The following is an 89,906-nucleotide window of genomic DNA, read 5'->3' as shown; positions in this document are numbered from 1 at the left end:
CCGCAGACCAATCCACATGCGGACTCGGCTCATCCACATGCAACGTCCTCGGCAACACCCCCCGCTCCATCGCCACCACCATCTTGATCACACCGCCCACGCCGGCGGCGGCCATGGTGTGGCCGATGTTGGATTTCAGCGACCCCAGCCACAACGGCCGATCGGCCGGCCGGTCCTGCCCATAGGTGGCGAGGATCGCCTGCGCCTCGATCGGATCGCCCAACGTGGTCCCGGTCCCGTGCGCCTCCACCGCGTCCACCTCCGCGGCGGCCAACCCCGCCTCCGCCAGAGCAGCACGAATGACACGCTGCTGCGAAGGACCGCTGGGAGCCGTCAGGCCGTTGGAAGCCCCGTCCTGGTTCACCGCCGTCCCCCGAATCACCGCCAGCACCGGGTGACCCAGACGACGGGCATCGGACAACCTCTCCAGCAGCAGCATCCCGGCGCCCTCGCCCCAGCCGGTCCCATCGGCCGCCGCGGCGAACGACTTACACCGCCCATCGGGCGCCAGCCCCCGCTGTCGCGCGAACTCCACGTACATCCCCGGGGTCGCCATGACCGTGACACCGCCGGCCAGCGCCAGCTCGCATTCACCCCGGCGCAACGCCTGAACGGCCAGATGGATCGCCACCAGCGAGGAGGAACACGCGGTGTCCACCGTGATCGCCGGCCCCTCCAAGCCCAGTGTGTACGCGATGCGGCCGGACGCCACGCTGAGGGTGCTCCCGGTCAGCAGGTAGCCGTCGTAGCCCGCGGTCGGCTCGTGCAAGCGGGGGCCGTACTCGGAGGTCAGAGCTCCGACGAACACCCCTGTCGCGGTGCCGCGCAAGCCGGCCGGGTCGATGCCCGCGTGTTCGAGCGTCTCCCAGGCGACCTCCAGCAGCAACCGCTGCTGCGGATCCATCCCCAGCGCCTCACGGGGCGAGATGCCGAAGAACTCCGCGTCGAACCCATCCGCGTCGTGCAGGAACCCTCCCTCTCGCGCGTACGTGGTTCCGGCGTGATCAGGATCCGGATGGAACAAGGCGTCAAGGTCCCACTCTCGGTTGACGGGAAACGCCCCGAGTGCGTCCACCCCGTCCGCGACCAACCGCCCCAGATCCCGCGCCGAGCGCACCCCGCCCGGATAACGGCAACCGATGCCCACGATGGCGATCGGTTCGCGTGCCCGGTCGGCCGAACGCTGATTGGCCTGCTTCAGCCGCTGGATCTCTTTCAGAGAGCGGCGCAGCGCCTCGACGAGCTCTTCGTCGGATGCCTTCATCTCAACTCTCCGATTCACCCGGCCACGAGGAATAGTCGTGGGCCAGTTCTAGAAGGTCACGGGGGTCCATGGCGTCGATGTCGTCGGTACTCGGAATTCGCACGGTGTCGTGTGCCGGTGAACCGTTGGCGAGGGCCAGCAACTGCTCCATCAGTCCGGTTTCGCGTAGCTTCCACAGCGGAATGGCGGCGAGCGTGGCGCGTACGGCGCTCTCCTCCGGGTCGGCCTCAGCGGTGGGCCCGGCGACCGTGGCGTGCAGGTGGAGCGCGACCGCCTCCGGAGTCGGGTGGTCGAAGATGAGGCTGGAGGGGAGGCGCAGGCCGGTGGCCGTGTTGAGGCGGTTGCGAAGTTCGACCGCGGACAGGGAGTCGAAGCCGACCTCCTTGAACGCGCGGCGGACGTCGACGCCGGCGGAGTCGGCGTGCCCGAGGGTGGCGGCCACGTGACCGCGGACCATGTCGAGCAACAGGCCGTGCTGGGCGACTTCGGTCAGCCCGGCGAGCTGTTCGGCGAGCGAGACGGTGCCTGATGGAGCGGCGGCACCGGCGGTGCGCCGGGCCGGTGTGCGGACCAGCCCCCGCAGCAGCGGCGGCACGGTCCCCTCACGGGCCGCGGCGACCAGCGCCGCCCCGTCGAACTCCGTGAGCAGCAGGAACGGATCGCCGGTCGACAACGCCCTGTCGAACAGGGCGAGCCCGGACTCGGCGGTGAGGGGTTTGAGGCCCGAGCGGGTCATCCGCCGCAGGTCGGTGCTGGTGAGGCCCCCTGTCATACCACTGCCCTGTTCCCACAGTCCCCAGGCGAGGGAGAGGCCGGGCAGGCCACGGGTATGGCGGTGATGGGCCAGGGCGTCGAGGTAGGCGTTGGCGGCGGCGTAGTTGGCCTGCCCGGGGCCGCCCAGCGTACCGAGGGCGGAGGAGAACATGACGAACGCGGTCAGGTCCTGATCGCGGGTGAGCTCGTGCAGGGTCCAGGCCGCCTGGGCCTTCGGGCGCCACACCTCCCAGAACCGCTCCGATGTCAGGGAGCCGATGACACCGTCGCGCAACACGCCCGCGGCGTGGACCACCATGGTCAGCTCGCGTCCGGCGAGCAGGCCGGCCAGAGCGTCGCGGTCGCCGATGTCGGATGCGACGATCTCCACCCGCGCGCCGAGTGCGCCGAGTTCCGCCGCCAGTTCCGAGGCCCCTTCGGCGTCCGGTCCGCGCTGGCTGGTCAGCAGGAGCCTGCGGGCGCCGTGCCGGCGGACGAGGTGCCGGGCCACGAACGAGCCCAGCGTCCCGGTTCCACCGGTGATCAGAACCGTACCCTCCGGGTCGAACGGCGCGGGCACCGTAAGCACGATCTTCCCGACATGACGGGCCTGACTCATGAACCGGAAGGCCTGCGGAGCCTGCCGGATATCCCAGCAGGTCACCGGCAACGGCTGGAGCACTCCCCGTTCGAACAGCCCGACCAGCTCCACGAGCATCCGCTGAACACGATCGGGTTCCAGCCGCAACAGGTCGAACGCCTGGTAGGCGACGCCGGGATGGGCCCTGGCGATCTCATCGGGGTCGCGTAGGTCGGTCTTGCCCATCTCGATGAAACGGCCCCCACGGGGCAGCAGATCGAGGGAGGCGTCGACGAACTCCCGCGCCAGTGAGTTCAGCACCACATCCACACCGCGCCCCCCGGTGGCTCGCCGGAAACGCTGGGTGAAGGCCAGGTCCCGGGTGGAGGCGATCCGCCCGTCGTCCACCCCGAGGCCGCGCAGGATGTCCCACTTGCCGTCGCTCGCGGTCGCGTAGACCTCCGCACCCAGATGCCGGGCCAGCTGGATCGCCGCCATGCCCACACCGCCGGCTCCCGCGTGAACCAGGAGCGATTCCCCCGGCCTCAGTCCGGCCAGGTCCACAAGCCCGTGGAACGCGGTCAGGAACACCACCGGCACCCCGGCCGCCTGTGCGAACGACCAGCCTCCCGGTATCCGGGCGACCAGGCGCTGATCCGTCACCGTCACCGGCCCGGCGCCGTTCGGGAACAACCCCATCACCCGGTCGCCCGGCCGCACTCCCGTGACCTCCGCGCCGACCTCGACGACGACTCCGGCACCCTCCCGGAGCACCCTGCGGTCGGCCAGCATGTCCAGTGCGATGAGCACATCCCGGAAGTTCAGCCCGGCCGCCCGCAGCGCGACACGGACCTGCCCGGGCTCCAGCCCACCGACCAACTCCGGGCGGCCGACCAACGCCAGGGCGTCCAGACCGCCCTGCTCGGTCACCTCCAGCCGCCAGCCGCTCCGCCCCGGCGGCACCAGCGCACCCCTCTGAGCCGGATACGGGACCACCCGTGCCGCCAGCAGCCGCCCCTCACGAACCGCGAGCTGGGACTCGCCTCCCGTCGACGCGGTCCCGATCGCACCCGGCAGCGCGGCGTCCGACGCCTGACGTCCGTCCACGTCGATCAGCGCCAGCCGCTGCGGATTCTCGGTCTGCGCGGTACGGACCAGCCCCCACACCGCGGCCGCCACGTCGCTGACACCCTCGCCGTCAAGCGCCGCGACCGCACCGCGTGTCACCACCACCAGCTGCGACCCGTCGAACCGCTCGTCAGCGAGCCAGCCCCGCACCAGGCTCAGCACGTTTTCGACACGGCCGGCGGCCGCGGAGGCGCTCTCCCAGTTCTTGTCCGCGTCCACCACGGCGACCACCACGCCTGGTCCGGTGGGGACCGGGTGATCGTCGAGCCACGCGCGCAGCTGATCCAGACCGGCGAACCGTCGACCGGACGGAAGGCCGGCAAGCGGCTCCGCCCCCGGGCGGTCCTGCCCGTCGGCGCCGAGCCGTACGACCCCCCAGGTCGAGGTGGTGTCCGAGGCGGTGTTCATCGGCGTCTCGACCGCGTCGATCGGCGTCCAGGCGAGCAGGTGCATCCCCTCGTCACGCCCCTCACCGGCAACGGGACGGTCGAGGAGGCCCAGCTGCTCCGCGCTCACGGGCCGGAGCGTGAGCTCCTCCACCAGCGCGACCGGCGCCCCGCCCGAGTCGGCGCAGACCAGGCTGACGGCGTCAGCGGATGTAGGGGACACCCGGACGCGCAACGTCCGCGCCCCTGTGGCGAACAGGCGCACCCCGCTCCAGGAGAACGGCAATCGTACGGCGTCGGCACCCACGCCGGCTACGAGGATCGTCTGCAGGGCCGCGTCCAGCAGCGCCGGGTGAATTCCGTAGCCGTCGCTGACCACCGGCTCGGGCAGCCGCACCTCGGCGAAGATCTCCTCGCCCCGCCGCCAGACCGCGTGCACCCCCTGAAAAGCCGGCCCATAACCGTATCCCCGCTCGGCCAGCCGCTCGTACGCTCCGTCGAGCGCCATCGCCGTCGCACCTGCGGGCGGCCACACCGCCAGGTGCTCCTCCTTGCCGACGATCAGGGGTGCCAGCACTCCGGAGGCGTTCCGCGTCCACCGGTCCCCGTCCGCCGAGGCCCCGCCCCGGCGAGAATGGATCGTGAACGAGCGCCGCCCCTCATCGCCGGGTCCGGCGATGAGAAGTTGGACGGACACCTGCCCGCCCTCATCCGGCACCGCCAGCGGCGCCTCCAGTGTCAGCTCCTCGATCCCCCCACAGTCCAGACGGTCCGCCGCGTGCAGCGCCAGTTCCGCGAACGCGGCGCCCGGCAGCAGCACCCGGCCCAGCACCGCGTGATCGGCCAGCCACGGGTGCGCGCTTCGCGACAACGAACCCGTGAGGATGACACCGGCGCCGTCGGCCACCTCCACCGCCACGCCCAGCAACGGATGGTCCGCCGCATCCACCCCTGCCCGCGTCACGTCGCCCGCACCGAGGGCGGGAGTCAGCCAGTAGGACCGGCGCTGGAACGCGTACGTCGGCAGATCGCGGCGGCGTCCGGCTCCGAGGAGCGGCATCGGGTCGACCGGCGCGCCGCTGACCCAGGCGTCGGCAAGCGAGGCGCTGAACCGCGCCGGCCCGCCCTCCTGGCGGCGCAGCGACTCGATGACCGCGACGGTGGCTCCCGCGTCGACCGCCGTGTCCTCGATCGCACCGGTCAGCACCGGATGCGGGCTGACCTCGACGAAACGGTCGTGTCCATCCTGGATCAGGGTACGGATCGTACGCTCGAACTCCACACCATGGCGCAGGTTGCGATACCAGTAGCCCGCGTCCAGTCCCGCGGTGTCCAGCACCTCGCCTGTGACGGTGGAGTAGAACGGGATCCGCCCCGCCCGTGGCGCTATCGCGGCGAGCGCTTCGAGGATCGGCTCACGAAGAGCCTCCACGTGCGGGCAGTGAGAGGCGTAGTCCACCGCGACCCTCCGGGCCTGCGCCCCTCTGGCCCGGTAGACGGCCATGATCTCCTCGACCGCGTCCGCGTCCCCCGACACTACGGTGGCGGCCGGACCGTTGACCGTGGCCACCGACAGATGCCCTCGCCAACCGGCCAGTTCCTCGCGGACACGATCAGCCGGCACGCCCAGGAACGCCATGCCACCGGTACCGGCGAGCGCGGTCAGTGCCCGGCTGCGCAGGGCGACGACACGCGCGGCGTCCGCCAAGGACAGGGCTCCCGCGACACACGCCGCGGCGATCTCTCCCTGGGAATGACCGACGACCGCGTCCGGGCGAACGCCATGGGCCTCCCAGTTCCGGGCCAAGGACACCATGACGGCGAACAGGGCGGGCTGCACGACGTCCACACGGGCCAGAGCGCCTGCATCGTGAAGCACCTCATGCAGGTCCCACGGAACGTACGGAGCCAGGGCGTCCGCGCACTCGGCGAGCGCCTCGGCGAAGACCGGTGAGTGTTCGGCCAGTTCGACGGCCATGCCCGCCCACTGAGAGCCCTGCCCGGGAAAGACGAACACCGTCCTGCCGTGCGCGGGCACGCCCTGGCAGACGTTGGGGGCCGCGACTCCCTCGGCCAGCGCGGTCAGGCCGGGGAGGAAGTCCGCGTGTTCGCCTCCCATCACCGCCGCGCGATGCTCGAACACGGCGCGGGCGGTGGCCAGGCTGTAGGCCACGTCGACCGGCCGCAGTTCCGGATCGGCCCGGACGAACTCCGCCAGTCGAGCGGCCTGCGCACGCAGCGCCCCCTCGGACTTGCCCGACAGGAGCCAAGGCAGCGCACGATGCTCCGCTGTGCCCACGTCCGTGGAGTCAGCCGCCGTGGGTTCGGCGACCGACGGCGGCTCCTCCAAGATGAGGTGCGCGTTCGTGCCGCTGATCCCGAAGGACGACACCGCCGCCCGCCGCGGCCGCCCGTACGGGAGCCACGGCCGCGGTTCGGTGAGCAGCGACACGGCCCCACCCGCCCAGTCGACGTGCGGGCTGGGCTCGTCGACGTGCAGGGTCTTGGGCAGGATGCGACGCTTCATCGCCATGACCATCTTGATCACACCGCCGACCCCGGCCGCGGCCTGGGTATGGCCGATGTTGGACTTCATCGACCCCAGCCACAGCGGCTGATCGACCGGCCGGTTCTGGCCATAGGTGGCGATGATGGCCTGGGCCTCGATCGGGTCGCCCACGGTGGTACCGGTGCCGTGGGCCTCCACCGCGTCCACGTCGCCTTCGCCGAGCCCGGCGGCCGTCAGCGCCTGCCTGATCACACGCTGCTGCGACAGCCCGTTCGGCGCGGTCAGACCGTTGCTCGCGCCGTCCTGGTTCACCGCCGATCCCCGGATCACCGCGAGCACCTGGTGACCCAGACGCCGGGCATCGGACAGGCGCTCCATGAGTACGAGAGCGACGCCCTCCCCCCAGGCGGTGCCATCGGCCTGGGCGGCGAAGGGCTTGCACCGGCCGTCGTGGGACAGCCCCCGCTGCATGCTGAACTCGACGAACAATCCGGGGCTGGACAAGACGGCGGCACCACCGGCCAGTGCCATCGAGCATTCGCCCTGACGCAGGGCCTGGGAGGCGAGGTGCATGGCGACCAGGGAGGAGGAGCAGGCTGTGTCGACCGTGATGCTCGGGCCTTCGAAGGCGAACGTGTGCGCGATCCGCCCGGACGCGACGCTGGGCGAGTTCCCGGTCAGCAGGTAACCGTTGTGGCCCTCCGCCGGTTCGTACAGGCGCGGGCCGTACTCCTGGGCTCCGGCGCCGACGAACACCCCGACAGGTGCGCCACGCAGCGTGGCCGGATCGATGCCGGGCCGTTCGAACGCCTCCCAGGCGACCTCCAGCAGCAGCCGCTGCTGGGGATCCATCGCGGCGGCCTCGCGGGGGCCGATCCCGAAGAAGTCGGCGTCGAAGGCGGCGGCGTCGAGGAAACCGCCACGCCGGACATAGGTCCGGCCCGGCACTCCCGGCCGCGGGTCGTACAGCCGGCTCAGATCCCACCCTCGATCGGGCGGGAACGGCCCCGTCGCGTCGACCTCGTCCGCCACCAGCCGCCACAGATCCTCCGGTGAACCGACACCGCCCGGATAACGGCAGGCCATTCCGATGATCGCGATCGGTTCGCCGGCTCTGACCTCCGCGTCCTCGTCTCGCGCTGCTCCCGTGCGGCCGCCGCCCCGCACCGCCTCGCCGAGGTGGCGGGCGAGCGCTTCGGGGGTGGGATGGGCGTAGACGAGCGTGGCATCGCGTCGCAGCCCGGCCGCGTCGGTCAGCCGGTTGCCGAGTTCGACCGCCATGAGCGAGTCGAACCCCAGGTCCTTGAACATCTGCCCGGGCTCGACGGCGTCCGGACCGGCATGGCCCATGACCGCCGCGGTGTGTGCCCGCACGAACTCCAGCAGGACCCGCGGCCGCTCCTCCGCGTTCGCCGCGGTCAGCCGGCCGGAGAGCGGCGAGGTCTCCGTACCGGGGACGTCCGGCGTCCGATCGACCGGCCGGAGCTCGCCGGCCCCGTCCCCCGCCGCCGCGCCGGGCCAGTACGACCGACGCTGAAAGGCATAGGTCGGCAGGCAGACCCGCCGGCCGGCGGTGAGTGTGGTGGTCCAGTCGACCGGTGCGCCGCTGACGTGAGCGTGGGCGAGTGAGGTTCGGAAGCGAGCGGAGCCGCCGTCGTCACGACGCAGTGAGTCGATGACGGCGACAGGGGAATCCGCGTCAGCGGCCGTGTCCATGATCGCGGTGGTCAGTACGGGGTGCGGGCTGATCTCGATGAAGCGGTGGTATCCCGCGGCCAGCAGACCGCGGACCGCGTGTTCGAAGTCGACCGGCCGGCGAAGGTTCCGATACCAGTAGTCGGCGTCGAGCCCGGCGGTATCCATGATCTCGCCGGTGACGGTCGAATGGAAAGGGACCCGGCCAAAAGACGGCTTGATCGAACCGAGCCCGTCGAGGATCGGCTCCCGTAGCACCTCCACATGTGCGCAGTGGGAGGCGTAGTCGACCGCGATGACCCGCGCGTGGACTCCCCTGGCTTGCAGGTCCGCCACTATCTCGGCGACGGCGTCGGCGTCTCCGGACACGACGGTCGCGGCGGGGCCGTTGACGGCGGCGACGGCCAGACGCCCGCGCCGAACGGCCAACTCGCCGCGGACCTCGTCGGCGGGGAGCCCCAGGAAGGCCATCCCACCCGTACCGGCGAGGCGGGTGAGGGCCCGGCTGCGCAGGGCCACGATCCGGGCGGCGTCCGCCAGGCTCACCGCACCGGCGACGCAGGCCGCGGCGATCTCACCCTGGGAATGCCCGACCACGGCCTCGGGGTGCACCCCGTGCGCCTCCCAGTGCCGGGCGAGGGAGACCATCACCGCGAACAGAGCGGGCTGCACGACCTCGACGGACTGGAGGGCGGCGGGATCACGGAGTACCTCACCGAGGTTCCAGCGAACATGTGGAGCCAGGGCCTCGGCGCACTCGTCGAGCGCCCCGGCGAACGCGGCGGAGGCTTCGGAGAGTTCGACGGCCATGCCGGCCCACTGGGACCCCTGGCCGGGGAAGACGAACACGGTCTTGCCGGGCACGGGCGTGCCCCGCACGAGGTTGGGCGTCGCGGCGTCCCCGGCCAGCGCGGTCAGGCCCCGGAGAAGGTCGCCGCGCTCGCTCCCCAACACCACCGCCCGATGCTCGAAGGCGGTACGCGTGGTCGCGAGGCTGTAGCCCAGATCCACGGGACGCAGCCCGGGATCGGCCTCGACGCACTCCGCCAACCGGGCGGCCTGCGCGGCCAACGCCGCCTCCGACCGGCCCGAGACCACCCAGGGCACCACCCCCGGCCCGCCAGGGTCCTCCACGAGGCCGGCCGACGAGGGCTCAGCGACCGGCGGCGCCTCCTCCATGATCACATGAGCGTTGGTACCTCCCATCCCGAACGAGCTGACGCCGGCGATCAGGGGCCGATCCGGATGAGGCCAGGGACCCGAAGCCGTCCGCACGCGCAGATTCAGTTCGTCGAGCGGGATGGCCGGAGAAGGCGATTTGAAGTTCAAACTCGCCGGCAACGTCCGCGCCTCGATGCTCAGGGCGACTTTGAGCAGGCCCACGATTCCGGCGGCCGCCTCCAGATGACCGACATTCGTCTTGACGGACCCGACGACGAGCGGGCTGTCCACCGGGCGAAAGGCGCCTACCGCCGAACCGAGGGCGGCGGCCTCGATCGGATCGCCGCGCCTGGTCCCGGTGCCGTGCAACTCCACGTACTGCACCTGTACGGGCGAGACACCGGCCCGCGCGCACGCGCGCCGCACCACGTCCGCCTGGGCATCGGTGTCGGGCACGGTCAGCCCATCGGTGGCACCGTCGTTGTTCACCGCGCTGCCCCGGATCACGCAGTAGATCCGGTCCTCGTCCGCCAACGCGCGAGCCAGCGGCTTGAGCACGACGACGACCCCGCCCTCGCCGCGTACGAACCCGTTCGCGCGGGCATCGAAGGTGAAACAACGGCCATCCGCGGACAGACCACCGAACCTTGCCGCAGCCAGGGTCCCCTCCGGCAGGATGTCGAGGTTCACCCCGCCCACCAGCGCGAGAGCCGACTCCCCGCTCCGCAGGCTCTCGACCGCCAGATGGACGGCGACCAGGGACGAAGCCTGCGCGGCGTCCACCGTCAGGCTGGGCCCCCGCAACCCCAGGGCGTACGACACGCGATTGGCGATGAGGCCCCGGTTCAGCCCCGTCAGGGTGTGCTGAGAGATGGCGGCGGTTCCCTGCCGATCCAGCAACCGGGCGTACTCATCCCCTGTCGCCCCGACGAAAACCGCCGTCCGGCTACCGGCCAGGGATGCGGGGAGGATGCCCCCGTCTTCGAGCGCCTCCCAGGCCAGCTCCAGCATCAACCGCTGCTGGGGATCCATGACGACGGCCTCACGGGGCGAAATCCCGAAAAAGCCCGCGTCGAACTCGGCGACCCCGTCGAGGAATCCACCGTGCCGGACACCCGCGTGATCCGGAGAGGCGTCATCTCCCGGCTCAATGTCCCACCGGCCCTCGGGCACGGGCGTCAGTGCGTCCACACCATCCCGGAGCAACCGCCAGAACGCCTCCGGATTCGGCGCCTTGGGAAGCCGGCAGGACACTCCGACGATCGCGATCCGCTCATCGGAATTGCTCGTTGGATTACGTACCGTCTCGTCGGCGCGCACAGGAAATGGTCCTTCCGCAGGGTAAGCAGACGTATGAATCCGAGACGCGTCGCATGCTCAGCTGTCGTAGGGGACGTCATCCAGGGGGTACACGCCAAGGGCCGAAAACAGTGGTGCCTTTGCTGGAGATGTGAAACGCCGCCACAGGAGTACAGAAGTCGCTCGGCGTCCGTCCCGCCGTGTCGGCAGGAAGGGGCAGATCGACGACAGCCGGTGGAAGCGGTCGTGGGGAAGGCCGGCCGGTTTTCCGGGGTGTGGGGGACGCCCGCGCAGGCACCCCACAGATACCGACCGACTACGGCAGGGACGAGACGACGGCGTCGCGTCAGTCGAAGTTGAGCCGGTCGACGTTCGGGGCCATGCCACCGGTGACGGCGGCGGGCTCGCCGTCGTCGAGCCGGCGAGCGGTCATGTCGAAGTCGGTCATCTCGGAGGAGCCCTTTCCCCGATTGGAATGTGCTCGCTCAAAATCACAGAGGCCACTTGTGAAACTCTTGGGGATCACTGTGGTCGCCCAGCTCAGTGGTGTTGAGGCCGTACCGTCCCGCCCGGCGACCAGCCACTGCGTAGTGTCCGCCGCACGCCATCAGGTCCGCACGGCATCCGTGCTCGGCGACGCCATACGAGTCGCGTGCCCCCGATGTACTCCCCGCGCTTCCACGTCGCTCATTGACATGTGCGGGGCACCGTCGCGGAGGACGGTGTCAGCATGAGCCGCGGCGTGATCTACGAACAGATCCGGTCCGGACGTTCCCGCGCCGGTCCGCTTCCTGGCCGCACTCGACAACGTGGTGCTCGCCCACGCCGATCGGACCCGCCTGATAACCGACGAGCAGCGCAAGCACACCATCGCCGAGGCGGCGATGACCGTGGACGGCTTCGTGCGCGGACTCTGGGCCATCAAACGCGACAAGGAGGGTACGGCGACGTTGGTCGTCAAGCTTTTCGAACCTCTGGGAAGACGCGACGAGGCCGCCGCGACCGAGGAGGGCATCCGCCTGCTGCGCTTCGCGGCCGCAGACGCCGGCAGCCACGACATCCGCTTCCACTCCGTCGACGGCGCCCACTGATCTCAGACGACGCCCGCGAGCATGGCCGACTCGGCCTTTCACGAAAGAACCCGGCCCCAGCCCGACTCGCTCGAAGGTGCCGTAAAGCGCCTCCCCCGAGAGCGTGAGGAGCGCTTTCGCCGATGACAGCGCCACCTCGATCCGTGTCCGACCGCCGGACCCGCCCCCGTCGTAACCGTGACCGGCCCGGCGGGTGCGGGAGAGCCGCTCAGAAGTAACGAGAGCTGAGGTCGGTGGTGGGCCAGGTGGTGACCTTGCCGATCTCGGCGTTGATCTGCGGGCTCAGCACGTCGAAGTCGAGGCTGCCGCTCTCCTCCCGGCGGTTGAACAGCGCGGCGTAGGTGAAGCCGTTCTGCAGCCGGGCCAGATAGGTGTAGCTGCCGGGCAGCGAGCCGTCGTGCCAGGTGTTGAGGTGCCCGGTCACCTGGCGCACCCACCAGCCCGCGCCGTACCAGGAACCGCTCGAGGTGACGCCGATCTCCGGCTTGGCGAACATCTTGCCGATGGAGGTCGCGTTGAGCACCGGACCGGCCGCGTTGAAGATCCCGGCGAACCTGACCAGGTCCACCGCGGAGGCCAGCCAGCCGCCGCCGGGGCCACGGTTGGTCATGCTGAAGCCGCCGTACGGGGTGGGTACCACGGCGCCCGTAGGATCCGTGACGGTCTTACTGGTGAAACGCGACTCATAGAACACCTCGCCGGGCGCGGCCTCGGCGCGGAGCGTACGACCGAGCTTCAACCGGGTGATGCCGACGGGCGCCAGCAGCTTCTGCTTGACGTAGGACTCGTAGCTCTGACCGGAGACCTTCTCGACGATCCGGCCGAGCAGCATGTAGCCGTAGTTGCTGTACGCGTAGCGGCTGCCGGGGGCGAAGTCGAGCGGGCGGCTGCTCGCATACGCGATGATGTGGTCCTGGGTGATCGGCAGCGGTACGCCGAGTGCGCCGGCGATCACGTGGTCCAGATACAGATAGTCCTTCGAGATGGCGCTGTCCCAGCCGCCGGTGTGCTGCAGCAGCCGTAGTACCGTCACACTGGCCAGCCGGGGATCCGCCGCGGTGGACAGGCCGAGCAGGCCGGCCACCGAGGCGCCCAGGGTTAGCTTGCCGTCCTGGACCAGGCGCATGATGGCGGTGGCGGTGATGTGCTTGCTCAGGCTCGCGATCCGGAAAAGCGAGGTGGGCGACACCACGGGGACGGCCCGGCCGTCGCTGGAGTACCGGTAACCACGCGCCAGGACGAGCTTGCCGTTCTTGACGATGGCAAGCTGAGCACAGGAGATGTCGCGCTCAGTGATGTAGGTCTTCAGGACCCGGTCGAACCCGGCGAGCGCGGCGGGCGCGACCCCGGACACCTCCACCGCCGGGGCGCTGCTAGCCCGCACAGGCGACGCGCCGAACACGGCTGCGGGTACCATCGCGGTACTCGCCTGAAGAAAGCTTCGCCTGCTGAGCAGCGTCACATGGACTCCTTGAATCGGCGGTTCAAAAAGGCTCTGGATACCGGTAGCGGATCTTAGGATGCATTTTTGACTTACGCCAATCAGGACTTTTCGGGGCGCCGTATGTAGAAGACCTCCTCCAGCAGGCCGTTGACGACGAACACCACCGCGAAGGTGACCGGCAGCGTGACGGGGTCGACAGTCGGCGCGTAGTCGCCGGGTGGCACGGAGCAATCCTGGACCCGCAAGTCCCGACGCACGCCGGCCATGCCGCGGCGTTGCGTGGACGCTCTCAAGCTTCACCGTGAGCACCAGGACGTGGCCCGCAAGGCAGCAGGGAAGAGCTGGCAGGACAACGACCTCGTGTTCGCGTCCAAGGTCGGCACGGAACTAGACGCGCACAACGTCCGGCGCTCGTTCCGGTCCGTACTCAAGAAGGCCGACCTGAACGAGAAGGAGTGAACGCCCATGAGATGCGCCACAGCTTCGTCTCGCTGCTGTCGGACTCCGATATCCCCCTGGAAAACATCTCCCGCCTGGTCGGCCACCGCAACACCTCGATGACGGAGACCGTCTACCGCAAGCAGTTCCGCCAGGTGCTTCTCGAAGGAGCTGAGGCTATGGATCAGCTCTTTCCAGACCTGTGAACGGTACGGGATCATCTGTGCCCATTAACGTCGAGATTTTCGAAGGGACGCTGTGAACGGTCACCGCATGCTCTATCTGGTTCCGCTGCTCCTCGGCTGGCTGGTCCTGCTGTGCGGCAGCTTCATGATGGCGCTTGCGTCGGGGAGCGGTGATGGCACCGAGATGTCGCTCGTCATCATGGTCGCGGCTTTCGGCCTGGCGTTCCTTCTGACGGCGGTGGTGATGGCGATCACCGAACTGACCTCAGCGATCAAGCACAGCAGGTAGTCACCCAGTTGGTCACTCAGCAACGCAAAAGGCCGTTCCCGACTGATCGGAAACGGCCTCTGACCTGGTGGGGTGTTCACGAGTTAGGGGGACCTGGGGCGGAAAAGCACCGGCCGACCCGGTGATGCTGCACCTGATCGCACACGAGTACGCCCACCACGTGCAGAACCTCACCGGCATGTGGACCGCCTACAAAGACATGCCGGCCCGCACCAAGACGCAGGCGCTGGCGCAGAGCCGCCGCCTGGAGCTGCAGGCCGACTGCCTGGGAGCGGTGTTCATGGCCAGCGTCTGGTCGTCGCAGAACTACCGGGGCGAGGACTGGAAGGAGGTCGTGGACCACTACCGGGGCAGCGGCGATGAGAAGGTCAACAAGGAACGCAGTCACGGCACGGGCAAGAACCGGGCCGCCTGGCTGCAGCGAGGCTTCGCCGGCGCTTCCCCTGCCGCGTGCAACACCTGGACCGCACCGGCGTCCCGCGTCGCCTGACGGGTTCCTTCCACCGCAGGTCACTGACAGACAAGCCCGAGTCCTCGCTGTGGACTCGGGCTTTCTGCGTTCCTCGCCGACACCGAAGACATCAACGGCAGGATCAAGGGCCACCACATCGATCTCGGCGACCCCAGGAACCGGCTCGCGCACGGCCTCGTGGCCCAAACGCTGCTGACCACGCTCATGGTCTGCCTGGCCAACCAGCACATCCTGCTCAGCCGGCGGCAAGTCCACGACCGCCCCGAGGAGCCCGCACCTCAGGACACGACAACGCCTGACGAGCACGACCTCGCCCCGCCCAAAGCCGACAGCAGACCACCGCCTCGCGAGTGATCCGCCCCGCCACCAACCGCACAACGCCACGACGACCGTTGGGTTTCGCACGCCCACCGGCCGGTCCCACACGCGCTCACAGCGGTCCACCACCACCAGCGCCCTCCGCCACGGCCACCGCACGAGCCGAAATCAGCCCGCCCAGCGACCACAGGACCTCGGAAACGATGAAACCCCGTCCGATCAAGCGATCGGACGGGGCCGTGGAGTGGAACTCGATCATCGTTTGCTGAGCGGGCGCGAAGCACATGGCAGTGATCTCCGCGGGCGCGTGACCCGTGGAGATCACTGCCCAGCGGCTACGGTCCGGCCGGCCAGTGGTCCGATGCCGCTGAGACGGCGTGGATCGTCAGCCCACCGGACCGTTGATCACAATGTTGTCGACCGTCATGGCACCGCTGTTGTGGACGCCCCAGATGAGGTGATAGTCGTCGAACGCACCGGTGGTGAACGTCAACGACCTGCTTTTCACCCCGGAGACGGTGGACTCGGTCCACATCCCGCCCCACCGGTCCTGGTTATATCCCCCGGTGGGGGTCCGCGCCAGGAAGTAGTTCTCGACCTGGGAGTTCGCAGGCCCGAGAATCCGGTACCGGTAGGTCACCGTGTAGGTCGTCGAGCGCTTCAGCTTCAGCTTGGTCCTGTTCGAGTACAGGAACTCCGTCCACTCCCAGCCGGGCAGGCCCTGACCGTAGGCCGAGAAGGTTCCCGACACCACCTGGGACTTGTCCGAGGTGATCCGCATGGCCTGGTCGACGCCTCCCGAAGTGGAGTAGGCGGTCTTGTCGTACGAGCCCGACTCGAAGTTCTCCCCGATACAGCGGCACGGCCCAGAGGAGCCGTCGTAGTTCATCTTCCACTCCACCTTGCCTCCGAGAGGACCGGCACGGCCGATGTTCGTCGGCTTGACGGTGATCTTCTGGTCATCGAAGGCGGCGGGAATCGTCGTCTCGAACCCATGGGAATCGCCATACTCCGGATGGGCATCACGGATGTCGGTACGGAGCTGGAAGGCTGAGGCCGTCTTGACCAGCTTGCCGTCCGCGAAGATCGAGACCTCTACCGGCGAGCGGGTGTCGGGGTCGATCGCCCAGCCCTTGACCAGGATGTTCTCGCCCTGCCAGCGCACTTCGTCCAGCGCCCCGAACGGATCGTGCCGGGAGTTCTGGGTCATGCAGCCAAGCTGTTTCCCCACCCCTCCAGAGTCGGCGTTCACACAGAGCTCGCTGGGGGTGCCTTCGAGTCCGTCATGCTTGATCCACACTTCCCAGCCATGATTGGGGCCGAACGTGGGGAAAGCCTGGGCGATGTCGGGGCGCGGCAGGGCGGCGCTGTAGCCGCGGAAAAACTCTTGCTTGTCCCGGAATCCACTGAATGTCGCGTAGGAGGCGGTATAAGGATCGATCATCCAGCCGCCGATCACGGAGTACGCGCCCGATGCGACGACCGCGAGAGGAATCCGGTACTCGACGGCGCCGAACGCCCGGGAGTCGAACTCGATGCATCCGAGATCGGTGACCTTGGTGGTGGTGTAGAACGCCGATACGCAAACCTGGTGCAGCCCTCTGGTCGGTGGGATCTGGACGTCGAAGTTGAACCCGTGCGCGTCGCCGTAGGGGGTGCCCGGCCTCGGGGTGTTGGCCCAGCTTGTGACCTGCGCCTGTCCTGATGTGCCGCCGATCACTTGGACGGTCTTGGCGGGGTAGGCGCTGTTCGCGGCCCATCCCTTGACGCGGATCCGTCCTCCCGCTTCCAGGGTCGCCTCCTCGAGTTTTCCCACCACCGTGTTGGTTACCGGGCCAGTGGTGGGTGCGGCGGCGGGCTGCTGCGGGAGCTTGAGGAAGCCGTCGGGAGTCCGGTCCAGCCGCCGCGTCTTCGGTGGTTCGACCTTCCGCGTGCCCGACAGGTCGGGGAGTTGGACGCGGTCGAGCTCGTTCGGCGTGTAGGGCGTGAACTTCTCCTTTTTCTTCGCCTTCTCCTTTTTCTTTGTCCCCGGCTCCGGCTCCTTGACCGTATCCGCGAGGTTCCCCGCAGATACGGTCAGCGCCGGCGCGTTGGCGAGTGTGCCTCCGGCGGCCTGCGCCGGTGGCGCCATCGGGAGGAGCAGGAGCGCACACAGCACGCTCGCCGCTCGCAGGGCATTGGTTCCTCTTCGCATGGTCATTCCTCTGACTCCCTGGACGGGATGAGATGGGGAACAGACGTCGGTGGGGCGAATGAAGGCCACGGACCGCGCATCCGGGTTGTCATGTGGACGGGTTCCATCCAGGGGCTCCGTCCGGTCTCTTTCATCGGGTGGAGGGACGGGTCATGGTGTCGTAGGTTTCGAGGAGTTTGTGGGCGGTGGTGACGGGGGCGAGGGTTTCGGTGTAGCTGTTTTGTTTGAGGTTCTTGGAGTGGTGGTCGTAGCGCAGGCGCAGGGCGTCGGCGGTGTGGTAGGCGAAGGCCGTGATGGTGTTGGCCAGCGGGTCCTGGCTCCACCGGGCGACGGGCAACTGGTTCTTGTACCAGGTCAGACAGTTGGTCAGCCAGGCGTGCTGCTGGCCGGCGAAGGGGTTGAGAGTGGCGGCGCAGGCCGTGTCGGAGGTGGCGGCGCAGGAGTTGTAGGCGCTTTGCGCCGTGCGGAAGATGGTGGTGATGGTGGTGTCGCCGGGGGTGTCGGCGGGCAGGCGTTCGGCGCCGTGCAACAGGACCTGCAGGAGTTCGTCGTCGTTGAGAGCGGTGGGGAACCCGGCCGCGGTGTAGGCCTGCAGCAGGCGCAGAGCGGTGGTGAGGTCGGCGTTGGCCTGGAAGAGAGGCTTGCCGGGGGTGGTCAGCTCAGTGACGACGGCGTCGTAGTAGCCCTTTTGCCGCCCGGTCAGGAACCGGGCGACCTGGGTGCGAACGGCCTGCTGGGGCTCGGGGTATTCGGTGAGGGTGGCGGTTTCGGCGAAGGACTGCTGATAGCCGCCACTGACCCAGCGATCAAGGTAGTACTGGCTGGGGTTGCAGGCCGACGGGGGTTCGGGACTGGAGTCGGGTCTGCGGCAGACGCCGGGCACCTCCCAGGTCTTGGTCCAGGTGCGCAGCGTCTGAGGCGGATTCGGAGGCTGGCCGGAGGCGCTGGGCCAGGTGATGCGCAGGTGCATGGTGACCGACAGGGTCGAGGTGATGGGGTCGTCGGTGAAGGCGACCTGGTGGCAGTAGCCCAGGGTGGGCCGGGAGCCTTCGGGGAAGGCGTATCGGGCCATGGGGATGGCGTTGCCGCTGTAGGTGACGTTGGCGGGCCGTTGGAGGTTGAGGATCGGGCCCTGCCCGGAGCTGCCGGTGCAGAACGGCACGGTGTTGGGAGGTGCGGGCTGGGTGGCGATGGCCTGGTCGGCGGTGCCGAAGAGCTTGTAGTCCTTGTTGTCGACGGCCTGTTTCTGCAATGGCAGCAGAGCCGCGTTGAAGTCGGTGGCGGCGTTCTTGTAGTCCTCGACGAGCCCGGTGTAGAGCTTGTTGGTGTGGGACCCGTCGGGGTTGGGAGTGGAGGCGGGCCTGCTCAGTGCGCCGACGGCGGCGTCGATGTCGAGGCCGGCGGCGACGAGGTCGGCGGTGCGCTGGGGATTCATCTGAGCGGCGTAGGCGGGGTTTTCCGCGGCGAGCTGGCGGTAGCCGGTGGCCATCGACAGCCAGACCGCGGCGTTGGGGATCTTCTCGGCGTCACCGGCCGACACGCTGGCGGGCCATCCATACCTACGGTTGCCGTACCAGGTCAAGAACCCGGTCGCACCACCGGTCTCCTCATACAGATCCAGCACGGCCACCGGGTCGTTTTCATGGGTGGGGTAGCTGCCCTTGCCAGGCACGAACGGAACCTCCCGCGCCTGCGACACCCCAGCGAAATGAACCCATTTCTCAGCCTCGTCGTATTCGGCGAACGACGCGACGGGCTTACCGCTTGACCGCCTCAGGTGCCGGTTGAGCGCCGTGCGGGCCTCCTGCAGGGCGCCGTTCTGCAGGGACCTGATGATCTCGCTCGACCAGGTGTCCACCTTCTGCTCGATGGTGTGGAGCTGGCCCTGGATCTGGGTGAGCTGGGCGATCGACACCTGCTGCAGTTTCAGGACCTCGTCGAACTTGCCCAGCATCTCGGTGTAGATGACGTTGAGATTCTTGTTCACGGCGTCGAACTGCTTGTACATGACGGTCTGGAGTGTGACCACCTCCTGGCGGAGCTTGCCGAGCTCGGTCAGGATCTGCATCTCTATGCTCGGCTGACCGGCCTGGAAGAGCGGGAGCAGGGCTCCGATCGCACCGAGGATGTTCCCGGTGAGCACCACCGACCCCAGGGAGAAGAGGGCGTCCTGCAATCCCTTCCCGGCGATCTTCGGGAGATAGTCGTTGATGGCGCTCGCGACCTTGATGGCCGCCTCGCCGAGGTACTTCACCCTCCTGCCGCTCTCCTTGTCGGCGAAGTCCACGACGCTGACGAGCCCTTTGAGTCCCTGCTCGACGTGCTTGATGTACTTTCCGCGTTGCCCGGCGCTCTCCTGCGCCCGTTCGAAGGCGGACTTGCAGTCGGCCAGGGCATCCGTGCGGATGGCGGCTCCGGGCGCGCAGGGCGGTTCCGCGGGAGCGGAGGTGCTCCAGAGGAACGCGCCGTCGTACGTGCTCTGCAACTCGTCGATCGCCTCGACCGCGTCCTTGATGATCTTGTTGTTCGCCGCCAGCAGGACGCCCAGCCTCTTGTCGACCTCCTGCTGCCATCTGGGGTCGCCCGGGGAGTACTTGAGAATCTCGCTGAGCCCGACCACCTCGTTGAGCTCGGCGTCCGCCAGGAAATCCGCGGTCGTCGCACCGGCGGTGATACCGGATCGGACACCGACCTGGGAGTTCCAGACCCGCACCGCGGGGTGATCCACACCCAGGTCCAGCGCCACCTTCCGTATCCGGCCCGCACCGGCGAGGCTCACCTCGTCCAGGAGAATGGAGGTCTCCTGGTCGGTGTACCGCTGCGCGGCGAGCGCGTCCGACCAGGTGTCGTACCGCGAGATCGGCGAGATGACCAGGTCGCGCAGCGCATTCTTGACGGTGGCGGCGACCCCCTCCATTCCCGGAACCCGCGCACCCACCTCGGCGATCCTGGACATGAGGTCCACGCTGTCCTTCGCGTCGGCCTCCGAGCCGAGTTTCTGGTCGATCTGTTCCGAGGCGGCCTGAAGCCGGCTGAGATACTGCTCCTCGGTCAGCCCCGGCGAGGTGAGCGCGAGTGTCCCCAGATACTCGCTGAGCAGACTGTCCCTGTACGGCTTCGGGCTCTTGAGGTGCGTGGCCGTCGCGTGCAGCCTGGTGTTCAAAGCCTCCTGTTGCGCCGGCGACGGATCGGCGTACACAGGGGGGGCGAACGTTGCATGTGTCAGGCTCGTGGTGAGCACGACGGTCATCACCGTCGCGACCAGCCGGCTCAGCCGGGACACCCGTCCCCGACGTTGTGGGCGGTCAATTTTTCTCCATCTCGACCTCACTGAGGGTCCTCTCGCATAGATGTCGGCCGGGGGAGCCCGGCCGGAGTGAACTCGGCGATGGGGAGGCCACCTGTCCGAGGTCGCGCCGCGAGAGCTCGGGGCTACGGCCTTCCGCGAAGCCGTGCGTGGTGACACACCTGGTCGACGGCCGGCCCAGGTTTCTTCGTTATCCGGCACGGAGACTGCTGGGGAGGCGAGCTGCCGCTACGAGGTCGTCATATGGGTTTCCAGAGCGGATGCTCCGCGCCCAGCACGCGGAGGTGACGGACTCGGCATCGTCGGCCGGCGCGTGTCGTCACCGACGTGGCGGGGGCCGATGTCATCCCATGTCGTATTCGATTCACACCCATCTGGTGCGGCTTCTCCGTCAGCAGCGCGTGAGTCCATCCACATCCGGGAGAGGAGGTGCCCGCGACGTTCCCACCGGCAGTGATCACTGCCACGCTGCTCGGTTGACTGCAGACGTCGGCAGGAGGCCGTACGTGTCTCATGACACTTCCTGAATGCAGGCCTGATCGAATGATCGAAGCGTCGCTCAAATCGCTTATGAGGGACTTATGGGAACTTGGATGCTCCCTTTTAGTTCATCTTTAGTTCATCGTTGTGCTGGTCGGAAACAGCCACGGACAGACAGGCAGCAGGCGTCGACCCGGCCCCCGCCCAGGCGCCGGATCACGGAGAGCTGCGACGATATGGGGTTTGCTCGGAGACCTCCGGCGGTGTCGGACGAGTGATCGGTGACGACGTGTGATCAGGTGGTGGAAACCGCGAATGGGCCGGTGATGGGTGGAGTACCACCCGTCACCGGCTTGTCGATTACGGCAACGGCTCGAGCTTTTCGGGCGAGACCTGCAGTTGAATCACGCCGTCTTGAATCGACCGCGCTTGCCAGACGACCCAGTTCGGCCCGACCTCGCTGGCATCGATGGGCGCGAATGTCAGGTTGTAGCGCTGCTGCCCGATGTAGTTGGACGGCCCCTCGTCATGGGAGGTCACCCGTTCGTACACGACCTGAAGATCTCGCTTCTTGACCTCGTCGAGGACCTCAGCCACAGGCCGCTCGTGCGCATCGACGCCTTGGAGTACCTCACCCGGGTCTGTAGCGAGAGTTGGGTATCGGTAGGGCTCTCCCTGCTGCGCGGACCGGCCCAACTCACCCGACACAGCCCCGTGGAAATCTTCGGAGATGCGTACGGCAAGGCGGCAGTCGCCCTGCCCGATCTGGCAACCGGACGGCTCGTTACCCGCTGAGATGTCCGTGTGGACGCGAGGTGTTGGTGTTCCATCACCTCCCTGCGGCGGGCTGGTCTCCGTCTTGTCCGCATCGAGCCAAACCAAACGCCCGACATCTGCCGGGGACGCCGGAACGAGGCTCAGCCGCACCTCCAGGCCCACCGCTCTGAACCCCTCGGCATAGCGCTCATGGTCGGCGAGAGGGTCCTTGATCTTGGCCACCCAGTAGTCGTTCTGCTTCTCGATCTCGATGGCGGAGTTGGCGTAGGAGGTCGCGCTGCCCGACCTACCGGGCACGACGCTCGGGCCGATCGCTAGAACCGCTGCCAGCACTGCGGTCAATACAGCGCCGACGATCAGCCCCCGGCTCAGGTTTGGAGTGAGCACGGGTGAGCGCCGGCGGTTCGAGCGGCGCGGCTCTGCGGGGTGCTCCGATCGCCAGCCGACAGCCACTGCCAGAGCGTCAGGATCGGGCGTAGGCATCTCGGCCCGCATCTGCTGGAGCAGCTTCATCTCATCCATTTGACACTTCTCCCAGAGCTTTGCGCAGCTTGGCGCGGGTCCTGTTCAGCCGCGAGCGGACCGTACCCACGGGGACGTCCAGCACGTCGGCGACCTGCTGGTACGTCAGTTCGCCCCAGGCGACCAGCAACAACAGATCGCGATCTACCTTGCGCAGTCCCGCCAGGGCTTTGGCCAGGTGTGGAGTCACAGTCGCCGCAGTGACCTGGTCGACGACGCGGTCGGCGTGGCCCTCGATGACGGGGTCGACGCCCGTACGAGCGAGCGCGCGATAAAGCCGTGCCTCTGAACGGTGGTGACGGCGTATCAGGTTGGTGGCGATAGTCCACAGCCACGACAACGTGTCCCCGCGGGCAGGGTCGTAGCTGTGGCGGTGCTTGAGCGCCTGGTGGAAGGTCGCGGCGACGATGTCGTCGGCGAGGTGGCTGCCTAGCCGCCGAGCGGCGTAGCGGTGGATCGGCGGTGCATGCCGGCGAAAGAGGTCGTCGAAGTAGCCGGGGTCGTCAAGCGACCGAGGCCTCAGCAACGCTTCATCCCACTCTTCAGGAATGACGTCGGGGGTGCTCACACGTGGCCTTCCGCGTTTCGATGTTGTCGATACACCGGTTACTAGCCCGATGAGCCCCCTGCGGTTCCCGCCACGGTAGCCGTGCGAGGTCGCCAGCCGACACGCTGCGCCGGCTCGGCGGCGGAACCATCGAGAGCCGCGGTCAGACCTTCACTGGGGCGATTGAGTCACCATGACGCCTGCCGGGAGCGCCAGATCGCGCTCGCCTGCACCGGCCTTCGACTGTTCCACTATTGACGATGCATGGCCTGAAGGATCTTTAAGCCCCACAGTGACTGTCAGTGCCTTGCCGTTTACAGTGTGGAGTTATTAACCGCATGGCGTGAATGCGGCAGGCGGGTATGGCTGCTTCTCCCGTGGGAGACGATGGTGATGTCACTGTTGGAACGCGTGACCCAAGCCGAGGCGACCGCACGGCAGCAGGCGGACGAACTACGGGCGCAACTGGCCGTCGTCGAAGAGCAACTGTCCGGCTGGCAATCACCCGTCCCATAACCCGCAAACCAGATAACCGTGACGCAGCACCAACCCGGCGTCGGCTTCGCCCTGCCCGGCGACGCGAACTCGGACCTCCACCAGCGCCCTGACACCACCCGGGCCTCTCCAGGCACCAGCTCCACAGGTCCCAAACCAGGACGACCCCAATTCGGAAACCCCGGAAACGACAAGATCCCGTCTGATCGCGATGATCAGACGGGATCCCGTCAACTACAGCCCAGCCGTTTCAAGAACGGCCCCTTGTGAGGTGTTCACGAGTAGGGATGACCTAGGGCGGAACAAGGGCCTACAAGATCGCTTCCCGAAATGAAGGTGATCGTTTCCCGGAAGTTGAGGAGCGGCGAGTTGTCAGGGTGCTCACCGTGGCGCACCCGGAACCCCTTCCTGGCCTCATCCACCGCACTCCGGCGGCCGCCGAGTCACTGACATGGCCGTTCGACTTCGACGTCTCCCGCACCGAGCACGTCGAAGTGATCAGGCTGCGATCAGGTGATGCCCTGGAGGCGATTGCCGGTGACGGGGCGGGTGGGACGTTCTTCCTTTGCGGGGACACCTCAGGTGAGCGGCCCGTGCTGCATACCGGCTCCGAAGGGCACGGCACCAAGGCGTTGACCCATAATCCGCTGTATCGCAGCGGCAAGCTGACGCTGCCCTGCGCTCAGCACCCCGAAGACTCCGGCAGCGTCGCCGCCACGAAAAAGCACCTGATGGCAAGGAACGCAGTCACGGCGCGGGCAAGAACCGGGCCGCCTGGCTGCCCTCCGCCGCCCGCTACTCGATGTCGACGTTCCCCAGCTCCTGCGGGTCACCGGCATCATCGTGCTTCTCTATGCGCAACCCCTTACCCGGGTCGTCCAGCTCACCGTCGACGACCTGCTCCGCGACGGAGAGGCCATGTTCCTGCGGCTCGGAGATCCGCCCTCACCCGTCCCCGAGCCGGTCGCATCTCTGCTGCTGGACTACATCGCGGCTCGCGACAACATGAACACCGCCACCAACCGGGCCTCTCGCCGGCTGTTCCCCGGCCGCCGAGCGGGCCAACCCTGCCGCCCCGACCATCTCTCTGCCCTTCCCAACAAGATCGGCATTCCAGCGGCCGCCGCCCGCGGCGCCGCCGTCCGTCAGCAACTCCTGGAGATGCCTGCCCCGTCATCACCGACGCCCTCGGCTATCCGGTCCGCCGCCTTCGGGAGCGGTAGCCAAGGCAGCACTGCCCAGAGCGCCAAGTATTTCTCAAGGGGTGTCGGTCAGAATGACGGTAACCAGCTGCTGGATCCGCACACTAAGGCAGAACCCCTCCCCGAAGAGAAGCCCAATGCCACGTGATTTTTCCACGAACCACAACGAAATCGTCATTGCGCCCGGTCTTTCGACCAACCACAACTAGGTTTTGCCAGGACAGCCCGTCCGCCGACGCCCGCCCGATGCTCTCCGGCGAGAAGGGGATTCAGGGACGTCATCGACGGCGCTGAACGGTCCTTGTGAATCTATGGACTATCGCAGACGGCAAGCAGGGGATAAAAGGATGCCTGTGTGGATTGCTACCGCATCTTCCACGACAGACGTGGCTCATTCTCAACGACAACATTGTGTCCGCGCTCGGCGCGAGGATGACTCCCCCCTTCTTTCTTGTCCACCTACGCCGCATGCGAGCTGTCGGCCTCGCCGTGGCAAGGCCGATCTTCTCGATGATCACGATGGCGGGATTCGTCGGAAACCCGCTCGGTGGCCTGCTTTCGCATCGTTTGGATGCGAAGCGGACCACCGAGGCGGGCTTGGTCATCGTCGCCACCGGAAGCGCGGGCCTGCTGGGCGCGGCGACATTCCTGATCTTCGCTATGCCGATCGCCCGGTTCGCCCGCAATTCCCCAACGACCCAGCAGACATCGATCGCCGCCGCCGCGGGCAGGTCCGGCTCGCCACCGACACGAACAGGGGGCGGTACAACAGGGCACACACCTTCGCGTGGACCAGCGGTCATGTCATCGGTCCCGGATTGGCGGGCACGGCGCTCGGCGTGGGCCGCGATCCGGCGCTCTTCGTGGCGCCGGCGGAGCTGCTCGTCTCAGTGCCGTCCAGGCGGTCCGGTTGGAGCGGTTTCCTCCCCCTCGTCGAACAGCGTCCCCGTCGTAGAAGCGGTTCCCGCCGAGACGGCCGGCGCGGCACAAGGGCACGGCACGCATGACAACTGAAGAAACACGATCCAGGATCACGATGACGAACCTCCACCTTTCCCATGAGCACAAACGAGCGGGCCGCTACGCGGACGCGTACAGCGCCGTCAAGGCTGCGATCCGCGATATCACTGATGCCCCAGCCACCGACGACGCGCTCGCAAACGCCCCGGCCACCGGCGGCGCCCGGCAGTGGAGACGACCTCGCCGATGCCCGGCCAGGAGCCGGGCAGTGGAGACGACCTCGCCGGCGCCCTGCTACCCGCGAGCCCGCTGTGCCGGCGCCTCGGACGCCACGCCGAGGCCGAACGCCACATCATCGAAGTCCGCCACGGCGCGGGCCATCCCTACCTCGCCGCATTTCAGAACGGCCGAGACGGCCTACCGCAGGGTGCTCGCGAACCTCGACGCCCGCCGGCGTTCGATGAACTCACCGGACGCCCGGTGAACCGGCGAGCGGACACGCGGCCCGTCTCACTGGTCGCGGCCGTACGCGACCACGCCGCCGTGCATCCGGACCGACCGGCGCTGAGTTTCACCGACTTCAACCGCGCCCGGGACGGGATCACGACCACCTGGACGTACGCGGAACTCGACCTGAGGGCCCGCGCGGTCGCGGCGGAGCTGCTGCGGAGGTGCGTGCCCGGGGACCGCGCCGCCATCCTGTGCCCACAGGGCCTGGACTACGTCGCTGCTTTCCTTGGGTGCCTGTACGCCGGGGTTCGGGCGGTGCCGCTGTACCCGCCGGAGTCGTTTCGCGGGAACTCCCGGCTCGAAGCGCTGCTCGCCGACGCCGCTCCGGCCCTCGTGCTGACGACCTCCTCGACGCTGCCGGCGATCACGCGTCTCCTGGCCTGGGAGCCCGCGGCGGCACCGGACCGGTTCCTCGCCGTTGACGAGATCGACCCGGCGTCGGCCGCGCGCTGGGAACCGCCCGAGGTGGACGACGACACCGTGGCCTACCTGCAGTACACGTCGGGGTCCACGTCGAATCCTCGCGGTGTCATGGTGACCCATGGAAACCTCGCGCACACCGTGGCGCAGTGCGAGCGGGCGTACGGGCTGGCCTCGCATCTGAGCGTAAACTGGCTGCCCTTCTTCCACGATATGGGCCTGGCCAGCGGCGTCACCGTACCGCTCACCCTCGGCCTGCACACGGTGACGATGACGCCGTTCGCGTTCGTACAGCGGCCTGCCCGGTGGCTGCGGCTGATCAGCCGGTATCGCGGGACCTTCGCCGCTGCGCCTAACTTCGCCCTGGACCTCTGTGTGGACCGCGCCACCCCCGACGAACTGGAGGGGGTGGATCTGAGCTGCCTGGCGGTGCTGCTCAATGGGGCCGAACCCGTGCGGTCCGCCTCCCTGCGCCGCTTCAGCCACGCTTTCGCGCCATACGGCTTCACCGCCGCCGCACACACCGCCAGCTACGGGCTGGCGGAGGCGACCATCCTGGTCACCACGACACCGGTGGGCACCGGCCCCCGGCTACTGGACATCGACCGCGCCGCCGCCACCGAGGGGCGGGTCGCGCCGATCGGAAAGAACGCCGTATCGGCCGACGGACGCGCCGGGGACGAGCAGGCCCCGCCACACGTACGGCGCCTGGTGGGATGCGGTGTCCCGGCAGGCCAGCGGATCACGATCGTCGACCCCGACAGCCGTGCGGAGCTTCCGCCAGGCCGGATCGGCGAGGTCTGGGTGCGCGGACCCAACGTGACCGCCGGTTACCACGGCTTGGCGGAGCGGACCCGCGAGGTCTTCCAGGCCCGGCTCCTGGACGACGCCGCGGGCGAGCACTGGCTGCGCACCGGCGACCTGGGGTTCCTGCACGACGGCCACCTCTACCTCGCGGGCCGCCACAAGGACCTGATCGTCGTCAACGGCCGTAACCACCATCCGGCCGACATCGAGGCCACGGTGGAGACGGCGCACGCGTGCGTGCGCGCCGGGCACGTGGTGGCGTTCGGCGTGGACACCGGGGACACCGAGCGGTTGATCGTCATCGCCGAGATGGACCCGCGCGCGCTGAACGGCGACGGGTCCGATGGGGACGGACTGCTGCGCGCGATACGCAGGGTCGTCGCCGACCGGCACGGTATCGAAGCGCACGACCTGCTGATGGTCTGCAGGGGCCAGATTCCGATGACCTCTAGCGGCAAGCCCCGACGCGCCGACGCGCGGCGGCGTTACTTGGACGGCGAGTACAAAGTGGTCACCTTCGCAGGCAGGAGTTGAACTTGTCCGGAAATATCACCAACCGGGACGCCGGGGAGATCGAAGAGTGGTTGATCCGGCGCGTCGCCGACCACGTCGGCGCGCGGGCCCAGGACATCGACTCGCGCTCCCCCCTCGCCGACCTCGGCCTGTCGTCGGCGGACGCGGTGGCGATGAGCGGCGACCTGGAAAAGCGCTACGACGTGCCGGTTCAGGCGACCCTGCTCTGGGAGCACCCGACGATCAGGGCGATCGCGGAGCACCTCGCCGAACACTCCGCGGCTCCGGACGGCGTCTGGTCGGGCCCGTCCGCCACGGCCTTCGACCTCCTCCTGCGGGAGACCGAGGAGACCGTGTGGGAGCACGAGCAGACCGGGCGGGCGTTCGAGCGGGTCGACGATGTCTGATCTGAGCCGCCGGATCGCTCAGCTGCCCGGCGACCGGCGGGAACGGCTCGCCGACCGGCTGAAGTCCGCCGCCGACACGGTCGCCTCCGAGCCGATCGCGGTCATCGGCCTGAGCTGCCGCCTGCCCGGCGGCGCGGACTCGCCGGAGGCGCTGTGGCGGTTGCTCGTCGAGGGCCGGGACGCGGTGCGCGAGGGGCCGCACGAGCGCTGGGACGTGGACGCCTTCTACGACGAGGATCCGGACGTCCCGGGCCGCACTACCTCCCGGTGGGCGGGTTACCTGGACGACATCGCGGGTTTCGACGCGGCGTTCTTCGGCATCACCGCGCGCGAGGCGGCCGCCATGGATCCGCAGCACCGGCTGCTGCTTGAGGTGGCGTGGGAGTCCCTGGAGCACGCGGGCATCCCGCCGGACGGTCTCACCAACAGCAGGACCGGGGTGTTCGCCGGCCTGTCGCACTTCGACTACGCGCTGCGGATGACCGGCCGCTACACGGAGATGAACGCGTACACCGGCACCGGCAACGTCCACAGCACCGCCGTCGGCCGGATCTCCTACCTCCTGGGGCTTGTCGGGCCTAGCATCGCGGTCGACACGGCCTGCTCGTCCTCGCTGGTGGCCATTCACCTCGCCTGCCAGAGCCTGCGGCTGCGCGAGTCCGATCTGGCGCTGGCCGGTGGCGTCAACCTCCTGATCCGGCCGGAAGACATGATCGTCGGATCCCGGTGGGGCATGTTCTCGCCTCGCGGGCGCTGCCATCCCTTCGACACGCGGGCGGACGGGTTCGTCCGGGGCGAGGGCGCCGGGGTCGTGGTCCTGAAGCGCCTGACCGACGCGCTGCGCGACGGCGATCGGGTGCTGGCCATCGTACGCGGCTCGGCCGTCAACCAGGACGGCAGGTCGCAGGGGATGACCGCGCCGTCTCCCGCCGCCCAGCGGGCGGTGCTGCGGGCGGCGCTTGACATCGCGGGAGTCGATCCCACCGAGGTCGGGCTGATCGAGACGCACGGCACCGGCACCCCGCTGGGAGACCCGATCGAGTTCGCCGCCCTGGCCGACGTGTACGGCGGCGGCCCGCACCGCTGCGCGCTCGGGGCCGTCAAGTCCAACCTCGGCCACACCGAGTCGGCCGCGGGCGTCACCGGGTTCATCAAGGCGGTGCTGTGTCTGTGGCACGGCCTGGTGCCGCCGAACCTGCACTTCGATCAGTGGAATCCGGCGATCCCCGGAGGGGACAGCCGGTTCTTCGTACCCACCGGCCTATCCCCTTGGCCGGCGAAAACCGCGACCAGACTGGCCTCGCTGTCCTCCTTCGGGATGAGCGGCACCAACGCGCACGCGGTGCTCGAACAGGCCCCGGAAGTGACGCACGGGCACGGCGGGAGTCCGGCGCCCGGACAGGTCTGGGAAAAGATGCCCGAAGTCTCCATGTACGCGGTGCCCGAAAGGGGATGGAAAGCGCTGCCCGAGCAGGCTCGGGGAAAGGCCGCGGGGGGAGGCCGGGATCGCGTGCCGGCGGTCGTCGCGGAGAGCGGCAGGCCCTTCCCGCTGTCGGCCGGGTCACCGGCCGCGCTGGCCGCCGCGGCGAGAAAGCTGGCGGAGGCGCTGCGAACCGGCGATGTGAGGCTCACCGACGTCGCCCACACGCTGGCCCTGCGGCGTTCGCACCGGCAGGTCAGGCTCTGCACCGTGGCCGCCACACGCGAGGAGCTCGTCGCGCGGCTCGACGAGGCCGCGGCAGGCGAGCCGGACCACCGGACCGCGAGGGGATCGGCCGGCGGTGGCTCGGCTCGCGGCGCGGTGTGGGTGTTCCCCGGGCAGGGCTCCCAATGGGCCGGTATGGGACGCGGCCTGCTGGCCACCGAGCCCGCGTTCGCCGCGGCGATCGGCGAGCTGGAGCCGCTGATCGCCGCCGAGGCCGGTTTCTCGGTGATCATGCTGCTGCGCGAGGGGCGGCCGATCACCGCCCTCGACCGGCTCCAGCCCGCGCTGTTCGCCGTCCAGTACGCGCTCGCCGCGACCTGGCGGTCGCACGGCGTCGAGCCGGTGGCGGTGATCGGTCACTCGCTGGGCGAGGTGACGGCCGCCGTCGTCTCCGGCGCGCTTTCGCTCGCGGACGGCGTCCGGGTCGTCTGCCGCCGCTCGCAGCTGATGGCGGGGATCGCCGGTGCGGGGGCGATGGCACTGGTGGAGCGGCCGGCCGAGCAGCTGATGGCCGATCTGCCCGGCACAGTCAGCGTGGCGGTGCTGGCCTCGCCGCGCAGCACCGTGGTGTCGGGCGCCGCCGCCGAGGTCGAACGGCTCGTCACGTCCTGGCAGGAACACGACCTGCCCGCCCGGTTGATCGAGGTGGACGTGGCGTCACACAGTCCCGAGGTCGATCCGATCCTGGACGACCTCGCCGACCGCCTGGCCGATCTCGCGCCGCGCCCAGCGCGGATTCGCTGGTACTCGACGGTGACGGACGATCCGCGCGGCGGGTCCGCCCCGGACGCCGCCCACTGGGTGGCCAACCTGCGGCAGCCCGTCCTGTTCTCCGGCGCCGTCGCCGCCGCGGCGGACGACGGCCACACCGTGTTCGTGGAGGTGTCGCCGCATCCCGTCCTCGTCCACGCGATCGCCGAGACGCTGGACGGCCGCAGCGGCGACCACGTCGTCCTGCCCACCCTGCGGCGCGGGCAGGACGAGCCGGAGGCCGTGACCCTCCAGCTCGCCGCCCTGTACTGCGCGGGCGTCTCGATCGACTGGACGCGCCGGTACGGGGCGGGCGGCCTGGTGGACCTGCCGACCACCACGTGGGACCGCAGGCGGCACTGGATCGACCTGCCGCTTCCGCACCCGGACGACCAGGCCATCGCGCGGGTGGGTCGCCCGCCGGCGATCACGGCGGATGAGATCGCCCCGCTGCTGCACGAGACCATCTGGGAGTCGGTCCCGCTCGCCGACGTTCCGTCCTCCGGAGTTTCGGGCCGGTGGATCGTGCTGGGTGAGGACGGCGACCTGGCCGAGCAGGTGGGCAGGACACTGCGGGCGGCCGGCGCCAGCTGCTCCGTGTTCGATCTGGACACCGGCTCCGGCCCGGCGTACAGCCCCGGCGCGGGAGGCGGCGAGTTGCCCGCGGCCGTGTCGGCGGCGCTCGGCGCGATCGACTCGTCGTGCCGCGGCGTTGTCGTGCTTGTCGGTACCGCCTTCCACGGGTCCGAAACCGCGCTCGGCGACCTGGTGGATCGCTCCGCCGGTCGCCTGTCGCGTGTCCTCCGGCTCATCCAGGCCGGAGCCGACGGCGTCGGCCGGTCGGCCTCCGATCAGGCCCCTCGGCTGTGGATGGTGACCCGAGGCGCCCAGGCGATCTTCCACGGCGACGAGGTCGCCCTGGACCAAGGCGCGCTGCGCGGACTCGTCCGAACGGCCATGTACGAATATCCCGAGCTGCGGCCGACCATCGTCGATCTCGACCCGGCCCCTCTCGCCCACGGAACGCTCGCCGAGCAGATCGCGGGTGAAGTGCTCGCCGAGTCCGTCGAGGACGAGATCGCCTGGCGCGACGGGGAGCGCCAGGTGGCCCTCCTGGTCGGCCTGTCCCCGGAGAACGAGGCGCGTTCCGCCACAAGACACGTACGGCCCGACGGGAGCTACGTGATCACCGGTGGCCTGGGTGCTCTCGGCCTGGAGATGGCGGGCTGGCTGGCCGAGCGGGGCGCGGGCCGAATCGTCCTCAACGGCCGGACGGCTCCGTCCGAGCACGCCGGGAAGGTCATCACCCGGTTGCGCGCCGCGGGGACCTCGGTGGAGGTCGTTCTCGGCGACATCGCCGAGCCGGGCGTCGCCGAGCGGCTGGTGGCGATCGCCGCTGTGGGCGGATCGCCGCTGCGCGGAGTCGTCCACGCCGCGGGCGTGGTCAGCGCCGGCCTGATCGCCGAACTCGACACGGACATGGTGTACCAGACCTGGCGGCCCAAGGCGCTCGGCGCATGGCGACTGCACGAGGCCACAGACGGTCACGAGCTGGACTGGTTTGTCTTGTTCTCCTCCCTCTCGGCGCTGGTGGGTGGCCTGGGTATAGGCGCCTACGCGGCGACCAACGCCTGGCTGGACTCGTTCGCGGACTGGCGGCGGGCACGCGGGCTGAAGGCGTTGAGCGTCGCCTGGGGTCAGTGGAAAGGCCTGGGGATGGCCGCGCGCCTGTCCAGCCGCGACTACGCGGCCATCAGCGTCCAGGAAGGCGTCACCGCGCTGGAGACACTGCTGGATCACGACCGGGCACGGGCCGGGGTGTTCCGTTTCAACCCGGAGGACCTGGCTGCCACCCTGCCCTCCGCGGTGGATTCCCGCTTCTTCGCGGCGACTCCGGTACACCGCCACGACGCCGCGGGCAGCGGCACGGTACGGGCACGTCTGATGGCCATGGAGACCGGCGAGCGCCACGACGCGATGTCGGCGTACCTGGGCGAACTGATTCGGGTGGCCCTCGGCATGGCCGTCGCCGCCGAACCGCACCGGTCGCTCGCCTCTTTGGGCTTCGACTCGCTCATCGCGTTGCAGTTGCGCAACCGGCTGGAGTTCGACCTCGCGATGAAGATCTCCGCCACCACCGTGTGGACTTTCCCGACCACAGCCGCCCTCGCCGGACATCTCTTGGAACGCATGGAGTCACCGGCCGGCGACACGTCGCAGGACTCTCCGACTCCGGAACACAGGGATGCGCCCGACTCCCCTCTCCTGGAAAGCATCAAGTCGTCTACTTACCCACTCCTAGAACAGTCGCCGGATTCACCGTCCCTTCCGTCGCGGCAGCAGGCCGGTGAGTGGTTCCCGCGGTACCTGCCAAGGCCAGAGGCCCGGGTGCGCCTCTACTGCTTCCCGCATCTCGCCGGAACCGCCTCGGCCTATCGCCCGTGGGGGCAGGTGCTGCCCTCCTTCGCCGAGCTGACCGCCGTACAGCTTCCCGGCAGGGAGGACCGGGGCGCCGAACCTCCGGTGACGGACCTGCGCGTGCTGGCGGCGACGCTGGCCGAGGCCCTGGCGGCAGATCGAGACCGGCGGCAGTTCGCCTTCTTTGGCCACAGCAGCGGTGGCCTGCTCGCCTTCGAGACGGCGCGGGCATTGCGCCGCCTCGGCCATCCGGCGCCCGTGCTGCTGGCGGTGTCCGCCATGGGCGCGCCGCAAGACCCCAGATGGGCCAGGCGACTCCGCGACCACCTGCCGGAACGACCGCTGGAGGCGCTCGCCGGTCTCGACGGCGTGGCAGCCGAGGTCCTGCGTGACCCTCAGCTGACTGCGAGGCTGCTTCCCGTCGTCGAGGCGGACGCCGCCCTGTACGGGAGCTACCTCTACACCGAGGAACCACCGCTGAACTGCCCGATCTCGGTGTTCGGGGGAGAGCAGGATCAGGTGTACGACGCCGCCGAGCTCCAGCTGTGGGGGGCTCAGACTACCGTCGGCCTGGTCCGCCGGAGCTATCCCGGGGGGCATTTCTACCTGCGCGTAAGGCTGGACGAGCTGATCACCGACCTGGCCGCCGATCTGGTGGCGGCGCTCGCCGCCACCAAGGCCGGCTGAGCTTCCCCTGGATGAGGAGACCGCTACCGCGCTGCTGCGCGGCCGCCCGCAATGACCGCTCGGTCCTTTCGACGACGCACCGCGCGGATGGTCGAGTGCCGTCCGCGCCCGCTCGCCGACACACCGCTGCAGGTGCCGGACGCCGCTGTCGGCCAAATGAGCCACCTGCTGGACCACAGCGGCGTCACTGCCTTGATCGAGGCCGAACTGGCTGGACGACCTGGTCCGCGAGGGCTGCCGATCCGCACCGTGCTGCTCGGACTGCTGCTGTCCATCCAGTACACCGGCAAGGCCACCCTCTGTGATGCCTGGCGGCTGGTCACTTTCAGTCTCAGCCCCACGGCCCAAGCCCATCTGGGCCTGAAACCGATCAACCCTGACGACCCATACGAACGGCTGGCCAGTTCCCGACGCTTCTACCGAGCCTTCGACCGGATCACCAGCGTGCTGGACCCTGCCCGCACTGATCGGCGCACTCGCTTGCCCCAGCACAAGGCCGTCCAGCACGCCGCTGCTTGGGAGGACGATGATCCTGAGCACCGGCGGCGGCGCGACCTGCTGCAAACCATCGTCACGAGCCTGATCCTCACCCCCTCGTCCAGGACAAAGGTCGCCGCTACTTCAAGGCGATGTCGGCATCGACGCCACCGTCATCCCTACCTGGGCCAAACCACCCCGTGTCAACAAAGGCCTGGCCTCGACTGAGATCACCGCAGGCTGGCATTACAGCGCTGCCCCCCCACCTTCGGCTACAGCGCCACCCTCGCCACCGCCACCCGAACCCGCAGCACCCTGGGTACCTATCCGCAACTCGTGCTCGGCCTGGTCATCGACACCCCGCACAAACGCGTCGGCCAAAACGCGATCACCACTTTGCGTGGCTTCGCCCCACTCGGCCTGCCCGTCGGCGCCCTGGCAGTCGACCGCGCCTACACCGACCAGGCCACCGAACACTTCGCGCGCCCAGCCCGCGAACTCGGATACCACCTGATACTCGACTACAAACAAGACCAACGCGGTCTGCAAGGCAGCGCACACGGCGCCCTGCTCATCGATGGGAACCTCGCCTGCCCGCTGATGCCCACGCCACTGATCCACGCCGCCAAAGGCCTGGACGACAAAACCGTCCGCACCCCACCCGAGCAACTGAACGAGCTGATCACAGCGCGCGAGCCCTACTGGCTCAAGCTCAAACAAAGCGCCGACGCCCAAGGACGCATACGACTGCAATGTCCGGCCGCGGGCCCTTCCCCCTCGGTGACCTGCCCGCGCCGGGGCCGCACCCGCCCCACCCCACCCGCCTCTCCCGCGGCAGTGGATCTGACCAACGCCCGCCAACGCGCCGCCCACCTGGCCGCCAAACCCACGATCCAACTGCCCGACAACGAAAGAAAACGGCCCCTTCCCCTGGCCGAACTGCCCCGCATCTGCCAGAAGCCGACCATCACGCTGCGCCCCGACGACCTCGGCATCAAAGACAAGCTTCGCCAGGACCGGCGCTACCTCACCCCCACCTGGCAGGACACCTACAAGAGCATCCGAGCCAACACCGAAGGCGTCAACGGCAGGATCAAGGGCCACCACATCGATCTCGGCGACCCCAAGAACCGGCTCGCGCACGGCCGCGTAACCCAAACGCTGCTGACCACGCTCATGGTCTGCCTGGCCAACCAGCACATCCTGCTCAGCCGGCGGCAAGTCCACGACCGCCCCGAGGAGCCCGCACCTCAGGACACGACAACGCCTGACGAACACGACCTCGCCCCGCCCAAAGCCGACAGCAGACCGCCACCTCGCGAGTGATCCACCCCGCCACCAACCGCACAACACCACGACGACCGCTGGGTTTCGCACGCCCACCGGCCGGCCCCGCACGCGCTCACAGCGGTCCAGCACCACCAGCGCCCTCCGCCAGGGCCACCGCACGAGCCGAAACCAGCCCGCCCAGCGGCCTCAGGACCTCGGAAACGATGAAATCCCGCCCGATCAAGCGACCGGACGTGGGGTGTTCACGAGTACAGCTGACCTGCGGAGCGGTGGCGTCGTCGGAGATCGCTTCCCGGACAGGAGTTGATCGTTTCCCGGACTGTCGGGTACGGCCGGGCGTCATCGGCGAGTCCTGCATATGGGTTTCGCCGCATTCCAACACCTTTCCGATTAAATAGTAACGATCGCAAAAGCCCGGCTCAGGTGCTCACCTGGGACGAGGTGTGCCCGTCCGGTCATCCCAGCCATCGTCGGATCGCCGTCCGGAGCGATGCGCGGGACTCCGCGTCCGGCCGCGGGACGTCGGAGGCCCACGCCACGTATCCGTCGGGCCGCAGCAGCAGCGCCGTGCACGGTACAGCGGATCCGGGCAGCCCTGCGGTTGCGGGGTATCCCCAGTCGCCGCCAGTGAAGTCGATCAGGTGCGGGCGGCCGTCCCTGGTCAGTTCGGCGAGCCGGACCCCGTCTTTGAGGTCCAGGTCGGGAGCCCACCGACCGGCCAGCGGATGGTCGCTGCCCACCTCGTAGCGGACGTCGGCGCCCGACATCAGGTCGGCGATACGGCGGACGTTGCGCGGGTCGCCGAGCAGTTCGGTGAACAGTGCGCGCAGGCCGGTGACCTCGCTGCCAGGGGCGATCAGCGCGGATTGGGCGCGCGAGGACATCACCACCCGCTCAGCGACCGGGCGTCGTTCGGACTCGTAGGTGTCGAGAAGACCGGCGGGGGCCGTGCCGCGCGCTTCGGCCGCGAGTTTCCAGCCAAGGTTGACCGCGTCCTGGAGGCCGAGGTTGAGCCCAGGCCCGCCGATCGCCGAGTGCACGTGAGCGGCATCGCCGACCAGCAGCACCCGGCCGTCTCGGAAACGCTCGGCCAGGCGGGTGTTGCCGCCGTTGAGCTTGCGCATCAAGTGCGGCCCTTGGCCGTCGGGCGGGCCGAAAGCGATGTTCACACCGAGCACGCGGTGGGCGCTGGCCTGCAGTTCCGCGAGCGTGAGCGGCCCCTCGGCGTCCTGTCCGTTCCACTCCATAGTGGAGATCAACGGTGCGGGGGCGCCCGGCAGGGGCGCGTACACGAACAACCCGCGGTCGGTCCGGTGGTGCAGTAACGGCGGGATGGGTCCGTACCCGGGAATGTCGAGGCCGCCGGTGGCCGGATCGACGAACTCGGCCGGCACGACGGCGTGCGCGGTGCGCGCGATCGTCTCGTCGGTCGTCACGCCGGGGAAGGCGATCCCGGCCAGCTTGCGTACGATGCTGTGCCCGCCGTCGGCACCGATCAGGTAGCGCGTTTCGATCGTGTACGGCCCGGCCGGCCCGCTGACCTGGAGGGTCACGCCATCAGCGTCCTGGGTGAATCCGGTGAGCTCGTGGCCGCGCCGGATCTCGACGGCGAGTTCGACGGCCCGTTCCTCCAGCATCTGCTCGATCCTGCGCTGCGGAACCTGGAGGATGTAGAGGGGGTTGTCGTCCAGCACACTCAGGTCGATGGGCAGCGCGCCGAAGACGAATCCGGGAGCGGGCCGCGGTGGGTCCTGGTTACCGGCGAGCCGCTCGTACAGGCCTCGCCGGTCGAGCATCCGTACCACCTGGCCGACCAGGCCGTTGGCGCGGTTGTCCTGGATGCGCTCCGGCAGGCGCTCCAGGACCAGGGGGCGGATTCCGGCCAGGCTCAGCTCGCAGGCCAGCATCAGGCCGTTGGGCCCGGCTCCGGCTATGACGATATCGGCGATCATAGTGTTCCTTCCGGGCATGACGGATCAACCGGCGGCAGGCCGGCTGATCTTCTATAGGGAAGATGGGAAAGGTCTGGAAGGGTCAGGGCGTGGGCAGGCCGGCGGCGACCTGACCGAGGGCGTCGCGCAGCAGTTCCTCGAACGGTGCCGGCGCATCGCCGTGGAGCCACAGATGGATGGCCGCGAGTATGGCGGCGCCGACCACCCCGGCGACCAGGTGCGGATACAGATCTCGATCGGCATCGGTGCCAGTGCGCTCGGCGACCGCCGCGGCCAGCGCTTCCTGCGCGGCCGTGTGGGCCTTGAGGAACTCGCCCTGGTGCTCCGGGTGCTGGCTCATCAACTTGACACCGGCGATCCAGCGCTCGTCGGCCGGACGCTCGGCCTCTTGCATGCCAAGCGCGAACCGGGCGAACACGGCGTTGGTGATGGCCTCCCACAGGGGTTCGTCGTCCGGCCTGGACCTCAGCTCGTCGGCGATCTGCACCGCTCGGTCGAAGTGCCTGGCCGCGATCGCCTCCCCCTTGCTGGAGAAGTAGTTGTTGAACGTGCGGTGCGAGACACCCACCTCGGCGGCGATGTCCTCCACCTTGACATTGTCGAAGCCACGCTCGACGGTCAGCTTGATCGCCGCCCAGCTCAGCGCAATCCGGGTTTCTTCCTTCTTGCGCTCTCTCAGCCCCATGCGAACACTCTACCCAAATTTGCGAGTCGCGCAAAGATGCGAGTCGCGCAAAAATGCGTGGCTCGCATGTATGCGACGGTCTTGCTCGATGCCTCCTCTCGCCGCCGCATCGAGCGACTCGGCCGCGCGCACTCGCTTGGCTGTCCGACAAGGCAAAGGAGTTGAGCACGCGTACCCTCCGTGAGCTCCGCTCGATCCTCGTCCGATCCATCTCCCGCGCTCAGGCCCGCGACAAGGTGAAGCGAAACGTCGCGCTGCTCTGCGAGATCCCCAAGGGAAAGGAGGGGCGTCCGTCCAAATCGCTCACCCTCGACCAGGCGGAAGCCGTGCTCAAGGCGTCCAAGGGGATGGCGTTGCACGCATACATCGTGCTCTCGCTGCTGCTCGGGGCACGCACCGAGGAACTTCGGGCGCTCACCTGGTCACACGTTGACCTCGACGGCACACCTTCCTCCGTCATGGTCTGGCGCTCGGTGCGGGAAGGCGGCGACACCAAGACCCGCAAGTCCCGGCGAACGCTGGCCATGCCGAGGCTCTGTGTGGAAGCCCTCAAGCTCCATCGCGAGCGGCAGGACGTGGCCCGCAAGGCGGCGGGCGTGAACTGGCAGGCCAACGGCCTCGTGTTCGCGTCCAAGGTCGGTACGGAGCTCGACGTCCGTGCCGTGCTCAAGAAGGCGGGTCTGAACGCCAAGGAGCGGACGCCCCGGGAGATGCGGCACAGCTTCGTCTCGCTGCTCTCCGACTCCGGCATCCCGCTGGAGAACATCTCCCGCCTGGTCGGCCACCGCAACACCTCGGTGACGGAGACGGTCTACCGCAAGCAGCTCCGCCCGATGCTCCTGGAAGGAGCCGAAGCGATGGATCACATCTTCGATCTGGATCAATGATCCTTCAGCCAGGATTCTAGGATGTTCAGCTCGCGCAGCGGAAAGGCTTGGCCTCTCCACTGCCGGGCGTATTCTTCCTCACCCATCTCGGAGAGCACCCTCCTGGCTGATCGGACCACCGCCCGCACGATGAGATCCACCTCACCCAGGAACGTGAATCGTTCCTGTCCTGCCTCATCCGGTTCCGGTCTCATATGGTCCCGGAACGTGAGAATGCGCAGCCGTACCGCACCGCCCTCATGCGTGAAGATCCATCGGTACTCGGTGGGCTCCCCGTCCCAGGAGAAGCGGAAGTCATCCCCTTGGGTGACCCGCACCAGGCCGTACAGAAGATCCCGCAGAGCATCGGTCACATAGGACACGACCATCCGGGCTTCGTGACCATCGTGGCCGATGGTGACCACAGACCACCCGTGCTCCGGTGCTCCGTAGGAGAACTCAAACTTCGACATGGTGATCATCGTCGCACCTGAACCGATAGTCACTCAGTTGGTCACTCAGCAACGCAAAAGGCCGCTTCCGATCTTTCGGAAGCGGCCTCTGACCTGGTGGGGCGTTCACGAGTGTGCGTGACCTGGACGAAGCAGGGACCTTGGAAGATCGCTTCCCGTATGGGAAGTGATCGTTTCCCGAACATGTCGGGGCGGGTAGGCCCAGTCAGGGCAGCCGGGGAGGTCACAGGGGTGCATGATCATGAGCCGCTGTCGACCGAGATCCGCTCGATCACTGCGTCAACGCATGCATTCTTGCCACCGTCCGAGCTGTTGAGAAGATGCCTGTCCAGTACGCCGCAGGAACCTATGAGTAGTAGTCTGCAGGGTCCGGGATTCGGTGAGCATCGGCTCCTGCGGAAACACCAAAAATCCGGGGAACGTGAGCACCCGGATGTCCCGGCCGATGAGCAATCGGCCTGGTTCGAACCTCGACTCTGGTTACTTAGCGCGTGTTTCCAGGAGCCTCAGAAGGTGTCGTGCTTCGCTAAGAAAAGCGTGGGTAAGCGCGATTGGTGATGGCGAAGCCGGACAAGCCGTGTCCGTAAATCTTGTTACCAGGGTGTCCGACTGGTGAGAAGATCGGGGGTGCTTCGAATAGCAAACGCAGTACTCGCAAGATTACCGGGACCGCTGCACGCACTTGCGCTGAAGCACCGTGAGCTGCTGAAGTTCGCGGTGGTGGGTGGAACAGCGTTCCTGGTGGACAACACGGTGTTCTATGGGCTGAAGCTGACCATTCTGGAACCGAAGCCGGTGACTGCGAAGGTCATCGCGGTGCTCGTGGCGACGATCGTGTCCTATGTGTTGAACCGTGAATGGTCGTTCCGGACCAGGGGCGGTCGCGAGCGCCGTCACGAGGCGGCGCTGTTCTTCCTGGTCAGTGGCGTCGGTCTGGTGCTCAGCTCCGTGCCGCTATGGATCTCCCGGTACGTGTTCCTGCTGGAGACCCCGGACGTGAGCCTGGTGACCCAGGAGATCGCCGACTTCGTGAGCGCGCAGGTCATTGGCACGCTGATCGCTATGGTTTTCCGTTTCTGGGCGTTCCGGAAGTGGGTCTTCCCCGACGAGGAGGCCCGGTCCGGCGGCGTGCGGCTGGCTCCCACTCCCGATTCCACGGAAGAGGCGGCTTGATGGCAGCGAATTCAGAAGCCGTTGCTCCGACTCCGGCGTCCCACTGGAGAACATCTCCCGCCTCGTCGGGCACAGCAACACGACGGTGACCGAGACGGTCTACCGCAAGCAGCTCCGCCCGGTGCTTCTTGAAGGAGCTAAGGCTATGGATCAGCTCTTTCCAGACCTGTGAACGGTACGGGATCATCTGTGCCCATTAACGGCGAGGTTTTCGAAGGGACACTGTGAACGATCACCGCATGTTCTATCTGGTTCCGCTGGTCCTCGGCTGGCTGGTCCTGCTTTGCGGCAGCTTCATGATGGTGTTTGTGCCGGGGAGCGCGATGTCGCTCGTCATCATGGTTGCAGCTTTCGGCCTGGCGTTCCTTCTGACGGCGGTGATGATGGCGATCACCGAACTGATCTCAGCGATCAGGCACAGCAGGTAGTCACTCAGCAACGCAAAAGGCCGCTTCCGATCTCTCGGAAGCGGCCTCTGACCTGGTGGAGATGAGGGGATTCGAACCCCTGACCCCTTCGATGCGAACCCCGGTGGGACGCACCGTTTCCGATCAACGGATGCCATCCGGTGTTGTCAGGTGCCGTGATAATGACGTCCGTTGATCCCGGCTGCGCTCCCGTGCCAGCGGGTCCGCTGACTTTTCGCTGACTCCGCTCAGCCGCCCGACCTGGGGCGACCACGGCTACGGGAAGTTGTGTTTCCCGCGACCGGCGCGAATTTGTCGGCCTTGTACGTCATGATCGGCGCTCGTCTTCAGTACGTCTCTCTCAAGGAGTGCCATGGCTGTCACCGAAGGAGCCGGATGGTCCGGCCTGGGCTGGAACGCCTGGACGGATCTCGCCGCGATCCGTGCTCGGCTCAACGCGGGCGCCGACCCGAATTCGGGAACGGACTTCCATGGACGCCCCCTCCATCACGCGGCCGAGGACGGCTCACCGGAAGTGGTCGCGGAACTGGCCCGGCGCGTCGACGACGTCGACGCGGAGGACGAGGGCCGCACCGCGCTCTGGCTCGCCGTCTTCAACAACCGCCCCGACAACGCCCGTGCCCTGGTCGCCGCCGGAGCGGACCCGTGGCGACCGATGATGAACGGCTGGTCCCCCGGACGGCTCAGCCTGGCCACTCCCACCCCTGATCTGTTCCCTCTTCCCGCTGGGGAGGCCGACCTATCCGCCACCGAGGCCGCCGCCGTGGCAGAGGCCAGACGTCTGACCGCCGCGTTGGGGCGCTTCGACGACGACGGCCACAGCCTCGCCTGCGTCGCCGACATCACCGCTGCCGAGGCGGTACGGCGCCTGGAGGCCGTACCGGCTGATGACGCTGACGTTGAAGAGATCATGGAGGATCCCTGGACGGATGTCGACGCCACCTTGTCCGTCATCGGTATCACCGATGTGCCCGGCGGATGCGTCGTCTTTCAGCCGTGTGGATACGCCGCGTCCAACCCCGGCGTCATAGAACGCCTGTCGGTGGGCACCGTCTGCTACGGGCTGTTCGCCAATCCCAAGAGCGGCAACCAGGGGGTCATCGCCCGTGACGGCGCCATCGAGGAATGGGACACCCACCCCGGCGGCGGCAACGTCTACTCCGAAGAATCCGCAGAGGAGATCCTCGCCACCTACCTCTACCACTACCACGCCGAGGCCTACTGCTTCGCCGGAGCGGGCCTCCGGCCGGCTGACGCCCGATCGATCAACGGCCAGGCCGACATGTGGCTCAAGCTGCCCGAACAAGACTGGTGGAGTTAACCGGAGATACGACGAGAAAGCTCGATTCCGCTACCTGAAGTCGGGCCTTCATCCTGCGGCTCGACCTCCGCCACAATGATCACGTGATCGACTACTACCGCGATTTCTTCGAGCGGCATCAGTGGCTGGAGGACGGACTCTCCTGGACCGTCGTGCAACCCCTCAACGAAGAGATCACGGTGGACGACCTCCTGCGACGACTGAACGGAGGCCGCGCCCCCGAGCAGCGCGTCATGGAGTATCCCCGGGAAGAGGCAGGGGAGGAGGACCGCCCCATCCTCCTCGTCTCCGGGGGAGAAGGAACCTGGGGTTTCCTCGAACTCGCCTATGGCTTCGGTCTGTCCGACCGCGTCCTGATCGAGCTCAGCAGGGAATCACGCGTGTGGATGGTGACCTGGCACTTCAACGGGGGATACACGATCCTCTATGCGGCCGGCGGCGAGATCAGGGCGCGGATGCGCGACTTCATCTTCACCGAGCACAGGGTGGAGAACGGTGATCCGAGCATCCTGGCCGGTTTCCACACCATGCTCGACGCTCTCGACCCGGAGGACTACCGCGGCAAACGCGGTGCGGCTTTCGCCTTCATCGAGGCGGCCACCGGCATGTGCCTGGACAGTGAGTTGCCGGATGTGGAGAACGCCCCCGTCGTCATCCTCGACAACCCTGCCGCCTGACCGGTTGTCGGCCAGCCTTCTCGCCACGGGGGCAGCTCATCCCCTCCGAAGACATCCGCTGACTTTTCGCTGACTCCGCCTCCGGAACCCCCAACGGACACCACCCCGCCCGGCCACGGCCACTGACGACCTACACGTCACCTGAGCAGCGAAAAGGCCCGACTCCATGATCTGGAATCGGGCCTTTCGTCTTGTGGAGATGAGGGGATTCGAACCCCTGACCCCTTCGATGCGAACGAAGTGCGCTACCGGACTGCGCTACATCCCCAAGACGTGGACTAGATTAGCAAACTTCCGGGGGCACTCGCGCCATCCAGAGCCACCGTCAGTCGCCGACCGCGCGGCGGGGTGTCTCGGCGTACTGGTCGAAGAGTTCGTCGCGGAGCGCGGTCAGGTCGATGACCTCGGCCACCGGGCGCTGGGCCTCCAGCAGGGCGGCACGGCGGCGGGCGCGTCTGGCACGTTCCGCACGGGCCTTGGCGGCCGCTCTCCGCTGCTCGGCGTCGATCTGCACGGTGACCCGGAGAATGGCCAGATAGGCCCCCAGAAGCACCACGGAGGGCGCCACACCCCACCAGGGGATGACCTGGACGGCGGCCGTCACCACGGAGGCGAGCAGGAGCAGCACGCACCAGAAGGTCAGCCGCCTGCGCTTGGCCACCTGCCGCCCCCTGCGGCGGAGCTCGGCGCGACGGCGCTCGGCCGCGGCCCTCCGCGGGTTGGGCCGGCGAGCGGGCGGGGTCTCGGGCACGGCCTGGGCACCCGTCGAGGTCTCCCGGCCGGCGGGTGGCGACGCGCCGTCGCCCGGCGGGAACTCCGACATGGTCCCGGTGGCGGAAAGGCCCCCCGAGGAGGACTCGGCCGGGGAGGATGCGTGCGGCGGCTCGACCAGGGTCTCGGTGGAATCCTCGTCGTAGGCGTACGACTCGGGGTCCTTGGTCGTCTCGACGAGGGTGTTGCGGTCGCGGCGCAGCCACATGGGCACGAGCACGCACAGCCACATAATGACAATGGCCAAATACAGGACAACGCTGCTCACGGCCACCTCCGGGCAGCATGAAGACGCGGGTGGTCTCCCGGCGCCTTCGATGTGCTCATGTCACGCACCGTAAGACCGCGTGTCACTATTTGACGAGCATTCGATGCGGTGTGTCGTGAGATCTTCAAACCTCTTCGTGCGGAGTGCCGCCATGGGCGGCCGCCTCACGGGCCCGCCGCCACCGCACAAGCAACCCTCTCGGCGCGTCTTCGACCGTGAGCGCGTAACAAATGTGGTCACGCCAGGCACCATCGATGTGCAAATGCCTACGTCTGATGCCCTCTTCCCTAAATCCAAGTTTTTCAACCACTCTGCGGCTCGCGTGATTTTCCGGCCGGATATTGGCCTCGACCCGGTGCAGCCCCGTGGTGAAGAAGCAGTGATCGACCGCCATGGCGACCGCGGTGGGGGTGATCCCGCGACCGGCCAGCGCGCCGTCCACCCAGTAACCGATCTGTGCCGACCTGGCGGAGCCCCAGACGATGGCGCCCACGGTGAGCTGCCCGGCGAAGGCGCCCTCGTAGGTGATCACCCACGGTAGTGCGAGGCCCTGCCGGGCCTCCCTGCGGAGGGTTCCGGCCATCGAGATGTAGGGACCGAGGCCGGTCTTGAAGAGGGGGGTTTCAGGATTGCTCGGCTCCCAGGGACGGAGCCAGTTCGCGTTGCGCAGCCGCGACTCCCGCCAGACGCGTACGTCCCGCAGCCGCAGCGGTCGAAGTCCTACCGGACCTTCCGTCAGGGTCACCGGCCAGCCACGAAGTCGATCCACGCCCTCCATCATCCCCCCAACACCGCCCACCGTGCCATGGGAGCCGGGGCAGCGGCCGCGACGGGCCCGCGTGAAAGTACGAGTCAGCGAGGGTGGTCTCCCCCGCGGATCTGGTCCACGGCATGCCGGAGCACCGGCGCCAGCACTGCCATGCCGTCGCGCACCCCTCCGGAGGAACCGGGCAGGTTGACGATCAGCGTGCCACCTGCCTGCCCGGCGAGCCCGCGCGACAGGATCGAGGTGGGTACCTTCTCCCGGTTGACCTGGCGGATCGCCTCGGCGATGCCGGGGACCTCCCTGTCGATCACCCGCCGGGTCATCTCCGGGGTGAGGTCGGCCGGGGTCAGCCCGGTGCCGCCGGTGGTGACGATCACGTCGTACCCCTCGGCCACCCCGGAGCGCAGCGCCGCCTCGACCGGCTCGCCGTCGGGAACCACCCTCGGCCCGTCCACCTCGCATCCGGCCTCGGCGAGCAGCCCGGCCAGCAGCTTCCCGGACGTGTCCTGGTACGTCCCGGCGGCTGCCCGGTTGGACGCGGTGATCACCAGGGCTCTCATGAGGTTCCCCTGGTCCAGACGCCCGTCTTGCCGCCGGTCTTCTCCTCGACCCGGACATCGGTGATCACGGCGGCCGGGTCGACCGCCTTGACCATGTCGATCAGAGCGAGCGCGGCGACCGAGACCGCGGTCAGCGCCTCCATCTCGACCCCGGTACGGTCGGCGGTCTTGACCCGTACCGTGATCTCCACGCCGTCGTCGACCACGGCCAGCTCGACCTTGACCCCGTGCAGCGCGATGGGGTGGCAGAGCGGGATCAGGTCGGGGGTCCGCTTGGCACCCATGATCCCGGCGATCCGCGCGGTGCCGATCGCGTCGCCCTTGGGGACCTCCCCCGACCGCAGCAGCGCCACGGCCTCGGCCGAGAGCAGCACCCTGCCGGTGGCGGTCGCCGTACGGACGGAGACCTCCTTGGCCGAGACGTCCACCATGCGAGCCGCGCCGGTCTCGTCGATGTGCGTGAATCCAGTCACAGTGGGATGACCTCCACACTCGCGCCCTCGGGAAGCTCGACGACGTCCTCGGGGACCACGATCAGGGCGTTGGCCGAGGCCAGGGCGGCGAGCTGGTGGGAGCCCTGCCTGCGTACCGGGTCGACGGTGCCGTCGGGGCCGAGCACGCCGCGCAGGTAGGAGCGCTTGCCCTGGGGCGAGCGGAGCGGCCCGGTGGTGACCGCCCGCACGGTCGCCGTGGGCTCGGCGGCCAGACCGCCCATCTTCCGCAGCGCGGGCCGGACGAACACCATGAACGACACGAACGACGACACCGGGTTGCCCGGCAACGCGAAGATCGGGATGTGGTCCTCGCCGACCACGCCGAAGCCCTGGGGCATGCCCGGCTGCATGGCGACCCGCTCGAAGCGGACCGTGCCGAGCGGCCCGAGGGCCTCCTTGACCGGCTCGTACGCCCCCATCGAGACACCGCCGCTGGTGATCACCAGGTCGGCCCGCAGGAGCTGCGCGTCGAGCTGGTCGAGAAACCGCGCGGCGTCGTCGACGACGATCCCCGCCCGGTAGCCCTCGCCACCCGCCTCGCGGACCGCGGCGATCAGGGCGAAGCTGTTGGACTCCCAGATCTGGCCGTCGCCCAGGGGCAGGCCGGGCTCGACCAGCTCGGCCCCGGTGGATATCACCACCACCCTCGGACGGGGCCGCACCAGCACCCGGCGGCGGCCCACCCCGGCCAGCACTCCGAGCTGCGCGGGCCCGATCGGGGTGCCCGCGGGCAGCACGACGTCACCGGCACGCACGTCCTCTCCCGACCTGCGAATGGCGTTCCCCGGCGGCGCGGAGCGGTTGATCACCACCTGCGCGGTACCGCCGTCGGTCCACTCGACCGGGATCACCGCGTCGGCCCCGGCGGGCAGCGGTGCCCCCGTCATGATCCGCATGACCATGCCGGGGCCGATGGCCTGCATCCGGCCGTCGCCGGCCGCGATGTCGTCGATCACCGGGAGCGTCACCGGGGCGCCGGCGACGTCCTCGGCCCGCACGGCGTAGCCGTCCATCGCGGAGTTGTCGAAGGGCGGCAGCGGAACCGGGGCCGTGACCTCCTCGGCCAGCGTGGTGCCCAGCGCCTGCTCCAGCTCCACCTCCAGCGGAGCGAGGACCCGGACCGTACGCAGGATGTCGGAAAGGTGGTCGTCGACCGATCTCATGGAGCTCATCGCGCGGCCAGGAACTCCTTGAGCCAGGGCAGGAACTCCGGTGCCAGGTCGGGGCGGTCGGCGGCGAACTGCACCACCGTACGGAGGTAGTCGAGCTTGTTACCGGTGTCGTAGCGGCGGCCTCGGAACAGCACTCCGTGCACCGGGCCGCCCTGGTCGTTGCCGCGCCCGGCGAGGGTACGCAGGGCGTCGGTGAGCTGGATCTCGTTGCCGCGTCCCGGCGGGGTGTTCTCCAGGACCTCGAAGACGGCCGGGTCGATCACGTACCGGCCGATGACCGCCCAGTTGGACGGGGCCTCGTCCGCAGGGGGCTTCTCCACCAGGTCGGTCACCCTGACCACGTCGTCCTCGTCGGTGGGCACGATGGCGGCGCAGCCGTACAGGGAGACCTGCTCCCTGGGGACCTCCATCAGCGCGATGACGCTGCCGCCGTGCACGCCGCGTACCTCGATCATGCGCTTGAGGAGCTCGTCGCGGTAGTCGATGAGGTCGTCACCGAGCAGGCACGCGAAGGGGTTGTCGCCCACGTGCTGCTTGGCGCAGAGGACCGCGTGGCCGAGGCCGCGCGGCCTGCCCTGCCGTACGTAGTGGATGGTGGCCAGGTCCGCGGGCTCGCGTACCTGGGAGAGGCGCTCGTCGTCGCCCTTGGCCTCCAGGGCCTCCTCAAGCTCGATCGCCCGGTCGAAGTGGTCCTCGATGGAACGCTTGTTCTTCCCGGTGACCATGAGGACGTCGAGCAGTCCGGCGGAGACCGCCTCCTCGACGACATACTGGATCGCGGGCTTGTCGACGATCGGCAACATCTCCTTGGGGGTCGCCTTGGTCGCCGGAAGAAAACGGGTGCCCAGACCCGCCGCGGGGACAACGGCTTTCGTCACAGCATCGAAGTCGGCCATAACCGAAACCATAGTGGAGGGACCCGTGGACAAGCTGAGGCTGCGTGCCACTATCGAGGCGGCGCGGGCCGCGATCCCCGATGAGCAGCGCCATGCGGCCTCCGTCCAGATCAGGGAATCCCTGTTGGACCGGCCCTGGGTCCAGATGGCCGGACTCGTCGCGTGCTACTGGTCGATCGGGACGGAGCCCGCGACCCACGGGCTGGTCTTCGCCCTGTGGAAGCACGGCGCGACCGTGATCCTGCCCGTGCTCCGCGACGACGCCGATCTCGACTGGGCCGTGTACGACGGCCCGGACACCCTGGCCCCCGGCCGCTTCGGGATCATGGAACCGGTCGACACCCGCCGCGGCGTCGACGCGATCAGGACCGCGGCACTGGTGATCGTGCCCGCGCTGGCGGTGGACAGGTCCACTGGGGTACGGCTCGGGCGGGGCGGCGGCTCCTACGACCGGGCACTGGCCAGGGTCGGCCCGAACGTGCCGACCGTGGCGCTGCTGCACGAGGGCGAGTTGCTCGACGACGTGCCCGCCGAGCCGCACGACGTGGCGGTCCGCTACGCGGCGACGCCCGAGGGGATCTTCAGGACGGGCGCCACGGGCACCTGAGCCGGCCGATCACCCAAAAGCACGAGACCGACCCGGAGATCTCCACAGTCGGCACGCGAGCACCTGGCCGCCCCAGGAAACCTCCCGACACCAACGCCCCGGGCACACGACCGGCCCGGAGATCTCCACAACCGGCGCCGGGAACATGTGCCCGACCACGGTGAGTCACCGGAGTCGGCATCGTGAACACACAATCACCGCCTGTCCCGGGCCGGTGTGCCCCCGGGCTGTGACCCGCTGTGCGCGTGGGGCGTGTGTGACGCCCTTTTCGAATGCGACACAATGGTCCCCACAGACAGAGAGGGGACCAGATGGGGCTGGACGTCTGGCTGCTTCTCGGTGCCGGAGTCGTCATCGCGGCCGTCGTCGCCGTACGTGTCGCCCACTGGAGCGGACTGCCCAGCCTTCTGATCTTCCTGGGCTTCGGAGTGCTCCTCGGTGAGTCCGGGCTCGGGCTGCAGTTCGAGAACCCGGAGCTCGCCCAGCAGATAGGCCTGATCGCGCTGGCGATCATCCTGGCCGAGGGTGGCCTGACCACCACCTGGAGCCACGTCAAGGGAGCCATTCCCACCGCCCTGGTGCTCGCCACCGTCGGCGTGGGGGTGAGCATCGCGGCCGTCGCGATCTCGGTGCACCTGATCCTCGACCTGGACTGGCGGACCGCGCTGCTGCTCGGCGCGATCCTCGCCTCCACCGACGCCGCCGCCGTCTTCTCCGTGCTACGCCGCCTGCCCCTGCCGCCGCGCCTCGCGGGCATCCTGGAGGCCGAGTCGGGTTTCAACGACGCGCCCACGGTGATCGCGGTGATGCTGCTGAGCACCGCCACCTCGCCCAGCCTCGGGGTCGCGCTGTTCGAGGTGCTCTTCGAGCTGGTGGTGGGCGCGGCCATCGGCCTGGCGGTCGCCCCGCTCGGCATCTACGCGCTGCGCCGCATCGCGCTCCCCGTCTCCGGCCTGTATCCCATCGCGGTGCTGGCCCTCGCGTTCGTCGCCTACGCGGGAGCCGTGTTGCTGCACGGCAGCGGCTTCCTGGCGATCTATCTCGCGACGCTGGTCATGGGCAACTCCCGGATGCCGCACCGCGCGTCCTCGCGAGGTTTCGCCGAGGGCGTGGCCTGGCTGGCCCAGATCGGCCTGTTCGTCATGCTCGGGATACTGGTCAGCCCTTCGGAGATGCCGACCGCGGTCGTACCCGGCCTGGTCGCCGGGCTGATCCTGGTCGCGGTGGCCCGCCCTCTGTCGATCATGGTTTCCGCCTTCCTGACCCGTCTGACGGGCATCGCCAGGCTCAACTGGCGAGAACAGGCGTTCCTGTCGTGGGCCGGGTTGCGCGGCGCGGTGCCCATCGTGCTCGCGACCATCCCCTGGGCCGCCACCTCCATCGAGAACGGCACGGCCAAGCTCGTGTTCAACGAGGTCTTCGTGATCGTCGTCGTCTACACGCTGCTGCAGGGGCCGACCCTGCCGTTCGTGGCGAAGCTCCTCGGGCTGTCCACCCCCGACGAGGCCCGCGACCTGGAGGTCGAGTCGGCACCGCTGGAGGAACTCAACGCCGACCTGCTCCAGGTCAAGGTGCCGCCGACGTCCAAGCTGCAGGGCGTGGAGATCTTCGAGCTGCGACTGCCCCGCGACGCCCAGGTGACGCTGATCGTCAGGGAGGGCCGGACGTTCGTCCCCACCGACTCCACCAGGATCAAGGTCGAGGACCAGCTCCTGGTCGTGACGACGGCCGCCTGCCGGGACACCGTCGAGCGCCGGATGCGGGCGATCAGCCGCAAGGGCAAGCTCGCGGGCTGGTACGGCGAGCGTGGCGTCTGATCGAGATCTCCCTTTGGAATGCGAAGACGCCAACTCGCGTTTAAGCTTGTCGGCTGCGTACCATTAGCAGTCGCGCCACTAGAGTGCCAATCGGCGCGGACCACATGAGGAGGAGCGCGTGCCCACCTACCAGTACGCCTGCAGTGCCTGTAACCACCAGTTCGAAATCGTCCAGAAGTTCTCCGACGACGCTCTCACCGAGTGCCCGAGCTGCGCGGGCGACCTGCGCAAGGTGTTCTCCGCGGTCGGCATCGTCTTCAAGGGTTCGGGCTTCTACCGGACCGACAGCCGGTCGTCCTCGTCCAGCACGGTGAGCTCGTCGAGTTCCTCGGACTCGTCCGGCTCGTCGAAGTCATCCGACTCGTCGAGCTCCTCCACCTCGTCGGACTCGAAGTCCGACGCCAAGCCGGCGAAGGTGGCGAGCAGCCCGGCCCCCGCGGCGTCCTAGGCTCCCGGCCGCCGAGAGGCCCAGGGGCGCCAGGGCTGCCATCGGGGGCCCAGGCCAGAGCGCTCATCTCGGCGCCCGGTATCCACAGGCCGCCGTGTGGACTCCCGCAGGAGGTTATCCACAGGCAGTCCCCCGGGCTCCTCAAGTACCCTGCCGTGGCGCTAATCTCGGCGCCATGGGCACTCGCGCGGATATCGGAGTCATCGGCGGCTCGGGCTTCTACTCGTTGCTCGACGACGCCACAGAGGTCGAGATCACCACACCGTACGGGCCACCGAGCGACGTCGTCACCGTCGGCCGCATCGGATCGCGCTCGGTCGCCTTCGTGCCCCGCCACGGCCGCGACCATCGCTTCCCGCCACACCTCATCCCCTACCGGGCGAACCTGTGGGCACTGCGCTCCCTCGGCGTGCGCCAGGTCCTCGCCCCCAGCGCGGTCGGCTCGCTGCGCCCCGAGATCGGCCCCGGCGCCCTGGTCGTCCCCGACCAGCTCGTCGACCGCACCGCCGGCCGCGTGCAGACCTACTACGACGAGGGCGGCGTCGTCCATGTCGCCTTCGCCGACCCCTACTGCCCCTCGGGCCGCGAGGCGGCGGTCTCCAGCGCGCGTTCCTCCGACTGGGAGGTGTCCGACGGCGGCACCCTCGTGGTCATCCAGGGCCCGCGCTTCTCGACCCGCGCGGAGTCCCGCTGGTTCAGCGGCAACGGCTGGTCGATCGTCGGCATGACCGGCTTCCCCGAGGCCATCCTCGCCCGCGAGCTGGCCCTCTGCTACACCTCGATCTCCCTCGTCACCGACCACGACGCCGGGGTCGAGGCGGGTGAGGGGGTCACCCACGAGGAGGTCCTCGCCTTCTTCGCCACCAACGTCACCCGGATGCGCTCCCTGATCACCGACGTCGTCACCGCCCTCCCCGAAGACCGCACCTGCCCCTGCCCCACCGCCCTGGACGGCCTGAAGCTCCCCTTCGACCTCCCCGACTGAGCCCATGCCTGGCCGGGAAGGTCCTTCCTCAAGGGAGACCACCCGGTCCACAACACCGCTCCCCCTTCGCCTCGCCGTTGAGCCTCCGCCTCCCAATGATCACCGTTCTCCGGGGTTCCGGAGAGCCTCGACCTCCCAGACCGAACCCGTACCCCGGGAAGAGTCGTTCCTCGGAAACATCACCTCGGCGATCACCCATTTCATGGGGATCGTCAACCCGCCATCCAGCGGGAGTCGTCCCCGTCCCGCCATCCGGCGGGACGTTCCGTCACGGGCACCGCGCCGCCCGGCTCCCATCCATGGAGTCAGCCATGCGCGCCCTGCGCCGCCTCCTCGGCCGCCGTCACCGCCTGCTCGCCGCCCTCGTCGCCGCCCTGGCGATGGGATGCGCCCTACTGGCCCTGCGCCCGGACACCGCCTCGGTGATCGTCCTGACCGCCGCCAGGGATCTCCCCGGCGGCGTGCTGAAGGGGACCGACCTGACACCCGCGGCCCTGAGGCCCGACACCGTCCCCGACGGCGCCCTGAGACCCGGCACACCGTTCGCCGGAAAGATCCTGGCCGGTCCCGCACGGCGCGGGGAGCCGCTGACCGACGTCCGCCTGCTCGGCCCCGGCCTGCTGGCCGCCCACGGCCCCGGAGCGGTCGCCACCCCGGTCCGCGTCGCCGACCCCGAGACCGCGCGCCTGCTCTCGCCGGGTGACGTGGTGGACGTGCTCGCCGCCGCCACCTCGACGTGGGACGGCACCGCCCCCGCGACGACCGTGGCCGAGGACGTCACGGTCCTGGCCACCCCGGACGAGAAGTCGGAGCGAGGCGCCCTCGTCGTGCTGGCCACCACCTCGGCCCAGGCGACCGAACTGGCCTCCGCCCAGGCGGGCGGACGGCTCTCCATCACGATCGGCGCCCGCGCGAGGTGATTCCCAGAGCGTGCTCCCAGCGCCAGGGCTAGGGCGTGTCTCTTAGGCCGGGTGGTCAGTTGATCGGACATGCCTGTCCGATCAGTACTCCAGCCGCATTCGTGACCTGTCACAGGGTGAGGCGGTGAGGGCGGGCGGGTTGGCGGGGGGCCGTTTACGGCTGGAAGTACTCCGACATCAGGCGGCTGACCCATTCCGGCTGCTTGATGTTCACCGCGCGGAACTCCGCCATCGTCGGCTTCAGGTCAATGACCGGGGTGCCGGAGACCGCGTCGAGGCCCACCACCGTCAGTTCGCGGCCGTGGACGGATTCGATGGCGCAGCACGTTACCCCGATGCGGTTCGGTCTGCGGGGGCCGCGGCCGGCGAAGACACCAACAGGCGGGAGGTCGGAGCGGCCGCGGTAGGGGCGGGGTTCGCGGTAGTCGTCGTGTTCCGGGAACTGGTCGAAGATGAAGAGGATCTCCACGTGGGAGAAGCCCTCCAGACCCTGGAGGCACGCCTCGCCGAAGCGCTCGTCGATGGTGATCGTGCTGCGGACGGCACCCCAGTTGTCCGTGTGCTGGACGTCCGTTCGGTTGTTCCGGACTGTACCTATCGGTGTGACCTCGAAGCTTGGCATGGCAAGGTTCTATCGCTTTGGTCAGCGTCGTGCCCAGATGAGGATGGCGGCGAGGTGGAGTGCGGCCTGGTGGGCCTTGGTGCTCAGCCCGCCGCGGGAGCGTCCGAGTGCGTGATGGTCCGGCTCGTCGCGGCCTGCGGCCCTTTTTTTGCGTGCTCCGGCGGCGTGCTGGTGCGCCCGCACGACCGTGGAGTCCACCGGCACGGTCCAGTCCAGGCCGTCATCAGTGTCGGCCGCCGCCGGCACAGCCGTAAGGATCTTCGTCCAGGTACCGTCCACGGCCCACCTGATCAGCCGCTTGTGAGCGGTCTGGAAAGAACCGAGCTCGTCGGGAAGGTCCCGCCAGGGCGAACAGGTGCGGTACTTCCACGCAATGGCCTCCAGGGTGCGGCGGTGGTCGGCCCACCGCCGCCCGCGGACCGGGTCAGGCGGCTTCAACGGCTCGATCCGAGCCCACATCGCATCAGTGATCACTAACCGGACAGACACATCCGGTCAACTGATCAATCCACCAAAGAGACGCGCCCTAGCTATGGCACTGTGGCCTCATGGACGATCGAGATTGACGTCGGCTTACCTGAGGTTCGGGCTTGGATCGAGGCCGGTCAGGCTGGCGGTGGCGGTCCACAGGCGCGCCGCGAGTACAGTGTCGGCCAGGTGACCTTGGATGGGTTCGAGGGTGGGCAGGCCGCGGATCCCGAATACCCGAGGCCCCCAAAGCTGGCCACCGCACACCGACGGGTCGAGGACGGCCCGGACGGCGGGCCAGGCGGCGGCCTCCTTGCTCTGCAAGAGGAGGCCGGCGGGCAGGCCGCGCAGTCGTTCGCCGCTGGTTCGGACGTGGACAGGCGGGCGTGAAGGGGTGAGGGAGTCGAGTGCGCCGCCGGGGTGGGTGATCACGCTCAGCGTCGTGCTGCCGGCGGCGCGCAGGCGGCGGTCGAGTTCGAAGCCGAAGAGCATCTGCGCGAGTTTGGATCGTGCATAGGTGCGCTTTGGCCGGTAGTCGCGCGTGCTCTGGAGATCGTCAAGGTCCAGGCTCTCGGACTTTGCCGTGAAGCTGCCGGTGGTGACGACGCGGCTCGCGGGTGTGGCCGTCAGCAGGGGGGCGAGCCACCAGATCAGCGCGAAGTGCCCCAGATGGTTGGTGGCGAACATCAGCTCGTTGCCGTCCATGGTCTCGCGCCGCGGCGGCTGGTCGAGCAGCACTCCGGCGTTGCAGACGACCGCGTCCAGTCTGTCCAGTCTCAGGGCGTCCGCGGAGGCTTTGAGCGAGGAGAGGTCGGCCAGATCCAGGCGGATGTGACGGACGTGCGCGCCGGGGACGCGGGCGCGGATCGAGACCTGCGCGGCTTCGGCCTTGGCGGGGTCACGGCTGGCGAGGATGACGGTGGCGCCGGTGCCGGCAAGTTGTTCGGCGACGAAGTATCCGATGCCCGCGTTGCCGCCGGTGACGAGGAAGTTCTTGCCCTCGGCGTGCGGCAGGCGCCGTACGTCCCAGGGGGCTGGGCTGTGGAGGGAGGACATCGTCCAGCTCCTTGCGTTGATGGCTGGTCGGGTCTGCGTTAGTGCTGGAGTTCTTCTGGCGCTCGTCTGGGCATCAGCATCACGGCCGGAACGGTGATGGCGGTGAGGGCTATGACGACGATGAGGCTGGTCGTCATGGCGTGGCCGAAGCCGGAACCGGAGCCGGCCGACTGGAAGAAGACCGAGGTGACGGCGGCCGAGCCGATACCGGCCGCCAGTTGCTGGATCGCCGACAGGGAGCCGCTGGCGCTGCCGGCCTCATCGGGATCGATATCGCCGATCGCGACGTCGAAGATCGTGCCGTAGCATGCGCCCATCCCCAGGCCGGTGAGGAAGACAGCTGGTGCGAGGGCCCACAGGCTCAGGCCAGTGCCGGAGGCTGTGACCAGGACGAGCAGCCAGCCGCAGCCGATCAGGATGACGGCCAGGCCGAGGAAGATGAGGGTGCGGCCCAGCTTCTTGATCAGCGCCATGCATGCTCCCGCGGCCACGATGATGCCGACGGTCATCGGCAGCAGTCCCAGGGAGGTGTCTCGCGCCGAGGCGTGCAGCCCTTGCTGCATGAACAGAGAGAGGACGTAGACCAGCCCGGTGGTGGCGGCGAAGACGATCAGTCCGACGAGCAGTCCGGAGCTGAAGCCGCGGTTGCGCAGCAGGGATGGCTTGAGCAGCGGGTCGGTGGCGGTGCTCTGGCGGCGGGCGAAGGCGGCGAAGAACGCCAGGCCGGCCGCGATCGAGAGAATCGGGATGGCGGTCCAGCCGTTGCTCGATCCCTCGACCAGCCCCAGGAGCAGGCCGAACATAGTGGCGGCGAGCAACCCTGAGCCCACCCCGTCCACACCGGTGGACGCGTCGCCGTCGTCGTGCGGCAGCAGCCGGACGGCCAGGACCAGGCCGAGGCCGCCGAGCAGCAGGTTGACCAGGAAGATCGGGCGCCACGACAGGCCGGCGATGTCGGCGTCGATGACGAACCCGGCCAGGATCGGGCCGCCGACCGAGGCGAGTCCCAGCAGGGGCCCGAACAACGCGAACGCCTTGGTGAGCATGTCACGCGAGAACGTCTTTGTCATGATCGCCATACCTTGCGGGATCAAGAGCGCTCCGAACGCGCCCTGCGCGCCGCGGGCGAGGATCAGCAGAGCCGGGTCGGGTGAGAGCCCGGCCACGGCCGAGGCGATCGTGAAGCCGCTCATGCCGATGAGGAACAGCCTGCGCTGGCCGTACTTGTCGCCCAGTCGCCCGCCGACCACGAGCAGGACGCCCATCGCGAGCATGTAGGCCGACCCGAGCCATTTGATCAGGCCCTCGCCGCCATGCAGTTCGGCGGTGATCGTGGGCGCGGCGATGTTGGTGACCGTGGCGTCGATCATGTCGAGGGCGTCGGCGAGTAGCACCAAACCCAAGATCGACCACATGCGGCGGGTGGACGCGGTCGTCGGCGGGCCGACGGTTGTGGGGGTTGCCATGACGCATCTCCATTCGGAACGAATCTGAACTGACTCAGAAACTATAACCATTATAGATTCGGATGCGTTCCAGGTTCCGATATGATGGGGATATGCCGACGACGATGGGGCGCCGCGAGCGCAAGAAGGCACAGACCCGCCGGGCGTTGTCGGACGCCGCGTTGCGGCTGTTCTGCGAGCACGGGTACGACGGCGTCACCGTCGCTCAGATCGCCGACGAGGCGGACGTCTCCATCGCCACCCTGTTCGCGCACGTGCCAGACGGCAAGGAAGCGCTGATCTTCGACGACGGCACCGAACGACGCGTCTGGCTGGCCACCGCGGTCCGCGACCGGCCCCCCGGCCAGTCAGTGCTGGAAGCCCTGCACCAGTGCATGGCAGCCCGGGGACCCTTCACCAACGATCTCCCGCCCGAACTGCGGCGCAAGCGCGACCTGATCGTCAGCACACCCGCCCTGCGGGAATACTCACGCAAGCTCTGGATAGCCAGCGAGGGAGCCCTGGCTGAGGCCATCGCCGCCGAGAGCGACCGCGCCCCCTCCGACATGACCGTCCGCGCTCTCGCCCGCTACGTCCTGGAGATCCCCGAACTCGCGGGCACGGAACCCGACCCCCTGGCCGCACTGAACGCCATCTTCGACCTTCTCGAATCCGGCTGGCGCGAGTCGCCCAAAGAAGCCTGATCAAGCCCCCACCTGACCGGCTCGCTCGCCGCGCCGAAGCTAGTGGGGGTCCCACAGATCTTGTGTGTGGCGCTTTCGGCGACGGTATGGGCTCAGCGCTGTCGGGCTTCGGTCGACGACAGGGGTGGCTGGTGCTGTGCGCCCCAGTCCCATAGTGCTTGGAGAACGGGGCCGAGGCGGTGCCCGTCTGAGGTGAGTGTGTAGTGCACCCGAGGCGGCCAACCGGGCCGGCGGTGGCGATCGAGCACACCGGCTTCTGTCAGGTGCGCCAGCCGATCGGACAGGACCTTGTCCGATAGTGCGGGCAGGGCATGGCGGAGTTCGGTGAAGGTGCGGTCGCCTTGCAGGAATTCGCGGATCACCAGGGTTGTCCAGCGGCCATGCAGCGCCGCGAGGGTGATCTCCACCGGACAGGAGGGGGTGGGTTCGGTGACGTGCGCGCGGGGGTCGTCGGGCAGGCCCTGCCGGACCGGGTGACCAACCGTTTGGTGAGCCACGAGGGCGCCTCCTAGCGTTGCCGCGTCTGACTGATTTCTACCTCATGGAAGGACATGCATCGATGATGCGACAGCTTGCTGAACGTCCCGAGGACGTGCCCATGGTGTTCGCCGAGCGGTTCAACACCGGTGACGTGGAGGCGGTGGCGGAAGTTTATGAGAGCGGGGCGATGTTCGTTCCCGAACCGGGCTCACCGCTGACCGGGCAGGAGGTCCACGCCGCCAATGAACGATTCTTGGATCTCGGGCTGCCGATCACCGTTCGGCCGCGGCACGTATACACCACGGGCGACATCGCCTTGCTGATCGTCGACTGGCTCATCGACGGCACGGACCGCGATGGCCGGCCTGTCCACATCGAGGGCACCGCCACCGATGTCGCCCGACGCGGGCAAGACGGGCGCTGGCGGTACGCCATCGACAACCCTTTCGGCGTGCAACCAGGAATCGGCGGCCAAACACCCCCTCCGTAGCCCGTCCCAGGTGCCGTCCATCGACCAGCGGCGATGCCGCTGGATGACGCAGCGGGCCCGCCTGCGTCACGCACCGTACGGGCGCCTTGTAGCGCCCGCACGGTGCGTTGGCGGCACGGCGGCCTAGGCCGGGGAAGGGAGGGCCGCCGTGCCTGCTCAGAAGTGGCCGATAGTGGCCGAGGTGGAGGTGAGCGCCCAACGGTGCAGGAGCGCGGTCATCTCGGCCTCGCGCATCTGCGCCTTGAGCCCCTCGACGGTGCGGTCGCAGAGGAGCAGCGGTTCTGGGGTGGACCAGGTGGCGATGGCGTGGAAGAGTCGGCTGCCGGTGCCGTACAGGACGGCCCAGCCGGGCCAGGTGATCTCCAGCATGGCGGCTTCGGCGCGGGCTTCGTGGTCCCAGGTGTAGTGCGGCACGGGAGGGGCGGCCAGGCCGTCGCGGTGGCGCCCGCGCGGGCGGGCGAGCCGTCGCCGGATCATGAGATCACCTGCCCGGCCTGCTCCTGGGCCTCTCGGGCGATGGTCTCCTGCCTGTCGGTCTCGGCCTGTAGGGCGTCGAGAGTGTCGGCGTCGACGGTGCGTTCGGCTCCGGCATGGAAGGCGGCCGGGGAGAAGGGCTCCTCCCGGCTGGCCCACAGCCGTCCGGCGTCGCTGAGGATCAGTCGCCAGCCGGGGATGGCCGGTTCGGGGGTGCTGGATCTAACATCGTCCACTGATTGGACCTCCATCCGATCAAGGGCCCGTCCGGACGTTGGTAGCGGAGGACGGGCCCGCTTCATGGGGCAGGGCAGGACACGGAGGGGTACGCCGTACGGGCTGGGTGGCCGGTACGAAGACGAGGTGACCGCTACGCGACGCAGAGCGCAGGCGGTCGTTCGCCCGGGACGGGGCGTGGAGTGATGCCCACCGCCGAACTGGGACGGTCTGGTTCGGATAGACCTGGCCGGGAGCTCCATGCGACGACAGCTGGGCACCCGCCGGGGTAGCGACACCGATACAGCGGGCTCGGCAGCCAGGACCTGCTCGGAACGACACTGGACGGGTATCGATGGGGTCGCCTCTGTCGGAGCCCTCTGGGCACACCACTGAGCGACCACCGGCATGGCCACCTCAGCCGGGACCTGCGCGGTAGACCTCTGAGCGGGTACCAGTGGGATCGCCTCGGCCGGAGCGACGAGTACGAGCGGTTCGAAACAGGGCAGGGAAAGATCTCCGCTACGACGGGCCTGCAGGCGGGTGGCCATCAGAGCGCCGGAGGGCTGGATGTATTCGTGATGGGCAGGTTGGTCGAGGCAGCCGTGCGCGTAGGGGGCATGCCCACAGGAGGCGCATCCCATCGGCATCGGCGGCGCGTCGGCGAAACAGCCACAGCCGCTCGCCATGGTCCGGTCAAGGGCCGGAGCACTAGGGTTACTCACGGATCAGGACTCGCTTCCTGGTCAAGGGCCCGTCCAGACGTTTGCACCGTCGGGCGGGTCCGTTTTTTAGAAGGGGACATCTCACGAGCAAGGCATGCCTACGCGTGTCCATGCGTGCCTAGGCATGTCTAGGCACGTCTGGGATCGCCCAGGCACGCCAACAACGAATACGGTCGCTAACATGATCGATTTCGAGCCTGGCCGACCTAAGTGGGAGCAGGTCGCAGAGACGTTCGAGCAGCGCATCCACAGCGGTGAATGGCCACCCGGACACAAGGTCCCAAGCATCGTGGCGATCATGGGCGACTATGCCGTCGGGAACAACACCGCTCGTCACGTCCTCCGCTACCTGCGCGATCTGGGCCTCGTCAAGCTCGTTCCCAGCCTTGGAACCTTCGTGTTGCCACCCGAGCACGCCAGGCAGAACAATCCCGGAGACGCGCGGACCACGAAGCCATAACGGAGCCCCAACGGCCCCAACCAACTCGATCCGCAAGGCAGAGCAGTGATCCAGTGTCATGATGATCTCACTCAGAGTAGTGATTCTGGGCCATCATGCGCCTGCACCGCGCACTACGGCAAGCGTTCCTCATATATTTCTGCCTTCTCCGCGCGTTGTCACCGCAACCTGAAGCACGGAGGATGCCAAGATGCCGGATCTGACACTCACTCCCGCGTGGCGCAAATCAACCCTTAGCGACGGCGGCAACGGCTGCGTCGAGGTGGCCACCAACCTGCCGGGCGTCGTCGCCGTCCGCGACAGCAAGGACCCGTCAGGCCCCGTACTGATCTTCTCCCCAACGACCTGGCACAGCTTCCTCTCAGGCATCCGCAGTGGAGAAATCTGACCTGACGCCGAGTACCGCACGGCTGGAACCGGCCGATTACGCAGAAGCTCGTGCTGACGTTCAAGCGCCTCACCGCAGCGCGTACCTGTCCCCCGAAAGATCCACAGCGCTCATCGCCGTGGTGAACAGTAAGGAGTGACCATGCTCCCTCCCGGCCTGTCCGGCGCCGAGTTCCGTAAGTCCAGCTACAGCAACAGCGGGGATGCGTGCGTGGAAGTGGCCACCAACCTGCCGGGCCTCGTCGCCGTCCGCGACAGCAAGGACCCGTCGGGCCCCGTGCTCACCTTCTCCCCGGCAACCTGGAACGACTTCCTCGCAGGCATCCGTACGGGAGAAATCTGAGACCACCGCAGGATCTCCTCATCCGGCGGTGCCGGATGAGGACGAGCACGGCCAACAGGCTATGGGTAGGCGCCTGCGACTCAATGCGGCCGGAGAAGCTTGAGTGCCTACGACGGCCGACTGTCCAGCGCCGACCATCGTTGAGCGGGAAGGCGTACTGCCGATCTACCGGGGGCGCTGGACCATGCCCGTTGGATGGTCCGGTAGTCGATCACGGTGATGCCCTCCTGTTGGAGGAGTTCGTGAGCCTTCGGCGAGGTCAGGAACTCGTAGTCGGTTCGGCGTACGCGCCAGCCGCTGTCGATCGCCTGCGACTCCTCGCGGCCGACGCTGGGATGCACCGCCCATTCGCTGAGCCCGGCCGGCAGTTCGCGTAGCAGATGGGCGTATCGGGCCGGCTTGCCCTCGATGCTGAGGGAAAAGCTGTCCAGGAACTCGTTGTCGGTGACCGGCAGGCCCCGCTGTCGCATCTTCTGACGTCCGGGTTCGAGCCAGACCCGCACGGCCAGGCCGTACTCCGCGGCCAGCGCCACGGTCAGGTCGAGGATGTCGTCGCGCCCGCCGTCGGCCAGGCAGTGGAAGTCCAGATGCGTTGGTGTGAGCCCGGCGTCGGCCACGGCGTTGATCTGCGCGCGGAACTCAAGCTCCACCTCGTCGAGACGGGCCTGGGCGAGAAACTCGGCACGCCCCGCGGGTGTGGATATGAACAGTTCGCCCGCGTCGTCGAGCAGCGAGGGCACCTTCTCCTTCGCGGTCAACGGCCCCCATCGGTAGTGGGCCGTGTCGCAGACCAGCGTGAGGTGGATCCCGAACGGAATCTCCGACCGTCGGCGAAGCAGACGCATGGCGTGCGGCGCCGATGGACACGGCACCATCAGGCTGCACGAACTGGCGATCCCCTGCTCGATCGAGTCGATCACCGCGGCGTTGATCGCGTCGTACATCCCGAAGTCATCACAGTTGACGATGAGCACCCGGGCGTCAGAAGGGAACCCCAGCAGTTCGCTCGACTGCACCAAGGATGCGGCGGGCTCGAAGGCATATCCATCCATGCCCGAAGTGTGAACCGCCGACAAGAGGTTGCGCACGGGAATTACCCGCCTCGGAACGCCACTCCGCCGCCCTCAAGTTCGGTTGGGAGATCGACTTCTAAGGCCGCGGACCGTTCTGCCAGGAGCCCCTACAACAGGGAGCCGAGCTTGGGGTCGTACTCCCAGTGCCAGGGTTCGAAGGGGCTGACGTAGGCCCACTGGGGGTGGATCCAGCCAAACCGCTTGCCGTTGGCCTCCACCCAGTTGAACTCGGCCGAGCGGAAACGCTCGACGCCCCCGCACAGGTCGACCGCGAGCCCCAGGCCGTGGTTGCTCCGTCCGGGAACCGCGGCGAAGCCGGGGCGGCGGTAGTAGACCGACTGCTGTTCGGCCAGGCTCCGGTAGCTGTCGGTCACGCACATGGGCTTGCCGAACCGCCGCTTGTACGCCTCGTTGAGGCTGATGAACGCGAGCGCGGCGTCACCGCGCAGCTGGTTGCCCGGTTGCTGGAGCGGGCAGAGGTACGCCTGCGGGATGAGCCCGTTGGGAAAGTCGCCCATCGCGGTCGCCCTGGTCGGGTCACACCCGGCCGCCGGCTGCCCATTCTTGTTGATCTTGACGCCCAGCTTCACCAGCGCCTTGGTCAGGGACTGCACGATCTTCTGCGAGCGCACCCTGAGCGTCTCGATCTCGGCGCCCATCTGGGCCTCCGCGAGGAGGTTGGTCGCCCGGAGCTCCTGCGCCTCGCCCGCCAGCCGCTCCCGCTCCAGCTGCAGGCGGCTGCTGTCCTTGAGGATCAGGTCCTGCTCGGCAACAAGCTGGGTGACACCGGCCATAGCCCGCAGGGTGTTCGTGCTGGACTCGCCGGACAGGAAACCGGTCACGTCCCCGCCGAGGGGCTGCTGGTAAAGGAGCCCGACCAGGTCCGAGAGCGGCTGCCGTACCTGCTCGAAAGCCCTCTCGGCCGCCTGCAGCTCCCTCAGCTTGGCGGTGAGCTTCTTTTCCGAGTCACGGATCTGGGTCCGCCGCTGCTCCAGCGCCTTGGTCGCGGCCTCAAGGTCCTTTGTCGCCTTCTCCGCCTCGCGACGCAGCTCTGTGAGATTCACCGGATCGGCGACGACAACGGCCTGAACCTCCGCCGGCGCCCGCTGCGCGACAGCGGCCCCCGGCAGGAGGGAAAGCATCGTCGCGACGACGGCGATCAGACCCGCTGATCGACGAGGTGGCACGTTCGACCCCTCCGTTTGCGAACTCGTGACCTGGGTCAGGCACGCACGCTACTACAGCTGGCCAACTACCCGGGCCAGACCTCCACAGCCGTTATGCGCCGAACACCCCTTTTTGCGACCAGACAAGTCAGACTTCTTGCCGCGCGTGCTCCTTACAGACCTCCCAGAGCCACGTCCCCCGCCACTCCACCGGGCAGCCGTCCCAGGGCTCCCGCTCCTCCCGAGGCTCAGGCTCCACAGGCGGCCGCAACGCGGCCCTCCGCGGCCCCCTGGGGCCTCTGGGGACCCTCACGGGTACGACCACATCCGCCTCGTCCATGCTGCCCGGCTGGCCTGTTTTACCCGACTGGCCCGTTTGACCTGACCGCCCCAGTTGGTGCAGTTGGCCGAGTTGGCCCGATTGACTTGATCGACCCGGTTGGTTCAGGTAGCCGGGTTGGCCCAGTTGGTTCAACCCACCCAGTTCGCCCGTCCCACCGAGCCTGCCGCCCCCACTCACCGAGCGGCCCGCGTCCGATTTCGCGGCGACCGGCATCCACCCCCCGTACACCCGCTCCGGCCGCAAGGGCGGAGGCAGCAACCTCGGCCCGAACACCCCGCTCCGCACCGCCCCAACCGCGACCGGCACCACCGCCACCACGTCCCCCGCCGCCCCCTCGTCCAGCAACCCCACGCCCTCCCTCGCCACTCCCAGCCCAGCCTTCTCCCTCACAACTCCCTTGCTCAGCAACCCCACGCCCTCTTCCTGCACTCCCCTATCCAGCAGCCCCGCATCTTCCTGCGACACTCCCCCATCCAGCAGCCCCGCGTTTTCCTGCGGCACACCTCCGTTCGGCAACCCCGCACCCTCCTGCGGCACTCCCCCGTTCAGCAGCCCCGCATCCTCCCCCGCCCGGAGCCCCAGGCCATCTCCAGCCCTCATCCAAGGCTCCGCACCGCTCCCAGCTCCCACCCGAGACGCCTCATCACCACCGCCCCCCACCCGGGACATCGCACCATTCCAGGCGTCTTCCCGGGTTCCCTGCCGCCCCCCGCGCCCCTCCCAGCCCCCCGCTTCCCCGGACGCCTCGGGCCCCGTACCGGCGTCGGCCATCCGGATGGCCGCCTCGTAGCCCGTGAGCTCGGCCACCAGCAACCCCCCGGCCAGAAGCGCGGGCGCCAGCATCGCGCCACACAGCACCGCCGGCCGCAGCGCACGGCGCCCACGGATACGCTTCCGTCTCCTGTCGATCACGGAGCGTGACGCTAACTCCGCCCAACCTCGCACACCCGCCCACTTGCCGCCCTTTTACTCCAGCTCAGCGAACCGATAACCCGAAGTCCACCCCGAACTCCCCCTCCAAGCGCGCAACCACTCGCCACTTTCGCTACTCTTACTAGGAGCCCCTGCCTCCGTAGCTCAGGGGATAGAGCACCGCTCTCCTAAAGCGGGTGTCGCATGTTCGAATCATGCCGGGGGCACTCTCTTGACCAGCGATCATGCCTTTGACCTGGGCGTGTTCGTCTTCTTGTTCCCTGGCTCTGTGCAGCCGTGTGCCACCGTAGGCAGCCGCATGTCAGCGGCTGTGGGATATGCGTGGGATGGATCTTGGTGTGTTTCCGCAGGTCGCACCTCGTCGGGGCGGACCAGAGACGGGCGATCCCACGGGACCAGACAGCAGCCAGGAGGCGGAGCCAGCATCACCTAGGATCGATCATCGTGCAGCGACTGGCGCTCTTCGACCTGGACAACACGCTCATCGACTTGGACGCCGCCTTCCTGTTGTGGGCGCAGGAATTCGCCGAAGAGCATCGACTCAGCCGGAAAGCCGTCGACCACCTGATCAAGCTGGACCGTAACGGCCTACCTCATCGTGAGCTGTTCTTCGCCAAGGTGCGCGAGCGGTTCAAGCTCTCCACTTCGGCAGCGAACCTGTGGGCCGCGTACCGCCGTCGTATGCCCCATCTTGTCGAGTGTCGTCCCGAGGTCATAGCCGCACTGACAGAGCTACGCGCGTCCGGATGGCGGGTCGGGATCGTCACCAACGGGACAGCGGACAACCAGCTCGGCAAGATCCAGCGGACGGGCCTGGCCGATGCCGTCGACGGCTACGCGCTCTCGGGCGTCGAGGGCATCCGTAAGCCCGACGTTGGCCTATTCGAGATCGCCGCCAAGCGATGCGGTATGAGTCTCATCGGCGGGGGCTGGATGGTCGGCGACCACCCCGTCGCGGACATTGGCGGAGGACAGGCAGCCGGCCTGCGCACGGTCTGGATCGACCACGGCATCTGGCCCCATCATGGGCACTCCCCGGATCACGTGGTCACCGATGTAATCCACGCCATGGATATCTTGCGCGACATTGGCGAATGACTTTTCAGACAGGTACTGGATACTCGGTGGGATGCAGAAAGGCTCCGCCATGAGCAGTGAAGTCCCAGAGAGCCCGCTTGGCCCTGACGGGTTCAGCCCCGGGCGCAAAAAGGCTGCCGCGGAGATGATGATCACTGGGATCTCCATCCTCGCGCTGTTCACGACGATCATCAGCTTCAGGTCAACCAGGTACGACGGGAATCCGGAGATGCCGGATTTCAGCGATCCGGACGGGGTCTTCCTTGTCTTCTTCTCCTCGGGGATCAGCCTGTTCCTCGCCACAGTCGTGCTTGTGATCCTGCGGAAGCACAAGTCCGCTTGGATTGCCTACCTCGTTTTTGCAGCGCTGAACGGATACAGGTTTGTCGAGGTCGCGCCGCACTTCCAAGGATGACTACTACGCAAAGGAAACCTCGGCCTACTTGGGCGCTTCGAAACATCCGGGCCAGCACGCCGCCGGTAGAGTCCTGAGCATGGGCCGCCGGATCGACTTCTACGACGACCCCGCCGCACCCGAACCCAACACCCTGGTCCCATCGGTGAACGTCGCGGTCACCAACGAAACGGGCGAGATCCTCATGATCCGCCGTAGCGACAATGGCAACTGGGCCGTGCCCGGCGGTGCGATCGATCTGGGCGAGTCCCTGCCCGAGGCAGCGATCCGCGAGACGCTGGAGGAGACGGGGATCGGGTGCGAGATCACTGGCCTTGTCGGAACGTACACCGACCCCAAACACGTGATCCTCTACACCAGCAACAGCGAGGCCCGGCAGGAGTTCTCCATCATGCTCACCGGCCGAGCCGTCGACGGGGAGCCGACGCCGAGCGACGAGTCCCGGGAAGTGCGTTGGGTGCCGCGGGACGAGGTTTGCTCACTGTCGATGGACCGCTCAATGCGGCTGCGAATCGGCCACTTCCTCGAAGGACCGGGCAAGCCACACATAGGTTGAGGCCCCGGCTTGTGCCGAGGCCTGGAGGCGAGCATCTATGGGAATCATTCGCCGAGAGCGTTGCCGATCTTCCCGTTCATCCGTTCCTGCTGGCCCTCCATGCATTTGGCGTACACCCGGTGGAGGACCTCCACGCTGTGTCCGGCTCGTTTGGCTACCTCAGTAGCCGGTACGCCCGCGTTGAGCCAGAGGGACAGGGCAGCGTGTCGCAAGTCGTACGGTCGGGCGGCGAGCGGTGACCTCACCTGCTCATCGGTGAAGACGAGCGCTCGCGCTTCCTGCCAGACGTAGGAGCATGCTGAGCTGGAGTAGGAACCTCCCTTGGTCGTCCGGAAGAGCCGGCCGTCGTCCTCGGTGCCATAGGCGTCGATGTGCTCACGGAGTATGGCGACCAGGACAGGCGGGATGGGGATCTCCCTGGTTTCCTTCTTCGCCCGGTGCTTGAGGCTGCGCGACTCGTGGGTCTCCCCCGAGTTGGTCCATCGCTTGTTCGCCTGCGGTCGCGCCCTCTCCAGGATGATCTGACCCCATCCCGCTTCGGGCAGGGTGCAGTTCTTCAGACGAAGGTCTGCCGCCTCCTCCGGCCGCAGACCCGCGTAGTAGATGCAAGCGAACAGGGCTCTGAGTCGAACTCCCCGAGTGCGGCCGACCCTGGGCACAGCCGCCAGGAGTTGCTTCGCCTGAGCCGGATTGATCACCGTACGGGGGTCGACGACGTTGACGGCCTTGGGCGGCTTCCACTTGATCTCATGCAGTGGGTTGGTCGCGAACACCTTCTGTTCCACCGCCAGCTCCAGGAGGTGGTGAAAGATCGCCCGCTTACGCCGTACCGTGTTGGCCGCCGCCTCCTTGCCGTCGAAGGTGACCGAGATGACGTCGAGCGCGATCCGGACAACACGCGCCTCCTGGAGATCCGCCAGCGGAAGGGATGCCTTCTCCAGCCAGCGCAGCGCCAAGGTCTGCACACAGGTCAGCGTCTCCCGCCGGTCTTCCGGAAGCAGCACGTGGTTACGTAGCACCTGCCGCAACTCGTCGTCCTCCGGTCGGTCCGGAACATCGGCCACCAGCGCCGGGATCAGCGACAGCAGCGCGTACGCCTCAGTTTCCCGAGTTCGAGGAGCCGTCCTGTGCCACCGGCTGACCACGTACGACTGCGCGAACTGCATGAAAGACGGTCCCGAAGGCTCAGAGGCCGCCAGCATCGAGAGCGGCAATCCGGTGGCGACGTCGAACGCCTCCCCCTTCTTCGCCGCCTGACGAAGGTCGGACAGGAAGTTCTCGGCCAGCGCCTTGGTCCTGAACGTCTTGGATCGTGACTTGGTGCCCGCCTTCCAGCGCGCTTCAAAGGACGGCGCCTTGCTGGACTGGTTCCGGCGGACTTCCCAGATGCGCACTTCGTAGGTGACGGTCACGACGCCTCCCGCAGCGAGTCGAGCCACGCTTCGAGGTCACTGCGCCGGACACGCAGCTCGTCATTGGGGTACTGGATGCAGACCGGTGCCTTGCCGAGTTCCCGCCACCGGTAGAAGGTGCGGCGGGAGATTCCGTTCAGCACGGTGAGCACTTCGGGCACGGTAAGGAGTCGGTCATCAGGCCGAGGCATCGCGCACCTCCCCGAGCACCGGAGGCAGGGGCAAGGGTCTCCCCGTCAGTGCAGCAGCGAGGAGAGCGTCTCCGATCGACAGACCTTGTCCGGCGTACTCCCACTCGGCGATCACTAGGACGGTGTCCTCATCGAAGAGCGGAAGCCGTCCGGTGCTGATCGCCTCACCGCGCATGTAGTCGGTGCGTTCCTGGCGGATGTCGCCGAGGGTGGTGGAGTAGCGGCGGCTCTTGGTGGAGAAGTGGCCCCGGAAGCCCAGCATGTTCGCCCATTTGATGAGCCGGAACTCGGTCAGCTCGTCGAGGGCGCCCAGGCGCAGGCACTCGGCGATGAGCCGCCGGGCGTGGTCGCGGATCGGCAGGGCGGTCAGGTCGTCGAGGGGGTTGATGCGCCGGTCGAGGGTGCCGACGCATTCGGCGGCTTTGGTGGCGTACTTGGCGATGTAGGCGGCTACGGCCTGTTCGGTGAGGTCACCGGTCATCGTGATCTTGCGAACGTCGAGTTGAGCGCCCCACTGGAAGGCCCGCGCGGGTTCACCAGGTACCGCAGGGACGGTGACCGCGATGGCGGAGGCAGCGTGTTGTACGGCGTCGGTCATCAGGTCGGCCGTCGCCCAGGCCGGTGGAGGGGTAGTCGGCCCCTCGGGGCCGTCGATGCGGATGACCGCGTGAAAGTGGACGACCCCGCGCCGCTGGTACTCGGCGACCTTGGCGAAGGAGATCACGGCCTGTTCCCGTAGCTCCCGCTGGGTCAGCCCGGCGAGCTTGGCGAGGCGTCGGCGGAGGGCTTCGGTGAAGCGCCGCCACAACTCCGGGGACATCGCGTTGAACAGCACCGAGCCCGCGTAGTCGTAGCAGTCCGGGCAGAGCGGTTCACCAAGGCGACTCTCATCGGCCCCGTGCCGAGCGGTGCAGGACATGACCTGCCCGTGCGGGCAGGTGGCCGCATCGCGTCGAGCGTGACACGGCAGGACGGTCCCGTTCTTCTCCCGCCGGGTGTGGACGGTCCCGAAGGAGGGAGCCGTCAAGGTGACGAACAGGCAGGGATGAGCGGTGACCGACTCCGGGACGCCCTTGCCGCCGACCAGGCCCGCGCGGATGAGTTGGTAGGTGTCGGCCCGGTAGGTCTCGGCGCAGGCCGGACAGCGCGAGGCGCGCCGGGTCTTGCACGGGACGCGAAGGATGCCGTCCGGTTCGCCTCCGGTGCTGTAGCTGTGCAGCCGGTTCCCGGTGGCGGGGTCGAGGTGGTGGACGTGGCCGCGCAGGTGGATGGGCTGGCGGCAGCCGCCGGTCCGGCGGATCTGGGAGGCCCACCGGGCGTATTGGGGGTCGTGAAGCCGGTCGATCATCCCGGCTACCGCGTGGGTGCTTGGCATGATGGGGGTGTCCCTTCCGGGCTTTTCGGGGTTCGGTATGGGATGGCCCCCGACGTGGCGGACGTCTTGGCGGATGTGTGGTCACGCCGGGGGCGCCAAGGACTCAGCTGAAGCCGAGGCCCTCGCAGTACTCGCAGGTCTGGCCGTGACCATCGACACCGGTCCCGCCGCAGTGGCAGCACAGCCAGCGCTTAGGCGCGATGTCGACGAGCGGAGCGTCTTGGTTGCCGGTCACGTGATCCACCTCCTTTCGGGGCGCTTGGGCGCGGTATCGAGGAACACACGCCAGGTGTGTGGCCGCTCATGCAGCGGCAGGATCTGCGAGACCGAGCCGATGGGGAGGATCGTGCGGATCTTGTTGGCGGCGTGGACGATTTCGGCGTAAGTGCCGTCGATGCGGATGCGCATGGGGTCTCTTTTCTGGTCAGGCGGCGCAGGCCGGGTTGCCGGCGGCGGGGGTGATGGGGGCGGGGTCGACGCAGCCCGCATAGGAGCTGTCGGCTTCGTGGCGGGCTTTGGCGCGGGCGAGGATGCCCACGGCCGTGTACTCGACCGGTCCGAAGGCACGGTTGGTGCGGTAGTGGCCGTAGCCGATGTCGCCGGGGTCGATCTGGGTTCCGAGGAGGTGGGCGATGGTGTCGATCTCGGCGCGGATCTCGTCGTCGGTTCCGGCGGCGAAGTGGTGGAGCTTGGGGAAGGAGGGGGCCGGGACCTCGGGGTTGGCCTCCAGGAAGGCGGCCAGGTCGAGCAGACCCTTGATGAGAGCGGCGCGGCCAGTGGTGTTGGGCATGGGGTTCTCCTTTGCGTTCAGGCGGGTTCGGGGCTGTCGCGCAGAGTGCGCAGCAGGTCGGAGGCGAGCTGACTGGACACTCCGAGGCGGGTGCGCAGGGCATCGCGGGTGATGGGTCTGCCGTGCCGGGCGTGGTGTTCGTCGGCGACGCGACGCGCATAGTCGAGGAGCTCGTTTGTTGGTCCGGGGTCGTTCCGGGCGTTCTCGGTGCCGTTCTGGGGTTCGTTCTGGCCGGGTACGACGAGGCCGGGCAGCGGGACGGGCGTGGTGAGTTCGGGAACGGTCTGCCCTGTGGCGTCCGGGACGAGAACGGGTGCCGGGGGCGGTTCGGAACGAGGGTCGGTGGAGCGGCGCTCCAGCATGGAGACCGCGATCAGGAACGCCCCTGCCGGGGTCGCGGCGGTGATCCACCCCCAGGCCGACGGGTGGGCTTGGGCGAGGTTCGCGGCCAGTGACAGGGCGATCCCGCCGACGAGGACGAGGGTCGGCCAGGAGATCCAGCCCTCTCGTTCCCTTCCGTTCTTCTTGTCGCGCTGTCGTTCCCGCGCGGCCATGACACAGGTGAGATCGACGCAGACCGCTATGGCCCAGGCCATCCAGCCGGACTGCCCGTGTTCGGTGGCGGTGTCGCGGATGTGGGTGAAGCTGCCGGCCCCGGCGATCACGGCGAGGATCAGCACCGGCGCGGAGTCGGCCAGCCGTACGGCCAGACGCGGCGCGGTCGCGGTCACGGTGATTCTCCTTCCGAGAGGTCTCAGGCGATGAGTTCGGGAATGTCGTCGACGCCGGGCAGTTCGTGACCGAGGCCGGAAGCGGCTACCTGGTTCCACGACGGAGCCATTTCGGCGTAGGTGCCCGCGGCTTGCTCTGCGGCGGTGGTGGAGACATAGCCGGACCGGGCGCGATACCACCGGCCGTCAGAACCGGTGATCACAGCCACCCCGGGCAGCTCCGGCGCGATGGACCGGGCAGCAACCAGCGCGTCGGGGTCGAGGTCGCCTAGCGTCATCACGGCGGTCTCGGGATCGTTGACCCGGTGACAGACCCGCCCGCCGATCTGGGCACGCAGCGCGGTGACGCCGGGGCCGAGGTCGGAGCCGATCCGTTGCCCGGACAGGATCAGGTGGATGCCGAAGGCGCGGCCGAGCTGGGCGATACGCAGCAGCGCGGTAGCGGTACGGGTGACCTGATCCTTCTCTGCCTTGTCGGCGGTCAGGTACAGCTCGGCGAGTTCGTCGACCAGGACCACGACCGGGATCGGGCGGGAGGCGTCGGGGAGTTGCCAGATGTCGCGGACCCCGTAGCGGCGACAGGCCAGCATCCGCGCGCCCATAACCGCGATCAGGTCGCTCAGCAGGTCGAGGCACTCGGCACGGCTGGTGGCCAGCGCGGTCAGTCGAGCGGCGTAGGCCGACAGTTCGACTCCGCCTTTGAGGTCGAAGCCGACCAGGGCGACCGGTTGCGGGGCCAGCCCGACGATGAGCGCGTTGATCAGATTGGACTTGCCCGATTGGGTGGCGCCCGCGTTCATCCAGTGCGGGATGAGGCGCAGGTCCATTCGCCAGGCCGCGCCGGTCTCCAGTACTCCGACGATGGGCCTCAGCAGGTCCTCGGCCCGCCAGCCGTCGCGCGGTTCAGTCGGCGGCATGGCGGGGGCGACGTGGGTTAGAGGGTCCTGGGTGATCCCTTGGAGGGTGACGCGGCCAGGCCGGGAGCCGACGACGCGAACCGCCTCGATGCGCCAGGCGTGCGCGAGCCGTTCACAGACTTTGGCGTAGTCGTCGGGCACCTGGCCGTCGAGGAGATGGAAGGTGATGCGGAAGCCGTGCCGTACGGGGCGAGGTAGGCCCATCCAGGGCTTGGTGTCGACGGCGACCCGCTGGAAGCGCCGTTTGACCTGTACGACGCCGGTCGAGGCGACCAGGCCGGGGACGGTGGTGAACCACCAACGGTGCCGCTTCTTGGTCAGCCCGCAGCCGGAGGCGACGTGACGCCAGGACCAGCGCAGCCAGACGGCTTTGCGCGGGAAGACGAGGACGTACCAGTAGGAGAGGGGAGCCCAGCGCCGCCAGGCCAGCAGCACGAGCACGACGGCGAGGACCTTGAATAACGGGTGGCCGAGGTCGATCACAGGTCCGCCCCCATCCCGGCAGAGAGGACGGAACCGGCGGGGTGGAAGGAGACGGCCCGGTAGGAGATGCCCCAGCGTCCGCCCTGCTCCCAGACGTAGCCGACCAGGCCGACCGGGACGACCTCCTCACCGGGAGTGATCTGTGGTTCGGGGGTGGTGCTGACCTTGACCAGCTCCATCCGGCCAAGGTCGTCCTCGAACAGGAAGGTGAGCTCGTACATGACGTTGCCGTCCTTGTCGCGCTTGATCTCGCCGGTGTCCTTGTTGACGAGGCGGGGCTTGGCGGCCTTGACGCAGGTGATCTGGAGCTTGGTGACGTCGACGGGGATGGGGATGGTCCGCATGATCGTTCCTTTGCTAGATGGAAGCCTTGGCATACATAGAACGCTTAGAATTCTATGTTGTCAATGAGTGCTTCGGCGGCTTGGTTGGTTTCTTTGCAAGCGTGTGTTGAACTGGGTAGGTGCAATGCGCGTACAGACGCGCCAAGTGCGTCACAAGCGACAACACGAAGCGAGACGAGTGCGATGGTGGAGAAGACCGGCCAGCCGGCCTACTTGCAGATCGTCGACGAGCTGCGCGGCCAGATCCGTACCGGCTCACTCGCGCCCGGTATGGCGCTGCCCTCCATCGCCCAGCTGGGCGAGCGCTTCGACGTCTCCGCCAGCGTGGTCAAGGCCGCGATCAGCGTGCTGCGTACCGAGGGACTGGTGATCGGCCAGCAGGGCAAGGGCGTGTTCGTCCGCCAGGCCCCCGCCGAGACCTCCAAGCCCGAGGCACCAGACGTGAACGCCGAGATCTTGGACCAGCTTGCCCAGACGCGCCAGAGCGTCAAGGAGCTGGGTGATCGACTCGCCGCTCTGGAGGCGGCAGTCTTCGCAAAGCCGAAGTGATCTCACCGATCCGGCATGCCAACTCGTCCAGCTCTGCCCGAATCGCGGCCAATTCCCAGCTGATCCGCTGTGGGTCGACGTTCACGGGTTCCTCCCTTGCTCTGCGGTGCGTTTCGCCTTTCGGGATGGCTTAAGTTCACCGTGAGCTGGGGGTTTCCGGTATCACACCGATCTAGTTAAGCTTCTTCAGTTCTCCTCAACACCCATTTACACAAGCGTTTTCATATGCACGACCGCACACCGCATCACCTCCCCGAAGCGTGAAGGCGAAAGTATGCAACTGAAGACGACCCAGCGAACCGGCTGGACCCCCTCCCGCCTGCGCGAACACCGCGAAGCCCACGGCCTCACCCTGGAGAGCGCAGGCGAGCGTCTGCGCGAGGCAGCCAGCGGCCACGGTCTGAGCGTCCCGGCCGCCAACTTCCAAACGCTGTGGGGCCACGAGCAAGGAACCGTGTTCCCCGGCCCGCATTACCGGCGCGCTTACTGCCTGCTTTACCAGGCCACCGAACCCGAACTAGGGTTTCGCCCCCCTCTGCCCGGTGAATCACAGAAAGCGGAAATCGTGATTTCCGATCTGCCCACGCCCGCCGATCCCGCAGCCGACAACGCCGCCGCCCAGGTCATCGAGGAGACGTTCACCAAGGTCTCCGTCGGCGGCATCGAGCCGGGCGACTCCCCGCAAGCGCTGCTTCGTAACCGCGTGGTCGACGCTTGGCGCAGGCGCCACGGCGGAGGCAGCCCCCGCCCCATCCTCACCCTGGTCGGTGGATACGCCGGATCGGGCAAGACCGAGTTCTCTCGCTTCCTGTCCGACATCACCGGGTGGGCGTTCCTGGACAAGGACTCACTGACCCGCTCCATCGTCGAGCGGCTGCTCGTCTCCCTCGGGGGTGACCCCAACGACCGCCACACCGACCTGTATCTCAAGGAGGTCCGCCCGCTGGAGTACCGGTGCCTGATGGAGACCGCGTGGGACAACCTCAACGTCGGCACCTCGGCCATCCTGGCGGCCCCGTTCATCGCCGAGCTCAAGGACGAGGCGTGGTTTGCCCGACTGGAGAACCGGTGCGCGGCCAAGGGGATCGATGTCGCGGCGATCTGGGTCCGCTGCGATCCCGAGTCGATGCGCGAGTACATCGAGTTCCGCGGAGCCGCCCGCGACGCGTGGAAACTGAGCAACTGGGAGCAGTACGCCGCGAGTCTGAACGTCGAGGCCAGCCCGCCCACCGCACACGTCACCATCGACAACCGGCTCGGCGCGGCCATCAGCCTGGCCGACCAGACCCGCGAAGCCCTCAAGCGGATCCTCACGTGAGCCCGCAAGGAATCGTCATCTACGGCCCGCCCGCCAGTGGCAAGGACACCATCACCGCCGCCCTCACCCGGCTGGATTCGCGGTTCACGTTGCTGCCCAAGCTCAAGGTCGGCACCGGCCGAGCAGACGGCTACGAGTTCGTCAGTGCCGAGCATCTGGACAAGCTCCGCGACGCGGGCCGGCTGGTCGCCGAGACCCGCCGCTACGGCAACGTCTACGCCATCGACCGCCAGACGATCGACGACCGCCACGCCGCCGGCCACGTCCCCGTCGTGCACATGGGCAACCTGGGCGACCTGCGCCGTCTGATTGGCCGCGCCCCGGATTCCTGGTTGCGCGTGCTGCTGTGGGTCCCGCGCGAGGTCACCGAACAGCGATCCCGAAGCCGCGGTGACGTCGACACCCACAAGCGCCTGACCGCATGGGACGAGACACTCACCGACCTGGAGACCAGCACCGACGCCGGGTTCTTTCACCTACGCCTCCACACCGACCGTCTCGGAGCCGACGCCGCAGCACGCGAGATCAGGGGTGCCTACGATCGACTACGGCAGGCCGGTTGTCCTCAGTCACAGGGGTGCCGCCCTTGAGACGAGCCTCTACCTCGTCGGGGATCAGGTCCAGCCGCCACCAGGTGCCGCACTGTCGACAACGGGCACCATCGGGCAGAGGATTCGGACGGGTCCACTCCACCTCGTGGTGAAGGCAGTCAGCCACAGGCGCGTAGCTTCGGGCGCACCGCTCAGCCGTGACCGAGGACTCATCCGCCGTCACGATCAGCGGCGCGTCTCCCTGGGCGCGCCCGCAGTGCGGACACACCGGCGGTACATCGTTCAGCCGGTCTGCGATGCATTGCTGTTCGTCGGCCAGCTGGAGGAGTTCCTCGGCCGTTTCGGCGACCAGATGCCCGGCGAGCCCGGCGAGCATCTCCTGTTCGGTCAGTACGAGTTCGGGGTCGCGGCGCGCGGAGAAGACGCCCCACCCGCTCTGTTCGGTCTGCCACCCCTCGATCACCGGCCCAGCGCCCACCGCGGGCAGAGGCCAGGTCGGAAGCTGTTGAGCGAACCGTTCAGACATCGCGTCCTCATTCCGTTCCAGGCATGGCCGGTGGGGTGAGGCATGACGGCGCACCCCTCCCAGGGCCAACATCGTCACGCCCGTTCATGGGTTCACCACCCCGCCCCGCTGTCTGTGGCCAGGCCAGAGCAGCACGGGGGAATGGTTGAACAGAGTGGTGATCAGAGAGCCGTCCGCGGGAAACGAGCAGAAGACCGACAGCAGGAACGTCGGCGGCTTCAACCAGCAGCCACCACTACCCAAGCGGCCGAGCTGGGTGACCTGTCCCCACACGAGATCAACGGCACGATGTCCGCGCTCGTGTTCCTCGCCGGGGACCGGAGTGATCCGGAACGGCTGATCACGATCACGCTCGAAAGCCAGGAGATCCCCCAGGCGAAGATTCTCCGCAGGCCGCACCAGCGCCCCGGCAGCCACCCCAGGCGAACGAACCGGCAGCATCAGCGACCTCCCGCCAGATGCGGTCATGCCGGGTACGCCGCTCTCTGCTCCGGCAGCGGATGGATCTGCCGCAGCTCCGCGTACCGCAGGGCGACGCGATGCGCGGCCTGGTTAGGTTCGCTCACCGGGTGACGGGCGTAGACAGGGCGGTACTGGCGGGGGTTCCAGCCGGTACGCCACCAGAACTGATCCCCGCGGCACCACACGATCAGATCCACCCAGACCGACACGAGCGCCAGCCCGTACCCGTCATGCACATCAGCAGTGATCCCGTACCGAGTCAGGGCCTCACGGAGCTCTTCGGCAGCCCTTACCGCTGTGTCGTCGGGGAAGGTCGCGGTCACGGCTTACTCCCTTCTCCACGTCATTCGGCGAAAGCTCTTGGTGGGTGGACATCGGTGAGCGGAACCCGGAACCGTGTCCCTTGGCGCTCTCCAGCGCCAGGGGACGGGACTGGTGTGGGGAAGCGGTCCCGAGCTGGCACGTAGGCCACCGCTCGCCGATGCCATGGCCGCATCATAGACATGCAATTCTATAGAACACCATAGAACACAGCAGTATGTTCCGCTGGAGTGCCCTCCGCTACGGGCTTCTACCGTGTGCTCATGACCGAGTTGCGCGATGATCTGCCCAGGTGGCGACAGGTACGAGACATCATCGTCAAGCGCATCGAGGCCAGCCAGTACAAGCCAGGCCAACGCATCCCCTCGGTCGTCGACCTCACCCAAGAGTTCGGCATCGCCACCCAGACCGCACAAAAGGTCATGAACGCCCTACGCAAGGACCGATGGATCCGAACCGAACGCGGCATGGGCAGCTTCGTCACCACCGCCGAGGAACGCACCGCGGAGCCCGACGAGGCACCCGAGTAGCCACTACAGCCTCAAGATCACCGGAGTCTGCTTACTCCGGATGAGAAGTTTCTCTACGTCTTTAAAGGCGGCCCGCTGCGCGGCCCGCCGGGCGCGCCGGGCGGCAAGCGTGCCCGGCTGCGGCTCTTCGGCCGGTCCGGGCACGCACCGCCCCGCGCACCCGAGGGCCAGCAGAAGCCGCCAATAAGACAGCGAGAGTCGCTCCCTATGCTCCTCGTCATGCCAATTGGGCGCTGGCCACCTGTCATCTGTCCCGCCGGACACCGTCACGGAGATCTCTCGACTACGGCATGCCGAGAACATCCCCCTGGTCATACGGCTTCCCAGCAAGTTCCCGCCGCCCTGGCTGAGCTAGGGGTGGGCCATCACACCGATAAAGGTTCCGATCGCGCTGTGGCTGTCCACCGCACGAGGTTAAGGGCGATCGAAGGTCCAGGGCTCGTTCCTCACCCCGGCCCACCGCCCGACCATGGCTGACATGCGCACCCCGCTGGCGCCAGGGACTAGGCCCCATAGGATGTGCGGCTGTGCAACGGCTTGCGCTCTTCGACCTGGGCAACACCCTCATCGACCCAGACCAGGCGTCCCGAAGGTGGGTTGCAGAGTTCGCCGAAGAGTGTGATCTCGGGGATGAAACGGTGGAGTGGTTGATCTAGCTGGACCGGTCAGGTCATCCGTATTGTGAAGTGTTCTTCACCAGGGTGCGCGAGTACTTCGGGCTGCCGGATTCGGTAGACGCCCTGTGGAGTCAGCACCGCAAGCGCATGCCCCACCTACTGCCGCCCCGAAGCCCTCTACGGACTTACGCATCCAACCATGTCCGCTCAATCTTCCAGTAATTTCAGTGCGCGAAACAACCGTGCAAGCTCTGGATTGGACTCAGCGAGCCGCCACAGATCGAGTTCTAGGAGTCGCTCAGCAACCTTCGGCGGCTCCGGACGCCGACGCTCTCCCGGCAGGATAAGTCCGAGGGCGGTTTCAAGATCTGGTTCAAGGATAACGAGTGTAATCCTTGGTCCTTGGGTAGTGGCGGCAGGGGAAATAGCTCGTTCCAGATCGAGTCGGACCTCTGCTGGCATACCGTCGCCATCAGCGATGATCACTATTTCTTTGGCTTCGGGAAACTGATTGAGCTGCACTTGCGCTACAAGCGGAAGGTTGAGGCGCCCCATCGCGGGAATAACCGAGATCATTTTTTCGGCGTAATGCTTACGTGCCAGAGTGGAAATGATACGCGCATCATAGTAGCCTTCAACGATAACAACCAGCTTTTGTGATGTCAGAGTTTGTGCGGCTGGATCCGGCAAAGGAACATAAGGTGTTCCTTCTTCTGCAGCTGCCCGGAGCTTGAGGTCGAGCGCTTTCTCGATTCCGACTCCGTTAGGCCGAGCTACCTTACGCATGTCGCTGCCATCGAACAGGATTAGATTCAAGGTCTTGCCCGCCACAAGAGCATCGACTGCATCATTTGAGTACCCAGCCATGCTAATGAACACCCCAAGCGTTCCGATCAACTTCCCGTCGACTTTGCCGCGGAATTGGTAGAGCGTCGATGCGGGAATGGGGTCTCTGGTCCACTTGGCTTCAAGCAGCATTGGCCTGCCATGATGAAGAAAAGAGCCGTCGATCTCTTCTCCTATCGGCCTGTATCGGGTTCTCGGCTCCATGCCAGCCGCTGCGAACATCATGTAGAGCACTTGCTCGAACTGGTTGCCCCGACGCTGCTTATCGGCGCTGCTACTGTTGTCAGGCATAGCGTCAAGAGTCGCAAACAAAGCCTTCCAGACGGCATTGTGGCTCTCAGTCACGCACTCTCCCCTTTACTGAAGGCTACCGACCTTACATGGGCCGAACGGATTGGGGTATCCGTTTCGCATATTTGATCCCCCTGAGTGGCATGAAAGAGGCGATTGGAGGGGATCGCTGCTGGTGGTTGCGAAAGCTCGGAGGGTACCCGCAAACCTGGCGTCGGATATACGAGATCACAGTCCAGTGCTGCGGTACGCGCCGCGAACATGTGGTCGCCAACGCCCCACTGAGGGAGCGTCACGTGAGTGAGCATCTCGCGTACCTGCTCCGGCTTCTCGACGATCGTGTCCTCACTCGTAATGAAGGGGCCTCCATCGTTCCCTGTTCCGCCTCTACAGCGGGTTAAGTTTTTCAGGGTCAGTCGCTGGTGTTCGATCCCGGAAAGTGGTTGCGATGACGAGCGCCGCTGCGGCCAGGAGGTGCCATCGGATCATCATGGTCGCATCCGCGAGGTGTTCGCCGCCCGCGACGATGAGAACCGCCACGAACCCCTCGAAGGTGGCGAGGAGAAGGAACGCACCGATCCCCAGTGCGACTCGGCGCCGCGTCCGGCCCGCCATGACGCCGCCGGCCGCCGCGGCCAAGGCGATGAGCACGATCAGCACGCCGTCCACGTCGGCCTTGCAGGACCACGCCCCGGGTTGCTTCCACAGCATCTCGGCGCAGGCTGCGAGACCATCAGAATGCCGCCGCAGCTTACATGCGTTGTAAGAGCGCTTAAGACACGAGTTCATCGAACCTTGTCTTGAGTAGCTGGAACTCGTTCGGCTTGAGCTCTAAAGGATTGAGGCTTGCTTCGGCCTCTTCGACAAGTTCGCGCAGGTCTTCATCATCGAGGGCTAGTACGAACCCTCGGTAGTCGAGCGCGGTATCACGGCACCGCTTCTTGAACAAATCTTTGTTCCTGAAGCCTCTGCAGGCCAAAATACCAATCTGGCCTCTGAGCGGACTAAACCTGGACGAGATCTGATCGAGCTCGGGGTTCTCTAAGTCCGTTCCGTAATTCTTGCATTCCACAACAAAGTAGCGGCAGGGAACCCGCTGGATTCGGAGCCACTGGAAAAATCCACTTGATGCTACGTTGGTATATGAAATATCGACCCTCTTGCGGCCTTCGTGGAGCTTCGCTTCGATCTTAGGCTCAGACAGCGACGGATAGAAAAGCGCGGTCAATAAAGCTTCTACGGCGTGATGATACTTAGTCGCGTGCGCGGTTCCAGTCGGGACAGAGAGGACATCATCGAGAAGTTTGGGAAAGTCGGGCAAAGGGGTTGAGGTGTACGTACTTAATTCCCGATGACCTAGTGGCCGTGAAGAGACTGCCTTTTTCTTTTCACGGTAAGCTTCAAAAATGCCCGTACGTTGGAGGCTTAGGTTTGTGACGACAGACTTCCTGTTCGGATAGCGCTCCTCTAACACTTTCTTGGTGACATATCTTTCGCCGTCCTTCATTACTTGCACCAAACGGCTTCCCGGATTTGCCAGCTCTTCGGCTTGCAGATTAGGGAGTAGATGATGCCGGTAGTACTCATCCCGGTCGAGGTGGGGGCGGTAGCGGGCTATGACTTTCGGAACAAGCAACAGCTTTCCATGGGAGGCGACAGGGAGCATGGCAAATCCGGTTTCCCACTCCTGGCGATGTGGATGCCAGACCGGCCCTGAGGGAACCTCCGTAAGTGGGATGTCATGGTAGTCGCACACCGATTGCGTGTAGGCAATAAGCATCCCACGTATCACGTTTGTCGTGATGTCGGAAACGATATCTGGCCCAATCTGGTCCACGAAAATTGATGCGTCTTCGAGGTCTTCCAGAAGACCACTATGGATAGCCCTGCTGGATCTAAGGCTCTCAATGACCTTTTCCGCCTTTTTGGCGCCCAGGCCCCGCCCCTTAGATTCTCCTATCGACCATCCAAGGTGGGTCTCGTTTGGTTCGCTCAGATTAAGGAGGAGATAACGCAACCTCTGCAAATCTCCCATTCTTGCTGCGTCAAGGAGGGAGTCGAAAAATGTTGTGATCATTATCATGCATTGCTGCCCCCAATCGTCGTCGACATAGCGAATAGCGGCTGGCTCGATAAAAACGCTGACGTCATTGACAGTGTCAATATCGACAAAGTCAAGCGCTGGTTGAGTTCGTCCCAGATCGAAGAATTCCGATACTCTCATCCTCTTGTCCTTCCGTTGGAACGATCTACGCATGAGGTATATCCGCTTCTGTAGGTCTGGCGTTACGGTGGCGTCAAGGTGTTGTGAGGTTCGGTGGGGATACGGAAGCTGCCCACTCGTCGCATCCACCTCATGGTGGAGGCCTTGGGTACGCCGCGCTCCGGCTGGCCCCGGCCACGCTGTGCCGCGTCCGCGTCCACTGGACTGGCTGCTCCGCTGAGTGTGAACCCACGAACCGGGGCCGGCGTCTCACCCACTATCAGGACGCTGGTTCTGGGAGTTACCCCATGCGCTACTCGCGTCGCCACCGCCTTATACGCTGCCGTGCTCGCGGCCGGCACGCCGACATCTGCGAGTTTCAGGTCACGCCCGAGGCCACGGACACACCGATTCCGATCGAACCCGGACCGTGCACCGTCCCGTAGGGAGAGTCGGTACGGTGGCAGAGGGCAGCGGCAGCCACTAGCATGGTGGGTCGGCAGCGTCTGCGCCTGCCCGCGCCGAACCGGTCCCGCCTACGCCGCGACCGGTAAGGAGGCCAAGGGTCACCGACTCGCGCATGATCAGTCCTCGATCAACCGAGCACTTCGTGTCGTTGACATCGCTGGGCGGTGAGGGCGTGGGACTTCCGCCGGACAAGGACAAGCGATGACCAAGGACAAGGCCAAGAAGACCGACATCCGCGAGCGGATGGATCAGACCGGCGAGCCGTACAACGTGGCCCGCCGCGCTCTCGAAGGGACCGCTCCTCCTCCCCAGACGGGATCCCATGTGATCGCCGACGAGGAGACCCGCCGCATCGCGGAGAATTTCCTCTCCTCATCGCCCTGGAACGGCGATGTGACGTGGGACAAGATCGTGATCGGGCCGTACGCGGAATGGTTGAGCGACGACAAGGGGAACTTCGCCCCTTCTACGAAGCTCTCCGAAAGTGACAGATGGTCCTGGCGGGTGACGTTTGTCGACCCCAGCGGCAAGTCCTGTCAGCTCATCCACGACTCCGTTCTGCACGGGCTCCGGGAGCTCGTCTACGGTGACGAAGAGAAGACGGGGATCGCCGGCTTCGAGCTGCTCAGCGTGAAGCAGTGGTTCACCGAACCTGCCGTGGATCGTCGCAAACTCACTTTGAGCGACGGCGACAGCTCGCGCATCTGCCAGCACGCCCTCTATGGGCGCCAGGTGTTCCGGACGAACGACCACGTGTTCGGGGCGACGGACTACTTTGCCGAACAGCGGACACCGCCGACCGAGGATTGATCTCTGTCAAGCGATCATGCCCACCGTCTCGCCAGTGGGAGTGCGGTGGGCATCCCCTGTTCTGTGACTCTGCGGGGTCACTTGATCAAGGGGGTGGCACTGGCAGGATCACCGGCTCGTACCCCGCAGTGGATGATCTGACAGAGCACCACATGAACCACCCAGTCTCGCTCATCGTGGTCGATCCGGAGAACCGCGTATGGGCTCGGCATGGAAACGGGACACTCGCCGTTCTCGACGAAGAGCAGGACACCGTCATTGCGCCCTCGCACGCCGGCGGATACCAGTACCCCGTCTTGTACCGGGGAGGCGAGCGCACGAGGCCCTGTTCCTGCCCGAAGATCCACCGTTGCACATCCACACCCACACCGTCCGGCCACGATTGCCGAAGGGACCTGAGCGCGAAGTTCCTCCACGCCGGGGAAATCTTGCGTGAGAAGAGCCAGGATGACGGCTTGCTCCTCGGCTGACAGATGGCGTTCGCTGATCGACACATCGTCAAGGTATCGAACCGGGTACGCGGGATATGTGCGGGATGATCTTCTGTGGGCGATGCTAAGAGGAAGGTTCCTGCCCTGCTCAGAGCCCTCTTGTTCTCTCGGGACGTAGCCCTCTTGAAAACCGCTATGCCTCCGGCGGGGGCACTCGACTCCGGGATGATCGCTGGTACGCGACCATAGGGCCGTTGTGGCTGAGATGGATCTGATCATCCCGTCTGTCTCGACCCAGGCAAGCCCAGCAGGCCATTTCCTCAGGCTCAAGCCCGTCTGTGACGGTTGGCATCCCACGAGCGAGGAACGGCGACGGGTGAACGGACACGCGAAGACGGGCTTGCCCCTCCGTTGCCGGCCTGCTGCCGCTTCGCGGTGGGACGAGGCAGACGAGATGATCAGGCGGGCAGAAGCATGCACGGTGCGTAACTCGAACCCTGCGCGGGTTGCAGTTTGGGTACCGGTTTTCATCCCCCAGAGTCATGATCGCTGTCTATGTCGGTCACGTTCTCTACTCTGACCACTCTGAGAGCGAGGAGGGATCTACTGTATGGCGATCTGGTGGGTGAATCAGGGGGACACCTTTGATCAAGAGCAAGCAGCCGGGATCCTGTGGGCGCCCAAGGTCGACAGGAACGGACGCCGCAAGTCGCACTGGAACACCATGATCGAGGTGCGCCCCGGCGACAACGTGATCCACTACGCATCCAAGGTGATCGCGCTGAGTGTAGTGACGGCCGCAGCAGTCGACTCCCTTCGACCGGATGACTTGTCAGAGAACTGGGATCAGGACGGTCGACTTATACGGACGGCTTACCGACAGGCGACGCGGCCAGTCCTGCTGGAGGAGATCCCGCAACAGTGGCGCACAGGCCACTCATCACCCGGCGGTCCGTTCAACTTTAAGGGTGGCGTCAACCAGGGCTATCTCTTCCGACTGGACGATGACTTTGGCGACCGATTCATGCATCAGTTCGATGAACGGTTCGCCGACATGCCCGTCGTGCTTCCCGCGGAGGCGAACGACAGCGCCACCAACCTGCTTCGGCGACTCCTCGGCGAAGAGATCACCACCGTCACTGGACGCCGCAACCGCATCCTCGCTGTACAGCCTCCCAACGTTCGCGTCGCAACCGATCAATCACCAGATGGCCAGCTCGTTCCCATCGCAGACCTACAGGCTGCGCTCACCACGCTTCGGACTCAGAGCAGCGTCACGATTCACCCCAATGATGTGGGCTATCGGAGCGCCTTCATCGGTGCAGTGCTCCTCACCCTCCCGGGAGTCGAGCTGAGGCAAGGAACTCCCCCCATCATCGCTGTGCGCCCTCCTGATGCACCTGCCACGGTGGAGCACGACCGGGAGAGCTTCAGCTACGAAGGCGATTTGGACCGACCGGTCACCGCCCCCCAACGCGGAGAGCAAGCCCGCTTGCGCCGCTTACTTTTTAGATCAGACACCGTTGCAAAGTGCGCCCTATGCGGCGATACCTTGCCCGTGCGGTTCCTGGTCGCCGCTCACATCAAAGTACGAAGCCTTTGCACCGACGAAGAGCGCCGTGACCTCGCACACATCGCAATGCCAGCGTGCCAGTTCGGTTGTGATGCCCTCTACGAGACGGGCTACATCTCAGTGGATCAGGACGGAAAGATCCTCGCAGCGACCTCGGAGAGCAATGACCTACTCGCAACTCGACTCTCAAACCTCGCTGGCCGGGCTTGTCTGTCGTTCACCGAAGAGAGCCGCCACTACTTCGAATGGCACTACCTAAATCGTTTTCGCAGGTGAAAGAGATGGCCCGCTCTTGCGCATCAGCGGACTGGACGCCAGCGCCGCTTGTCCCACCGTCACAGACAACGCCTCTGGTGGATGGCCTCCAGCTCCAGGTTGATGCCGCGCCCACTCGCCTGCCTGCAGTGGGTAGCAGGCTGCGGACGACTCCCTTGGACATCTACTGGACCAGCCCTTCCCGCGGAATTTCGGCTATCTGGAATTTGCAATACAGCTCTCCAGTTGAGCATGCGACAGGAAACAATCACCTCCGCAATACGAGACATGCCCGCGGCCGTGACATACAGTTCCGGAATGCCGCCTCGACCTGTAGGACGGGTTGCCCGTGTCCGGATAGTGCCACCGGCGCAACCAAGCATCTTCGACACACCGGCCGAACGACTACTCAGCGTCCTGCAATCAGGAATCCGCACTGTCTGGTACCGGCGCATGTGGCGGATAGGCGGCGTCGATACTCCCAAAGGCTATATACGCGGACGTCTCGGATGCGAAACCGAGATGGGCACAGACCATTGGGACGACAGACAGCTGGACTTCATACCGGAAACCCTTGCTGCCGGTGTCGCATCGCCTTTCGTGATCCGTCTCTCCGATTTCGCCGCAGTCTTCCAGGTGAGATCACCCGTCATACGGGTCGCTTCATTTACGGGAGCTCTTCGCGCAATTCTCCGCGAGCAGATGGACGAACAGTGGGAAATATCCTCTCCAGCGAAAGAGAAATCATTCGAGGAGTGGAGGAAAACAGTCGACAAAATTATCCGCCTGAGCGTTAGGTTGGCTCCTCCGTCGAGCGACGAAGGGGAATCCGAAACCGATCAGCTCATAACAGAGATGCGCCTGGACTCCGCGAGCCTAGAGCTCAAATCCGAATCCGGAATCGAAACCAATGGAAGTATCGCTCAACAGATACTGGATCATGTCGATCGCGGGCATGTCCAAGCGTCGGCGACCGGGGTGCGTGAGAACGGAGAAGTCTCAGTAGAGACCGTATGGGATAGCCAACTCCACGGAGAAAGCCTGATCACCACTATCGCCGTCGACCAAAAAACGGGTGAAGCCACCTTCGAGTCACTGTTCGAAGAGGTGGAAACCATGGAGCTTGGTGAGACATTCTGACCGAATGGCGAACTGCTCAATGGTCGCCTTTAGTCCAACCGTGCCGCTGGCCGCGACCTAGCCTTCAGGGTCACCGAGGACCGACCTGTTGGTTTTTCCTTCAAGTTGCTTCGGGTGATCTGCATCCACTCAGGCGGATAGTTTCCGAAATTCCATCAGGGTTAAATCAGCTCGCATCTGCGCCTTCTGTCCGAATTTTTCAACTTCACTAGCTCTGTCCGCCTGAATAGCCGATTTCTTTCAGGAGGACAGCGGGGGTGCCTTGCGTGCTGAACCTCGGTATATGTCAGAGGCGTACCGTCGTTCGGATACGTCGATCTTGTCGTGGGCAGCCTCCACCAGGTCGACCTCAAGGGCGGCGGCGAGTTGCACGAGGTAGTTCAGCACATCAGCCAGCTCTCCACGGATCCGGCCCAGCGTCTCAGGGTCTGGGCGCTGGGACTCCTCGGGAGTCAACCACTGGAACTCAGCCAGTAGCTCTCCTGCTTCGCCGGCCAAGGCCATCGCCAGATTCTTCGGGGTATGGAACTTCTCCCATTCACGCTCCGCGCCGAACCGGCGAAGACGCCCAGCGAGTTCCTCAAGTTCTGTCGCCACAGGTGTCGACTTTACCGCCCCTGTCGTCATTGGAACTCACAATCGATACCCGCAACAGGAGCTGACGGAAACCGATAATTGTCGGTGAACGGCGTTACGGTACGTCTCACACCAAGCATCACCTCCGTCTGGATGGCGCCACTTTGTGAAGGAGCGGCTTTCGTGGCCTCACGCTGTCTGTACCGGGCAACTGCCGGCGACCTCGCCAACGTCATCTCCGCAGGACATCTCATCAGGGAGCTCAGGCGGAGCTTCGACGAGCTGATCGGCGGCAGGCTGGACGACAGGGAGGTCGAATCCTGGCGCAACAGCATCCCGACGGTCGTCGAGTTGCTGCTGGAGGCGGGCTTGGCCGAGGTGCAGGTGCTGGTGGAGTTCAAGATTCCGATCACCGACGTGCGCATGGACCTGGTGCTGGTCGGGTCCCATCCGGGCAACGGGCGGATGTCGGTGGTCGTGGTGGAGAACAAGCAGTGGGAGTGGGTGCAGCCGGATCCAGGCTCGCAGATGGTGCACGCTCCCGGGGCACCCAACAGCAACCCGCGGCTGCATCCGGTCAGGCAGGTCTGGGACTACCGCCAGGTCCTGATCGACTACATCCCCCTGCTGAAGCAGTCAGCCGAGGTCTCCTGCATCGTCAACATGCACAACGCCACCGGTGAGACCCTGGCGACGATCCGGCCCTCCGCCATGGGCCTGCAGTGCGATCCCCTCTATGCGCGGATGTACGGCAAAGATCACCGCGAGCAGTTCAAACGCGCTCTTCGCACCGCCTTGGCCCCCGAGAAGGCGGCCCACTACACCCAGGAGCTCCTGGAGGCTCCGGTGCTGCCGACCGGAGGCCTGATGGCGGTGGTCAGCGAGAGCGTCTGCCACCGGTCGGTCTTCCCACTGCTGGATGAGCAGCGAGAAGCCTACGACTACGTGCGAGGCGCGGTCACCAGAAGCAAACAGGGCGCCCCCAAGGAGGCCGTCGTGATCGTGGGCGGTCCCGGCACCGGCAAGAGCGTGATCGCCGTCGAGCTGCTGGGCGCCTTGAACCGCCAAGGCGTGCGTGCCGTTCACGCCACCGGCAGCAGATCATTCACCCAGACCCTGCGTGACAATGTTGAGAGGGTCGACCCACGGGCGCGGCGCAGTTTCTCCTACTTCAACAGCTACACCCACGCCACCACCAACGACTTGGACGTCCTGCTGTGCGATGAGGCCCATCGGCTGCGCGAGACCTCCCGCAAACGCGACACCCGCAACGGGTACGACGACAACCGTCAGGCACCACCTCAGGTACAGGAGCTGATCAACGCCGCACAAGTCCCGGTGTTCCTGCTGGACGAACACCAGCTGGTCCGCCGCGGCGAGGTGGGCTCCGTCCAACTCATCCACGACACCGCCACGGCGATGGGAGTGAAGGTCCACCAGATCGACCTGCGTCACCAGTTCCGCTGCGGCGGCTGCCCCGAATACGTCACCTGGATCGAGAACCTTCTGGACCTGGGCTCGCAGCAGGGTCCGCAGCGGTGGCTGCCGCTGGATACGTTCGAGCTGTACGTGGCCCGCACCCCCGCCGTGATGGAGAACTTCCTGCGGACCAAGCTGACCCAGGGACACACCGCTCGCATCGCGGCCGGCTTCTGCTGGCCCTGGAGCGAACCCCAGCACAACGGCGCCCTGGTCAACGACATCAAGATCGACGACTGGCACCGCCCCTGGAACTCCAAGGCCGACCGGACGGTCAACGGTGTTCCTCCCTCCAGCCTGTGGGCCACCGACCCGGCCGGCTTCGACCAGGTCGGCTGCATCTACACAGCCCAGGGCTTCGAGTACGACTACGCGGGCGTCATCTTCGGAAAAGACCTGACCTGGACCGAACAGGGGTGGAGATCCGACCGCAGAGCCAACAAGGACACCGCAGTCAACGTTGCCCCCCGCTTCGACCAGCTCGTTCGCAACACCTACCGGGTTCTGGCCACCCGCGGCATGCGCGGCGCCGTTCTGTACTCCGAAGACCTCACCACCAACCGCCTGTTCGCCAGACTCGGTGTGCCCGTCCTACCGGAGTAATGACCACTGGCCTTTTCCCAGATGAGTGACGCGCCGTACGCGGGTCCTGCGGCTTGCCGGCTTGGGAAGCTCACTCTCATCCACTGGTCTACAAGCGGCACAACGGGATGTTACGGCCCTCGCGCGGCTCGGACGGTACCGCGCGATGGCCATCTACGGCTTCACTCGCCCTTGGCCGCCTTGATCCACTTCGTGAACTCTCGAACTAGGTCCAAGATGAACGCCCGTCCCGCCTCCCGGAACGGCAGATAGAGCCACACCGGCAAGGACAACACGATGATCACTAACATCGGTAGGACAAGGACGGCAACGATGAGCGTGCGCTGCCAACGCGACAAAGGCATAAGCATGGGTGGTCCCTCAGACGACCGAAGACAGGGGAATCCCCACCAGGACGTGGGGCAGATCCATACAGGCGGCTACCGCACGACCAGCTACGAGAGGGAACCGAGACCCTTAACGGTCTCGGTCCGATGGAACGCGAAGTACTTCTCGCTATCTGCACTGTGTTCGGCACATCGCCGACCGGCCAGCTCCTCGGCGATCTTTCCCAGATCCGACGGATCGGTCTCCGAGATCGAGGAGCGGATGATGCCCTCGTTGTCAACGTAGACGTAGCCGTACTCGAACAAGGCATCGCAGCCTGCCAGGCAGGCGCTCATCACGTTGTTCAAGTCCAGCCGCTCCGTGTGGCTAGCGCGCGAGCGAAGCTTGATGTGTGCGAGACGCACCAGTTTCCGCGGCAGCGTGCGCCCGCACAGAGCACAGGTCAACAGGGGGTGCATGCCGAACTTCATACGACGTAGCTTCTGCTGTTCGCGCCGGCCGAGCATCATCCTGACCACGTCGGTGGATCCATCAATCGTCAGAAGTCCACCAAGCTCCAGGGCATCCTGCGGATCAGTGTCCTGGCGTATTCCCGCGAGCGCCAGTACGGCGTCAGAACTACTAAGGACAGCGGTTCCCTGCTTGTTGGCCGACATCCGAAGCGCCTCCATCGCATCAGCCGCCAGCATGGATCCGGTGACATCGGTGTCGTCGCTGAGAATGTCGACATCCACCCGCTCCGGATAGACGTCATCAGGCCAGAGCGATGAATCATCGAAATACAACGGCCGGGTGATCTGACCAACGACGACCCGTTGTAGGTGCGCGTCGCGCCATCCCTGTACGGCGACGCGACTGTTAGGGCCGCGATGCCCGAACAGAAGGTAGTCACCGACTTCAAGGGAGGCGATGGTTTTCCGGCCGCCGGCCTTGTCCAGCGTGGCGGAATGCCATCCCCAGACGCCGTTGTCGATCCCGATGGTGAAGTTGGTGATCGAGTTGCGTGGGACGTAGACGTACGCAGTCTTGCTCATGGAGCAGACTCCTCACTTTGCGCTTCCGAAGAAGCGAAGCAGGCGCTGCGGCGGTGAGCGGGTAAGGCTGATGAGCCACAGCAAAGTGATCATCACCTTACCGCAGACCACGCATCACGAACCAGTCGCTCGGCTCGCGATCAGTCCAGCCAGTACGGCACCAGACCATCAAGGCGACATGGTGGCCCTACGGGTGCCGATTAATTATCTCGCCAGGTCAAGCCGCATGTCAGTACTCCTTCAAGACTCCTCGAGTCGATCATGTTGGCGGATGTCGAGCGGCGTGATAGAGGCTTGGTTGGTGCTGGGATCGGGAAGTGGCCGAAGCCGAGTTGTCTGCCGGAGAGCCCGGTGCGGCCGATGCTCGTTATAAACGATCTCGAGCTCGCGCAGCCCATGGAGAAGATGGTGGTGGTTTCAGATCAAGGTCCGGTCCAGTAGCTCCTGCCGGCAGGTGTGGAACTAGTACTCCAGCCGCAGATCGTGAGGCCGAGCAAGTTCGTGCGCATGTGAACCTGTAGGCCTAGGGCCACAGGTTCGAGGGACGGCCACCGCTGTGAC

General features: G+C 67.0%; 81 protein-coding genes, 2 tRNA genes and 2 pseudogenes. 39 read left to right on the top strand and 46 right to left on the bottom strand.

Annotation, left to right across the window (positions count from 1 at the left end; all coding sequences use genetic code 11):
- Together ABZU75_RS09570 and ABZU75_RS09565 are read right to left on the bottom strand one after the other, a co-directional pair.
- On the bottom strand, window positions 1-1,264 hold a 1,264-nt coding region (locus tag ABZU75_RS09570; RefSeq protein WP_355551288.1), incomplete at its 3' end, for a beta-ketoacyl synthase N-terminal-like domain-containing protein.
- A gap of 1 nt (window position 1,265) precedes the next feature.
- Complete coding sequence (locus ABZU75_RS09565) at window positions 1,266-10,796, bottom strand: type I polyketide synthase (RefSeq protein ID WP_355551286.1); 9,531 nt, start codon at window positions 10,794-10,796, stop codon at window positions 1,266-1,268.
- Window positions 10,797-11,545: 749 nt separating this feature from the next.
- On the opposite strand from ABZU75_RS09565, the pseudogene ABZU75_RS09560 reads away from it, so the two are divergent.
- Window positions 11,546-11,866: pseudogene (locus ABZU75_RS09560) on the top strand (crosslink repair DNA glycosylase YcaQ family protein); the annotation flags it as partial.
- Window positions 11,867-12,074: 208 nt separating this feature from the next.
- On the opposite strand, the gene ABZU75_RS09555 reads toward ABZU75_RS09560, so the two are convergent.
- Together ABZU75_RS09555 and ABZU75_RS09550 are read right to left on the bottom strand one after the other, a co-directional pair.
- Window positions 12,075-13,220, bottom strand: coding sequence for a serine hydrolase domain-containing protein (locus ABZU75_RS09555; protein WP_355551284.1), 1,146 nt, complete (start codon window positions 13,218-13,220; stop codon window positions 12,075-12,077).
- A 188-nt stretch (window positions 13,221-13,408) separates the two neighbouring features.
- Window positions 13,409-13,534, bottom strand: coding sequence for a hypothetical protein (locus ABZU75_RS09550; protein WP_355551282.1), 126 nt, complete (start codon window positions 13,532-13,534; stop codon window positions 13,409-13,411).
- A 55-nt stretch (window positions 13,535-13,589) separates the two neighbouring features.
- Here ABZU75_RS09550 and ABZU75_RS09545 point away from each other — a divergent pair, with 55 nt between their 5' ends.
- The 5 genes from ABZU75_RS09545 (at window position 13,590) to ABZU75_RS09525 (ending at window position 15,048) form a co-directional block, all read left to right on the top strand.
- Window positions 13,590-13,769 (top strand): hypothetical protein, encoded by a 180-nt coding sequence (locus ABZU75_RS09545; RefSeq protein ID WP_355551280.1) that lies wholly within the window; start codon window positions 13,590-13,592, stop codon window positions 13,767-13,769.
- A complete protein-coding gene (locus ABZU75_RS09540) occupies window positions 13,766-13,954 on the top strand; it encodes a tyrosine-type recombinase/integrase (protein WP_355551278.1) in 189 nt (62 codons plus the stop codon). The genes ABZU75_RS09545 and ABZU75_RS09540 overlap by 4 nt, the downstream gene beginning before the upstream one ends.
- Window positions 13,955-14,021: 67 nt before the next feature.
- Window positions 14,022-14,222, top strand: coding sequence for a hypothetical protein (locus ABZU75_RS09535; RefSeq protein WP_355551276.1), 201 nt, complete (start codon window positions 14,022-14,024; stop codon window positions 14,220-14,222).
- A 124-nt stretch (window positions 14,223-14,346) separates the two neighbouring features.
- Window positions 14,347-14,712 (top strand): neutral zinc metallopeptidase, encoded by a 366-nt coding sequence (locus ABZU75_RS09530; protein ID WP_355551274.1) that lies wholly within the window; start codon window positions 14,347-14,349, stop codon window positions 14,710-14,712.
- Between the two features lie 159 nt (window positions 14,713-14,871).
- Window positions 14,872-15,048 carry a hypothetical protein gene (locus ABZU75_RS09525; RefSeq protein WP_355551272.1) on the top strand — a complete coding sequence of 59 codons (177 nt, stop codon included), beginning with the start codon at window positions 14,872-14,874 and terminating at the stop codon, window positions 15,046-15,048.
- Window positions 15,049-15,397: 349 nt separating this feature from the next.
- Here the strand turns inward: ABZU75_RS09525 and ABZU75_RS09520 are convergent, their stop codons facing one another.
- From ABZU75_RS09520 to ABZU75_RS09505, 4 genes are all read right to left on the bottom strand, one after another.
- Window positions 15,398-17,206: a hypothetical protein gene (locus tag ABZU75_RS09520; RefSeq protein ID WP_355551270.1), complete on the bottom strand. Its 1,809-nt coding sequence runs from the start codon at window positions 17,204-17,206 to the stop codon at window positions 15,398-15,400.
- Between the two features lie 130 nt (window positions 17,207-17,336).
- Complete coding sequence (locus ABZU75_RS09515; protein ID WP_355551268.1) at window positions 17,337-20,369, bottom strand: hypothetical protein; 3,033 nt, start codon at window positions 20,367-20,369, stop codon at window positions 17,337-17,339.
- 984 nt (window positions 20,370-21,353) lie between these two features.
- Window positions 21,354-22,292, bottom strand: a complete 939-nt coding sequence (locus tag ABZU75_RS09510) for a hypothetical protein (protein ID WP_355551266.1) — start codon at window positions 22,290-22,292, stop codon at window positions 21,354-21,356.
- The gene (locus ABZU75_RS09505) at window positions 22,285-22,860 is read right to left on the bottom strand and encodes an RNA polymerase sigma factor (protein WP_355551263.1); all 576 of its coding nucleotides are present in this window, start codon (window positions 22,858-22,860) and stop codon (window positions 22,285-22,287) included. Before ABZU75_RS09505 ends, ABZU75_RS09510 begins: the two co-directional genes overlap by 8 nt.
- Before the next feature lie 1,317 nt (window positions 22,861-24,177).
- On the opposite strand from ABZU75_RS09505, the gene ABZU75_RS09500 reads away from it, so the two are divergent.
- The 6 genes from ABZU75_RS09500 to ABZU75_RS09475 all read left to right on the top strand — a co-directional run bounded on the left by ABZU75_RS09500 (window position 24,178) and on the right by ABZU75_RS09475 (window position 35,516).
- Complete coding sequence (locus ABZU75_RS09500; RefSeq protein ID WP_355551261.1) at window positions 24,178-24,684, top strand: hypothetical protein; 507 nt, start codon at window positions 24,178-24,180, stop codon at window positions 24,682-24,684.
- A gap of 1,058 nt (window positions 24,685-25,742) precedes the next feature.
- On the top strand, window positions 25,743-27,767 hold the full coding sequence (locus tag ABZU75_RS09495) for a fatty acyl-AMP ligase (protein ID WP_355551259.1): 2,025 nt from the start codon (window positions 25,743-25,745) through the stop codon (window positions 27,765-27,767).
- 2 nt (window positions 27,768-27,769) lie between these two features.
- Window positions 27,770-28,153, top strand: a complete 384-nt coding sequence (locus ABZU75_RS09490; protein WP_355551257.1) for an acyl carrier protein — start codon at window positions 27,770-27,772, stop codon at window positions 28,151-28,153.
- Window positions 28,146-33,713, top strand: a complete 5,568-nt coding sequence (locus ABZU75_RS09485; protein WP_355551255.1) for an SDR family NAD(P)-dependent oxidoreductase — start codon at window positions 28,146-28,148, stop codon at window positions 33,711-33,713. Before ABZU75_RS09490 ends, ABZU75_RS09485 begins: the two co-directional genes overlap by 8 nt.
- An 87-nt stretch (window positions 33,714-33,800) precedes the next feature.
- The gene (locus ABZU75_RS09480) at window positions 33,801-34,418 is read left to right on the top strand and encodes a hypothetical protein (protein WP_355551253.1); all 618 of its coding nucleotides are present in this window, start codon (window positions 33,801-33,803) and stop codon (window positions 34,416-34,418) included.
- A 108-nt stretch (window positions 34,419-34,526) separates the two neighbouring features.
- Window positions 34,527-35,516, top strand: a complete 990-nt coding sequence (locus tag ABZU75_RS09475; protein ID WP_355551251.1) for a hypothetical protein — start codon at window positions 34,527-34,529, stop codon at window positions 35,514-35,516.
- A 419-nt stretch (window positions 35,517-35,935) separates the two neighbouring features.
- On the opposite strand, the gene ABZU75_RS09470 is transcribed toward ABZU75_RS09475, so the two are convergent.
- Together ABZU75_RS09470 and ABZU75_RS09465 are read right to left on the bottom strand one after the other, a co-directional pair.
- Window positions 35,936-37,432 (bottom strand): FAD-dependent monooxygenase, encoded by a 1,497-nt coding sequence (locus tag ABZU75_RS09470; protein WP_355551249.1) that lies wholly within the window; start codon window positions 37,430-37,432, stop codon window positions 35,936-35,938.
- Between the two features lie 82 nt (window positions 37,433-37,514).
- On the bottom strand, window positions 37,515-38,117 hold the full coding sequence (locus ABZU75_RS09465; protein WP_355551247.1) for a TetR family transcriptional regulator: 603 nt from the start codon (window positions 38,115-38,117) through the stop codon (window positions 37,515-37,517).
- Between the two features lie 161 nt (window positions 38,118-38,278).
- Between ABZU75_RS09465 and ABZU75_RS09460 the strand changes: the two genes are divergently transcribed.
- Entirely contained in the window at window positions 38,279-39,004 is a 726-nt protein-coding gene (locus ABZU75_RS09460) for a site-specific integrase (RefSeq protein ID WP_355551245.1), read from the top strand.
- Here ABZU75_RS09460 and ABZU75_RS09455 read toward each other — a convergent pair.
- On the bottom strand, window positions 38,998-39,465 hold the full coding sequence (locus ABZU75_RS09455) for a hypothetical protein (protein ID WP_355551243.1): 468 nt from the start codon (window positions 39,463-39,465) through the stop codon (window positions 38,998-39,000). The genes ABZU75_RS09460 and ABZU75_RS09455 overlap by 7 nt on opposite strands.
- A 618-nt stretch (window positions 39,466-40,083) precedes the next feature.
- Between ABZU75_RS09455 and ABZU75_RS09450 the strand changes: the two genes are divergently transcribed.
- The 4 genes from ABZU75_RS09450 to ABZU75_RS09435 all read left to right on the top strand — a co-directional run bounded on the left by ABZU75_RS09450 (window position 40,084) and on the right by ABZU75_RS09435 (window position 43,055).
- On the top strand, window positions 40,084-40,629 hold the full coding sequence (locus tag ABZU75_RS09450; RefSeq protein ID WP_355551241.1) for a GtrA family protein: 546 nt from the start codon (window positions 40,084-40,086) through the stop codon (window positions 40,627-40,629).
- Window positions 40,630-40,868: 239 nt separating this feature from the next.
- Window positions 40,869-41,057 carry a hypothetical protein gene (locus ABZU75_RS09445; RefSeq protein ID WP_355551239.1) on the top strand — a complete coding sequence of 63 codons (189 nt, stop codon included), beginning with the start codon at window positions 40,869-40,871 and terminating at the stop codon, window positions 41,055-41,057.
- Window positions 41,058-41,409: 352 nt separating this feature from the next.
- Window positions 41,410-42,378, top strand: a complete 969-nt coding sequence (locus tag ABZU75_RS09440) for an ankyrin repeat domain-containing protein (protein WP_355551237.1) — start codon at window positions 41,410-41,412, stop codon at window positions 42,376-42,378.
- An 83-nt stretch (window positions 42,379-42,461) separates the two neighbouring features.
- Window positions 42,462-43,055, top strand: a complete 594-nt coding sequence (locus ABZU75_RS09435; RefSeq protein WP_355551235.1) for a hypothetical protein — start codon at window positions 42,462-42,464, stop codon at window positions 43,053-43,055.
- Between the two features lie 194 nt (window positions 43,056-43,249).
- Here ABZU75_RS09435 and ABZU75_RS09430 read toward each other — a convergent pair.
- The 7 genes from ABZU75_RS09430 to galU form a co-directional block, all read right to left on the bottom strand.
- Window positions 43,250-43,323 (bottom strand) — tRNA-Ala (locus ABZU75_RS09430).
- Window positions 43,324-43,380: 57 nt separating this feature from the next.
- The gene (locus ABZU75_RS09425; RefSeq protein ID WP_355551233.1) at window positions 43,381-44,094 is read right to left on the bottom strand and encodes a hypothetical protein; all 714 of its coding nucleotides are present in this window, start codon (window positions 44,092-44,094) and stop codon (window positions 43,381-43,383) included.
- A gap of 124 nt (window positions 44,095-44,218) precedes the next feature.
- Window positions 44,219-44,872, bottom strand: a complete 654-nt coding sequence (locus tag ABZU75_RS09420) for a GNAT family protein (RefSeq protein ID WP_350930299.1) — start codon at window positions 44,870-44,872, stop codon at window positions 44,219-44,221.
- Between the two features lie 74 nt (window positions 44,873-44,946).
- Window positions 44,947-45,420: a MogA/MoaB family molybdenum cofactor biosynthesis protein gene (locus tag ABZU75_RS09415; RefSeq protein WP_350930284.1), complete on the bottom strand. Its 474-nt coding sequence runs from the start codon at window positions 45,418-45,420 to the stop codon at window positions 44,947-44,949.
- On the bottom strand, window positions 45,417-45,893 hold the full coding sequence (gene moaC / locus ABZU75_RS09410; protein WP_350930283.1) for a cyclic pyranopterin monophosphate synthase MoaC: 477 nt from the start codon (window positions 45,891-45,893) through the stop codon (window positions 45,417-45,419). Before moaC ends, ABZU75_RS09415 begins: the two co-directional genes overlap by 4 nt.
- On the bottom strand, window positions 45,890-47,077 hold the full coding sequence (gene glp, locus ABZU75_RS09405; RefSeq protein ID WP_355551290.1) for a gephyrin-like molybdotransferase Glp: 1,188 nt from the start codon (window positions 47,075-47,077) through the stop codon (window positions 45,890-45,892). The genes moaC and glp overlap by 4 nt, the downstream gene beginning before the upstream one ends.
- A gap of 5 nt (window positions 47,078-47,082) precedes the next feature.
- The gene (gene galU / locus ABZU75_RS09400) at window positions 47,083-47,982 is read right to left on the bottom strand and encodes a UTP--glucose-1-phosphate uridylyltransferase GalU (protein WP_355551230.1); all 900 of its coding nucleotides are present in this window, start codon (window positions 47,980-47,982) and stop codon (window positions 47,083-47,085) included.
- Window positions 47,983-48,007: 25 nt separating this feature from the next.
- On the opposite strand from galU, the gene ABZU75_RS09395 reads away from it, so the two are divergent.
- From ABZU75_RS09395 to ABZU75_RS09385, 3 genes and pseudogenes are all read left to right on the top strand, one after another.
- Window positions 48,008-48,589, top strand: coding sequence for a 5-formyltetrahydrofolate cyclo-ligase (locus tag ABZU75_RS09395; RefSeq protein WP_355551228.1), 582 nt, complete (start codon window positions 48,008-48,010; stop codon window positions 48,587-48,589).
- A 311-nt stretch (window positions 48,590-48,900) separates the two neighbouring features.
- The gene (locus tag ABZU75_RS09390) at window positions 48,901-50,406 is read left to right on the top strand and encodes a potassium/proton antiporter (RefSeq protein WP_355551226.1); all 1,506 of its coding nucleotides are present in this window, start codon (window positions 48,901-48,903) and stop codon (window positions 50,404-50,406) included.
- A 118-nt stretch (window positions 50,407-50,524) separates the two neighbouring features.
- Window positions 50,525-50,665: pseudogene (locus ABZU75_RS09385) on the top strand (FmdB family zinc ribbon protein); the annotation flags it as partial.
- A 14-nt stretch (window positions 50,666-50,679) separates the two neighbouring features.
- On the opposite strand, the gene ABZU75_RS09380 reads toward ABZU75_RS09385, so the two are convergent.
- Window positions 50,680-50,811: a hypothetical protein gene (locus ABZU75_RS09380; RefSeq protein ID WP_355551293.1), complete on the bottom strand. Its 132-nt coding sequence runs from the start codon at window positions 50,809-50,811 to the stop codon at window positions 50,680-50,682.
- Window positions 50,812-51,029: 218 nt separating this feature from the next.
- Here ABZU75_RS09380 and ABZU75_RS09375 point away from each other — a divergent pair, with 218 nt between their 5' ends.
- Window positions 51,030-51,839 (top strand): S-methyl-5'-thioadenosine phosphorylase, encoded by an 810-nt coding sequence (locus ABZU75_RS09375; protein ID WP_355551224.1) that lies wholly within the window; start codon window positions 51,030-51,032, stop codon window positions 51,837-51,839.
- Between the two features lie 311 nt (window positions 51,840-52,150).
- On the top strand, window positions 52,151-52,759 hold the full coding sequence (locus ABZU75_RS09370) for an RcpC/CpaB family pilus assembly protein (protein ID WP_355551222.1): 609 nt from the start codon (window positions 52,151-52,153) through the stop codon (window positions 52,757-52,759).
- A gap of 154 nt (window positions 52,760-52,913) precedes the next feature.
- Here the strand turns inward: ABZU75_RS09370 and ABZU75_RS09365 are convergent, their stop codons facing one another.
- From ABZU75_RS09365 to ABZU75_RS09350, 4 genes are all read right to left on the bottom strand, one after another.
- Window positions 52,914-53,381 (bottom strand): SAM-dependent methyltransferase, encoded by a 468-nt coding sequence (locus ABZU75_RS09365; RefSeq protein ID WP_350845742.1) that lies wholly within the window; start codon window positions 53,379-53,381, stop codon window positions 52,914-52,916.
- Between the two features lie 21 nt (window positions 53,382-53,402).
- A complete protein-coding gene (locus ABZU75_RS09360; protein WP_355551219.1) occupies window positions 53,403-53,855 on the bottom strand; it encodes an IS5 family transposase in 453 nt (150 codons plus the stop codon).
- Between the two features lie 99 nt (window positions 53,856-53,954).
- Entirely contained in the window at window positions 53,955-54,905 is a 951-nt protein-coding gene (locus ABZU75_RS09355; RefSeq protein WP_355551217.1) for an SDR family NAD(P)-dependent oxidoreductase, read from the bottom strand.
- Between the two features lie 38 nt (window positions 54,906-54,943).
- Window positions 54,944-56,371 carry an MFS transporter gene (locus tag ABZU75_RS09350; protein ID WP_355551215.1) on the bottom strand — a complete coding sequence of 476 codons (1,428 nt, stop codon included), beginning with the start codon at window positions 56,369-56,371 and terminating at the stop codon, window positions 54,944-54,946.
- 92 nt (window positions 56,372-56,463) lie between these two features.
- Between ABZU75_RS09350 and ABZU75_RS09345 the strand changes: the two genes are divergently transcribed.
- Window positions 56,464-57,054 carry a TetR family transcriptional regulator gene (locus ABZU75_RS09345; RefSeq protein ID WP_355551213.1) on the top strand — a complete coding sequence of 197 codons (591 nt, stop codon included), beginning with the start codon at window positions 56,464-56,466 and terminating at the stop codon, window positions 57,052-57,054.
- A gap of 92 nt (window positions 57,055-57,146) precedes the next feature.
- On the opposite strand, the gene ABZU75_RS09340 is transcribed toward ABZU75_RS09345, so the two are convergent.
- Window positions 57,147-57,551 carry a helix-turn-helix domain-containing protein gene (locus ABZU75_RS09340; protein WP_355551211.1) on the bottom strand — a complete coding sequence of 135 codons (405 nt, stop codon included), beginning with the start codon at window positions 57,549-57,551 and terminating at the stop codon, window positions 57,147-57,149.
- A gap of 62 nt (window positions 57,552-57,613) precedes the next feature.
- Between ABZU75_RS09340 and ABZU75_RS09335 the strand changes: the two genes are divergently transcribed.
- The gene (locus ABZU75_RS09335; RefSeq protein ID WP_355551209.1) at window positions 57,614-58,024 is read left to right on the top strand and encodes a DUF4440 domain-containing protein; all 411 of its coding nucleotides are present in this window, start codon (window positions 57,614-57,616) and stop codon (window positions 58,022-58,024) included.
- A gap of 156 nt (window positions 58,025-58,180) precedes the next feature.
- Here the strand turns inward: ABZU75_RS09335 and ABZU75_RS09330 are convergent, their stop codons facing one another.
- Entirely contained in the window at window positions 58,181-58,501 is a 321-nt protein-coding gene (locus ABZU75_RS09330; RefSeq protein WP_355551207.1) for a hypothetical protein, read from the bottom strand.
- Complete coding sequence (locus ABZU75_RS09325) at window positions 58,498-58,734, bottom strand: hypothetical protein (protein ID WP_355551205.1); 237 nt, start codon at window positions 58,732-58,734, stop codon at window positions 58,498-58,500. Before ABZU75_RS09325 ends, ABZU75_RS09330 begins: the two co-directional genes overlap by 4 nt.
- Before the next feature lie 886 nt (window positions 58,735-59,620).
- Here ABZU75_RS09325 and ABZU75_RS09320 point away from each other — a divergent pair.
- The 3 genes from ABZU75_RS09320 to ABZU75_RS09310 all read left to right on the top strand — a co-directional run bounded on the left by ABZU75_RS09320 (window position 59,621) and on the right by ABZU75_RS09310 (window position 60,629).
- Entirely contained in the window at window positions 59,621-59,899 is a 279-nt protein-coding gene (locus ABZU75_RS09320) for a winged helix-turn-helix domain-containing protein (protein WP_350930272.1), read from the top strand.
- 190 nt (window positions 59,900-60,089) lie between these two features.
- A complete protein-coding gene (locus ABZU75_RS09315) occupies window positions 60,090-60,287 on the top strand; it encodes a DUF397 domain-containing protein (protein ID WP_355551202.1) in 198 nt (65 codons plus the stop codon).
- Window positions 60,288-60,428: 141 nt separating this feature from the next.
- Window positions 60,429-60,629 (top strand): DUF397 domain-containing protein, encoded by a 201-nt coding sequence (locus ABZU75_RS09310; protein WP_355551200.1) that lies wholly within the window; start codon window positions 60,429-60,431, stop codon window positions 60,627-60,629.
- A 107-nt stretch (window positions 60,630-60,736) separates the two neighbouring features.
- On the opposite strand, the gene ABZU75_RS09305 is transcribed toward ABZU75_RS09310, so the two are convergent.
- Both ABZU75_RS09305 and ABZU75_RS09300 read right to left on the bottom strand, forming a co-directional pair.
- Window positions 60,737-61,681, bottom strand: coding sequence for a polysaccharide deacetylase family protein (locus ABZU75_RS09305; RefSeq protein ID WP_355551198.1), 945 nt, complete (start codon window positions 61,679-61,681; stop codon window positions 60,737-60,739).
- A gap of 128 nt (window positions 61,682-61,809) precedes the next feature.
- The gene (locus ABZU75_RS09300) at window positions 61,810-62,889 is read right to left on the bottom strand and encodes a D-alanyl-D-alanine carboxypeptidase family protein (RefSeq protein WP_355551196.1); all 1,080 of its coding nucleotides are present in this window, start codon (window positions 62,887-62,889) and stop codon (window positions 61,810-61,812) included.
- 1,388 nt (window positions 62,890-64,277) lie between these two features.
- On the opposite strand from ABZU75_RS09300, the gene ABZU75_RS09295 reads away from it, so the two are divergent.
- The 4 genes from ABZU75_RS09295 to ABZU75_RS09280 all read left to right on the top strand — a co-directional run bounded on the left by ABZU75_RS09295 (window position 64,278) and on the right by ABZU75_RS09280 (window position 66,192).
- Window positions 64,278-64,350 (top strand) — tRNA-Arg (locus tag ABZU75_RS09295).
- Window positions 64,351-64,588: 238 nt separating this feature from the next.
- On the top strand, window positions 64,589-65,242 hold the full coding sequence (locus ABZU75_RS09290; protein ID WP_355551194.1) for an HAD family hydrolase: 654 nt from the start codon (window positions 64,589-64,591) through the stop codon (window positions 65,240-65,242).
- A 49-nt stretch (window positions 65,243-65,291) separates the two neighbouring features.
- Window positions 65,292-65,636 (top strand): hypothetical protein, encoded by a 345-nt coding sequence (locus ABZU75_RS09285; RefSeq protein WP_355551192.1) that lies wholly within the window; start codon window positions 65,292-65,294, stop codon window positions 65,634-65,636.
- A gap of 79 nt (window positions 65,637-65,715) precedes the next feature.
- Window positions 65,716-66,192 carry an NUDIX domain-containing protein gene (locus ABZU75_RS09280; protein WP_355551190.1) on the top strand — a complete coding sequence of 159 codons (477 nt, stop codon included), beginning with the start codon at window positions 65,716-65,718 and terminating at the stop codon, window positions 66,190-66,192.
- A gap of 44 nt (window positions 66,193-66,236) precedes the next feature.
- Here the strand turns inward: ABZU75_RS09280 and ABZU75_RS09275 are convergent, their stop codons facing one another.
- The 9 genes from ABZU75_RS09275 to ABZU75_RS09235 form a co-directional block, all read right to left on the bottom strand.
- Window positions 66,237-67,604 carry a tyrosine-type recombinase/integrase gene (locus ABZU75_RS09275; RefSeq protein WP_355551188.1) on the bottom strand — a complete coding sequence of 456 codons (1,368 nt, stop codon included), beginning with the start codon at window positions 67,602-67,604 and terminating at the stop codon, window positions 66,237-66,239.
- Window positions 67,601-67,795 carry a helix-turn-helix domain-containing protein gene (locus ABZU75_RS09270; RefSeq protein WP_326645039.1) on the bottom strand — a complete coding sequence of 65 codons (195 nt, stop codon included), beginning with the start codon at window positions 67,793-67,795 and terminating at the stop codon, window positions 67,601-67,603. Before ABZU75_RS09270 ends, ABZU75_RS09275 begins: the two co-directional genes overlap by 4 nt.
- Window positions 67,782-69,170: a replication initiator gene (locus ABZU75_RS09265; protein ID WP_355551185.1), complete on the bottom strand. Its 1,389-nt coding sequence runs from the start codon at window positions 69,168-69,170 to the stop codon at window positions 67,782-67,784. The genes ABZU75_RS09270 and ABZU75_RS09265 overlap by 14 nt, the downstream gene beginning before the upstream one ends.
- Before the next feature lie 103 nt (window positions 69,171-69,273).
- Entirely contained in the window at window positions 69,274-69,405 is a 132-nt protein-coding gene (locus ABZU75_RS09260; RefSeq protein ID WP_355551183.1) for a hypothetical protein, read from the bottom strand.
- Window positions 69,402-69,578, bottom strand: coding sequence for a hypothetical protein (locus ABZU75_RS09255; protein ID WP_355551181.1), 177 nt, complete (start codon window positions 69,576-69,578; stop codon window positions 69,402-69,404). The genes ABZU75_RS09260 and ABZU75_RS09255 overlap by 4 nt, the downstream gene beginning before the upstream one ends.
- Window positions 69,579-69,594: 16 nt before the next feature.
- Window positions 69,595-69,960: a hypothetical protein gene (locus ABZU75_RS09250; RefSeq protein ID WP_355551179.1), complete on the bottom strand. Its 366-nt coding sequence runs from the start codon at window positions 69,958-69,960 to the stop codon at window positions 69,595-69,597.
- Between the two features lie 17 nt (window positions 69,961-69,977).
- Entirely contained in the window at window positions 69,978-70,691 is a 714-nt protein-coding gene (locus tag ABZU75_RS09245; RefSeq protein WP_355551177.1) for a DUF2637 domain-containing protein, read from the bottom strand.
- A 23-nt stretch (window positions 70,692-70,714) separates the two neighbouring features.
- Entirely contained in the window at window positions 70,715-72,091 is a 1,377-nt protein-coding gene (locus ABZU75_RS09240) for an FtsK/SpoIIIE domain-containing protein (RefSeq protein WP_355551175.1), read from the bottom strand.
- The gene (locus ABZU75_RS09235) at window positions 72,088-72,435 is read right to left on the bottom strand and encodes a hypothetical protein (RefSeq protein ID WP_355551173.1); all 348 of its coding nucleotides are present in this window, start codon (window positions 72,433-72,435) and stop codon (window positions 72,088-72,090) included. The genes ABZU75_RS09240 and ABZU75_RS09235 overlap by 4 nt, the downstream gene beginning before the upstream one ends.
- 183 nt (window positions 72,436-72,618) lie before the next feature.
- Here ABZU75_RS09235 and ABZU75_RS09230 point away from each other — a divergent pair, with 183 nt between their 5' ends.
- The 3 genes from ABZU75_RS09230 (at window position 72,619) to ABZU75_RS09220 (ending at window position 74,892) form a co-directional block, all read left to right on the top strand.
- Window positions 72,619-72,984: a winged helix-turn-helix domain-containing protein gene (locus tag ABZU75_RS09230; protein ID WP_355551171.1), complete on the top strand. Its 366-nt coding sequence runs from the start codon at window positions 72,619-72,621 to the stop codon at window positions 72,982-72,984.
- A gap of 274 nt (window positions 72,985-73,258) precedes the next feature.
- Entirely contained in the window at window positions 73,259-74,302 is a 1,044-nt protein-coding gene (locus ABZU75_RS09225) for an AAA family ATPase (protein ID WP_355551169.1), read from the top strand.
- A complete protein-coding gene (locus ABZU75_RS09220) occupies window positions 74,299-74,892 on the top strand; it encodes a guanylate kinase (protein WP_355551167.1) in 594 nt (197 codons plus the stop codon). The genes ABZU75_RS09225 and ABZU75_RS09220 overlap by 4 nt, the downstream gene beginning before the upstream one ends.
- On the opposite strand, the gene ABZU75_RS09215 is transcribed toward ABZU75_RS09220, so the two are convergent.
- From ABZU75_RS09215 to ABZU75_RS09205, 3 genes are all read right to left on the bottom strand, one after another.
- Complete coding sequence (locus ABZU75_RS09215; RefSeq protein ID WP_355551165.1) at window positions 74,828-75,379, bottom strand: hypothetical protein; 552 nt, start codon at window positions 75,377-75,379, stop codon at window positions 74,828-74,830. The genes ABZU75_RS09220 and ABZU75_RS09215 overlap by 65 nt on opposite strands.
- Before the next feature lie 84 nt (window positions 75,380-75,463).
- Window positions 75,464-75,820: a hypothetical protein gene (locus tag ABZU75_RS09210; RefSeq protein ID WP_355551163.1), complete on the bottom strand. Its 357-nt coding sequence runs from the start codon at window positions 75,818-75,820 to the stop codon at window positions 75,464-75,466.
- Between the two features lie 23 nt (window positions 75,821-75,843).
- Entirely contained in the window at window positions 75,844-76,164 is a 321-nt protein-coding gene (locus ABZU75_RS09205) for a hypothetical protein (RefSeq protein WP_355551161.1), read from the bottom strand.
- 261 nt (window positions 76,165-76,425) lie between these two features.
- Between ABZU75_RS09205 and ABZU75_RS09200 the strand changes: the two genes are divergently transcribed.
- The gene (locus ABZU75_RS09200) at window positions 76,426-76,692 is read left to right on the top strand and encodes a winged helix-turn-helix domain-containing protein (RefSeq protein WP_355551159.1); all 267 of its coding nucleotides are present in this window, start codon (window positions 76,426-76,428) and stop codon (window positions 76,690-76,692) included.
- Between the two features lie 824 nt (window positions 76,693-77,516).
- Here the strand turns inward: ABZU75_RS09200 and ABZU75_RS09195 are convergent.
- From ABZU75_RS09195 to ABZU75_RS09185, 3 genes are all read right to left on the bottom strand, one after another.
- On the bottom strand, window positions 77,517-78,500 hold the full coding sequence (locus ABZU75_RS09195; RefSeq protein WP_355551157.1) for a restriction endonuclease: 984 nt from the start codon (window positions 78,498-78,500) through the stop codon (window positions 77,517-77,519).
- 333 nt (window positions 78,501-78,833) lie between these two features.
- Complete coding sequence (locus tag ABZU75_RS09190; protein WP_355551155.1) at window positions 78,834-79,157, bottom strand: hypothetical protein; 324 nt, start codon at window positions 79,155-79,157, stop codon at window positions 78,834-78,836.
- A 61-nt stretch (window positions 79,158-79,218) separates the two neighbouring features.
- Window positions 79,219-80,670 (bottom strand): hypothetical protein, encoded by a 1,452-nt coding sequence (locus tag ABZU75_RS09185; protein WP_355551153.1) that lies wholly within the window; start codon window positions 80,668-80,670, stop codon window positions 79,219-79,221.
- A 648-nt stretch (window positions 80,671-81,318) separates the two neighbouring features.
- Here ABZU75_RS09185 and ABZU75_RS09180 point away from each other — a divergent pair.
- The 3 genes from ABZU75_RS09180 (at window position 81,319) to ABZU75_RS09170 (ending at window position 85,326) form a co-directional block, all read left to right on the top strand.
- On the top strand, window positions 81,319-81,927 hold the full coding sequence (locus tag ABZU75_RS09180; protein ID WP_355551151.1) for a hypothetical protein: 609 nt from the start codon (window positions 81,319-81,321) through the stop codon (window positions 81,925-81,927).
- Between the two features lie 1,041 nt (window positions 81,928-82,968).
- Entirely contained in the window at window positions 82,969-84,207 is a 1,239-nt protein-coding gene (locus ABZU75_RS09175; protein ID WP_355551149.1) for a hypothetical protein, read from the top strand.
- Window positions 84,208-84,708: 501 nt separating this feature from the next.
- Window positions 84,709-85,326, top strand: a complete 618-nt coding sequence (locus tag ABZU75_RS09170; protein WP_355551147.1) for a hypothetical protein — start codon at window positions 84,709-84,711, stop codon at window positions 85,324-85,326.
- A gap of 240 nt (window positions 85,327-85,566) precedes the next feature.
- Here the strand turns inward: ABZU75_RS09170 and ABZU75_RS09165 are convergent, their stop codons facing one another.
- Window positions 85,567-85,923 (bottom strand): nucleotide pyrophosphohydrolase, encoded by a 357-nt coding sequence (locus ABZU75_RS09165; RefSeq protein ID WP_355551145.1) that lies wholly within the window; start codon window positions 85,921-85,923, stop codon window positions 85,567-85,569.
- 162 nt (window positions 85,924-86,085) lie between these two features.
- Between ABZU75_RS09165 and ABZU75_RS09160 the strand changes: the two genes are divergently transcribed.
- On the top strand, window positions 86,086-87,984 hold the full coding sequence (locus tag ABZU75_RS09160; RefSeq protein WP_355551143.1) for a DUF2075 domain-containing protein: 1,899 nt from the start codon (window positions 86,086-86,088) through the stop codon (window positions 87,982-87,984).
- A gap of 161 nt (window positions 87,985-88,145) precedes the next feature.
- On the opposite strand, the gene ABZU75_RS09155 is transcribed toward ABZU75_RS09160, so the two are convergent.
- Both ABZU75_RS09155 and ABZU75_RS09150 read right to left on the bottom strand, forming a co-directional pair.
- Window positions 88,146-88,334 carry a hypothetical protein gene (locus ABZU75_RS09155; protein WP_355551141.1) on the bottom strand — a complete coding sequence of 63 codons (189 nt, stop codon included), beginning with the start codon at window positions 88,332-88,334 and terminating at the stop codon, window positions 88,146-88,148.
- Between the two features lie 84 nt (window positions 88,335-88,418).
- Window positions 88,419-89,345, bottom strand: a complete 927-nt coding sequence (locus ABZU75_RS09150) for a hypothetical protein (protein WP_355551139.1) — start codon at window positions 89,343-89,345, stop codon at window positions 88,419-88,421.
- Window positions 89,346-89,906 lie beyond the last annotated feature (561 nt).

The organism is Streptosporangium sp. NPDC005286, assembly GCF_040607515.1.
In the GTDB taxonomy this organism is placed as follows: domain Bacteria; phylum Actinomycetota; class Actinomycetes; order Streptosporangiales; family Streptosporangiaceae; genus Streptosporangium.
The sequence above is the reverse complement of the archived record's forward strand: the minus strand, read 5'-3'. Positions and strand labels throughout refer to the sequence as shown.

Coding starts and splice junctions, on each gene's coding strand:
- ABZU75_RS09535 (WP_355551276.1), top strand. CDS start 14,022: ATGCTCTATCTGGTTCCGCTGCTCCTCGGCTGGCTGGTCCTGCTGTGC.
- ABZU75_RS09530 (WP_355551274.1), top strand. CDS start 14,347: ATGCTGCACCTGATCGCACACGAGTACGCCCACCACGTGCAGAACCTC.
- ABZU75_RS09520 (WP_355551270.1), bottom strand. CDS start 17,206: ATGCGAAGAGGAACCAATGCCCTGCGAGCGGCGAGCGTGCTGTGTGCG.
- ABZU75_RS09510 (WP_355551266.1), bottom strand. CDS start 22,292: ATGGATGAGATGAAGCTGCTCCAGCAGATGCGGGCCGAGATGCCTACG.
- ABZU75_RS09495 (WP_355551259.1), top strand. CDS start 25,743: ATGCCCGGCCAGGAGCCGGGCAGTGGAGACGACCTCGCCGGCGCCCTG.
- ABZU75_RS09485 (WP_355551255.1), top strand. CDS start 28,146: ATGTCTGATCTGAGCCGCCGGATCGCTCAGCTGCCCGGCGACCGGCGG.
- ABZU75_RS09480 (WP_355551253.1), top strand. CDS start 33,801: ATGGTCGAGTGCCGTCCGCGCCCGCTCGCCGACACACCGCTGCAGGTG.
- ABZU75_RS09470 (WP_355551249.1), bottom strand. CDS start 37,432: ATGATCGCCGATATCGTCATAGCCGGAGCCGGGCCCAACGGCCTGATG.
- ABZU75_RS09465 (WP_355551247.1), bottom strand. CDS start 38,117: ATGGGGCTGAGAGAGCGCAAGAAGGAAGAAACCCGGATTGCGCTGAGC.
- ABZU75_RS09455 (WP_355551243.1), bottom strand. CDS start 39,465: ATGATCACCATGTCGAAGTTTGAGTTCTCCTACGGAGCACCGGAGCAC.
- ABZU75_RS09445 (WP_355551239.1), top strand. CDS start 40,869: ATGTTCTATCTGGTTCCGCTGGTCCTCGGCTGGCTGGTCCTGCTTTGC.
- ABZU75_RS09440 (WP_355551237.1), top strand. CDS start 41,410: ATGGCTGTCACCGAAGGAGCCGGATGGTCCGGCCTGGGCTGGAACGCC.
- ABZU75_RS09420 (WP_350930299.1), bottom strand. CDS start 44,872: ATGGAGGGCGTGGATCGACTTCGTGGCTGGCCGGTGACCCTGACGGAA.
- ABZU75_RS09415 (WP_350930284.1), bottom strand. CDS start 45,420: ATGAGAGCCCTGGTGATCACCGCGTCCAACCGGGCAGCCGCCGGGACG.
- glp (WP_355551290.1), bottom strand. CDS start 47,077: ATGAGATCGGTCGACGACCACCTTTCCGACATCCTGCGTACGGTCCGG.
- galU (WP_355551230.1), bottom strand. CDS start 47,982: ATGGCCGACTTCGATGCTGTGACGAAAGCCGTTGTCCCCGCGGCGGGT.
- ABZU75_RS09390 (WP_355551226.1), top strand. CDS start 48,901: ATGGGGCTGGACGTCTGGCTGCTTCTCGGTGCCGGAGTCGTCATCGCG.
- ABZU75_RS09375 (WP_355551224.1), top strand. CDS start 51,030: ATGGGCACTCGCGCGGATATCGGAGTCATCGGCGGCTCGGGCTTCTAC.
- ABZU75_RS09370 (WP_355551222.1), top strand. CDS start 52,151: ATGCGCGCCCTGCGCCGCCTCCTCGGCCGCCGTCACCGCCTGCTCGCC.
- ABZU75_RS09365 (WP_350845742.1), bottom strand. CDS start 53,381: ATGCCAAGCTTCGAGGTCACACCGATAGGTACAGTCCGGAACAACCGA.
- ABZU75_RS09355 (WP_355551217.1), bottom strand. CDS start 54,905: ATGTCCTCCCTCCACAGCCCAGCCCCCTGGGACGTACGGCGCCTGCCG.
- ABZU75_RS09350 (WP_355551215.1), bottom strand. CDS start 56,371: ATGGCAACCCCCACAACCGTCGGCCCGCCGACGACCGCGTCCACCCGC.
- ABZU75_RS09345 (WP_355551213.1), top strand. CDS start 56,464: ATGCCGACGACGATGGGGCGCCGCGAGCGCAAGAAGGCACAGACCCGC.
- ABZU75_RS09335 (WP_355551209.1), top strand. CDS start 57,614: ATGATGCGACAGCTTGCTGAACGTCCCGAGGACGTGCCCATGGTGTTC.
- ABZU75_RS09330 (WP_355551207.1), bottom strand. CDS start 58,501: ATGATCCGGCGACGGCTCGCCCGCCCGCGCGGGCGCCACCGCGACGGC.
- ABZU75_RS09320 (WP_350930272.1), top strand. CDS start 59,621: ATGATCGATTTCGAGCCTGGCCGACCTAAGTGGGAGCAGGTCGCAGAG.
- ABZU75_RS09315 (WP_355551202.1), top strand. CDS start 60,090: ATGCCGGATCTGACACTCACTCCCGCGTGGCGCAAATCAACCCTTAGC.
- ABZU75_RS09310 (WP_355551200.1), top strand. CDS start 60,429: ATGCTCCCTCCCGGCCTGTCCGGCGCCGAGTTCCGTAAGTCCAGCTAC.
- ABZU75_RS09305 (WP_355551198.1), bottom strand. CDS start 61,681: ATGGATGGATATGCCTTCGAGCCCGCCGCATCCTTGGTGCAGTCGAGC.
- ABZU75_RS09285 (WP_355551192.1), top strand. CDS start 65,292: ATGAGCAGTGAAGTCCCAGAGAGCCCGCTTGGCCCTGACGGGTTCAGC.
- ABZU75_RS09280 (WP_355551190.1), top strand. CDS start 65,716: ATGGGCCGCCGGATCGACTTCTACGACGACCCCGCCGCACCCGAACCC.
- ABZU75_RS09270 (WP_326645039.1), bottom strand. CDS start 67,795: ATGCCTCGGCCTGATGACCGACTCCTTACCGTGCCCGAAGTGCTCACC.
- ABZU75_RS09265 (WP_355551185.1), bottom strand. CDS start 69,170: ATGCCAAGCACCCACGCGGTAGCCGGGATGATCGACCGGCTTCACGAC.
- ABZU75_RS09255 (WP_355551181.1), bottom strand. CDS start 69,578: ATGCGCATCCGCATCGACGGCACTTACGCCGAAATCGTCCACGCCGCC.
- ABZU75_RS09250 (WP_355551179.1), bottom strand. CDS start 69,960: ATGCCCAACACCACTGGCCGCGCCGCTCTCATCAAGGGTCTGCTCGAC.
- ABZU75_RS09235 (WP_355551173.1), bottom strand. CDS start 72,435: ATGCGGACCATCCCCATCCCCGTCGACGTCACCAAGCTCCAGATCACC.
- ABZU75_RS09230 (WP_355551171.1), top strand. CDS start 72,619: ATGGTGGAGAAGACCGGCCAGCCGGCCTACTTGCAGATCGTCGACGAG.
- ABZU75_RS09225 (WP_355551169.1), top strand. CDS start 73,259: ATGCAACTGAAGACGACCCAGCGAACCGGCTGGACCCCCTCCCGCCTG.
- ABZU75_RS09215 (WP_355551165.1), bottom strand. CDS start 75,379: ATGTCTGAACGGTTCGCTCAACAGCTTCCGACCTGGCCTCTGCCCGCG.
- ABZU75_RS09210 (WP_355551163.1), bottom strand. CDS start 75,820: ATGCTGCCGGTTCGTTCGCCTGGGGTGGCTGCCGGGGCGCTGGTGCGG.
- ABZU75_RS09200 (WP_355551159.1), top strand. CDS start 76,426: ATGACCGAGTTGCGCGATGATCTGCCCAGGTGGCGACAGGTACGAGAC.
- ABZU75_RS09190 (WP_355551155.1), bottom strand. CDS start 79,157: ATGCTGTGGAAGCAACCCGGGGCGTGGTCCTGCAAGGCCGACGTGGAC.
- ABZU75_RS09185 (WP_355551153.1), bottom strand. CDS start 80,670: ATGAGAGTATCGGAATTCTTCGATCTGGGACGAACTCAACCAGCGCTT.
- ABZU75_RS09180 (WP_355551151.1), top strand. CDS start 81,319: ATGACCAAGGACAAGGCCAAGAAGACCGACATCCGCGAGCGGATGGAT.
- ABZU75_RS09175 (WP_355551149.1), top strand. CDS start 82,969: ATGGCGATCTGGTGGGTGAATCAGGGGGACACCTTTGATCAAGAGCAA.
- ABZU75_RS09170 (WP_355551147.1), top strand. CDS start 84,709: ATGGGCACAGACCATTGGGACGACAGACAGCTGGACTTCATACCGGAA.
- ABZU75_RS09155 (WP_355551141.1), bottom strand. CDS start 88,334: ATGCTTATGCCTTTGTCGCGTTGGCAGCGCACGCTCATCGTTGCCGTC.
- ABZU75_RS09150 (WP_355551139.1), bottom strand. CDS start 89,345: ATGAGCAAGACTGCGTACGTCTACGTCCCACGCAACTCGATCACCAAC.